Raw genomic sequence first — 87388 nt, 5'->3', positions numbered from 1 at the left:
GCAGCAACAGACCAAGCTGGAGTAGACGCAAAAGCAACTGAAGGAACAAAAGCAGTAGAAGCAGTAAACCCAGTAGGAAAAGAAAAAGCAAAAGCAGCGGTAGATGCAGCATTGGCAGAAAAAGACAAAGCGATCGACGCTAACGACAAACTTTCAGATGCAGAAAAATCAGCAGCGAAAGAAGAAGCTAAGAAAGCAGCAGACGAAGCTAAGAAAGCGATCGATGCAGCAACTGATCAAGCTGGAGTAGACGCTAAAGAGGCTGAAGGAAAAGCAGAAATCGCTAAAGTAGCACCAGCAACAGCGGTAGAAGTAGGAAAATCAGCAGCGAAAGCGGAAATCGAAAAAGCAGCAAAAGCCAAAGAAGCAGCCATCGACGCTAACGACAAACTTTCAGAAGCAGCAAAAGCAGCAGCAAAAGCACAAGTAGCAGCTGAAGCTAAGAAAGCAATCGAAGCAATAGAAAAAGCTACAACTGAAGCAGATGTAGAAGCAGCGAAAGAAGCAGGAAAAGCAGAAATCGCTAAAGTAGCACCAGCAACAACAGATTATAAGGCTAAAGCCAAAGCAGAAGTAGAAGCTGAATTAGCTAAGAAATTAGCTGAACTTGAGAATGCAACTGATTTAACAGAAGCAGCAAAAGCAGCGGCAAAAGCACAAGTAGTCAACAAAGCTAAGGAAGCAATTGAAGCGATTCAAAAAGCTGCCACAGAAGCAGATGTAGACCAAGCGATTCGTAACTTTGTTTACCGTATTTCAGCAGTTATTCGTGAGCAAGAAGAATATGATTTATCAAAATTGTTTGTAAATGGTTCTGTAACTGTTAAGCAAGGTGAATCTTTAACAGACAAAGATGTTTTATCAAAACTAAACTTACCAAGCGGTGTAGAAATTGTTAAGGTTGAAAAACCTACAACATCAGCATTAGGTACAGTGATGGCTAAAGTAACAGTTAAATTAGCAGACGGAAGCGTAGAAGAAATTAACGTACCTGTTGAAGTTATTGTTTCACAAAATCATGGAAATGAAGGAAATGGAGCAAATAACACTGAGGCCAAAGTTAATAAAGCTAAGTTAGAAGGTGCTATCCATCAATTAGATGAATTGAGCATTAAAGAATCAGCTAAGCTTAATGCAGAAACTGCAAAAGAAGCGAATGCATTATCAGCAGATGCTAAGAAAGTATTTGCCAATGCAGACGCAACTCAAGCAGAAGTGGATGCAATGGTTAAACGTATCGAAGACTTCATGGCGAAAGTTGCTTCATCAACTGATCATGCAACTCCAGCTACTACTCAAGCAGCAGCTAATGCTAGCCAAACAGTATCGGCACAAGCAAATGCGCGTAAAGCGGTTAAAGAATTGCCAAATACAGGTACAGTGGATTCTACTGTAGCTATGGTAGCAGCTGCCGCAAGTGCATTACTTGGTCTCGGTCTTGCAGGCCGTCGTCGTAAAGAAGACGAAGAAGCTTAATTGGTAGATTGTTTGATTATTAGATAATGAATCTGATTTATAGAGTTTAAACAAGTATCTCTCGTAAGAAAATCTCCTAGCAGAAAAGTCTGCTAGGAGATTTTTGATACGGGTGAATTGATCAGTGAATCTAAATCCTAAATTTCATAAGGTAATGAGGTAATGAGAGGTTTAGGCCAACTCAATTTCAAAAAATTTTTAGGTTTAGGAATGACTATTCATATAGAGATAGGTAATTCTTCAAAGATGGTAGTCATATAGAGGAAGATAGTTGTTAAGTAATGTTTTAATTGATAATAGTTGCTATTTGATGATGTTTTATGTCAAAGTAAATAGATAGGATTTTTATTTTTGACAAATGATAACATATGATGTAATGATTTTTAGGGAAAAGCTATTTGGAATAAAGGAGTTACTCAAATAACAATTCAGGATCAAAAACTGACAGTTGAGGAGCGGAGGTGATAAATCGGAATTTACTACTGTATAATGGATTTATCACTAATACTCTTCGAAAATCTCTTCAAACCACGTCAGCTTCGCCTTGCCGTATATATGTGACTGACTTCGTCAGTCTTATCTACAACCTCAAAACAGTGTTTTGAGCAACCTACGGCTAGCTTCCTAGTTTGCTCTTTGATTTTCATTGAGTATAAAAGTGCTCCAGGCCATATTTTACATAGCATTAGTCTTATAAAAATGGACGGAAAGCATTGTAAAGGCTATCAAAAAGGAGTATAATGAGTGAAAGACATTTCGGAGGTTAAAGATGCTAGAAGTAAGAAGTCTAGAGAAAAGTTTTGGATCCAAGCAAGTTTTGTTTGGTATTGACTTTCAAGCACGACCAGGTCGTATTTTGGGACTAGTTGGGAAAAACGGTGCTGGAAAAACAACGATTTTCCATAGTATTTTGAAGTTTTTAGAATATCAAGGAGAAATCAGTCTGGATGGTCAGGATATTCGTCAGGAGACCTACGCTCGGATTGGCTATCTGCCTGAAGAACGCAGTCTCATGCCTAAATTGACAGTCCTTGAACAAGTTCGTTACTTGGCGACTCTAAAAGGTATGGATGCTAAGGAAATCAAGGAAAAACTCCCTCAATGGATGAAGAGGTTGGAAGTGAAAGGGAAGCTGACAGATAAAATCAAGAGTCTGTCAAAAGGAAATCAGCAGAAGATTCAGCTCATCATTACTCTGATTCATGAACCAGACTTGATTATCTTGGATGAGCCTTTCAGTGGTTTGGACCCAGTCAATACAGAATTGCTCAAACAAGTCATTTTTCAAGAAAAAGAGCGCGGAGCAACCATTATCTTTTCTGATCATGTCATGACCAACGTCGAGGAGCTTTGTGACGATATTCTCATGATCCGAGATGGCCGTGTGGTCTTGCATGGACCAGTTCAGGATGTCCGCAATCAATACGGGAAAACGCGTCTCTTTGTTTCAAGTGAGCGAAGTAAGGAAGAATTGGAAAACCTTCCTCATGTCAAGCAGGTGAGCTTGACCAAACAAGGCAGTTGGAAATTGATCTTGGAGGACGAGAGTGCCGGAAGAGAACTCTTCCCAATCTTGACTCAGGGGCAATATATCGCAACCTTTGACCAGCAAGCGCCAACAATCGATGAAATCTTTAAACTAGAATCAGGGGTGGAAGTATGAGAAATATGTGGGTTGTAATCAAGGAAACCTATCTTCGACATGTCAAATCGTGGAGTTTCTTCTTTATGGTGATTTCGCCGTTCCTCTTTTTAGGAATCTCTGTAGGAATTGCCTATCTCCAAGGCTCCTCAATGGCTAAAAATGATAAAGTGGCAGTAGTGACAACAGTGCCGTCTGTAGCAGAAGGACTGAAGAATGTAAATGGTGTTAACTTTGACTATAAAGACGAAGCAAGTGCAAAAGAAGCGATTAAAGATGAAAAATTAAAAGGCTATTTGACTATTGATCAAGAAGATAGTGTTCTAAAGGCAGTTTATCATGGCGAAACATCGCTTGAAAATGGAATTAAATTTGCAGTTACAGGTACACTCAATGAATTGCAAAATCAACTTAATCGTTCAACGGCCTCCTTGTCTCAAGAGCAGGAAAAACGCTTAGCGCAGACAATTCAATTCACAGAAAAGATTGATGAAGCCAAGGAAAATAAAAAGTTTATTCAAACAATGGCAGCAGGCGCCTTAGGATTCTTTCTTTATATGATCCTGATTACCTATGCGGGTGTAACAGCTCAGGAAGTTGCTAGTGAAAAAGGCACCAAAATTATGGAAGTCGTCTTTTCTAGCATAAGGGCTAGTCACTATTTCTATGCGCGTATGATGGCTCTGTTTCTGGTGATTTTAACGCATATCGGGATTTATGTTGTAGGTGGTCTAGCAGCCATTTTGCTCTTTAAAGATTTGCCATTCTTGGCTCAGTCTGGTGTTTTAGATCACTTGGGAGATGCTTTCTCACTGAATACATTGCTCTTTATTTTAGTCAGTCTCTTTATGTACGTAGTCTTGGCGGCCTTTCTAGGTTCCATGGTTTCTCGCCCTGAGGACTCAGGAAAAGCCTTGTCGCCTTTGATGATTTTGATTATGGGTGGTTTTTTTGGAGTGACAGCTCTAGGTGCAGCTGGTGACAATCTCATCTTGAAGATTGGTTCTTATATTCCCTTTATTTCAACCTTCTTTATGCCATTTAGAACCATTAATGGCTATGCAGGGGGAGTAGAAGCATGGATTTCACTTGCTATTACAGTGATTTTTGCAGTGTTAGCAACAGGATTTATCGGACGCATGTATGCCAGCCTAGTCCTTCAAACGGATGATTTAGGGATTTGGAAAACCTTTAGACGTGCCTTAGCTTATAAATAGAAGAGCCTCGCGAAAGCGAGGTTTTTTAGAGATAAAAAGAGTGGAATTCAGAAAAATATTTTTCATATCTATTGACTTTTAGGGGTGAAATTTGGTATTATAGTAGGCGGTATTGTTTACCCCATTTGAAAGGCCCCGGAACCTTCCAAATACTTTTCGATGGGAAGGAACACCCATCACCGTAAACAAAAATCGAACTATATATAGGAGAAATCATGAACAAAACAACATTTATGGCTAAACCAGGCCAAGTTGAACGTAAATGGTACGTAGTTGACGCAACTGATGTACCACTTGGACGTCTTTCTGCAGTAGTTGCTAGCGTACTTCGCGGAAAAAACAAACCAACATTTACACCACACACTGATACAGGTGACTTTGTGATTGTTATCAATGCTGAAAAAGTTAAATTAACTGGTAAAAAAGCAACTGATAAAATCTACTACACTCACTCAAACCACCCAGGTGGATTGAAACAAATCTCTGCAGGTGAACTTCGTTCTAAAAATGCAGTACGTTTGATCGAGAAATCAGTTAAAGGTATGCTTCCACACAATACTCTTGGACGCGCTCAAGGTATGAAGTTGAAAGTATTTGTTGGAGCTGAGCACACTCACGCTGCACAACAACCAGAAGTTCTTGATATTTCAGGACTTATCTAAGGAAAGGAACAATAAAGTATGTCACAAGCACAATATGCAGGTACTGGACGTCGTAAAAACGCTGTTGCACGCGTTCGCCTTGTTCCAGGAACTGGTAAAATCACTGTTAACAAAAAAGATGTTGAAGAGTACATCCCACACGCTGACCTTCGTCTTGTAATCAACCAACCATTCGCAGTTACTTCAACTGCAGGTTCATACGACGTTTTCGTTAACGTTGTAGGTGGTGGATACGCTGGTCAATCAGGAGCTATCCGTCACGGTATCGCTCGTGCCCTTCTTCAAGTAGACCCAGACTTCCGCGATTCATTGAAACGCGCAGGACTTCTTACACGTGACTCACGTAAAGTTGAACGTAAGAAACCAGGTCTTAAGAAAGCTCGTAAAGCATCACAATTTAGTAAACGTTAATCAATCCGATTATATCAACGTTTCAAAGCACTCAAAGGTTTGCCCTATGGGTGCTTTTTTCTATACTTTCTAAAAAAGTTTGCCCTAAAATTTGCCCTAAAATTACCCTACTTATTTTTAAGATGTTGGTAGGCAACTTGTCCAGCAGATAATGGAACTATGTTTGAAGTATTAACATAAGTCTTAGTTGTAACGGTATCGCTATGAGTTAATGCTTCAGAAATGGCTTCTAAGCTCATTCCTGCTTTTTTAGCAAGTGTCGCTCCTGTATGTCGTAATTTATGAGGTGTAGCGTGTTTTAACTTTGGGTGTCGTCTTTTAACAGAGTTCATTTTGTTATTGAGATAATCAACGTGTAGAGGGCTATTTACATTACCTTTCGTATCTATATAGGTAAAGACTAGTTGATCGGATGTTTGCATTATACCAAATTTCGCTAACTCATATTTCTGCTGTTTTTTCCATTCTGAAAGAAGTGATACAAGATAACTAGGAATTGAAAAAATCGTTTTCTTATTTCCTTTTGTTGACTTTACATTCTTATATTTGTCAAGTGCATGCCTTAAGTCAATTTGAGCGTTTTCTAAGTCTATGTTTTTCCAATGTAGGGCATAGGATTCAGATTTTCTATCGCTTAGAATAAAGGTTGTAAAGAATAGGACATAATCTTTTAGTGATAATTTATCGTTCTCCAAATCTTCTCTAAAAGCATCAAACCAATCTTGTAATTCTTCACTAGATAGATACAAATCTTCCTCATTTTTGGATTCTTGGAGTTTTAGCTTTTTGGTGGCTTTAATTCGCTTAATTGTCTTGGATAATCGATTTGATTCTATGTATTCTAATTCCTCAGCCCAATCGAAAATTGAGTTTACATAGCTTCGAATAACCTTGAAATTAGCATATTCTTCAGCTTTAGCAGTCATTAAGTTTAGTACAACTTGCTTATTCTGATTCAGAAAATTGATTGAATAATTACCGAACATTGGTAAGATATGCTTTCTGAAAACAGTTTTAGTATTATCAATAGTAACCTGTGTTGGTGGTTTAGTTGTTGAAGTTGTTTGACCAGCTTTGTATGAATCCCACCAAATATTATTAAAGAACTCAGAGAATAGAATATCGTTAGTTTTAGAAAGTAGGATATCCTCACCATTTTCAAGTTGATGTATTTTAGTTAAAATTTCTAGTTCAGCTTCTTTGGCCTCCTTTCTTGTTTTATAGCGTTTAACAAAGTGATTTCCTTTAATCCCCATTTTAGGTCGGATTTCTTTAGGTATATACACTTTAAGATTGTAAGTGTTACTATTTGTTTTTGTAACTGTCATGATGTTCTCCTTTTACGAGTCAGGATATATCATTAGAGATATTATAGCATAGCTTTTCTACAAAGCCATTTATCAATCTCATTTTTATTGAAACGGACAGTCTTACCAATTTTAATAACGGGTAGCCCCTTTTGTATCCAGCCATCTAATGTATTGTTAGATATCCCTAGATATTTGCAAGTTTGCCCCTTGTTAAGGTAAGGACTATCTAAACCTAAATCTTCTTTGAAATGAGAAATTTCATTTTGCAAGAGATTAGTAATCATCGACTGTATTTCTTGAACTTGTTCTGTTGGTAGAATAACTTGCATTTTTTCCTTACTCCTTACTTAACTTTATTTTTTTGTATTTTACTTTATTGTCAATTAAGTGTCCTTTTCGAAATACTTTGCTAATATAGTTGCTTTCATATAGGATATCTTCATTCTTAACAAGGTTATCTAAGGATTCGCTTGTAAATAATTTTATTTCTTTAGGCTTTTGTAAATTACGAGAAGAATAAAAAGCCTTCTTTCCTAGACTCTCTAATAATTCCTGGCCTATGCCTTTTTCCATATATTTTGCAACATAACGACCAGCATTAGAAGAATCATCTAAGTTATTTAGTTTGTTTATCCGAACTGCACCTAACCCCCAAATTGTCAGTAATTCTTTGTGAGGGATAAAAGGAAATGAAAAAAGGAGAATGTGCGCATGCCACGCTCCCCTTTTTTGTCGTTCTAATACTGCAATATATTTAATAAGTCTTTTTTTGGAATGGTATATGTGATAGTTTAAACGTTTAATAAATTTATCAAAAAGTAAATTAAACTCATATCTGTTTTGTATATTTTCTTTAGTTGTAAGGGTAAGGAAACTGGTTCTGTCATCAAAATTTGTATCTATTAGGCGTTGAAGTTTCCATTTAGAATTTTTACGAGTGTTAGAAATTCTTTTTATTCGTTCATCTTGTTCAGCAGTTGTGAGTTCTTCAAAAGTTCTACGTTTCTTCTTTTCTTTTAGTGAAATGTATTCTTCATCAATTTGAGTAGTATCATTTGAAAAAATTGGAGATTCGTATTCCCATATTTCAAGGTACGAAGAAGTTCGGATAATTTTGCGATTGTAACTCACAAAATCATCTCCTTTTCTCGTAATGTTTGCTTATATAATAAATAAACTAGGAGGAGCAAAGCCCCTCCGTACTTCTATCATGTGTTTCTAAGCATCGCTCCGCTAAACACGCTTCCAGCTTGCCGACCTCCAGTCAGCAGTTTCGCTTAGTCACATGATAAGAAGTAGTAGTTAAATTTGTGGTTTAGGTAATTGTTTTAATGTTTCGTCTGTAGCCCAGTTGGTTGAAATGATTTCAAGATGGCCTTGGTCATAGACTAGCAAATCACCGTTACCAATAAATTGATATTTATTATCTTTGTCAATATATAATGAAAAAGTATCTATACCAATAACATTTTTAGAAATATCAATAGATTCTTTTGGAGTATGTCCAACAATTTGTTTAGGAAAGTCTTGGTTGGGAAGCAGTTCTAATTCTCTAAAATGTGCCCATAAAGGAGAACCCCCAAGAGCTTCCCCACCACGCATTGGTCCTATTGTATAAGCTAGAATATCTAATTCTTCTTCATGCTCTTTGGTGTAGGGGGTAAAATGCCATTTTTGAGGATCAAATATCCGATTGAAACCAGCGTGACTGATTAAATAATCATCTAGTTGATAAGCCACTTGTAATTTTAAATCCTGCAACAATCCTTGAACTGCGAAAAACACTTCTAAATTTTGAATTGAGAAAGGAGCTTGATCTCCCAATAAATAATAAGCATCATGATCACCTATAAGATTAATTACCTCTATTCCGTTTTGCTCTTTATCTATTTTCCAAGAGTATAAAAAAGTGAGATCTTTAGCATATAGTTGGATATTGTTAGTTTGTCCATGTAAATCAACATAATCACCAAGAAAAATGACTCTTTTAATATTATGTGTTTGGATAATCTTGTCAACAATGGGTAAAATTTGTTGAGATTTTAAATGTAAGTCGCCAATTAATAATGTCTTCATATAGATTCCCCTCTTTATTTTTGTTGTTAGTATAAGAATAGAATTAAGCTTGCTAAAATTTTATGTACTAGAGAAGTATTTTTTAATATTGATAGGATTTTGTAACTGTATCATAGCAGATAACAGGTATTGTTTTGCTATTCTTTACATCTCCATCAATAAAGTAATGACTTTTATTATCATGGTAAATCTTACCTTGGTAAGTTTTATCTTTAGCTACTTCCCAAGAAGCAACATGACCAGAAACAATATCTTTAAAAAATCCACCAGTGGTAAGAGGAAATTTATTTGTAAACATCTCTGAGCTCGTTAGCTCTTTCCAAAACTTGCCAGCTTCTTCATCAATGCCAGCATGAACAAAAATTTGGGTATCAGTTTCATAATAGCGTTTATCCCTATATCGTTTTTTAAACCAGTTTATGAATGGGTTGAACTTGATATTATTTTTAATTTCATTTCTAACACCAGCTTCAAAGTTGTTAACATTCGATTTTAAAATATAGGTCAATTCCTCTGGAGAGAAGAAACTTTTTATTGTTTCTGAAAATGAAGAAGAAGTAGGATTTTCTAAAATTAACCAATCATAAAACCATTCTTCGTGATTTCCTAAAAGAGTAATAATTTGATTAGGATAAAGTTTCTCAAGTTCAATTATTTTGGAAATAACTTGAAAAGATTGAGGTCCATTGTCAATATAGTCTCCGACTAAAATAAGACGATTATTTTTATCAGATAAATCTACTTTACTGAGAGCGGATAGGAACTCATCTAGGTGACCGTGTATATCAGATATTGCAAAAAGTTTAGCCATAAATAGTATCACCGAATTATTTAGAAATAGGGACTACATCGTTACAAGAAAACCATAAATTTCCGTTAAATTGTCCAACTGTTAAATTAGATAATTTAATGGGGCATGTTTTTTTATCTGATAATAATTGAGGAGTAGCCGTAGGAGATAACGTATTAACTTTTATCTGAATCATTTCCATAAAGAATTCTGAATCCTCATCTTGAATTGAAACATTAAGACGTAGTGCTACAGGTTTATTTGTTTCTCTGTCTAGAACTTCTGTATATCCTTTTACTGCCACGAATTTATTTCCTAATAATTCTGGTTTAAGAAAATCGTTAATTTTCATATAATACCTCGTTTCTTTTTGTCATCGCTTAAGCGATGAGGAATAGATATTTTTGCTGAAAATCTATTGAATTTAAGCAAAAATATCTATTGAAATTATTTTGACTTTGTTACGTATAATTGTAGTTCTTTTATAAAATCGAATTGTGTTGTATCAAGATAAGGGCTTTCCCAATATTGAGCTTTTTCTTTCCCTGAGCCTTGCATATAAAGATATCCTGCTCCTTTTTCTTCAATAGATTTAAACTTATCAGGTGTAGCTGAGCCAAAGACCATGCGGTATCCCTCTATTGAGTTTGCTCCTAAAGCTATTCTTAGTCCTAAATTATCTCTAAGATCAGTGTTTAAAGTTTCAGCTCTCATTTGTTGAGCAGATACAAGGATAAATACTCCTGCTTGTCGCCCTAGTAGAATAATTTGTTTGATACCGTCCATTGCTTCGGTGATAACTTCTTTAGATTTTTTATCTGTTGCTGAAGCTTGAAATGCTCCCATTTCATCAAATATAAGCCATACTGGTTTAAAGCCGTGGTCGGCAAAATTTGAACCGTAATGAAAGTTATCACGCATGGCTTGATATCGTTCCTGCATTTGTTCAACTACCAAACGTACAATACGAGCAATATTATTGGGAGTTGTAGCTACATATTTATCGCTTAAAGAATGAGATAAACTACCTAAATCACTGTTCTTAGGATCTGCAATATATAGTGTTGAGTTTCTTTTAAGAAGTTCAATAATTAAGAAAGATATAAATATAGACTTTCCGCTACCTGTACCACCTGAAACTAAAATATGAGGACATTTTATAGGATTATAAATTATATCATACCCTAAGTCTATATCAAGACTATCTATCTCTTCTTTATGACTATGGGGTGATAATATTAGTCTATCAGGTTTCTTGTAATAAAAGTGATATTCCACAATATTAGGATGAGTAATTTTTTCTTCTAGTTCAAGTTCTAGAACTCCAGCTAATACATCATCAAGCGTCTGAACCTTTTTACTAAATTCGTCACCTCTTATAAGCGCTTTAATGATAATATGACCGTTTTGATTATCTAATTCATATTTTAAAATCGCACTTCTAATAATTTTTTCGTAACCTGAATTATCCTTTTCCGAAGTGTAGAGATGATTTGTATATAAAACAAATAGTAAACTTTCCCTGATAATTAAATCAAAATCTAGTTCGTATCTAAAATCTTTTAATTTATTATTTATTTTATAGATTGCTAGAATACCAAAGACAATACATAAGATTTGAATAAAAGCAGGAGCTCTAATACTTACTATTAAACCTAATAAAACAAAGATAGAAAAGATAATTATTATCAGATGTAACAATTTTAAACGTGAACTTGTAATAAAATAATTTCTTTTTAAATTAGCTTCTTTTTTTAGTTTAAACATAAATAAAATCTCCTTGCAAGTAGTAAAACAACTATACTATTATTAGTATAGAGAACCTAAGCAGGGTTTGCTTAGGTTATTGTTGTGTCTTCCAATAGGAATATACAACAAGTTTAATGATGTAACTAAGCCTTGGTAATCTAGTAGCACCATCTTCTTTCATTAAATGATATCGAAATTCATCAAGACCATTTAGAACATTTTCATCTAAATAGAGTCTAGGAGTTACGGATGTTTCTAGACTAGGATTGACATTTTTGATATCTTTTTCCATTTCTTGACGTAGTTTTTGCCACTCATCAATGGAGTAATGTTTTGTATTTCTATATGATTCTTCAATGACACTTCCGATAGAAGCTTTTAAAACTATATTGAAAGAAACACCATTTAATTCATCGTAATGATTTGATAGAAGTGTTTGTTCTAATGTACTTAGAAAATTATTCTGACTTAGTTCTTTGATTTTACGTTCTTTATTTTGAATAAGCTCATCTATCCACACTTTGGCTTCATATGCAAGACGAACACTTTTATATACTCTGACCACAAATCCTCCTTTTTAAAATTCATTAGAAAATTTTATTGTATCCATATTTTCAATTTCTTTATAGAAATTGAAGTCTTTTAGATCTAACTTATCACAGATTTGTTTAATAATAAATTTACCTCGTTCTTCAATTCGCTCATTGACTTTTTTAAGGAAAATAGGAAAATGTTGACGCTCCATATTTGGTCTTTCGGATGTATGACCTTCCCAAAACAACTCAGTTTCATATTGCTCATTTACGTATGGTTGTAAATAGAAAGCATCTACGAAACATTTCCATGTATCGTTAGATAAAAGATTGAGCCACTCTTGAAGAGAAAGCATTGTAATATCCCAATAATCTTTTGAGAAGTTATATCTCCCAGTATTTATCCAATGAGGTAATACGGTGAAATTTCCAATTGTGTGAGTTAATTTGGCAAATTTTTTAAATTGCTCTTTATTTTCTTTGATGATGTTAAAGCTCTCATAATTATTGTTATTATATAGAATTGGATATTGTTCGTTTAGATATTGCTCTTCATCTATCCCAATTTTTTTATATATACTTTTATAGTGAGGTGTTTTAGTAATAGAACGATTGAATGTAGTTAAATAAGAGTTCAGAGTTTCCCCTCTAGTAATACAATTTTCCGAGTTTTGCCAACCCAAACATTTATATAAATAGAATGCTTCCTTATCACAGTCAGCAACCTTACCAAGCAGTTCTGTAACTCGAAAAGTAGTTGGATCAGTAAGTTCACCGTTTTTATATTTTAAAAAATTTGTAATACTATCAGGTGTTAGCGTATCAGAATAACAATTTTTAAAATCCCATTCCCATGGTTTGATATTATTTTCATCACAATATTTCAACCAATCAATAACTTTTTGATGTTCCATTATATGTTCCTTTCTTTAACAATGAAGTTTGCTTTTGATAATCATAAATGAAATTTTGAAAATATTTTTGATTTTATGATGATCTAGTACTTACAGCATAAATGTATGCTAAATAATTTGCAAAATCGCCCTGACGTTGTCGATCTTCCGTGATTTTATCAAACCAACTAGTATCTCCACCTTTTGATTCGATTTCGCTCTTTAGTGCATTCAATTGTACGATGAAAGCATTATGAACAGAAGTTCTAAAATCCCCATGCTTGTCTTGTCTTTCTTTTGACACTGTTGCAGATTTGACACGAATTTCAGTATACTCTGCAGCTAACTCAATCAACATTGTCCAGTCATCGAGGAAAATTGGATCTTTTATGTCAAATGAACTAATTAGTTCGTTATAGATTTTATGTGCATCTTCAAAAGTCAAAGCAGTTTTCTCTTGAAGAAAATCGGAATAAGTGTAAATTTCCATAAAGGGCCTCCACGAAAATATTTTTTGTCTAACTACGACTATACTTTTATTATAATCCTATCTAAAAATAATGTCAAGGATTTTTGTAAGTTTTTTTAGAAAAATTTTTTTCAATAGCGATGTATATCTATAAAGTGTTATTTTTTTATAGTTATAGTATAATTAATACTGGTTCATTTCATTAATTAGGGCAAATTTCTGAGATATCTGACTCGTATTTGTTTATTTAATAAAAAAATTTGCCCTATTTAAATGAAATTATTTAAAAATAGATAAAATTTAATTGATAGTTAATTGAAAAAAAGCCCCTGTTTATAACTATTTGAGATATGTTGATTTAATGGTCAGCCAAACCAGGTCTTAAGAAAGCTCGTAAAGCATCACAATTTAGTAAACGTTAATTCGAAAGAATTACTATACTTACAGAGAGCACCTTTCGGGGTGTTCTTTTTTCGATTTGCTTACTAAATTGAGGGATATATAGTAGTATTTTTAGTAATACTTGATATTTTGGTATAATATGATTATTAAATAGTCTGAATATATAGTAACAAGGAGGAAGTAATGGCTGATTTTTTTGCTGGGAAAATTGTTTATCTTGATGAGCAAGCTGTTTTTGATTTTTTAGAATTACATCAAAATGGGATACAATCTGATATCATAAGACGTGTGTCCGAAAATATGGTTGAGGTAGATACCGAGGGAAAGGTTGGTATGAGTTTCTTTACTCGATTTAAAATAGGACTCTCTGGAAATGCTTCATATCAACGAAGCGGTGTAGTAGAATCACAGATTACCTCTACATTGCTAAGTAACTTTAAAAAGTTTGCGACCGATAAAAAAGGTTCTTCAAAAGTGGAACGTTTAGATAATGTTAAACTTTTTATTGAAAAAGACTCCCCCGCTTTTTACCGTAACATCACTCCTGTTCTCGATATGATTAGTGATATTACTAAAATGAATAGTATTACAGATGATGATAAAAATAATTTTAAAGGTATTGAAATAAAGAATATTGAACGAACTTTGGACCGACTTTCTGGATATTATGAAATTAAGGGAATTAGTTCCGAGAGTAATGAAAGTGTTTTCAGATTCAATATATCGGGTCTACGTAATAATTATACGTTGAGTGACTTAACTAAGATGGATGTCAAACTTTATGGAATTAAGGTTGGAGAAGTAGATTCAATTGATTTAAGTTTTAATACAATGATAGATAGATTATCAAACCAGAGACAGTCACAACTAGGAGCTGACTTTGATGAAGAACAAAATAATGAGAAAATACCGATATATGATGTTCTAGTGGCAGGTGTGTAATGGTAAGATTTAATATTTTTTTTGAGCCAGTTCAAAAGTTTAATGAAAGAGTCGTAAAATTAGATAACTATGTTTCATTTAATGAGGTTATTATAAATTGGACTAAAGATTCTACTATTATTGATATAATAAAACCTCTAATAGATAAAAAGAATTGTATTTTTAGAATGGATACCTACTCGCTTTCTGGGAGCCTAGTTTTTGAAAATATTGATTTATTAATCAAAATTTTTAATGATTCAGGAACTGAAGAAATATATCTTCATAATCCCCCTAAAAAATTCTTTAATTCATTAAAGCAACAAGTTAAATCAGAATTTTTAAATATTGAACAAAGTACTTTTGCAAAAATTAGTGAGGAGCAACTTAAAAGGATTTCTGAAGATTTAAATGAAAAAATAGTTGGTCAAGAAAAAGCTAAGAAAAGTTTATTAAGGAAATTGGTTACTCAGTTGGTGCGTACGAATGCGAAACCACTAGTATTAATGTTTTATGGTGAACCAGGAATAGGAAAAACTGAAACAGTAAAACAACTATCATTTACACTGTATGGAAATAACAATATTATTAGAGAACAAATGTCGATGGTTGGTGGTGAATCAAGTGTAAAATATTTTAAATCAGCAAACCATAGCGAGGACTCATTTTCTAAAACATTACTAAACAGAGAATCTAATGTTATTTTGCTTGATGAGTTCGCTTTAGCTCCTGCATTTTTTCATAGCACCTTCTTTCAAATGTTTGATGAAGGCATTTATGAAGATCAAAATTATAAAGTAGATTTAAGTAACTCAATTATTATTTGCACTTCTAATTTTAAAAGTCGTTTAGAAATGGAAAAAAATATTGATATAGCATTATTGAGTCGATTTGATGGTTTTGTTAAATTTTCTCCACTATCTATTGATGAGAAAAAGAAAATTTTAAAATTGACGTATTCAAAAATTATTAGCTCTGAATATATAGATGAAAGGTATCAGGAATATCTAGATGAGGACAAGATATTAGCTTGTATTGAATCGCATCTAAACACCCTCCCTAATGTTAGAGCGATAAGGAAGTACGTTGAAGATGTTGTTGCGGATGAATTATTGGAGGTCATAATAAATGGTAAATCAAACTGATTAGGATAATAACTTTAGAGAACGATAAAGATTATGGAGTGGAGAATTTAAAATGAAAAAATTGAAAAAACTAACTTTTTATAAAACGATTTGGTTTTGGTTAACTATATGTTTATTGGTTTATATATTAAGACAATCTAAAGTGACAGTTGTTAAAATGTTTATTGATATCGTTTCTTATGTTTATCAGCAAGTCATAAGTGAACCGATTGCATTTTTGGCATTTCTTATCAGTATTATTACTGTATATATAGAAAGAATTAATGTTTTAAAAACAGATAGAAGAGCTAAATTATCCATCTCCTATAAAAAAGAGGCAATGTCAGAAGTAAAAGCTGTATTCAACGGTGAGGAAAAGGAGATTGAGGTACCTAAGCTAAGAATATATGAAAATTCAGGAACCATAAAGTCTACTTACATATTCACACCTTATATTAAAAATAATGATGTAAAAAATGATACAATAGATGATAACTATTTTTCATTTAATGCAGTTCATATCCATCTTAATGAAAATAGTAATTTTTTCAATCCAGCCAGGCTACATTATAATAATTGTATTGCTCCCAGTTCGTTCATTTCGAATAATCCAAATGAAAATCAATCTCATTTTATTTTTTGTTTATTCGAAGGTGTAGATGGTTCTTATAAATTATTATTGCTTGTTTATTTAAAAAATGAAAATGGAAACTATGATCTTCAAGTTATTGATAGGGTAGACGCATTAAATAAAGGAGCGGTGTATTTGCAACATTACTATAATCAGTTTAAAAAGTGTGAAAAATATCTTTCTGAAAATAATATCATCATCTCTTGAGTTAAATAAATAGACCTTTACAGTGAATATTAATCAAAAATGCCTCACTAATTAAGTGAAGCATTTTTGATTATATAGAAGATACTGCATAGTCTATTTTTAGCCTTATTGAAATGATTTCAGGTCATTTTAGTTTAATTTTGGGAATCAAGAAAGGTTTTAAATCAATATTTCTGACGTTAACAAGTCTAAAAAAGTCTTGGAACAAGTTTTGCATGTTCATCATAATATTTTATAGATTCCTTTCATACCAAGGGTTTAGCCCCTGTTTCTTAAATTTTACTGCCCACTTCTGCCCAGAAATGAGTAGTGTAAAAATCTTAACTATTATACCATGTTTAGTTTGAATGACAAAGTGAGGTAGTGTAAAATAAGTTGTGTAAACACTAAAAGGAATAAATTCGTTATAGTAGAGTTGCGAAACATTACTAGAAAAAGATTTATTCCTATGACTCAGTTTTCGCATAACTACTTAACTTCCTAGTCCAAAAGCAAGATATTGATAATAACAGAAGGAGAAACTTTCTCTTTTTTAGTTCAACTTATTCAATTTTTTTATTAAATATTGTAATAGAAGGTCAAAAGATGTTGGTATCATGCTACACTAAAATAAATTAAAACAAAACTTTGTCAAACCAGGCTTGAAAAAAGCTCGTAAAGCATCACAATTCTCAAAACGTTAAGAACCAGCTATAATGCAGCATTTACAACACTTCATGGTTCACACCATGGGGTGTTTTTTTGATGATTTTTAGTAAAATTCACACCATTACTTTTTAAGATTACGATGAGCAATCTCTCCAACAGCCATTGGAAGGACATTCGAAGTATTGACATAAGTCTTTGTTGTAATCGTGTCACTATGTGTTAGAGACTCAGAAATACCTTCAATAGATGTTCCAGCCTGTTTTGCTAACGTTACCCCTGTATGTCTTAATTTATAAGGGAATGCATGTTTAAGTTCTGGATGACGACGTTTGACAGATTTCATTTTATTATTAAGATAGTCAGAGTGTAGAGGGCTATTAACGTTACCCTTCATATCGATATAAGTAAAGACATATTGTTAATCGGATTGGATAATTCCAAACTTTGATAGTTCAGCCTTTTGATGTTTTTCATAAGAAGTAAGAAGCTGAAGTAAGTCATTGGAAATAGAGAAAATAGGCTAGCACAAACCCTATTTCAGTAGAAAATGAAGGAAATATTTCCATAATAAAACGCATAATATCAAGTTTCTTCAACACCTGATATTATGCGCGTTTAGGATTTTAAAGCCTGATTATTCAGTCTTTTTTTCTTTATAGTTCCGTTTAATTCCTAGCTTCATTAATTCTATAGAGGTTCATCGTCTTGAGTAATAATATTGTTTTCAGAAGTTATAGATTCCATTTTATTCTTCAAGTGTCAGTGTTCTCAATTCCTTATATCTTGCTAGGACTTAGGGAGAATCATTGATAACAGACTGTTACAAATCTAGTTAGCTGAATGATTTATATTTATCTATTTTTCTAGTAACCAATCTATGATATTTTTCTTCTCAATACCATTGTAATTGGCTGTTGGCTGAATCGTATCCATTGTTAATAGATATTTAGGGAATTGATCTTTAATGGCTTCTAGTGGTCTAAGTTCTCTTTCTAGTGTTTCTGGAGCAAGTGTTGTTTCACTGACCTGATAATAAGCGTAGTGACCAAGATCAGTTACAACAACAAAATCAACCTCATACTTATCTAAGTTACCAACATATACTTGTGAATATCTACGTCTCAATTCCAAATATACCATATTTTCCAAGATATGCCCAATGTCTTCTTTGTGGTCTGGTAATAAGAGATGTCGTAAACCTAAATCAACGGGATAATATTTTTCTAAGCGTCGCAATAATGCTTGACCTTTTACATCAAAACGTGGAACGGAATAAAAAAGTAAACTATCTGTCAAAGTTGTCAAATAATTTTCCAAAGTATTATGGGAGATTGAAACATTTTGGCTAACTAGGGTATTGCGAATCTTATTTGTTGATATTAAGCTACCTGTACTACTGAGAAGGGTTCGGACAATGCGTTCAATAATAGTAGGATTTGGATTTCCCAATCTAGTGACAATATCATTTAACAGTATGGAGTTATATATTCCTCTTAGATAATCAATTTTTTCAGCGTAAGATGATGTTTGCAATAAGTAAGGGAAAGCACTAAAGAGATATTTGTTAAAAATTTCTGTTGTATTCAGATTCTCTGTGAGAGATTGACCTGATAGGTATTCTTCAAATGACAATGGAAGAACTTCTATCTCAACATACCGACCGGTCAAGTTTGTAGCTAATTGGCTACTCATAAAGTAGGCGTTGGATCCAGTCAAATAGAGGTCAACATTTGGTAGGATAAATAGACTATCTGCTACCAGTTCAAATTTTTCAACATGTTGAATTTCATCTAAAAAGATATAGTATGTTTTCTCGCTAACTAATTGATCTTTTATATAAGCGAATAATGTTTGAAAATGTCGCAGTTCATAATAACTCAGATCTTCAAAATTGATGGATATGATTTGATCCTCGTCTACCCCAGTTGCTAGTAACTCCTCTTTATAGAGTTGAAAAAGCACAGATTTACCAGCTCGTCTAACTCCGCTCACAACTTTGATGATTTGGCGATCACGATGTCTTCTTAAAAAGTCTAAATAATGTGGTCTTTTGATATAGTTCATAATAGATACCTCAAAGATAGTATAATACAAATAGAAATTATTTTCAAATATTTAGAAATAATATTTAATTTGTTCGATTATTTCTAAATATTTGAAAATAATATTTTTGTGCAATCAAAAAATAGTCCATTTTGGTATGGCATGATAGTAAATCTTGTGAGGTTTTGTAGCAAGTATTCAAATAAAAAGCGCATACTATCAGGAATAAAAAACTTGATAGTATACGTTTTATCCTAGAAATATTTACTGGGTTTTCTTTTCAAACTGACTTTTTAAGAAGTTGTCTTATCAATAATTTTAAAGAAATTTTTGAAGCTATGTTGGACTGAAAGATAAGTTAAATGATAATCTAAAAAATTATCATTTAACTTATCTTTGGAAAAACTGTAGAATTTCAAAAATTACTACAGACCTTGAATTTTACTTATCATTTCAATGATTTAGATTGCTTACATTTTGTTTTGATAAGTTTTACGGTAATCACCAGGAGAAAGTCCAGTCCTTTGTTTAAAAATTTTAGTAAAGTAAGAATAATTATCATACCCTACTTGACAAGATACTTGTGATATCGAGATATTTGTTTGAGATAGGAGAGATTTAGCAGCATTAATGCGCTTATCCGTTATATATTTAACAAGAGTTTCTCCAGTTTCTTTTTTAAAAATTCTAGCTAAATGATCTGCACTGAGATAAACCATATCTGCTAATATAGAACGATTTATATCCTCATAGTAGTGATGATCTATGTATTCGACAATACGTTGAATACTATTTTTCTGGTTTTCAATGTTTGTTGCAAATTTCTTAGCATGTGACCAATAATAATCAAAGTAATCCTGGAAAGATTCAATTGAATGAAAGCGTCGTTGGAATAGGAAATCATGAGTGCTGTTTTGGAATAATTTATGAGCTGAAATTCCATTTTGATCTAGATATATTCCTATTTGTTGAGTCCAATCTAGTAAAATTTGTTGTAGTGTGAAAGTAGGAATTTGAGAATTATAGGCAAGTGAATTAATTTTTTCTCTTAATTCGTATTCACTTAAGCTATCTAAAAAAGTAATTGAAAGAGTTTCTGTTTTAAAGGAAGTTGGAAAACTATGTGGAACACATGTAATAGTATTCCAATAAGAAACATATTGTTCATTATAAGTGTAGAGTTCTTTGGTATGAAATAAAATATCGGATATTTTATGGCAACTCTTATATATAATATTTGAGTATTTACTAAAGTTATTAGAAATTTGAGAATGAATCTCATATGCCAATTTGTCACTACGTTTGGATGAGTCTACTCTAAAGAGACAAACATATTGATCAACCTGGCTTTCCATCTTGAATAGACTTATCAGCTTATAAGAAGGTTGTGAAATTCTTTGAAGTTCTCTTTTTAGTTGAGAAGTCCATGATGGAGTTTCTGCAGAATAATCTTCTTCATTAAGATTGATTGTTAAAACTGCAAGAAAAAAATACTGGTGTTTTTGAAGAATAAAATCTTGTTTGCTTGCTATATTTTCTAGCTCATCAATGCGAGAAATTTGAGGTTTTCTAAGGTAATCATACCAGAAGTTATCTTCTATTTGTAAAAGTGCATCATTTTTTCCGTTTAAGTTATGATTCTCAATTTTACTAATGGCTTTTTGAATAATAAATTCTAATTTTTCAAAGTTAATGGGTTTTAGATAGTATTCAAAGCTTTGCAATTCAATTGCTTTTTGAGCATAGTTGAAGTCGGCGTAATTAGTTAAAAAAATTGTTTTTATATCATATTTTTCATTTCTAATCCAAGATAAGAGTTCGAGGCCACTGCCTTGAGGCATTTCTATATCGCTTATCATGAGATCAATAGGATGCTCTCTAATAATATTTTGAGCTTGAGTGAGGCTATAGGCAACATAAACAGTGTCAATGTGTAGTTTAGCCCAATTTATTTTCTCTCGTAAAGCTTCAATGATAAAGCGATCGTCATCAACTAATAAGATGTTCATTATAACCTCCGTCGATAATCTTGTATGGAATAAGTAAAAGAATTTTAGCCCCACCTTCTTCATTATTTTCAAATGCAATACTATAGTCATTAGGATAGAGAAGATTTAAACGTTCGATGGTGTTTGTGATCCCAATATGATGTCCATCTTCTGTTATTAGAGACTGTTTCTGATTTAGTTTTGATAAAATTTCTTCAGAGAAACCTGGACCATTATCCTCGATACAAATCTGAATATAATCTGAGTTCTCAGTTTTTACTTTTTTTATCGATAGCAAAATTGTAAATAAATCCTGAAATGAAAAACCGTGTTTGATTGTGTTTTCAATAAATGTTTGTAACAGTAATGATGGGACAAGAGTATTTTGTAGGTCATCATTGTAGTTTAGTGAAAAGTAGATGCTATTTCCATATCGAATTCGTTGTATTTCTAAATAATCTTTAATATGCTGAACTTCATCTTTGAGTTCTGAAAAATCTTGATTAGCCATAAATAAATGACGGAGATAATTTGAAGTTAGGATAGTTAACTCTTCAATTTCCTTATAGTTTTTTGTTTGAAGCATACTATGAATCATTGATAACATATTTAAGTAGAAATGCGGTCGAATTTGATTTTTAAGATAATTAAGTTCAATCTTCTTAAGTTCTAGTTGTGAATGGTATTCTCGTATTTTTAATTCTTGCATGTCAAATATTACTTTATTAAGTTTATCATTTGCCTTATCAATTTCTAGTATACCTTCAGATATAAAAAATTCAGAAGGGGGGATGGAGTCCCCAAGTTGAGAGAGCCGTTCAGTGAGTCTTGTTATCGGTTTAATCATCCACTGACGAATATACAGGATAATGATGATTGATAAAATGGTGATAATAATAGGAACGGCTGACAAAAATACTTCTAAGAGTGTGATATTTCTAAAGACTTCGGCATAATCGACTAAAACATAAATATCGAAAGGTAAATGCGTTTTTTCATTTTGAGCATGAATTAGGTAGTTTTCGGAGGGGATATTGTTAGGCTCTTTTAGGGAAAGTTTACCATTATTTCCAATATTGAGTTTTCTTAGAGGTTTTAGGATATCTTCTGAAGATATGACGGCATAAATGATTTTTCCTTCGTAATGAACAGATTTAACTAAGTATTCGCTGTTTTTAGTAGTTACATTTTTCCATTTACGGTCACTTATATCACTACGCAAGGATTTTAGATTTGATTTTAACAGTAGATAATCTTCATATGGAATATAAAGATTGGAGACATTTATAAAATGATCAGTACTATCGGTTTCTAATAAGAATGTCATATGAGTTTCATTTTGATATTCAAACTCTGTAAAGCTAGTTTGAACTTTTTTGAGATTTTCTTGATAGTCAAGAAACGTTTGTACATGATTTAATTTCTCTAAAGATTCATTATGCGTTATTGTTGAGTACATAAAGCGTTCTACAGAATGCAATTTCTCATTAACAGAGTCAGCATAAATTTCAATTGAACTACGCAAGTGTACTATATTTTGGTTTTTAATAAAATTTCTGGTTATGTTACTCATAGCAATATTGATTAAAATATTTATCAATAGTAGTACAAGTAGGAGTTTAAAGAAAAAATGAATGGAATGTTTTTTTGATAAGTCGTGATTTAATTTCATATACTATTCTCCTATTAAAATTATAGCACTTTGAAAATATGATATCATGTAACAAAACAGATATGTTTTATCAAGATGTCGGAAAAGTAATAGTTTTTGAAATTAAAAAACTGAAAAATTGATAAACCTAGTCCAAAAAGTTCTATTAAGGGAATTCTATATGGTGTAAAATAATCGTAGAAAATCAGATGGGAGGAAAAACATGAAAGTAGCATCTCAACTTCATAAAATAAAATTAAAGCATAGTATTCCGTTATATATATTACTTTTTCCTTCAATATTGCTATTAATTTTATTTTCCTATATTCCCATGTTGGGACTAATTATTGCATTTAAAGACTATTCACCAGCCAATGGTATCTTTGCTAGTCAGTGGGTAGGATTTAAGTACTTTACTCAATTTTTCTCATCATTCCAATTCGGGACAACTATGTTCAATACATTAAAAATTTCGCTTTATAGTATTGTAGTAGGATTTCCCTTGCCTATTATACTAGCTATCATTAGTAATCAGTTAAGAGTTGGGAAATTTAGAAAAATATTTCAAGTGACAACTTACTTACCTCATTTTATCTCTACAATGGTTATGTGTGGGATGATTATCTTATTTTTATCTCCTACTAGTGGTTTGTTAGCAAATGTATTTAAGTCTGTTGGAATTACTATTCCAGATTTTTTATCAAAACCTACTAGTTTTGCAGGTGTTTATGTTTGGAGTGATATATGGCAACATATTGGTTGGGATAGTATTATTTATCTGGCGGCGCTTTCTGCAATTGATCCTACATATTATGAGGCTGCAACTATGGATGGCGCTTCTAGATTACAAAAAATTCGGCATATAGAATTACCATTGCTTTTGCCGACTGCTATGATTCTATTAATATTAAGAGCAGGTAGTTTATTAAGTGTAGGTTTTGAGAAAGTGTTACTATTACAGAATCCTCTTAATTTAGCAGGAAGTGAGATAATTTCGACCTATGTTTATAAAGTTGGTATGGTGAATTTTCAGTATAGTTATTCGACAGCTATAGGGTTATTTAACACCGTAGTCAATCTAATAATTTTGTTATCTGTTAACTGGTTCTCAAAAAGATATACTAGAACGGGTCTTTTTTAAAGGAAGGAGTGCTTAAAGTGAGATGGTTTCATAAATCAAGAAAAACAAACTCTGAATTATTATTTGATATAGTTACCTATGGTTTAGCAATTTTCCTTATCCTGTTAATTGTTTATCCGTTATGGTTTGTAGTGATTGCATCTTTTAGTAATCCTTCAGATGTTGCAAATGGAAAGGTATGGTTTATTCCTAGAGAATGGAAATTAGATGGATATTTACGTCTTATTCAACAACCTTTATTTTTGCGTAGCTATCTAAATACCATTTTATATACTGTTGTTGGTACCTTAGTTGCTTTAGTAGTCAATATTCCAGCTGGTTATGCTTTATCTAGAAAAGAATTAGTTGGTAGAAAATGGATGAGTATTCTATACATAATCCCTATGTTCGTATCAGGTGGTTTGATTCCTACCTACTTAACAGTAAAGAATGTTGGCCTAATTGATACATTTTGGGTAATGGTAATACCTTTTGCGGTTTCATCATACAATATTATTGTTGCTAGAACTTTCTTTAATAATAGTATTCCAGACGGGATGTGGGAGGCTGCGCAAATTGATGGATGTGGTACAATTCGTTATTTTATTAAAATAGTTGTTCCGTTATCAAAAGCTATTATAGCAGTTATTGGACTTTGGACTGCAGTTGGTATTTGGAATTCGTGGTTTAATGCTTTAATTTATTTAACGAATGAAAATTTACAGCCATTGCAATTAATTTTACGACGTTTACTAATTAGTAATCAAATGTTACAATCGCAAGCAACAGGAGAAGTGGCATCAGATCTTCGTATTAAAGCCGATATGATGAAATATGCAGCAATTGTTATTTCAACCGCTCCGATAATGTTGCTATATCCCTTTGTTCAAAAATATTTTAATCAAGGCGTAATGATTGGCGCCTTGAAAGAATAGGAGAAAAACATGAAAAATAAATCATTTACATATTTGTTCTTAGGAACAGTTACACTTGCTGGCTTAACAGCCTGTGCAAATTCTAATAATGCGAATAAGGACGATAAATCTGGAGAAGACTCTTATAAAATCACAACTGTTCGTTGGTCTGACTGGGGAGAAGATTATCATAAAGGTTTTCTAACAGATTCTGCCAAGGAAGCAGGTATTGATGTTAAATGGGATACACTTGTAGCTGCAGATTGGGCAGATAAGAAATCTGTGTTGGTTGCTAGTGGAGATTTACCAGATGCATTTTTAGGTTCAAATGCTTTTACAGATTCAGAAATTGCTCAGAACCAATCTTTATTTATTCCATTGGAAGATTTAATCAAAGAAAACATGCCAAATTTAACTAAGGCTATGGAGAAAGAACCTAAGATTAAAGCTATGATTACTTCACCAGATGGTCATATCTACAGTCTACCTAAAAAATTACCGATGCGTCCTACTGTAGCTAATCAGCTATTTATTAATAAAAAGTGGCTGGATAATTTAGGATTAAAGGTTCCAGAAACTTATGATGATTTAGTAAAAGTATTACAAGAATTTAAGGATAAAGATGCGAACGGAAATGGAGACGCTTCTGATGAAATTCCATTCGGAGCAGGAAACTTTGATCCAACATTCTCATATATTCTTCCGTTCAATAATCGTTTAGGGGCAGATAATACATATGAAATGTCTGTAAAAGATGGAAAACCAGTCTACCTTCGTACAGAAGAAAGTTATAAACAAGGGATTGCAGCAATGCACGAATCTTATAAAAAAGGTTTGATTGATCCGGAAATCTTTACAGAAGATACCTCTATGAGTGTAGCAAAACGTATGGATAAGGGAGTATCTAGAGTAGGTGTTTCTAGTGGTTGGACAGCAGATGCAACGTTTGGCTTACATTCAAGTGAATATATTGCTCTACCTGCTTTAAAAGGTATGGATGGTAAACAATATGTCTTTTCTGATCCAGATCATTACAACTATGGTCGAAATGAAATTTTGATTACAAATAAGAGCAAAAACCCTGCTAAATTATTGAAATGGTTGGATAAATTATATACAGATGAAGCAAGTATTCAGAATTTCTATGGATCATTTGGAATAGCTACTGAAAAGAATGGTGATAAGTTTAAAGTGTTACCTCCTAAAGATGGTAAATCAGCTGATGAATGGGCATGGATTAATTCACTTCGAGATTTTGGTCCTAAATACGTAAGCGATGATATCAATAGTCGCGTAGAAATCGATCAAACACAAGGTGATGGATTGAAATTGAAGATGGACCAAGATTTGAAACAATTTGCGTTGCCAGCTTACCCTAATGTGATTTATTCACAAGAAGAACTTAACAAATTATCATCAATCTATGTGAGTATTGAATCTTATGTCAAACAACAAGCATCTAAATGGGTAGTTGAAGGGGGCATAGAAAAAGAATGGGACTCATACAAAGAAACTCTTAAGAATATGGGATTGGACGAATTTATGAAGATTCAACAGGAAGCATATAATCGTTACCAAAAAGAAGTAAAAGAGTAATACTTTATATGAACTCTTGGTTGTATGAACAAGGGACTAGCTAATTATAGGAAGCGAGACTGATAACATCAGATTATCTCGCTTCCTTTATTCTAATTTTTAAAGAAATTTGGAAATGTTTTTTAAATAATTTAGGTAATATTTTTGTACAACTGACATTATAAAATATAGAGTTAAGGCAATCGATTTTATGGAGATATCTATTATGCAAAAATTATTTTCATTAGATGGAAAAATGGTTAGAATTTTAACTTTTTTGACAGATTTAATTATTTTAAATACTCTATTTATTGTGAGTTGTATTCCAATAGTTACAATTGGGGCATCATTAACTTCTCTTACGACAATGTGGTATCGTATTTTAAAAGGTAAAGATACCGATATTGCTTATCATTATTTTCGGATCTTTAGACAAAATTTTAAACAATCAACTTTTACTTGGTTGTTTATCCTCCTAATAGAATTACTTTTATATGTGAACTATTGTCTTTGGGGCTATTCAAGTTTATTTTCAGAGTATAGTTTATTGTTAGTGTTGCCCTTTTTATTTGTTATAATACTTTTGATGAGTGTTATTTTTCCCTATATTGGTTTATTTAAAGATAATCTAAAAAATAGTATTGTAAATAGCGTATTAATTTGTATTTTAAATCCAATACAAGCTATCATGTTGGTTTTATTTAATATTTCTGTACTGTATATGAGTTTTAGTAGTCCAGAACGAGTTTTAACAGCTATTTACGTATTTACATTTGGGGGCTTTGCTTTTTGCGGATTGATGAATGTAACGATAACAAATAAAATGTTTGATAAGGTAAAGAAATTTACTAAAAGGAGGGAAACAAATTGAAAATTTTTAAGGGAGAGTTTTATCGAATCTCTGTATTAACAGACAAGTTAGTAAGGTTAGAATACTCTCAAACTGGAAGTTTTGAGGATAGAACGACACAACTTATCTATAATAGAGATTTTGGTCAAGTTTCGTTAGATTATATCGAGACATCAAACGTACTAGATATTATGACGGACTATTTTCATCTGCACTTTAATAAAGGAGAATTTAACGCCGAAAATTTATTTATAGAATTAAAAGGAAATTTTGCCGTATATGGTAGTCGCTGGTATTTTGGTGAATCTATTGAAACGTTAAAAGGAACAGCTCGGACTCTGGATAAGGCAGATGGAGCAATCTCGTTAGAAGATGGAATTATTAGCCGAAATGGTATAGCCTTATTGGATGATTCTAAAGGATTTATTTGGGATGAACAGTCTGGTTATATTGAGAGAGAAAATCAAATTGACCTGTATTTCTTTGCCTATGGGCATGATTATAGAGGAGCAATCAGAGACTTTTACCATTTGACTGGCTCAACACCCTTGTTGCCAAGATACGCTTTAGGTAATTGGTGGAGTAGGTATTGGCCTTATACGTCGGATGAATACTTGGATTTAATAGACAGATTTGAAACAGAGAAAATTCCATTATCTATCGGTGTTTTAGATATGGATTGGCATATAACTGAAATTCCAGCCCGTTTTGGAAGTGGGTGGACAGGATATAGTTGGAATAAAAACTTAATACCTAATCCAGAACAGTTATTGCAACAACTTCATGATAGAAAGTTAAAACTCTCCTTAAATGTCCATCCTGCTGATGGTATACGGGCTTATGAAGAAGCTTATCCTCGAGTCGCCAAACGATTGGGGTTAAATGTAGAACTAGAAGAACCTGCTATTTTTGATTTTTTTAATCCTTCTTTTAGGGAAGCCTACTTTAAAGATGTTCATTATGAACTAGAAAAGCAGGGAGTAGATTTTTGGTGGATTGACTGGCAACAAGGGACACAAGGTATGCTAGATCCACTGTGGCTTTTAAACCATTATCACTATCAGGATAGTTGTAAAAATGCAGAAGGTGGCTTAATTTTATCAAGATATGCAGGGCCTGGCAGTCACCGCTACCCTGTTGGTTTTTCAGGGGATACTATTATTAGTTGGAATTCCTTAAGATTTCAGCCTTATTTTACAGCGACAGCATCTAATATCGGTTATAGTTGGTGGAGTCATGATATCGGTGGACACATGCTGGGGGATTATGACGAAGAGCTACAAACTAGATGGCTACAGTTTGGTGTTTTTAGTCCGATAACTCGATTACATAGTTCTAGAAGTCCCTTTAATAGTAAAGAACCTTGGTTTTTTTCAGAAACAACATCTAAGATTATGAAGAAATACCTTCGTTTGAGACATCAGATGATTCCATATCTATACACCATGAATGTACAGACACACGAGGAAGGTGCCCCATTAATCAGCCCAATGTATTATTTCTACCCAGAGAATGATGAGAGCTATAATGTTCCAAATCAATACTTTTTTGGAACAGAACTGATGGTGGCTCCCATTGTAGAAAAGATGGATTTGGCATTCCAATCTGCAAAAGTGGATGTATGGTTCCCTGAAGGTGAATGGTATGACTTCTTTTCAGAGAAAAAATATACAGGTGGTGTGAAGTTAAGTGTTTATAGAGACATTTCGACTATCCCTGTGTTTGCAAAAAGTGGTGCAATCATTCCCCTGGTTGGTTCTGAGATAGATATGGGTGTTGAGTTACCTGAAGTTGTAGATTGGTATGTATTCCCAGGCAAACAACATTCCTTTGAAATGATTGAAGATCAAAATGGTCAAAGATATCAAACAAGATTATCAATCGACTGGGAAATGGGGATGGTAGAGTTGGCATTACAAGGAGATTCTAGTATCGTTCCAAGCAATAGAAAACATAGAATTCATTTTAAAGGAACGAATGTGTCTATAATTGAATTGCCAAATAAGAATGATACAGCTAGATTTGAATTGAAAGATAATAAAAGGACATCCCTAAATGATGAAGTTTTTAGACTACTAAAGACTGCTTCTCTTCCATATGAATTAAAAGATAGATTGTTAAATCAATTCATCAATGCGAAAAATTCTCATGAGTTAATGAATATCTTGCATCATCAGGATAAGGAATTGAGAGGGCGTTTGTTGGAAATGATATTTACTAGCGAAAACTAATTGAGACATTTCGTACACAATTTCTATTATTTAATGTGTAATAGTTTTACATTTCTATGCTTATTGACTTGTATTTTAGTAATTACAAGTTTGGCATAGGGATGTTTTTTGTTTACTGAAGAGGAAAGGATAAGTATGTTTCAAGTTTTGAAACATTTTTAAACTAAACAAGAGCAAATTTTTAAATGTGATTTTTCAACGTAACTTCCACTTGCCTGACCGAAGTGGAAGTTAGTCTGAAACGGATTTTTATGGCGGAATTAAGTATGAGACGTGTGATTTTTCCAAAAAATTTTCTAAAATAAACAGAATTTGTTTGACATTTGTTTGAAAATTCTGTAAAATGAGTTATTATATTTTTAAGGAGAATATATATGGAAAAACAGAAAACATTTTTTGGACATCCTATTGGCTTGTCCACCCTCTTCTTTACAGAGATGTGGGAGCGCTTTTCTTACTATGGGATGCGAGCTATCCTACTTTACTATATGTACTATAGTGTGCAAGATGGTGGGTTGGGGATGGATAAGACCACAGCTGCATCGGTTATGGCGATTTATGGCTCGCTGGTATTTTTATCCTCGGTTGTCGGTGGTTTTGTCAGTGACCGTATTTTAGGAAGCCGTAAGACCGTCTTTTACGGTGGTATTCTGATTATGCTAGGGCATATTGCTTTGGCAACACCTTTTGGACAAGTGGCTCTCTATCTTTCTATTGCCTTGATTATCTTTGGTACTGGATTTTTAAAACCTAATATCTCAGATATGGTTGGGGGAATTTATGAGAAAGAGGATGATAGACGGGATGCAGGATTTAGTATCTTTGTCTTTGGTATTAACTTAGGTGCCTTCGTTGCCCCTTATCTAGTGGGTTATCTAGGTCAGGAAGTCAACTTCCATCTAGGTTTCTCATTAGCTGCCATTGGGATGTTCTTTGGTCTGGTGAAGTATGTTTTAGATGGGAAGAAATACCTGCCTGAATCAAGTCTTTACCCCACTGATCCACTTTCACAGAAGGACCAGCAGACCTTGATTAAACGCTTGCTGATTACACTTGTCATGGTTATTCTCGTGGTTATAGGTTTAGTCTTTACTCACCAGTTTAACGTGGATATGATTGTTAATATCTTTACAGTGATTGCGGTAATCATTCCAATCTACTATTTCTTCAAAATTTTATCTAGTCATAAAATAACTGCTACTGAGAGATCCCGAGTGTTTGCCTACATTCCTTTATTTATCGCTGGAGTACTCTTCTGGTCTATTGAGGAGCAGGGATCTGTTGTTCTCGCTCTATTTGCGGATGATCAAACTCGACTTTACTTTAATGTATTTGGAAATCAAATTCATTTCCCATCTAGCTTTTTCCAAAGTATCAATCCACTTTTCATTATGATTTATGTGCCGATTTTTGCATGGTTGTGGGGGAAAATGGGTAAAAAGCAACCGTCCTCTTCTAAGAAATTTGCTTACGGTTTATTAGCAGCAGGTTTATCCTTCTTGTGGATGATGTTACCAGGGATGCTCTTTGGGACAGATGTTAAGGTCAGTCCTTTCTGGTTGATTATGAGTTGGGCTATTGTGATTGTGGGGGAAATGTTGATTTCGCCTATTGGTTTATCAGTCACTACTAAGCTAGCACCAAAATCCTTCCAAGCACAAATGATGTCTATCTGGTTCTTAAGTAACGCTGCTGCCCAAGCTATCAATGCTCAAATTGTAAAATTTTATACAAGCGAAACTGAAGTGGCTTACTATGGAATTGTTGGAGGAATTACGATTGTATTCGGTATTATCTTACTCTTCTACGTTCCACGTATTGAAAAACTAATGTCTGGTATCAAATAGAGAAAAACTGGAATTTCTGTAGGGATTTTAAAAGTTAGATTAATTATTTATTCAAAGGATTTAGTTCTGTATGGTACAGGGCTAAGTCCTTTTAGTTTGATTAAAACTCTTCGAAAATCAAATTCAAACCGCGTCAACGTCGCCTTGCCGTATGTGTAGGATACTGACTACGTCAGTTCCATCTACAACCTCAAAACGGTGTTTTGAGCAACCTGCGGCTAGTTTCCTAGTTTGCTCTTTGATTTTCATTGAGTATAAAACTCATGATGTTTCTGCTTTTCCTAGTGGACATTTGTTCACTTTTTTTATATCAGTCAAAGACAATCAAAAAATCTCACTATTCATCAGGCTAAAGGAAACCTAATCATAGTGAGATTGTGAAATTATAGTAGGGTTTGTATGGCCTCTTCAATTTGTTTTGGGTCTGTTTTGGAAGAAAAGCGCTCAAAGACTTGCCCATCTCGACCGATTAGAAACTTAGCGAAATTCCATTCGATTCGTTTTCCTAGTGGGCCAGATTTCTGGTCTTTTAACCAGACATAGAGGGGATCTGTTTCCTTGCCGTTGACCTTGATCTTGGCAAAACGTGGGAAGGTGGTTTGATAGTGTAGGCTACAGAAACTATTGATTTCCTCTGCGCTACCGGGTGCTTGTCCCATAAACTGATTGCAAGGGAAGTCTAAAATCTCAAAACCTTGTTCTTGATAGCGATCATAGAGTTCTTGAAGTCCTTGGTACTGGGGCGTTAAACCACATCCGGTAGCAGTGTTGACAACCAAGAGAACTTTCCCACGATAGGCATCTAGTGGAGTTTCTTGATTGTCTTGGTTCAAGACTGAAAAATCGTATAGTGAAGTCATTGATTGCTTTTCTCCTTCTGTTTGGTATTTTTAGGAGTTTTCTCCTCCTGTAGTGATAGAAATCCGTAGGTCAGGGTTCCGAAAATACTACCGATAATCAGGCCATACATCAGGAAAGGAACACTTTTATCGAATTGCATGAGCAACTTCCCAAAATCTGAAAAGGACATCTGCTGAACGAAGACTTTATGAAAGATGAGTAAGGTAAAGAAGCCGATCTGAATACCGATAAACACAATCCAGCTTCGGAATTTGATTTGGCCTTTGCTGTAGGTTTTAAGGATGATTTCTGACTTGTCATCTTTTTCCAGATGGAGTTCTTTGACGGCTCTTTGAGTTTTTAAAGTAATGAAAAAAATGAGTCCATAGTATACGTAGGGCATGGCATAGCGAACGGCCTCTATGAAGCGTCCAAATAATAGATAAAACAAGAAGAGGAAGAAGGAAGAATAAACGATTTGGACCATGGAACGGGCACAAGCCTTGTAGATAATCTCTTGTCGGCATTCATCAAAAGGGCCTTGGATATGAAAGAGATTTCGGAGTAGGCGAGTGGTTAAGTCTTCTTTTTTCATGCTAGTAACCTCCTAAATGAGCGGTTTTACTGACTTTCTTTTACGAATTGATAGAGATAATAAAGATAAGTGCTAGAAGAAAGGATAGCGATAGTGAACAGTAAATAATACTTCCAATTGCTTGAGATGACCATCAGTTGTGGTAAAGATAGAATCATAAAGTATAGTGCTAAGTTGAGTATGCGCGTTTTTTGGGAGTCAATCTTTAGATAAGTCAGTCCTTTGTTAAGGGCTGGAATAAAGACTAGCCCGAGGAATATCTCGCTGATTGGCAAGTTCCCTGAAATGATGATGAAGATGAGAAGAGAACTGAACAAAATATGATAGGTAAGTAAAGTTAGTAATGATTTCATAGGTACCTCCTAATCCCGGTCTTTTTTAGCTCTTGCAATACGAAGTGAGTCGACAATATGTATCATCACTCCGAAAAAGAAAGCTCCCAGTATAGTTTTAAAAATATGTTTTGTATTTAGAAGAGAACTGATAAAACTTGGATTTTCACTTGTTAGGGTATCACTGAGTGGAATTATAAAAAACATCCATAGACCAAAGAACAAACCTGCTTTCAGACCAGAATAAGGTAACTGTTTCTTTTCTTTTTTCATGAGTTTCCTCCTAATCATTATCCTGATCTTCCTTGGCTTTTGCAATGCGACGGGAGATGATAATCTGTATGACCACTCCAAAGAAGACAGACTGGAGGATACTTGAAAAAATATTTTTAAAAGCGAGAAGAGACTGAAGATAGTCCTGACTCTCACCTAGCAGTATATGGAGAAGAGGGGTTACAAAAAAACTCATTACTCCAAAGACTATCCCAGCTTTCAGACCAGAGTAGTGTAGTTGCTTACTTTCTTTTTCACTCAACATATCTGGATCAATGGCTGTGATGCCTGTTTTCTTAGTTTGGGAGAGCACATAGAGAGCAGAAATCATCGAAATGCCGAATATCACAATAGGATAGCCGATAGCGACAATTTGCGGGTATTTATAAGCAAGGACAAAGGGAATAAGATTACCTAAAGTCATGAGGTAAAAGAGAATCACAAAGATTTTATTACCGATACGGTCAGCCTCGCGTCGTTTGTGTTCATCAAGTGGTCCTGAAATGCCATAAATGCGTTTGATCAGTTTTTCAGTGAAGGTTTCTTTTTTCATGTGTTGTCTCCTTTTTTAAAAATTATCCTCCCAAAAGAGACTGTTGAGGTCAGTTTGGAGGCTGCGGGCGAGATTGAGACAGAGTTCCAGAGTTGGGTTGTACTTGTCGTTTTCAATCATGTTGATGGTCTGTCTCGAGACACCGATATCCTTGGCGAGTTCGAGCTGGGAAATGCCCAGTTCCTTGCGAAATTCTTTCACACGATTCATCTGTTCTCCTTTCTGATTTATGTCGCATATATTTGACTACATTATATTCTTCTATGTAGTGAATGTCAAGCATATTTGACATATTTCTTAAAGAAATCTTACTTGTTTTTGACCTATTTGTCTGACTAGTGCAAGCTAGTCGGATTTGTGGTAAAATAGATAAGATATGACAAAAGAATTTCATCATGTAACGGTCTTACTCCACGAAACGGTTGATATGCTCGACGTAAAGCCTGACGGTATCTACGTTGATGCGACTTTGGGTGGAGCGGGCCATAGCGAATATTTATTAAGTAAATTAAGTGAAAAAGGCCATCTCTATGCCTTTGACCAGGACCAGAATGCTATTGACAACGCGCAAAAACGCTTGGCTCCTTATATTGAAAAGGGAATGGTGACTTTTATTAAGGATAACTTCCGTCATTTACAGGCACGTTTGTGCGAAGCTGGTGTTCAGGAAATTGATGGAATTTGTTATGACTTGGGAGTGTCTAGTCCTCAGCTGGACCAGCGTGAGCGTGGTTTTTCTTATAAAAAGGATGCGCCACTGGACATGCGGATGAATCAGGACGCTAGTCTGACAGCCTATGAAGTGGTAAACCACTATGACTATCATGATTTGGTTCGTATTTTCTTCAAATATGGCGAGGACAAATTCTCTAAACAGATTGCGCGTAAGATTGAGCAAGCTCGAGAAGTCAAGCCTATCGAGACTACGACTGAATTGGCAGAAATTATCAAGTCGGCCAAACCTGCCAAGGAACTCAAGAAGAAGGGGCATCCTGCTAAGCAGATTTTCCAGGCTATTCGAATTGAAGTCAATGATGAGTTGGGAGCGGCAGATGAATCTATCCAGCAGGCTATGGAGATGTTGGCTCTAGATGGTAGGATTTCAGTGATTACCTTTCATTCCTTGGAAGACCGCTTGACCAAGCAATTGTTCAAGGAAGCTTCAACAGTTGAAGTTCCAAAAGGCTTGCCTTTCATCCCGGATGATCTCAAGCCCAAGATGGAATTGGTATCCCGTAAGCCAATCTTGCCAAGTGCAGAAGAATTAGAAGCCAATAACCGCTCGCACTCAGCTAAGTTGCGCGTGGCCAGAAAAATTCACAAGTAAGAGGAAAAAATGGTAGATAAAAAAGAAACAACCAGTCAATTCTTGCAGAATCGTATAAAAAAATTCTCCCGTGTGGAGAAGGCTTTTTATCTTTCCATTGCGTTTACAGCTCTCGTTTTGGCGCTGAGTATTATCTTTATGCAGACCCGACTCCTACAAGTACAAAATGATCTGACAAAAATCAATGCGCAGATAGAAGAGAAGAAGACAGAGTTGGATGATGCCAAACAAGAGGTAAATGAATTGTTGAGGGCAGAACGCTTGAAAGAAATCGCAAATTCTAAGGACTTAAAATTGAATAACGAGAATATTCGATCAGCGGAGTAAGATATGAAGTGGACAAAAAGAATAACCCGATTTGCGATTAGAAACCGTAAATCTCCAGCAGAAAACCGTAAAATAGTTGGAAAGTACATCAGTTTGTTAGCTGTCGTACTTTTCGCTGTCTTTTTGGTCAATTTTGCTGTTATTATCGGAAGTGGTAGTAAATTTGGAACAGATCTAGTAAAAGAGGCTAAGAAAGTTCACCAAATAACTCGTACAGTCCCCGCCAAACGTGGGACTATTTATGACCGAAATGGAGTCCCGATTGCTGAGGACGCAACCTCCTATAATGTCTATGCTGTTATTGATAAAAAATACAAATCAGCAACGGGTAAAATTCTTTATGTAGAAGATGCCCAGTTTAATAAGGTAGCAGAGGTCTTCCATAAGTATTTGGATATGGACGAGGCTTATGTGAAAGAGCAATTGTCTCAACCGAATCTGACCCAAGTTTCTTTTGGTGCAAAAGGAAATGGAATTACCTATGCCAATATGATGGCTATTAAAAAGGATTTGAAAGACGCTAGTGTTGAAGGAATTGACTTCACAACTAGCCCTAATAGAAGCTATCCAAATGGACAATTCGCTTCTAGTTTTATTGGTTTAGCTCAACTCCATGAAAATGAAGATGGAAGCAAGAGTTTGCTGGGAACTTCTGGGATGGAGAGTTCCTTGAATAGTATTCTTGCAGGGAAAGACGGTATTATTACCTATGAAAAGGATCGTCTGGGTAATATTGTCCCTGGAACAGAACAAGTTTCCCAACAAACGGTAGATGGCAAGGATGTGTATACAACGATTTCCAGCACCCTTCAGTCCTTCATGGAGACACAGATGAATGCCTTTCAAGAAAAAGTAAAAGGTAAGTATATGACAGCAACCTTGGTTAGTGCTAAAACGGGAGAAATTCTTGCAACGACGCAGAGACCAACCTTTGATGCCGATACTAAGGAAGGACTTACCAAGGACTTTGTTTGGCGTGATATCCTCTATCAAAGTAACTATGAGCCGGGGTCAACCATGAAGGTTATGACGCTCGCTGCTGCTATTGATAATAATACCTTTCCAGGAGGAGAAGTCTTCGATAGTAGTGAGTTAAAAATTGCAGATGTGACGATTCGAGATTGGGACGTCAATGAAGGATTGACTGGTGGCAGAATGATGACTTTCTTACAAGGTTTCGCTCTCTCCAGTAATGTTGGAATGACCCTCCTTGAGCAAAAGATGGGAGATGCTACCTGGTTGGATTATCTAAACCGCTTTAAATTTGGGGTTCCAACTCGCTTTGGCTTGACAGATGAATACGCTGGTCAACTTCCAGCTGATAATATTGTTAGTATTGCTCAAAGCTCATTTGGGCAAGGAATTTCAGTGACACAAACACAAATGCTTCGTGCCTTTACAGCTATTGCTAATGATGGAGTTATGCTGGAGCCAAAATTTATAAGTGCTATTTATGATACTAACAATCAGTCTGTACGTAAGTCACAAAAAGAAATAGTAGGAAATCCTGTTTCCAAAGAGGCAGCAAGCACAACTCGAAATCACATGATCTTAGTTGGGACGGACCCTCTATATGGAACTATGTATAATCACTACACAGGAAAGCCAATTATAACAGTTCCTGGACAAAATGTAGCAGTTAAATCCGGTACGGCTCAAATCGCTGATGAGAAAAATGGAGGATACTTGGTTGGTTCTACCAATTATATTTTCTCAGTTGTGACTATGAATCCTGCTGAAAATCCTGATTTTATCCTCTATGTGACGGTTCAACAGCCTGAGCATTATTCAGGTATTCAGTTGGGGGAATTTGCCAATCCTATCTTGGAAAGGGCAGTGGCTATGAAAGATTCCCTTAACCTGCAATCTACCGCTAAAACGTTAGATCAGGTAACCAATCAAAGCGCTTATGCCATGCCTAGCATTAAGGATATTTCACCTGGCGATTTGGCGGAAGCCTTACGCCGCAATATTGTGCAACCAATCGTTGTGGGAACAGGAACAAAGATTAAAGAATCATCTGTAGAAGAAGGGACAGATCTTGCACCTAACCAGCAAGTTCTCCTCTTATCTGATAAAGCAGAGGAAGTTCCAGATATGTATGGTTGGACAAAAGCAACCGCAGAAGCTTTTTCTAAGTGGTTAAATATAGAACTTGTATTTGAAGGTTCAGGCTCTACTGTGCAGAAGCAGGATGTTCGTGCTAATACAGCCATCAAGGACATTAAAAAAATTACATTAACTTTAGGAGACTAATATGTTTATTTCCATCAGTGCTGGAATTGTGACATTTTTACTAACTTTGGTAGGAATTCCAGCCTTTATCCAATTTTATAGAAAGGCGCAAATTACAGGCCAGCAGATGCATGAGGATGTCAAACAGCATCAGGCAAAAGCTGGGACGCCAACTATGGGGGGACTTGTTTTCCTCATTGCTGCAGTTGTGGTGAGTTTCCTTTTTGCTCTTTTTGCAAAACAATTGACTAATAATGTCGGAATGATTTTGTTCATCTTGGTCCTTTATGGACTTGTCGGATTTTTAGATGACTTTCTCAAGGTCTTTCGTAAAATCAATGAGGGGCTGAATCCTAAGCAAAAATTGGCTCTTCAGCTCCTAGGTGGGGTCGTTTTCTACCTTTTCTATGAGCGCGGTGGCGATATGCTTTCTGTCTTTGGCTACCAAGTGCATCTAGGGCTTTTCTATATTCTTTTCGCTCTTTTCTGGCTAGTCGGTTTTTCAAACGCAGTCAACTTGACAGACGGAATTGACGGTTTGGCTAGTATTTCCGTTGTGATTAGTTTGTCAGCTTATGGAGTTATTGCCTATGTGCAAGGTCAGATGGATATTCTTCTGGTGATTCTAGCCATGATTGGTGGATTGCTTGGTTTCTTTGTCTTTAACCATAAGCCTGCTAAAGTCTTTATGGGAGATGTGGGAAGTTTGGCTTTAGGTGGAATGCTGGCAGCTATCTCTATGGCCCTCCACCAAGAATGGACTCTCTTGATTATCGGAATTGTTTATGTCTTTGAAACAACTTCGGTCATGATGCAAGTCAGCTATTTCAAAATGACAGGTGGTAAACGTATTTTCCGTATGACGCCTGTGCATCACCATTTTGAACTTGGAGGATTGTCTGGTAAAGGAAATCCTTGGAGCGAGTGGAAGGTTGACTTCTTCTTTTGGGGAGTGGGGCTTCTAGCAAGTCTCCTAACCCTAGCAATTTTATATTTGATGTAAGAATGGTACCCTGATATTTCAGGGTGTTTTTGCATTCTAAAAAACATTGGTCAATTAAAGTCAAAATCCTTGACCTTTTCTGACTAATGTAGTATATTATGAACGTAAGGTAAATGAAAGCCTTACTAGAACACTTATCTTTAATGAAAATCAACGAGCAAACTAGGAAGTGCTCAAAACACTGTTTTGAGGTTACAGATAGAACTGACGTGGTTTGAGGAGATTTTTGAAGAGTATAAAAAATATTGGTCAATCAAAGTCAAATCTCTTGACCTTTTCTGACTAATGTAGTATATTATGAACGTAAGGTAAATGAAAGCCTTACGTGAACACTTATCCTTAATGAAAATCAAAGAGCAAACTAAGAAGTGCTCAAAACACTGTTTTGAGGTTACAGATAGAACTAATGTGATTTGAAGAGATTTTCGAAGAGTATTATTTAAAGTAAAATAGAAAGAGGTGGGGTCTATGTTTAATCTAGAAATATTCAGAAGTAAAGATAGTCTACTCCTGCTTGAAAAAGAAAAACCAGAAATAGTACGTAGAGTAGCAATCTAGCTAGTCTAAATTTTTTAAAATAAAGATCAAAGATAGTCAATGTCAGTGATAATAAATAACAAAAAGAGGTAAAGAATATGAATAACAACTTTAATAATTTTAACAACATGGATGATTTATTTAACCAATTGATGGGTGGTATGCGAGGATATAGTTCTGAAAATCGACGTTACTTGATTAATGGACGTGAAGTGACACCTGAGGAATTTGCTCACTATCGTGCGACTGGTCAATTACCAGGAAATGCAGAAGTTGATGGAAAAATGCCACAACAGGCATCAGGTATGAAACAAGACGGTGTGCTTGCTAAACTAGGTCGTAACTTGACAGCAGAAGCTCGTGAAGGCAAGTTGGATCCTGTTATCGGACGAAACAAGGAAATTCAAGAAACATCTGAAATCCTCTCACGCCGTACCAAGAACAATCCTGTTTTGGTCGGAGATGCAGGCGTTGGTAAGACAGCCGTTGTCGAAGGCTTGGCACAAGCCATTGTGAATGGTGATGTCCCAGCTGCTATCAAAAATAAGGAAATTATTTCCATTGATATCTCTGGTCTTGAGGCTGGGACTCAATACCGCGGTAGTTTTGAAGAAAACGTTCAAAACTTAGTCAATGAAGTAAAAGAAGCAGGAAATATCATTCTCTTCTTTGATGAAATTCACCAAATTCTCGGTGCTGGTAGCACAGGTGGAGACAGTGGTTCTAAAGGTCTCGCGGACATTCTCAAGCCAGCCCTCTCTCGTGGAGAATTGACAGTGATTGGGGCAACGACTCAAGATGAATACCGTAACACCATCTTGAAGAATGCAGCTCTTGCTCGTCGTTTCAACGAAGTCAAGGTCAATGCTCCTTCAGCAGAGGATACCTTTAAAATTCTTCAAGGAATTCGTGATCTCTATCAACAACACCACAATGTCATCTTGCCAGATGAAGTCTTGAAAGCAGCAGTGGATTATTCTGTACAATACATTCCTCAACGTAGCTTGCCAGATAAGGCTATTGACCTTGTCGATGTAACGGCAGCTCACTTGGCAGCTCAGCATCCTGTAACAGATGTGCATGCTGTTGAACGAGAAATCGAAGCGGAAAAAGACAAGCAAGAAAAAGCAGTTGAGGCAGAAGATTTTGAAGCAGCTCTAAACTATAAAACACGCATTGCAGAATTGGAAAAGAAAATCGAAAACCATACAGAAGATATGAAAGTGACTGCAAGTGTCAACGATGTGGCTGAATCTGTAGAACGAATGACCGGTATTCCAGTATCTCAAATGGGGGCTACGGACATCGAACGTTTGAAAGATATGGGTCATCGTTTGCAGACGAAAGTTATTGGTCAAGATAAGGCCGTTGAAGCAGTAGCAAAAGCTATCCGTCGTAACCGTGCTGGTTTTGATGAAGGTAACCGTCCAATCGGTAGCTTCCTCTTTGTAGGTCCTACTGGTGTTGGTAAGACTGAGTTGGCTAAACAATTGGCTCTAGATATGTTCGGAACGAAAGATGCTATCATCCGTTTGGACATGTCAGAATACAGCGACCGCACAGCCGTATCTAAATTGATTGGTACAACTGCAGGTTATGTTGGTTATGATGACAACAACAATACCTTGACAGAACGCGTCCGTCGCAATCCATACTCAATCGTCCTTCTCGACGAAATTGAAAAGGCTGATCCTCAAGTGATCACTCTTCTCCTTCAAGTCTTGGATGATGGTCGTTTGACCGATGGTCAAGGAAATACGGTAAACTTCAAGAACACAGTTATTATCGCAACATCAAATGCTGGATTTGGCTATGAAGCTAACTTGACAGAAGATGCGGACAAACCAGAATTGATGGACCGTTTGAAACCATTCTTCCGCCCAGAATTCCTTAACCGCTTTAACGCAGTTATCGAGTTCTCACACTTGACGAAGGAAGACCTTTCTAAGATTGTGGACTTGATGTTGGCTGAAGTTAACCAAACCTTGGCTAAGAAAGACATTGATTTGGTAGTCAGTCAAGCAGCTAAGGACTATATCACAGAAGAAGGTTATGACGAAGTCATGGGTGTTCGTCCTCTCCGTCGCGTGGTTGAACAACAAATCCGTGACAAAGTCACAGACTTCCACTTGGATAACCTTGATGCTAAACACCTAGAAGCTGACATGGAAGATGGTGTTTTGGTCATTCGTGAAAAAGCCTAAATCAAGATTTTGAGGATAAAGAGAAGAGACTGGATAAAAGATTTTGGATTTTATACTCAATAAAAACAAAATAAGAACTAGAGAGTGACTCCATTATAGAAATTTCAATTTTTGAGAATAATGGGCATAAATAGATAAAACAAAAAAGCGAATAAAACAGAATTCTGATTTTCAGAAAACTAGTTTATTCGTTTTTTTATTTACGCTTATTTATCTTGGCTTAATTCAAGTATTTCCATCACCTTATGAACAATCATCTTATGCTGTGGGTGTTTCTGAATCTTCAATAACAGTTCCATCATTTCTGTATCTTGTGGCACAGAATGTAGAATATCTCCCATAGCTTTAACCTCTGTGATAAGTCTCGCTATTTATCTTATAGGTTAAGGGGACATATTTTTATTTACTTTAGTTAAAAATAATTTAAAAAAGATTAACTAAAGTATATTTATTTGTGGTATAATTAGGGTAGTGTTTAACAATATTTTAAACATAAATATAAAACAGGAGGCTTTTTATGAATAAAAAGAAAATATTGGGAGTTATATTATTGTCTATTCTTTTTGTGTTGGCTGGTTGTAGCAAGAAAGAATTAAGTAAAATTGAAATGATTGAGGGAAGCTATAATACAGATTTAGGACTTATAACTATAGATAAAGATAAAAAACTAGTTGGTTTTGAGGGGTTTGGTTATATAGATTTCAAAGAAGACGCTGACAAATTTAATAAAAGTGAGCTGGAGTATTATTTCCAAAACAATGCTGATAAAAATGAATTAAAAGAAAATGAAGCTATTGTTGCTATTGGTATTGAAGATAAATCTATTTACAAGATACAATGGACAGCTAGTGATAAAACTAAAAAAGTTGACTCTATAACTATTACTATGACTTATACATTAAACAAGAGTCATAGAAAATCATTATATAAAGAGTATTCAGGAGTTAGAATACAAAATAAATAATGTTAGTACAGTTAGGAAAAGCTAAGAGGTTATTAAAATTTCTTTTAGTAATCACATTTCTTATTTTGCTGTCAGGATGTAGAAGTTCTCTAAACCGTATTGAAATTGGAGATGAAATCTATTTTTGGACTGTAGAACAGAATTTAGATACTGAAGAATTTGAATCTGTTAAGGTTACAGGGATAGTCTCACAGGTAGTTGAATATGAAGATTATTATATAGTGAGACTACAAGGAGATATAAGACCTTACCAGATAGATAAAGACAAATTTCACTGATAAAAGGTAAAGAAAGTATGAATAAAGGAAAAATTTTAAAGATAACTGAGAACACAGTGTATATAGGTTATGAAGATGGAAGTTTAAAGGAAATTCCTATTGAATCTTGTGACTTTGAGCCTAGTATAGGGGACTATGTGGAAGTTTACGAAGGTATTGTCATAAAAGTCGACATCAACAAGAACAACATAGAGAAAAAGAACCAATTTAAAAAAATAGGAATTATAGTCACTCTACTACTACTGTTTGTAATTATTGTTATAAGTTTTATAAATACTAAAGACGAAATTTTAAACAATCAAACAACATCAAAACAAATTTCATCATCATCCAAAAAAGCAGCTCTACCTCTTCATCTAAGAGTAGTTCTAGCTCTTCATCCTCTTCAAAGGCAAGTAGCTCTATTACACCTTCATCATCTAAAGAGAGTAGCTCTAGTTCATCATCCTCAGCACCATCAAAACCTAAGATTACTGTAGATAATGATAAAGCAAATTATGGTGAAGTAGACTATAACAAGTGGAATCATGATGAAATAGCCGTAGATACTAAAGTAAGAGTATATGGTAAAGTTTTACAAGCTATGGAAGATGGGAAAGCCTATACACTGCGTGTAGCCATAAATGATGACTATGATAAAATTATCTTAGTTTCTATTCCTTCGGAGTACAATAATAGAGTTATAGCTGAAGATGACCATATAATATTGTACGGACTAGCAAAAGGAAGACAAAGTTATGAAACGGTCTTTAAAGCTACAAAAACACTGCCTTATATGGTGGCTTACATGTATGACAATTAGGAGAAGTTATGAATACGTATAAAGTTATTAAAATCGAAGAAACTCTAATCTATTTAGGTAGAGATGACGGAACTTTGCTAAAAGTTGACCACACTTCTTTTAATTTTGTACCACAACTAGGGGATATGGTAGAGGTATATCAATCTGAAGGAACCTATATCATAACTCAAAAGTCTAGTGAAGTTCCCACAGAAAAGAAAGAAGAAAAAGGATATTGGACAATAAAAAGAATTAAATTTACTGCATGGGCTGGAGTAATTGGCATAATAGTACTACACCCCGTCATTGCTGTTATCCCCTCAGTAATGTGTCGCCTTCTAAAAGAAAAAGGAGAGAAAGATAGTGCTACTTTGATATTCGGAGCAGCAATATTTGCGACAATCCTAGCAATAATCGTTAGAGTACTTTTAACATTCTAGTAAGAGGTAACACGTTTCTTAAGGTAATAGATAAGCACTGGATACTCAGATTCAGTGCTTTCTTTTTTATTTTTATTTTTTAATAGACTTCTTCAATAAAGAAAAATAATTCTCATTCCTTGTCTAAATAACGTAACTTTTAATCCTCACAATATGCAAAAAGTACGGATAATTTCTAATTACCTGACCCACAGATTACTATTGAAAATTACTTCAAAAGAGACTATAACAATCTGAAGCATGATTGAAATAGCAATAGATACTAAAGTAACTGTCTACAGTTAGATATATTTCGGATAAATTACTCTTTAGTGCTTTTTATTTATCACTAACTATCTTGGCTTAATTCAAGTATTTCCATCACCTTATGAACAATCATCTTATGCTGTGGGTGTTTCTGAATCTTCAATAGCAGTTCCATCATCTCAGTATCTTGTGGCACAGAATAAGGTAAGAAAAAATCACTCAATGAAACTTCCAAAGCATCAACAATCTTCACAAAAGTTTCCAAAGAGATATTTCTGTGATTATTTTCTATCTGACTGATATAAGGAACGCTTAGATTTGTTCTTTCTGCTAATTCTTGTTGTGTAATCTTCTTTGAAACTCGTAAGTCTCGTATCTGATTACTTATATTTTCTAATATATCATCCATTCCTTCACCCTCTATGTTAAATCTACTATCTATCTTATAGATTAAACAATCAGGTTTACATTCTCTATAATTTAATATTTGTTAAAAATATATTCTATTGTTAAAGTTTGTGTGATATAATTATAACTGTTAGGAAATATTTCTTTTATTTCATTAAATAAAGTTAAATATCAGGAGGATATATATGCTTAAAAAGCTTAAGGAATTAAGCAAAGAACAAAAGATTATAGGTAGTATTGTACTATTGCTTATCCTCATTTTGTTCTTCACGCTATTAACTAGCGGTAGCACTAAACACTCACAAGTTCAAACTAAGGCTAATGATTCCGTCAAACAGTCTTCACAAGTTAAACAGTCTAGTTCTTCTTCCTCTACTTCATCATCCAGTAGTGAAACTAGCTCTAAAATAGAGAAATGGTCTCCAACTGGACATATAGCTGTAGATGCTTATCTAAATACACCACAAATTAAAATCATACTGCGAGCCAAAGCACTGAGAGAACTAGCATACAAACTCTCTAACACTGATAAACTCTACGAAGTTGAAGCTGAGGTAATTGGGATTGAAGAAAAAGATGAATATCGTGAGTACAACATAACAGGTAAGAAACTTCTTATCCGTACACCTGAATCACTAGCTGTAAAAATAAATGAACTTATGGTCTATACAGGAAATACAGTATCTTTAGAAAAATATGATTCAATCAGTAAAGGCTCGTTAGTAATCAGCGAAGTGAGAAAAACAGAAAAACAACAAGAAGAGGAAAAAGCAAGTATTGAAGCCTCCAAATCAAAAGAGGAGGAAAGGAAAGCATCTTCACGAGAAAAAGAGCAAGAACAAGCTTCATCTCACACTACAACTACTCCTACACAATCGTCTACGCCTACTCCACAATCAAATTTAAGACCGTTCAAAAACTGTAAGGAAGCACGCAAAGCAGGACGTGTAAATATACCTGCTAGTGACCCCCAATACGGTCCATGGTTAGATAGAGACAAAGACGGATACGGATGTGATGAATAGTAAAAAAGTTCTTATTCTACTTTCACTACTACTTATTATCATTGTCACATTCACAGCATACTTAACCACTCTGCCACAAACAGACTACCAGATAGCTGTAAATAGACTTCAAAAGATAAGTTTAGAGGCTGTAGAACAGAAAATACAACATCAAGAAAGCTTTTACCTATACACAGGGAGAGAAAGTTGTCCATACTGTCAAGAATTTGCTCCAAAGCTAGCAAAAGCAGTAGATGAAACTGAGATAACTGTGTATTACTTGGATAGTGAGCATATAGATAAGACTAGTTGGAATAACTTCAAAACAACTGTAGGATTCAAAACAATCCCCAATCTCACTTACTTCACAAATGGTACAGTATACGACATATTACCGAAAGCAAGTCAAGCTAGTGTTGAAGTGGTTGAATCATTTATAAGAAAGGAATAAATAATGAATACATACAAAATACTTAAGGACAATATTGAAACGATATATCTAGGTAAGGCTGATGGTAGTCTCCTAGAGATAGAAAGAAAATACTTTGATTTCCTCCCAGAGGTTGGAGAAGAGGTGGAAGTCTTTGGTACTGATGGAAACTACATCATTACTAGGAAACTTACAACAAATTCAAATAATCCAAATAATACTAAAACGTTGAAAATATGGGGATGGATTTGCACAGCAACTTCTCTACTATTTCTCCCTTTTATTTTTGGAGTAATAGGTATTGTTTTAGGATATCTCATCAGAAGCAGAGGTGATAAAGAACAAGGAACTGTTATAATGATTTGTGCAACTGGTGCTATGATTTTTGGAATGTGGTTAGGAGCCATTGTATGGGGGAGTATATAAATAATGAATAAAGGAAAAATTATTAAAATAATTGAAGATACTGCTTACATAGGTTATGAAGATGGAAGTTTAAAGGAAATTGCCATTAAATCTTGTGACTTTGAACCTACAATAGGGGATTATGTAGAGGTTTATGGTGATATTGTTATAAGGGTTGAAGATAGTAAGGAAAGTACCCCAGTAAAAAAGCATAAATCTAGAAAAAGTAAGATAAAACCTATTTTAATAGCTCTTGTAGTTATTGTTTTGTCAGTTAGTGCATATTTTATAATGAATCAAATAACTACATCACAGAATACCTCTAGTTCTTCTAAGTCCTCTACGTCTTCATCTAAGAGTAGTTCTAGCTCTTCATCTCAAGAAAGTAGCTCTAGTTCTACAAAATCTTCGATATCAGGACTTGTTCCTAAGTCTTTATTAACAATCGACGATGAAGAAAGGATGGATAAGCAGAAATATACCTCGTCATTTGACTATGATAAATGGATTCATGATGAATTACCTCGCTATATGAAAATACGAGTTAGTGGGGAAGTTGTACAAGTAAAAGATTCAGAGGATAAAGGTACTGTAATACAAATTGTTTCAAATGAATTAGGTTCAGGATATGGGGAACCTATTGCTGTTTTTATTCCTAACGGTTACTTATCAAGAGTCATAGTAGAAGGTGATAAATTAGTGTTGTATGGAAAAACTTATGGAGTTCTGCAGACTACAAAAGATAATTCTGTAATACTACGACCATTTATGATTGCTTATCTGCATGAAACAGATAATTAGGATAAGTTATGAAACGGTCTTCAAAGCCACAAAAACACAAAAACACTACCTCTTATGATTGCCTATATGTACGAAAACTAATACTACATGAAAAATAAAATCCATAATCAAATTATTCACGTTTCAGATACACATGTTATTATTCGACTCCACACAAATGAGACTCTAAATGTTCCTATCAATGAGTTAACTTTTCACCCTAAAGTAAACGATATTGTTGAAGTTTACCAGAATCAGAATCACGTAGTAGTTTGTCCCCTGCCACAGAACAACAATCTTTGGATTCTTATAACCTCAATTACATTTCTAATTCTTACTATTATAGGAGCTACATTTTTGTTCTTTAGACAGTCAGATAGGAATATAGAAGCAGTAGATAGTCAATCTTCACAACAAAGCTCCTCTACTACTTCTAGTTTCTCTGCATCATCCAGCACATCTTGGGTAAAAGCTAATAATGCTCCTATAACTGGTGTACAAGTACAAATTAAGAAATCTATGATTAAGGGATGGCAAGAAGGAGCAACCGTTACTTTCACAATCAAAATCATGGAAGACTCTGAAAAATTTCAATTCTGGGTTGCTACTGATGCCACACTTATCACGACTCCCACAGAAGAAAAGCACACAGAAAATGTAATATAAGAAATTGATACAAAGGCAATACTAAAAGGCAACTTCTCTAGTATAGCTGGTACTTGGAGGAATGAGTTAGGACATGAAATAGTGTTTAATAAGAATGGTTTAGTAAAAGGAGGACAGATAAATAGGGGAGGAATATCAACTGATGGAGTTATAGGATTTGATGTAAGGACTGGGCCTACAGGTTACGGAATAGATGTTTATCCGATTGGTATTACTATAAAGTGGGTTGATTCTGATTTAAGCAAAAATAGAATCACAGCTGGACAAACTCCTCCGAATAGCTCCGAACAGGTATTTTACAAAATAGATTAAATCAAAATTAATCTTGATTGAAAATAATGGCATAAAAGAGGATTAGATGAAGTGGTTTAGATTTGTTTAGTTCCTAATTTAGAAAATCTTCCTACAATAAAACGCATAATATCAAGATTTTTAACACTTGATACTATGCGTTTTTCTGGTTTTGAAGCCTTTTTTGCCTAGCCTCTTTTTTGCGTTTAAATCACATGACGCTCAAAGGCATCATCTGAAATCCCTTGTTCTAGAATAAGTTTTGCCCATTCTTTAGCAGAAAAAAGGCTGTGGTCCTTATAGTTTCCGCAAGATTCGATGGTTGTTCCAGGGACGTCTTCCCAAGTAGTAGTCTCAGCGATTTCTTTGAGCGAATCCTTGATAACAGCCGCAATTTCAGCGCTGGTGTGGCGCCCCCACATAATCATGTGGAATCCTGTGCGGCAACCAAATGGTGAGCAATCAATCATACCGTCAATGCGGGTACGGATGAGTTTGGCTAAGAGGTGCTCGATAGTGTGAAGGCCAGCAGTAGGGATAGAGTCTTCATTGGGTTGCACTAAACGAATATCATAGTTGGAGATGATGTCTCCCTTTGGCCCTGTTTCTTCCCCAATCAAGCGAACATAAGGTGCTTTAACAATGGTGTGGTCAAGTTCAAAACTTTCGACAATAACTTCTTTTGACATGGTAAATCCTTTCAGTTTTCTTCTTTCATTATAACATAAAGCTGGCTCCTGAGGCAGAGAGAAAACCTCTCCGAGAGTGGAGAGGTTGAAATCGTTACTTACGATACAAGCGGTCGTATTGGTAGTAAGGGTCAAAGGTTACGTTGATACCTAGTTTACGAAGGACATTCTTGTCTTCATCGGTTAAGATGATAGTTGAGTGGGCTTCGCTTCCTTTGAGGTTGCCAAGTTCTTCCATAGCGCGGGCAGCATCAGGATTTTCTGTAGCTGTGATGGCAAGTGCAATCAAAATTTCATTTGAATGCAGGCGTGGATTGCGGCTACCGAGATGATCGATTTTAAGACCTTGGATCGGTTTGACAAGTTCAGGCTCGATGAGTTTTACTTCTTTAGCAATGTTAGCTGATTTCTTGATAGCGTTGATCAAGGCAGCGGCTGTAGGACCAAAGAGCTCTGAGTTCTTACCAGTGACAATTTCTCCGCTTGGCAATTCAAGGGCTAGGGCTGGTCCGCCAGTTTCTTCTGCTTTTTGGCGCGCAACGACAGCAACCTTACGGTCTGCAGGTGTGATACCGAGGTCGTTCATGAGCAACTCAATTTTCTTGACAGCAGATTCGCCAACTTTTTCGGCTTTGAAATCAAGAACAGTCTGATAGTAGCGACGGATGATTTCTTGTTTAGAGGCTTCGACAGCAGCTTCATCGTCTGTAATAGCGAAACCAACCATGTTGACCCCCATATCTGTCGGTGAAGCGTATGGAGATTCACCTAGAATGCGTTCTAACATGCGCTTGAGCACTGGGAAAATCTCGATATCACGATTGTAGTTGACAGTGGTTTCTCCGTAGGTTTGGAGATGGAAAGGATCAATCATGTTGACATCATCAAGGTCAGCTGTGGCAGCCTCGTAGGCCAAATTGACTGGGTGATGAAGGGGAAGATTCCAAACTGGGAAGGTTTCAAATTTAGCGTAGCCAGACTTGATGCCATTGATTTGGTCGTGGTACATATTGGACATACACGTTGCCAATTTTCCAGAACCAGGTCCAGGAGCGGTTACGACAATCAAGTTACGACTGGTTTTGATGTAGTCGTTTTTCCCCATACCTTCTGGAGAAATGATGTGATCCATATCCGTTGGATATCCTTTGATTGGATAGTGAAGATAAGAATCAATTCCGTTTTTCTCAAGTTGGTTGCGGAAGGCATCTGCAGCTGGTTGACCAGCATACTGTGTGATGACAACAGAGCCAACAAAAATTCCCAATTCATTGAATTTATCAATCAAACGAAGAACTTCTTGGTCATAAGAAATGCCCAAGTCACCACGTGCCTTGGAATGCTCGATATTACTTGCATTAATAGCAATCACGACCTCAACCTGCTCTTTCAATTCTTGCAAGAGCTTGATTTTATTGTCAGGCTCATAACCAGGAAGAACACGAGCAGCGTGGAAATCTTCTAACATTTTGCCACCAAACTCCAAGTAGAGCTTGCCGTCAAATTGGTTAATGCGCTCCAAAATATGGTCGCGTTGTAAATTCAAATATTGTTCAGAACTAAAAGCTTGTTTTTTCATTTTTTTACCTCTGACCTCTATTATAATAAAAAATTGGAAGTTAGGAAACTATGGAGTTAAAAAAGGAATCAAAAAGATTAGGCAAACGCTTGCATAAAAATCTGAAAAACGCTATCATAGACTGTAGATTATGAAAATAATGAGGTAAGAAGATGCAAGAAAAATGGTGGCACAATGCCGTAGTCTATCAAGTTTATCCTAAGAGCTTTATGGATAGCAACGGAGATGGAATTGGTGATTTGCCAGGTATTACCAGTAAGTTAGACTATCTAGCTAAGTTAGGAATCACAGCGATTTGGCTTTCGCCTGTTTATGACAGTCCTATGGATGACAATGGATATGATATTGCTGATTATCAAGCGATTGCAGCTATTTTCGGAACCATGGAGGATATGGATCAACTAATCGCAGAAGCTAAGAAGCGTGATATTCGTATCATCATGGACTTGGTGGTCAATCATACCTCAGATGAACATGCTTGGTTTGTCGAGGCTTGTGAAAATCCTGATAGCCCTGAGAGAGACTACTATATCTGGCGGGACGAACCCAATGATTTGGAGTCTATCTTTAGTGGATCTGCTTGGGAATACGATGAAAAGTCAGGTCAATACTATCTTCACTTTTTCAGTAAGAAACAGCCGGATCTCAACTGGGAGAATGAAAAACTTCGCCAGAAAATTTATGAGATGATGAACTTCTGGATTGATAAAGGGATTAGTGGCTTTCGTATGGATGTCATTGACATGATTGGTAAAATTCCTGACGAGAAGGTAGTCAATAATGGTCCCATGCTCCACCCCTATCTCAAGGAAATGAATCAGGCGACTTTTGGAGATAAGGATCTCTTGACGGTAGGGGAGACTTGGGGAGCAACGCCAGAGATTGCCAAGCTCTACTCTGATCCAAAGGGGCAAGAATTGTCTATGGTCTTCCATTTTGAACATATCGGTCTTCAGTATCAGGAAGGTCAGCCTAAGTGGCACTATCAAAAAGAACTGAATATTCCTAAGTTAAAAGAAATCTTCAACAAATGGCAGACAGAGTTAGGCGTTGAGGACGGCTGGAATTCCCTCTTCTGGAACAATCATGACCTTCCTCGTATCGTCTCAATCTGGGGAAATGACCAAGAATACCGCGAAAAATCTGCCAAAGCCTTTGCAATCTTACTTCATCTCATGAGAGGAACTCCTTATATCTACCAAGGTGAGGAGATTGGGATGACCAACTATCCGTTTGAAACGCTGGACCAAGTAGAAGATATTGAATCCCTCAACTATGCGCGTGAAGCTCTTGAAAAAGGTGTTCCGATGGAAGAAATCATGGACAGTATCCGTGTCATTGGACGTGATAATGCCCGTACTCCTATGCAATGGGACGAGAGCAAAAATGCTGGTTTCTCAACAGGTCAACCATGGTTGGCAGTTAATCCAAACTATCAAGCAATCAACGTTCAAGAAGCACTGGTAAATCCAGATTCTATTTTCTATACCTATCAGAAACTGGTTCAAATCCGTAAGGAAAACAGCTGGCTGATTCGAGCTGACTTTGAACTCTTGGGAACAACTGACAAGGTCTTCGCCTATATCCGTAAAGATGGGGACCGTCGTTTCCTAGTTGTGGCTAACTTGTCCAATGAAGAGCAAGACTTGACAGTAGAAGGAAAAGTCAAGTCTGTCTTGATTGAAAACACACTAGCTCAAGAAGTCTTTGAAAAACAAATCTTGTCTCCATGGGATGCTTTCTGTGTGGAATTACTATAAATATTTTTTACAGAAAAATTTAAAATTGAAATCGAATAAAAACAAGGGAGGACTGTATGAAAGACAGAAATCCTTTGTTTTTTATGACTAAAGTTTATAAACTTTCATTCTCAAAATTCAATTAACTTTACAAATTCCCACTATTTTGGTAAAATAAATATATGTTATAAAAACTAACATAAAGGAGAAAGAAGATGACTACAAAAAAGCGTGTACTTGGCGCAGGCCTGACTTTTGCGGCTACCTTGCTTTTAGCCGCTTGCGGTCAATCAGGTTCAGATACAAAAACTTACTCATCAACCTTTAGTGGAAATCCAACTACATTTAATTACTTATTAGATTATTACGCTGACAATACAGCTATTATTACTAACCTAGTTGATGGTTTGCTTGAAAATGACAATCATGGAAACCTAGTTCCATCTTTGGCAGAAGACTGGTCTGTTTCAAGCGACGGTCTAACTTATACCTATAAACTGAGAAAAGATGCCAAATGGTTCACGGCTGACGGTGAAGAGTACGCCCCAGTCAAAGCACAAGATTTTGTGACAGGGATTAAGTACGCAGTGGACAATAAATCACAGGCAATTGACTTGATTCAAAACTCGATCAAGGGCTTGAATGATTATATTACAGGAGCGGATTCTGACTTTTCTAAGGTTGGGGTGAAGGCCATTGACGACCAGACTGTTGAGTATACTTTGGCACGTCCAGAACCCTACTGGAATTCAAAAACAACGAATAGTATTCTTTTCCCAGTCAACGAAGAGTTTCTAAATTCAAAAGGGAAAGATTTTGGTACCCTTTCGCCAGATAGCATTCTCTACAGCGGACCTTATTTGTTAAAAGATTTCACATCAAAATCATCGATCGAGTATGTGAAAAATCCGCATTACTACGATCATGACAAAGTATCAATTGAACACGTAAAATTGGCTTACTTTGATGGTTCAGACCAAGAATTGACCATCCGTAATTTTGAAAGTGGAGCTTATTCTATCGCTGGGGTTTATCCAAATAGTTCAAACTTTGCTAAGACTAAGGAAAAATATAAGGATAATATCGTCTATAGCTTGCAGGACAAGACTTCTTGGTATTTCAATTTCAACGTCAACCGTAAGGCTTACAACCATACGTCTAAAACGACAGATGAGCAGAAGAAGTCAACTGAGACAGCTGTTTTGAACAAGAACTTCCGCCAAGCAGTGAACTTCGCCTTGGACCGCACAGCCTATTCTGCTCAGTCAAATGGGGAAGAAGCAGCTAGCAAGACCCTTCGTAACACCCTAGTGCCTCCTACATTTGTCCAAGTTGGAGACAAGACCTTTGGAGAAGTAGTCGCTTCTAAATTGGTCAACTATGGCACAGAATGGTCAGAGATTAACTTGGCAGATGCTCAGGATGCCTATTTCAACAAAGAAAAAGCCCAAGCAAAATTTGCGGAAGCTAAAAAAGAATTGGCAAGTCAAGGTGTGACTTTCCCTATTCACTTGGATGTGGCTGTTGATCAAACAAGTAAGAATGCCGTGACAGGTATGAACTCTGTTAAGCAGACCCTTGAGTCAGTTTTGGGTGCTGATAACATTGTCATTGATGTTCAGCAACTTTCAACAGATGATTTTAATAACGTAGCCTTCTTGGCACCGACACCAGCTGATCGAGACTATGATTTGAACTTTGATGGTTGGGTAGGTGACTACCAAGATCCGTCAACTTATCTCAATCCTTTCAATGCCGAGGATGGCTTCTATCTCAAGATTTTTGGTCTAGATGCTCAAGAAGATAAAGCTAAAATTGCTAGCTTGGGGCTTGATACCTACACCAAGATGCTCAAAGATGCAGATAGCGAAAATAAAGATGTAGCCAAACGCTATGAAAAATATGCTGAAGCACAGGCTTGGATGATTGACAATTCTCTGATCATGTCAGCTATGTCAAGTGGTGGAACAGCATCTGTCACCAAAGTAACGCCATTTACAAGAGGTTATTCATTGGTCGGCATCAAGGGTGACGGCAATAACTACAAGTACATGAAACTGCAAAAAGATACTGTGACGACTAAGCGGTTTGAAGAAGCTAAGGCTAAATGGGAGCAAGAAAGCAAAAAAGCGGTCGAAAAAGCTCAAAAAGAAGCAGAAAAACATGTTAAATAATGATGAGCAGTTCTATTGGATGGTTTTTATAAAGCCATCTTAATAGGGCTGTTTTTTGGCTGTACGGGCTAGTAGTTGTCTAGTTATGTTGAATGGTAAATGAAATACTGTATTAATTTTGAGGGTTTAATACTCAATGGAAATCAAAGAGCAACTAGGAAGATATACACAGAATCTCAAAGACTTGTTTTGAGATTGTCTACGGTAACATATAACTATGATACGGTTGTACTGGTATGCTTTGAAGAGAAGTATCAGTATTTATGAGGTTCAAATAATCTATATTGAAGGAGGTTTATAAACTGGCTAGATGTAGAATTTATCGTAAAAAAGTGATATAATAGTAGCATTAAATGTATAGGTGTTAATCATGAGTAGACGTTTTAAAAAATCACGTTCACAGAAAGTGAAGCGAAGTGTTAATATGGTTTTGTTGACTATCTATTTATTGTTAGTCGGTTTTTTGTTGTTCTTAATCTTTAAGTACAATATACTTGCTTTCAGGCACGTTAATATAGTAGTCGCAGTATTTGCCTTGATAGTTGCTGTGATTGCCACAATACTAATAATCTATAAAAAAGCAGAAAAGTTCACGATTTTCTTTTTAACACTTGCTGTTTTAGTGAGTTCAGTTTCTGTATTTGCTCTGCAACAATTTGTAGGATTTACAAATCATATTAATGCAACTTCAAATTATTCAGAGTATTCCCTCAGTGTTGTAGTTTTAAAGGATAGCGATATCAATAATGTTGCCCAATTATCTAGTGTTATGGGGCCTACTGGGACGGATAAGGATAATATCCAACAGTTGATGAATGATCTGAAAGCTAGTCAAAATAAGGAACTATCAGTCGAAGAAAGTAGTTCTTATCTTGCGGCCTATAAGAGCTTGCTAGCCGGTGATACAAAGGCAATCATTCTAAATAGCGTCTTTGAAAATATTATAGAATCAGAATATCCTGACTATGCTTCAAAAATTAAGAAAATTTATACCAAAGAATTAACCAAGACGGTTGAAACTCCAAAAGATGTCAAAGGTAACAGTTTCAACGTTTATATCAGTGGAATTGATACTTACGGTCCAATCAGTTCAGTTTCTCGTTCGGATGTCAATATCATTATGACAGTTAATCGCGAAACTAAAAAGATTCTCTTGACAACGACACCTCGTGATTCCTATGTTCCAATTGCAGATGGTGGCAAAAACCAAAAAGATAAGTTGACCCATGCGGGGATTTATGGGGTGGATGCTTCCATTCATACGCTGGAAAATCTCTACGGTATTGACCTGAACTATTATGCTCGTTTGAATTTCACCTCTTTCTTGAAATTGATTGATCTCCTTGGTGGAGTTGACGTCTATAATGATCAAGAGTTTAATGCACATACAAATAATGGGCAAAATTATCCGGTAGGTACATTACATTTGGATTCGAAAGACGCTCTTGGCTTTGTGCGTGAGCGCTATTCTCTGGCAGATGGAGACCGGGATCGTGGTCGTAACCAGCAAAAGGTCATTGTGGCTATTCTGCAAAAGTTAACCTCTACAGAAGCTTTGAAAAATTATGACAGTATCATAAAAGGGCTACAAGATTCCGTGCAAACCAATATGCCGCTTGAAACCATGATAAACTTGGTCAATGCCCAACTTGAGAGTGGTGGAACTTATAAGATCAATTCGCAAGATCTTAAAGGAACAGGGCGTATGGATTTGCCATCTTATGCCATGCCTGATAGCAATCTCTACATGATGGAGATTAGTGATAGCAGTTTAGAGTCAGTCAAAGCTGCAATCAATGATGTGATGGAAGGAAAATAAGACAAAATGATTGATATTCATTCGCATATTGTATTTGGTGTGGATGATGGTCCGAAAACTAAGCAAGAAAGCAAGGCGCTTCTGACAGAAGCCTATAGGCAAGGGGTAAGGACTATTGTTTCGACATCGCATAGACGAAAAGGGATGTTTGAAACTCCTGAGGAGACGATAGAAGCAAACTTCCAAGAAGTTAAGGAGCTAGCCAAAGAAGTGGCTCCAGACTTGACCATTCTCTATGGAGCAGAAATTTATTATACACATGATGTGCTTGAGAAGTTAGAAAAACAGGTGATTCCAAGTCTTAATGGGACACGCTATGCTCTCATTGAGTTTAGTATGGCTACCCCTTACAGGGAAATCCATACTGCTTTGAGCAATGTTCTCATGCTTGGGATAACGCCTGTAGTTGCTCACATTGAACGTTATCATGAATTAGAAAATAACGAAAAACGGGTAAAAGAGTTGATTGATATGGGCTGTTATACACAAATTAACAGTTCAAGTGTTTTAAAACCAAAGTTGTTTGGGGATAACTACAAATTTATGAAGAAAAGAGCTAGGTATTTTCTTGAGCGTGATTTGGTTCATTTTGTTGCTAGTGATATGCACAATTTGAACAAACGCCCCCCTTATATGAAAGAAGCCTATGAACTTATCTCAAAACAATACGGTGAAAGAAGAGCGAGAGAATTATTTATCGAAAATCCTCGCCTCATCTTAGCTGATCAGATTATTTAGGAGTTGACATGAAAGAAAATAAAGAAATCGCAATTGACATTGTCCAATTATTTAAAATCCTTTGGAAGAAAAAAATCGCTATTATCCTAACTGCGATTGTAGCAGCTGTTCTAGCTTTTGGCGTAAGTAGTTTTGTACTGACACCTGAGTATTCGAGTACAACTCGTATCTATGTTGTTAACCGTAATCAGTCTGAAAATGTAGGATTGACTAACCAGGATTTGCAGGCGGGTACCTATCTGGTAAAAGACTATAAGGAAATTATCCTTTCGCAAGATGTACTGGAGAAAGTTATTTCAAATCTTAAATTAGAGCAATCAGGCAAAGGATTAAGAAAGAAGATTCAGGTAACAGTGCCTGTAGATACTCGTATCGTATCGATTGTTGTGAAGGATGATCAACCAGAAGAGGCCAGTCGTATCGCAAATGCTCTTCGTGAGGTGGCTGCTGAAAAAATTATTAAAGTTACTCGTGTATCAGATGTGACAACACTAGAGGAAGCGAGACCGGCACTAACACCATCCTCACCTAATATTCGTCGAAATACCTTACTTGCTTTTCTAGCAGGTGGAGCAATGATGGTGATTTTGGTCTTATTGCTTGAATTGTTTGATGATCGTGTCAAACGACCAGAAGATGTCGAAGAAGTCATGCAGGTTGCACTTTTAGGAATTGTTCCAGAATTTGAATAAGTTAAAGTAAGGGAGAAAATATGCCAACATTAGAAATTGCACAGAAACGTCTAGCTTTTGCGAAAAAAGCTGAAGAACATTACAATGCTATGCGCACCAATATTCAATTGAGTGGTGATAATTTGAAAGTTATTGCCATTTCATCTGTCAAACCTGGTGAAGGAAAATCGACAACGTCAATAAATATTGCTTGGGCCTTTGCGCATGCGGGCTATAAAACTTTATTGTTGGATGCGGATATCCGTAATTCAGTTATGTCTGGGGTCTTCAAGTCAAGGGAAAAAATTACTGGATTGACTGACTTTTTGGCAGGGACCACAGATCTATCTAAGGGACTTTGTGATACAAATGTTGAAAATCTATTTGTTATTCAGGCAGGTCCTGTATCACCTAATCCAACAGCCCTCCTGCAGAGTGAAAATTTCCATGCTATGATTGATACCCTACGTAAGTATTTTGACTATGTCATTGTGGATACTGCACCGATTGGGATGGTTATTGATGCAGCGATTATTACACAAAAATGTGACGCTTCTATCTTAGTAACAGCAGCAGGAGAGACAAAGCGTCGTGATGTCTTAAAGGCGAAGGAACAGTTAGAACAAACAGGAGCTTCCTTTTTAGGAGTAATTCTAAATAAGTTTAACACAGAAGTTGAAAAATATGGAGCTTATGGAGTTTATGGTTCCTATGGAGCTTATGGGAAGAAATAATTAATTAAAAATGTATTTGATTTTAAAAAATACTTTAGATAGATTTTTGGCGTTTTTCCTATTTATTACCTTGATAATCATACCGATTATTCCTATAACAATTCTGGCTATTTGGATAGAAGATCCAGGAGATGTTTTCTATTTACAAGATAGAGTTGGTTTAAATGGAAAAAAATTCAAAGTAATAAAATTTCGGAGCATGTATAAAGATGCTGATCAGAGAATAAAGGAAAGTATTAATACTGGTAAAACTGATCGTCTAAATTTTAAAGAACATTCTCTAGGTATGACTACAAAAGTCGGTAAAGTGATACGAAAACTTTCAATTGATGAATTGCCTCAATTATTGAATATTATAAAAGGTGATATGGCTATAGTGGGACCTCGTCCATTACAACAATTTGAGATTACTCATCATATTCTTACTCATAGAGAAGTGGGGAATGCTTTAAAGATGTCTAGAAGATTATCTGTGAAACCTGGTTTGCTTTGTTATTGGCAAGTTACGCCAAATAAAAATGACATGCCATTTGGAGATAGAATGGATCTAGATTTATTATATATTGATAATGTATCTTTCAAGACTGATTTTTTGCTTATTTTGAAGGGGTTTTATACAGTTTTAATGGGTAATAATAATTAACATGAAGAATATAAAAATATTAGTAGCAACACATAAAAAATATAAAATGCCTGTTGATACAAGTGTATATTTACCAATTCACGTGGGATGTGAAGGAAAGGAAGACTTAGGATTTCAAGGGGATAATTCTGGTGAAAATATTTCCGTTTTAAATCCTTACTATTGTGAACTTACTGGTCTCTATTGGGCATGGAAAAATTTAGAGTGCGACTATTTAGGTTTGGTACACTATCGTCGTTATTTTACTAAAATGACGAAAAGATACAATGAATCAATAAATATTGATGATGTGATCTTAAATAGATATGAAATTGAGGAACTATTAGAGAAATCAGAAGTCATCGTTCCCAAAAGAAGAAAGTACTATATAGAAACCCTCTATTCTCACTATGCTCATACCTTGGATGCTAGCCACTTAGACCTAGCTAGAAAAATGATTGAACAGAAAAATCCTGAATATCTAGCAAGTTTTGATAAGGTAATGAAGCAGAGAAGTGGCTATATGTTCAATATGTTTATTATGAAAAAAGAACTAGCCGATGATTATTTTACTTGGCTATTTCCAATTTTAGATAGTATGTATGAATGTATGGATTTATCAGATTTAACACCTTTTGAAGCCCGTCTCTTTGGAAGAGTAAGTGAGTTGTTATTTAATGTATGGTTGGCGAAGAATAACTTGACTCCTACGGAAGCACATTTTATGTATATGGAAAAAGTAAATCTATTTAAGAAAGGTTTATCATTCCTACAAGCGAAGTTTTTCAAAAAGAAATATAAAGAAAGTTTCTAGAGGGGGAAATATGTCTGAGATAAAAATAATTCAAAATAAAATTTTAGAAATACTTAAAATTTTTATCGAAACATGCGAAGAAAATAACTTGACGTATTATGCACTAGGTGGAACATTATTAGGTGCCGTTAGGCATGGTGGATTCATTCCTTGGGATGATGATATAGACATTGGTATGCCCAGAGAAGATTATGAGAAATTTAAAAAAATAGCTAGCGAAAAATTTAATGATAGATATCTATTTTTAAGTGAAGATACTCCAGATTATAAAAAAGCTTTTTCTGTAATTCGAGATACTTCAACAAAGATTGTTATGAATTATAGTAATATAGAGCAAGAGGAGAGTTTGTGGATAGATATATTTCCGATTGATGGTCTACCTGAAAAAGGTGTGAAGAGAAAACTACACGAGAAACAGTACCTATTTAGAAGAATGATGGTACAGTTATCTCAATTCAATTCAATAGTGAATCAAAATAAAACCAACAGACCTTGGTATGAGAAAGTAATAATTAAAATTGCAGGGATTTTAATTATTGAAAATTTACTGTCTTTTGAAAAAGCGCAACAAAAGTATCTAGCTACTATAAAGAAATACAGTATAACAGAAGGTTATGCAGGTAATTTTACAGGGGCATATAAACTTCGTGAGTTAGTGCCAAGTTGTTATTTTGGTGAACCTGTTAAATTAGATTTTGAAGGAATAAAACTGAACTGTCCAAATAAATACAAAGATTATCTCAAAGCAATATATGGTGATAATTATATGACATTACCTCCAATTGAACAAAGACTTCCCCATCAATATGAAATTGTTAGTTTAGGAGAATGATGATAAATGAATAAATTAAGAAAAGCTTTAAATTATTATCAAGATATAAGCAAAAAAAGAGCATATTTTCCTAATAATGTATTAAATTGGCAATTAGCTGGAAAGTTTCTTGGACAGATTCCACATATTATTGGAGAAAATAATGCGAGAAAAATTTGTGAAAAAAGGCACAATGTAACAAGAGGATTTTTGGAAAAAGAATTTTATGAATTTATAATAAATTATGAATTTAGCATTTGTAATGAGAAAAACAGTAAAATTATTTGGACATTGTGGATGCAGGGATATGAACATGCTCCAGAATTAGTGAAGTGTACAATCGACAGTATAAGGAAATTCGCAGAATTAAATGGTTTTCAGTTTATATTGTTAGAAAAGGATACGATAGAAAAATATATAGTGTTTCCTAAGTTAATAAAGGAGAAAATGAATTTAGGTATTATAGATTATACTAAAATTTCAGATATATTAAGAGTTTCGTTGTTGGCAAAATACGGAGGAACCTGGGTAGATGCAACTATATATATGAGGGAAGATTTTGATTCGTCATTATTATTACAGAATTACTATACAATAAAAACAGGAGGAATAGAGGATTATTCTCCTAATATTTCGAATAATAGGTGGAAAGGTTTTTTTTTATCAGGTAATAGTTCATTATTTAGCTTTACTCGTGATTTTTTCTTTGAATATTATAGCAGATACGATATCGCTGTAGATTATTTATTGATAGATTATATTTTTGATATAGCTTACAAATACGATGAGAAGATTAAAAATCAAATGCTTGAATTAGAAAAATCTAATCCCAATTTATTTTGGCTTGAAAATCATTTTTCTGAAAAATTTGATAGAAAAATATGGGAAGATATTTCAGAAAACACGAAGATTTTTAAAACGACTTATAAATTAGATAAAAAAATAAAATGTAATCCTGAAAATAATTATTCGGCGTTAATTAAAAGTAAATTGAAATGATGGTAAAAAATGAAGAAAATAGCTTTAGTGAAATGGGAGTTGCATAACTCAGGTGGAGGAGAGAAGGTAGCTATAAATTTATCAAATGAATTATCAGAAAGGTATGAAGTGCATTTAATTTCGTTCATTAGTAATGAAAAAATATTTTTTCCATTAAGTAATGCAGTTCGTTATAAGAATCTATCTCCGAAAAGAATATCAATGAGTAAGAACTTTGTTAAGGCAGTAAAGCTATTAAGATCATATATTAAAGAAAACAATATAGAAGTCCTTTTCGGAATAGGAATGACTATGAATATTGTAGCTGTAACAAGTACTATTGGTTTAAAAACTAAATTTATTTCTTGTGATCACACTAATTCTATCGTAGATATAGATACTACTATGAAAAAACTTCAAAGGTATGTTGGAGCAAGACTTGCAGATAAGATAATTACACTAACTACTGCTGATAGAAATAATTATATAAAAAAATATAAGATAAATCCAAAAAGAGTTGATTACATTTATAATTGGATAAATTCTATAGATGTAGAGAAAAAATATAATCTTGATTCTAAAAAACTAATTACTGTCGGTAGATTTCACAAGCAAAAAGGTTACGACTATTTATCGAAAGTCGCAATCAAGGTGTTATCAAGATATCCTGATTGGCAGTGGGATATATACGGCTCTGGTGATGAGCAAATAAAACAAGATTTGATAACTGAATTGGATAAAGGTGGGATATTGTCGCGAGTTCATTTTAAGGGGAATGTCAAAGGTACAGATAATATTTATCCAGACCATGCTATTTATGTAATGACTTCCCGTTATGAAGGACTACCTTTAGTTCTTTTAGAGGCTAAACAATATGGACTACCTATTATCAGTTTTAATTGTCCTACAGGGCCAGCAGAAATTGTATTGGATGAAGAAAATGGTTACCTAATTGAGAATTTTGATATAAATCAAATGAGTCAAAAAATAATAGAACTAATTGAAAATAATGAATTGAGATTAGGCTTTTCGCAAAATGCGATGTTAGATACTGATAAATTTAATAAAAAGAGAATTACTGAACGATGGATTGAATTGATAGAAAAAATGGCGGGAGAATGAAATGTACGATAAATTAGTAACAATCATAGTACCAATGTATAATATTGAACAATATATTACTAAGTGCATAGAATCATTTAAACAAGTAGATAAAAAATATTATGCGGATTTTGAAGTGATTGTTGTTAATGACGGTAGTACAGATAACTCACTTCAAGTTGTAGAAAATTTAATTATTAATAGTTGTCTAAATATTAGACTTGTTAATAAAGAAAATGGTGGACATGGATCAACGATTAATGTTGGTATAAAAGAATCTAAAGGAAAATTTTTTAAAGTTATTGATGGGGATGATTGGATTGATGTACCGAGTTTTGAAAAATTATTAGAAGAACTTAAAGGTGTAGATGTCGATATGATTATTACAAATTATACTGAACAACATACCTATAATCAGACTGAAAAAGAGATTGGTTTTTCCGATATATTAGATTGTAATAAAATATATGAGGGAATACCTTTCAAACGGATTCCCATGCATGCTCTGACATACAAAACATCTATATTGAAAAAATCTAGAATTAATATAAGTGAAAAAACCTTTTATGTTGATATGGAATATACTTTGTTACCTTTACAATATGTAAAAAGTTATGTTTATTTTGATTTAAATGTTTATCAATATTTTTTAGGTAGAAAAGATCAGAGTATGAATTTAAATGTGATGAAACAAAAAGCAGACCATCACAATAGAGTAACAAAAAAAATTCTCGATTATTATGAGGTGATTCGCTTTGATAAGAACTTAGAACCAGTAGTCAAAGATGTATTGACATACTTAATCAACAAGCAATGTCAGTTGTTTATAATGAATAATAATATCGAGGAAGCGAGCCGATTATTTAGTTACGCTCATAAATGCCATTATAGATGGAAATATGATCATTCGAAAAAAACAGTCTCACTAATTTATATAAATGCTAGATTTAAGAATATATTTACTTTCATCTTAAAACCGTTAATCAATAAGCAACAGAAAGAATGGAGTGAGATGGATGAATATTAGTGTAGTTATTCCTGTGTATAATGTTGAGGCCTACCTTCATTATGCTATAGAAAGTTTAGTAAATCAAACTTATAAAAATTTTGAGGTCTTACTAATCAATGATGGTTCAACTGATAAGTCAGGAAAATTATGTGATAAATATGCTCAAGAATATGATTGGATTAAAGTATTTCACAAAGAGAATGGTGGCTTATCGGATGCGCGTAATTATGGAGTGCTAAAATCAACTAATGAGTGGATATTCTTTTTGGATCCGGATGATTACATAGAGCCTTTTACATTTGAATTATTGTCTCTTATTCAAGAGAAATATCAAGCTGATTTGATATCAACAAAGGTTCAAACTACAAACGAATATGAAAAATTTAGCAAGAAACAATTTAATTTAGAATCTAGTAAAAAAGTTACGAAAGAAGAAGCACTAGAATTAATGTTAGAAGATAAAGTCGCAACAGTATCAGCCTGTGCGAAACTGTACCACAAGAGCATTTTAGAAAGAGCCCCTTTTCCTATTGGAAAAATCTATGAAGATTTTTATGTTGTTGGTGAACATTTAAGACTAGCTGAACGAATAGTTATTTCACCGGTTGTTACTTATCATTACTATCGTCGTCTTGGAAGTATCGTACAGTCCCGATTCACAGATAAACGATTTGATTTTTTTGATGCGGGTGAGAATAATAGAATTCAGATAAAACAATTTTATGATGGTAATAATGTAGAAAAGGCGTTAAATTTAAAAATTGTTCAAGGTTCTTTTAATATATCTGAAGCTGCAGCTTTTACGGACACAAAAGCTTTAAGAAATATTGTTAAAAAAGTAAGTTCATTTTACTGGGGTATAATCTTTAATTCTAAAGCCTCTGTAAAATTTAAATTTAAATATAGCTTATTCTTGTTGTTTCCAGAATTTTATTTTAAATTTAAAAATATAGTTCGGAATAAGGGGATATAAAATTGAAAATTAATCTGAAAAGTATCCAAGATGTGTTACTATCGTTATTAATTGTAATAACGACCAACTCTATATATGTAAATACAGGAGATTCAAATAAGTTAATTCCAATATTAGCTTTAGTAGTTATAATAGCAACATTTTTAGAACTGATATCAAGCAAATTAAATTATAATTATTTTAAAATAATACTAACCACAGTACTAATTTATTTAGTTATATCTATTACTAACATTTTAATATCATTTAATTCTCTATCAATAAATGAACTATTATTTTATTTTTTGATAGCACCTCTTATGCTTATCTTATTAATGTTTAAGAATTTTAATGACCGATTATTTGATTTTTTAAATACCTTCGTGAAAATTATTTTAATTTTTGCATTAGTTTCTTTAATATTTTGGACTTTTGGAAGTATTTTAAAGGTTATTCATCCAACAAATGTTGTCATAAATAATTGGAATGGTGGACTTCAAACTCCAAGTTATTTTAATCTATATTTTGAGACTCAAGAAATTCATTTTTTTGGAACTACTATTATTAGAAATAGTGGCATGTTTGCAGAAGCTTCAATGTGGAGTTTAATGTTAGGTTCAGCCCTTATAATTCAGGAATTATTTTTAGAAAATAGTATTAAACGATTATCTTTATTAACTTTGACTATTTTGACAACAGTTTCTACAACAGGGATATTTGTGATAGGATTACTATTGATCTATAGAGTTCTAATGCTGAAAAAATCTATATTTAAATATGTAAGTTTGATTATAATTCCAATAGTCATATATGCTTTGTTACAGGTTTGGGCAGAAAAATCTGACACTATTTCAGCTAGTATTAGATTTGATGATTATTTAGCAGGTTTCTTGGCTTGGAAAGAAAATTTATTTTTTGGATCAGGTTTGGTACTAGGATTGAAGGCAATTGAATCAAATATGAATACTCTTATTCGTACTAATTTAGGGTATAGTAACAGTTTCTTTATAATACTGGCTCAGGGTGGGATCATACTAGGGATATTCTATTTATATCCGGTAATTAGTTTATTAATTAAGAAGGGTGTTTCTATAGATACCAAAATGTTTGCTCTCTTATTTATAATTTTATTATTTACTGTAATTTTTACAGATACACCATTATTTATCCTTTTTATAGGAATATTTTACGCTTTAATATTGAATAGAGAGAGTACATGAAAAAGGAATACGATATTTTAAAAGTAGTAGCAATTTTAATGGTACTTGTAAGCCATAGTACATATTATATAATTTCAACTAAATATGGAGGGATTGATTATCAACAATATCTGGAACAAAATATGTCATTAGTTTTGTATAAAATTTTTGATAAAGTGAGAGAAATTCTATATTATTTTCATATGCCAATGTTTATGGCTTTATCCGGAGCTTTCTATTACCTTCAGGTTAAACGAGATAAATGGATTAATTTTATGTTAATTCTAAAACAGAAGACTAAGCGATTGGTTATTCCATTTGTTATTTTTACTTTATTATATGTTTTTCCAATAAAATATTTCTCTAATTATTTTGAGTATACAACTTTATCTAGAGCAGTATTGGGACAATTGTTTTTAATTGGGAATAATCATTTATGGTATTTATTTACTTTATTTATTATTTTTATTATTTCATTTTTTACCTTAAAAAGAGAAATAAAATTTACTACAATTATTATTTTTTATCTATTACATATTTTAAGTTATAAAGTTGATCCACTTTTATTTAAAGCCCCGTTACAATTTCTATTTTATTTTAGTATGGGATTTGCATTTGAATCAAAGAGAGAAAAATACAATCAATTTATAAGTGAAAAAAGAAATTATGTTTTGATATTGTCTATAGTATTTGTTTTGATTACTTTGTTGAATTTTAATCTTAAATATACTTACACACTAGTTAGTAAAATATTAGTTGAGTTATTAGCTATTTTAGGTTCTTTATTAACATATAGTATTTCCTACCTGATTTCTCGGAAAGGGCACAGTGGTAGTAGTTACTTTTTTAAGCTGATTTTAATGAATGGATTAGGTATATATATTTTTTCGGATCCATTAAATTATTTAATATTATATATAAGTTATTCGCTGAATCCTCAATTTATGTTTTCTCCTTTTGGAATAATTTTTATGGTTGTACTACGATTCTTCATTACGTTATTTGTATCCTTGATAGTAACAGTAATATTTAAAAGATGTTTTAAGAAATATACTTGGCTAGTTAATTAGCTAGTATTAAAAGTTGTTTGAATTATGCAAAATATAGATATGATGGAGATGAGAAATAGTGAAAGTATTAAAAAATTACGCATACAATCTTTCCTATCAATTGTTAGTAATTATACTTCCGATTATTACGACTCCGTATGTAACACGGATATTTTCTTCAGATGATTTGGGAACCTATAGTTATTTCAACTCAATTGTTACCTATTTTCTTATGCTAGCTACTCTGGGAGTAAACAATTATGGTACCAAGGCGATTTCGGGTAGTAGAAAAGATACTAGAAAGAATTTTTGGGGTATTTATACACTGCAACTGGGAGCGACACTGTTCTCTTCTGTTCTTTATATCCTTCTATGTCTTACGTTACCAGCTATGCAAAATCCTGTAGCTTATATTTTAGGTATAAGTTTAATTTCAAAAGGTTTAGATATTTCTTGGTTATTTCAAGGTTTAGAGGATTTTCGAAAAATTACAATCAGAAATATCACAGTTAGGTTAGTTGGTGTTATTTCTATCTTTTCGTTTATAAAATCAGCTGAAAATCTCTATTTATATATATCACTGATTACGATTTTTGAATTGTTAGGACAATTAAGTATGTGGTTGCCGGCAAGAGAGTTTATTGGGAAACCTCACTTTGATTGGAAATATGCAAAGCAGCATTTGAAGCCAGTTATCTTATTGTTTTTACCTCAGATTGCCATATCGCTCTATGTTACTTTGGATCGTACAATGCTAGGTGTTTTAGCTTCAACAAAAGATGTAGGAATCTATGATCAAGCATTGAAACTTGTTAATATTTTATTGACCCTAGTGACTTCATTGGGAAGTGTCATGTTACCACGAGTTTCAAATCTTTTATCATCAGGAAATCATAAAGCAGTTAATAAAATGCATGAGATGTCATTTTTGATTTATAATTTAGTTATTTTTCCAATTATGGCAGGTATGTTAATTATAAATGATGATTTTGTTACCTTTTTCCTTGGACAAGATTTTCAAGAGGCACGTTATGCGATAGCAATTATGATTTTTAGAATGTTCTTTATTGGTTGGACCAATATTATGGGAATTCAAATTCTGATACCTCATAATAAAAATAAAGAGTTCATGCTTTCAACAACAATTCCTGCTGTTGTTAGTGTTGGATTAAATCTTCTCTTTCTTCCCAAATTGGGCTATATAGGGGCAGCAATTGTATCTGTTTTAACAGAGTCTCTGGTTTGGGCTATACAGTTATTCTTTACTCGCTCTTATCTAAGAGATGTTCCGATTATAGGAACTATGATAAAGATTATGATTTCATCAGTATTGATGTATGGAATTCTGTTTTTTGTAAAAGACTTATTGAATTTACCGTCCATGTTAAATGTAGGACTTTCTACTATTTTGGGAGCAATAATTTATATCAGTTTGATTTTGATTTTTAAAGTTATAAATCTACGAGATATAAAACAACAGTTATTCAGAAATAAAGGGGTGTAATATGTATGATTATCTAATCGTTGGTGCTGGTTTGTCTGGAGCAATTTTTGCTTATGAAGCAACCAAGCGTGGAAAAAAAGTAAAAGTTATTGATAAACGTGACCACATTGGTGGAAATATCTACTGTGAGAATGTAGAAGGTGTTAATGTTCATAAATATGGTGCACATATCTTCCATACTTCTAATAAGAAAGTTTGGGATTATGTTAATCAATTTGCTGAATTTAACAACTACATCAATTCGCCTGTAGCTAATTACAAGGGTAGCCTTTATAATCTACCTTTCAATATGAATACTTTCTATGCTATGTGGGGAACAAAAACTCCTCAAGAGGTTAAAGATAAGATTGCTGAGCAAACGACTCACATGAAGGACGTTGAACCTAAAAACTTGGAAGAACAGGCTATCAAGTTGATTGGTCCAGATATTTATGAAAAGTTGATTAAAGGCTATACTGAAAAGCAATGGGGACGTTCTGCGACTGACCTTCCACCGTTTATTATTAAACGTCTACCAGTTCGTTTGACTTTTGATAATAACTACTTCAATGACCGTTACCAGGGTATTCCAATTGGGGGTTACAACGTTATCATCGAAAATATGCTGAAAGATGTAGAAGTAGAGCTCGGAGTTGACTTTTTTGCCAATCGTCAGGAATTAGAAGCTTCTGCTGAAAAAGTTGTTTTTACAGGGATGATTGACCAATATTTCGACTATAAACATGGTGAGTTAGAATACCGTAGTCTTCGTTTTGAGCATGAAGTTCTAGATGAGGAAAATTATCAAGGAAATGCCGTTGTTAATTATACAGAACGAGAAATTCCTTATACTCGTATTATTGAGCATAAACATTTTGAGTATGGTACGCAAGATAAAACGGTTATTACTCGTGAATACCCAGCTGATTGGAAACGTGGAGATGAACCATACTACCCAATCAACGACGCTAAAAATAATGAAATGTATCAAAAATATTTAGAAGAAGCAAAAGGTAAAGATGTTATCTTCTGTGGTCGTCTTGCAGATTATAAATATTATGATATGCACGTAGTAATCGAAAGAGCTCTTAATGTAGTAAGAGAGGAATTAGGTAATAATGACTAAAAATAGAATAAACTGGATAGATTTTGGGAAAGGGTTCGCAATATTTCTAGTAGTCATAGGTCATGTGTTTACTGGTTTATTTGATTCTGGGAAATTTACAAGTGATGCCAAATGGTTATCCATAGTTATTGCATTTATATATATATTTCATATTCCAGTATTCTTTGCTTTATCAGGATATTTTTTCAAATCTGTAGAGAATTTTAAAGAGTATTATTATTATATGAAGAAGAAAACGATAGTATTAGGATTACCGTATATATTTTATTCTATAATTCATTATGTATTACAGAAAATAGCGGGAGGATCGGTACGTGTTCCCACTACATTGTTTAATTTGATAAATATTTATAAAGAACCATTAGGAGTTGTATGGTATTTGTATACATTATGGGCACTATATTTAGTATACGGATTTTTATCAATATTTATAAAGAACAAAAACTATCTTTTTATGATTAGTATAGTCGGATATATAATTACATTAGTATATATGTCAGAAATATTTTTTATAAAAAAAGTTCTAGCATGGGGAGTAATTTTCATGTTGGGTTCTGTATTAAAAACAGTTAAATTTAATGATATTAGATTTAGAAACATAATTCTACTAGGAATCATATTTAATATCGTATATATTTATATAATGTATATTTTATTTAATGTAGATGGTAAAATAATAACGGACTATAACTATCCTAGATGGTGGATTATTGGATACACAGGTAATGTTATCTTATCATTTATAATTTTTCCAAAAATAGAAAAAATATCCCAAAATATTTTTAGGTATTTTAGTAAATATGGGAAAATTAGTATAGGGATTCTAATTTTCCATTCACCAATTTGTAGTATGATTCGGATTCTAATGTTAAAAATGGGAATTGATTCTGTTTTTCTCCATATTGTTATTGGTATTGTCTTGGGCTGGTATTTATCAATACTTGCAACCAATGTATTGAAGAAAATTCCATTATTGAATATTATTTTACTACCACAGAGATATATTAAACTAAAATAAAAATATAAAGATTGACCCTTTGACTACCTAATGTAGTTGAGGGATTTTTTGATATTATTCATATTTTTGCAAAATTGTTGTTTAAAAAATAATTTTTTAAAATTCAGAAAATTCTATTGACAGGACTTGAAAAAGGGGCTATAATGGATAGAAAAACAGAGGAGAATACTATGAAAACAAGGAAAGTGTTGGCTCTTGCGGGAGTAACTTTATTAGCAGCGGGTGTTTTAGCGGCTTGTTCTGGTGGTTCTGGTGCTAAAGGTGAGCAGACCTTCGCCTTTACCTACGAGACCGACCCAGATAACCTCAACTATTTAACAACTGGTAAGGCAGCAACTGCTGACATTACTAGTAATGTGATTGATGGATTGTTGGAAAACGATAAATACGGGAACCTTATTCCCTCAATGGCAGAGGACTGGTCAGTTTCTAAGGATGGCTTGACTTATACTTATAAGATTCGTCAGAATGCCAAGTGGTACACATCTGAGGGAGAAGAGTATGCTCCTGTTAAGGCTCAAGATTTTGTAACAGGTCTTAAATATGCGGCAGATAAGAAATCTGAAGCCCTTTACTTGGTACAGGATTCGATTAAAGGTTTGGATGCCTACGCTAAAGGGGAAAATAAAGATTTTTCTCAAGTTGGGATTAAAGCACTTGATGATCAAACAGTTCAATACACATTGAACAAACCTGAAAGTTTTTGGAATTCTAAAACAACAATGGGTGTCTTAGCACCAGTTAATGAAGAGTTTTTGAATTCAAAAGGGGATGATTTTGCCAAAGCAACAGATCCAAGCAGTATCTTGTACAATGGTCCTTATTTGTTGAAATCTATTGTAACCAAATCTGCTGTTGAATTTGCGAAGAATCCAAACTACTGGGATAAGGACAATGTCCATATTGACAAAGTCAAATTGTCATTCTGGGACGGTCAAGATACTAGTAAACCTGCAGAAAACTTTAAAGACGGTAGCCTTTCAGCAGCTCGTCTCTATCCAACAAGTGCAAGTTTTGCAGAGCTTGAGAAAGAGATGAAGGACAATATTGTCTATACGCAACAAGACTCTACAACTTATGTAGTGGGGACAAACATCGACCGTCAGTCCTATAAATATACTTCTAAGACTAGCGAAGAACAAAAGACATCTACTAAAAAGGCTCTCTTAAACAAGGATTTCCGTCAGGCTATTGCCTTTGGATTTGATCGTACAGCCTATGCCTCTCAGCTGAATGGACAAACTGGAGCAAGCAAAATCTTACGTAATATCTTTGTTCCACCAACATTTGTTCAATCAGATGGTAAAAACTTTGGCGATATGGTCAAAGAAAAATTGGTGACTTACGGGGATGAATGGAAGGATGTTAATCTTGCTGATGCACAAGATGGTCTTTACAATCCAGAAAAAGCCAAGGCAGAATTTGCCAAAGCCAAGTCAGCTTTGCAAGCTGAGGGAGTACAATTCCCAATTCACCTCGATATGCCGGTTGACCAAACAGCAACTACAAAAGTTCAGCGCGTCCAATCTATGAAACAATCCTTGGAAGCGACTTTAGGAACTGATAATGTCATTATTGATATCCAACAATTGCAAAAAGATGAGGTGCTTAATGTAACTTTGTTTGCACAAACTGCTGCTGGTGAGGATTGGGATATTTCTGATAACGTAGGATGGGGACCAGATTTCTCAGATCCGTCCACTTATCTTGACATTATCAAGCCTTCTGTAGGAGAAAATACGAGAACTTACCTAGGATTTGATTCAGGAAAAGACAATGAGGCGGCTAAGAAGGTCGGTCTCAATGATTATGATAAAATGGTCAATGAAGCAGGGGAAGAAACTACAGATGTTACAAAACGTTATAACAAGTATGCCGAAGCTCAAGCTTGGTTGACAGATAGTGCCCTAGTTATTCCAACAACATCTCGTACAGGGCGTCCAATCTTGTCTAAGATGGTACCATTTACTTTACCTTTCGCTTTCGCAGGTAACAAGGGGACAAGCGATCCGCTCCGCTACAAATACCTTGAACTTCAAGACAAGGCAGTCACTGTAGAGGAATACCAAAAAGCCCAAGATAAATGGATGAAAGAAAAAGAAGAATCTAATAAAAAAGCGCAAGAAGAACTTGCAAAACATGTGAAATAAATGTAAAGGAGTTGGTTTGTAGCCGACTCCTTTATATGTCTTTCTAGTAGAGGGAGTTGAATCTAGAATAATACAGCCTATTGAGTCTACAATACTACACCATTGTTTCTAGAACATTGTTAGAAATTATAGTCAATGAAAATCAAAGAGCAAACTAGAAATCCAGCCGCAGACTGCTCAAAACACTGTTTTGAGGTTGTAGATAAGACTGACGAAGTCAGTCACATATATACGGCAAGGTGAAGCTGACGTAGTTTGAAGAGATTTTCGAAGAGTAGAGTTTGAATTTCCCAATCAATTTGTTCACATTTTATTTCAATCTACTATATAAAAATCCTGAGAATTTCTAGTTCTCAGGATTTTCGTTTACTGTTGTGGTTGTTGTTGAACTTGGGGGGGCTGTGGTTGCTGTTGGATTTGTTGGCCAGGTTGTCCCTGATTTGGATTTGTTGGAGCAGTATTATTTGATTGTTGACCAGGAGTAGGTGTTACTTGGGTAGTTGAACTTTCAGTTGTTGTAGAGGGATTCTCTACCTCTGATTGTGTTTGTTGTGTATCAGGAGTACTCCATGTATTTCTTGCTCCGTTTAGGAATACGAACTGCCCGTTTCTATATAGTCCCTCAGGCATTGTCCAATCTCCAGGATGGTTATTTTGCGCAAGGTAGCTCATCATACTACGATAGACTCTAGCAGCAACTGTGAGGCCATCACCTACAATAGGAGTGAGACGGTTGGTATAACCTGTCCAAACGGCCATTGAATACTTACGAGTATAACCTACAAACATTTCATCAGGTGCTACAAGTTGATTCATCTTGATATGATTTTCGATTTCTTCATCTGTATAGTTGGAAGTCCCTGTTTTCCCTGCTTGAGGGATTCCAGGAAGGTAGGCATTGTAACCTGTTCTAGATGTTAAGACTGTTTTCATCATTTCTGTCATCATATAGGCAGTAGACTCTTTCATAGCTCTTGTGCCAGCGTCAGAGAATTCTTTTTCGCTACCATCACTAAAGACGATTTTATTGATGTACATTGGTTTGTGGTAGATACCGCCATTAGCGAATGCAGCGTAAGCCGCAGCCATTTTCTCACTGCTTGCACCGTACTGTTTACCAGATTCAGTTGTATTACTTGAAATAGCATTTGAATAGTGCATTACAGGATAGTCGATTCCTAAACCATTTAGGAAGTTTTTAGCTCTATCTAAACCAACCTTGTTTAGTGTTTCAACAGCAGGTACGTTACGAGATTGTTGAAGGGCATATTGCAGAGTAATGTTACCAAAATATTCTCGATCCCAGTTGTAGACAGGGGTACTTGTTCCAGGGTAGTTATAAGGAATATCGTGGACAGTAGTTGCAGTTGAATCATATACACCGTATTCTAAGGCTGGGGCATAATCAGTGATTGGCTTCATGGTTGATCCCCAGTCACGGTTGGTTTCCACAGCTTGGTTAGTACCGAATGAAACATTGCTTGCTTGGTGACGAGCTCCAAGTTGGGCGATGACTTTACCATTGGAAGTATCTACGATAGTTGAGGCTACTTGAAGGTCATCATCTGGATAAGAGACATATTCATCTGTATTGTAGATATCCCAAAGTCGTTGTTGAATGTCCTTGTCTACATTGGTGTAGACTTCCATTCCAGTAGTAAGAAGATTATATCCCGTTTCGTGCTCTACTTGTTCAATAACCTCTTTTAGATAGTTATCCATATACGCTGGATAAGTAGCAGTTGACTTAAGACTTTGTAAACCATCAGTGATAGGTGTGTTGATAGCTTTTTCATATTGTTCAGCACTAATGTAATCTTGTCCTCTCATTTCTGAAAGAACCAAATTACGACGGTCCAACGCTGCATCTGGATGAGAGTAAGGATCGTATTGGTTGGGTGCCTGTGGCATACCTGCTAGCAAAGCTAATTGAGGTAGAGAGAGGTCTTTTAAGTCTTTTCCGTAGTAATTTTGGGCTGCTGTCTGCATACCATAGTTACCATTTGACATATAGACCTTATTGATGTAGTAGGTAAGGATTTCTTGTTTGGTAGCTTTTTGTTCCAATTGGACAGCTAACCATGCCTCTTGTGCTTTTCGGGAGATATTTTGATCCGAAGTTGATGTTGAGAAATAGGTCAACTTAATCAACTGCTGGGTTAGGGTTGATCCTCCCTGTAAAGAGTTACTTTGTAAGTTACGTAAGAAGGCCCCCATGATCCGAATCGTATCTACCCCTCTGTGGTCAAAGAAGCGATGGTCCTCGATAGACACGATGGCTTTGACTAAATCAGTAGGAATTTCGTTGGCCTGAGCGTTCACTCGGCGTTCAGAGCCCAGATCGGCAATGAGTTCGTTATTATTGTCGTAAATCTTGCTCGAAGTTGTTGCAACTAATTTACTATCTGATAGTGCTGGAGCTTTACTTACAAAATAGAGGAAAACACCCCCACCCAATAGAAATAATGCGATAAAGAGAGTTAGGAAAAAGATTCCAGTATACTTTAATATTCGCATAAGAATGTATTTATTCATCTTGTTTACCACCTAGTAAATGTTCTTTGATGACATCGAGATAGGGAATTTGTGGAAATGCCCCTAGTTTTATCTGGTAACCGTATTCTCGTATGTATCCAAGTGGCATTGATTTTTGCCCCTTATCTTGATGATAGAAGCGAATCAAATCATATGCCGGTAATAAGTAGGTTTCTTGCTGAGAAGAAAAGTGAAGAAGGACAAAGCAGATTCCTTGTTGAGCAAGGACTTGTTCCATATGCTGAATCTGATGTGGATGGAAATTTTTCATCGGAATAGCACATTTTTGTTTTGTTTCCTTGGCTTCAAAGTCGATGTAATATCCCTTATAAACGCCAGAATAGTCTGTCGTTGAAGCTTGTCGAAAATAGGCTTCAACAATCTTGGCACGACTTCGTTGTGGATAGTCCACTCGTACGATTTGAATAGGGGTTGGTTTCTTGTGTATAACAGCCAAGCCCTGAGACAAATAGTAGTCGTTGGTAGCATTAATCATCTTTTCAAAAGACATTCCTCGATTTGCGAAATTTTGGGGTTGAGAAAGCGATGTTTGTCTTTTTTGTGATGAAATTTTATGAGGATAGTTGACCATAATTCTCCTTATTGGTACAATAACATCACTCTATTATACCATAATTTTACACAGAAAGGGTTAAAAATGACTACAGCTTTGGTTTTAGGCTATTCTGCTTTTGATTTGGGTTTGTTTTCGGACAAGGATCCTCGTCTTAAATTGATTAAAAAAGCGATACGTAGGGATTTAGAAGCTATGGCAGAAGATGGGGTGACTTGGCTTGTATTTACCGGAACTTTGGGCTTTGAATATTGGGTTTTAGAGGTTGCTCAGGAAATGAAGACCGAATACGGTTTCCACTTGGCCACCATTTTTGCTTTTGAAACTCATGGGGAAAATTGGAATGAAGGTAATCAGATGAAACTGAGTCGCTTTAAGCAGGTAGACTTTGTCAAATATGCCTATCCTCGTTATGAACACAAAGGTCAGTTAAGAGATTACCAGCAGTTTTTATTGGAAAATACGAATAGTTCTTATCTTTTTTATGATGAGGAAAATGAAACGAGACTAGCTTATATTTACCAAATGATGAAAGAGCAGGAAGACTATTTTATAAAGAGACTAACATTTGATCAGCTAAATGAACTTGCAGAAAATTTTTCCGAAAATTGAAGCTTTGACCTTGATTTTTGTTTGTCTTTTTTTATATAATAATACTAGCAACTGAGAATGGAGAGAGACATGGCAGGTATTATTTTTTCGGCGAAAGATATTTTTGAACAAGAGTTTGGACGTGAAGTCCGTGGGTATAGTAAGGTAGAAGTTGATGAGTTTTTGGACGATGTCATCAAGGACTATGAAACCTATGCTACCTTGGTCAAGTCACTTCGTCAGGAAATTGCGGATTTGAAGGAAGAATTAGCTCGTAAACCAAAACCTTCACCAGTTCAAACAGAACCTCTTGAAGCGGCAACAACAAGTTCTATGACGAACTTTGATATTTTAAAACGTTTGAATCGTCTTGAAAAAGAAGTGTTTGGTAAACAAATTTTAGATAACTCAGGATTTTAAGAGCTTATTTAAAAAGTGCAATTTTTGGATAATCGCGTGAGGAGAGTTGCTTTTCATGAGGAAAGTCCATGCTAGCACAGGCTGTGATGCCTGTAGTGTTTGTGCTAGGCGAAAACATAAGCCTAGGAACGAGAAATCGTTACGGCAGTTGAAATGGCTAAGTCTTTGGATAGGTCAGAGTAGGCTTGAAAGTGCCACAGTGACGGAGTCTTTCTGGAAACGGAGAGAGTGGAACGCGGTAAACCCCTCAAGCTAGCAACCCAAATTTTGGTCGGGGCATGGAGTGCACGGAAACGAACGTAGTACTCTGACTGCTATCAGCTAGAGCTGCTAGTGGTAGACAGATGATTATCGAAGGAAGTGGTCCTAGTCACTTCTGGAACAAAACATGGCTTATAGAAAATTGCATATAGGTTGAGGCTGAGAAAATTTTCTCAACCTCATTTTTTAAAGTGGACATATAGAAAGGTCTTGCAAGACTATAAAATGAAAAAAGAATTTAATTTAATTGCAACTGCGGCGGCAGGTCTTGAAGCTGTTGTGGGAAGAGAAGTGCGAGAGTTGGGCTACGATTGTCAGGTTGAAAACGGTCGTGTGCGTTTTCAAGGAGACGTGAGAGCTATTATCGAAACTAACCTCTGGCTTCGGGCAGCAGATCGTATCAAAATTATCGTAGGAACGTTCTCAGCTAAGACTTTTGAAGAGCTGTTTCAAGGAGTTTTCGCTCTAGATTGGGAAAATTATTTACCGCTTGGGGCTCGGTTCCCGATTTCGAAAGCCAAATGTGTTAAATCTAAACTACACAATGAACCAAGTGTGCAGGCTATTTCAAAGAAAGCTGTTGTTAAGAAATTGCAGAAACACTACGCCCGTCCAGAAGGTGTTCCTCTCATGGAGAATGGACCAGAGTTCAAGATTGAAGTTTCTATTCTAAAGGATGTGGCAACTGTCATGATTGATACGACCGGATCTAGCCTCTTTAAACGTGGTTATCGTACGGAAAAAGGTGGCGCTCCTATCAAGGAAAATATGGCGGCAGCTATTTTGCAACTTTCTAACTGGTATCCAGACAAGCCTTTAATTGATCCGACCTGTGGTTCGGGGACTTTCTGTATCGAGGCTGTCATGATTGCTCGAAAGATGGCACCAGGACTTCGTCGCTCTTTTGCTTTTGAGGAATGGAACTGGGTCAGTGATCGTTTGATCCAAGAAGTGCGCACAGAAGCGGCCCAAAAAGTGGATCGTGAACTGGAACTGGATATCATGGGTTGTGATATTGATGCTCGCATGGTGGAGATTGCTAAGGCTAATGCTCAGGCAGCTGGTGTTGCAGGAGATATTACCTTTAAGCAGATGCGCGTGCAGGATTTACGTTCGGATAAAATCAATGGTGTGATTATCTCCAATCCGCCTTATGGAGAACGTTTATCAGATGATGCAGGGGTGACCAAGCTTTATGCTGAACTGGGTCAAGTATTTGCACCGCTGAAAACTTGGAGTAAGTTTATCCTAACTAGTGATGAAGCCTTTGAAAGCAAGTATGGTAGCCAAGCGGACAAGAAGCGTAAACTGTATAACGGAACCCTAAAAGTGGATCTGTATCAATATTTTGGTCAACGTGTCAAACGGCAAGAGGTAAAATAGAAAGGTAAACGTATGAATAAGAAAAGACGGAATCGTCATAAAAAAGAAGACCAAGAACCGCGATTTGATTTTGATGAAGCAAAAGAGTTAACAGTTGGTCAAGCTATTCGTAAAAATGAAGAAGTGGAAGCAGGGGTCTTGCCTGAGGATTCCATTTTGGACAAGTATGTTAAGCAACACAAAGATGAAATTGAAGCAGATAAGTTTGTGACTCGCCAATATAAAAAAGAGGAGTTAGTCGAAACGCAGAGTCTGGATGATTTGATCCAAGAGATTCGGGAGGAGACAGCTGTTGAACCTACGATAGTAGAGAATGATTTCATCCAACTTGATAACTTAGCATCCACACAAGTGATGGAAACTCCTTTTGATGAGGAATTTGACACTGAGGAGGCAGTCGAAACAGAGTATCCAATGGTGGATAGTGAAGATGGGAAAAGCGTTAAGAAACAGATTCTTTATGGCTTGTTAGCTGCGGTAGGGATTCTTGTTATTGGAACTGGTTATTATGTTTATAGTCAAGTGGCTCGTTCGACCAAGGAAATCCAAACTTCTCAATCAACCACAAACTCGCAGGCAGAAGCGGAAGGATTTAATAATTTATACGATGCCTTCTATACAGATAGCAATAAAACAACTTTGAAGAATAGCCAGTTTGATAAACTGAGTCAACTGAAGACTTTACTTGATAAGCTAGAAGGTAGTCGCGAATATACGCTTGCTAAATCGAAATATGACAGCTTAGAAACGCAAATCAAGGCCATCCAAGAAGTCAATGCACAATTTGAAAAACCAGCTATTGTGGATGGTGTTCTGGATACCAATGCCAAAGCCAAATCGGATGCTAAATTTACAGATATTAAAACAGGGAATACGGAGATTGACAAAGTGTTAGATAAGGCTATCAGCCTTGGTAAGAGTCAAAAGACAAGCACTTCTAGCTCAAGTCAAACCAGCAGTTCTAGTCAAGCAAGTGCAAATTCTTCTACAGAGAGTACTACAAGTAACACTAGTCCGTCTTCAAGCGCCTCAACAAATAGTTCAGTTTCTGCGCGGGATGATAGCCATGGCGGTCTATCAAGTTCTGGAGTTAACCTACAAAGAGCTTCAAGCCGTGTGCCGTTCAATCAATCGGCTGTGGATGACAGTAACAACTCTGCCTGGGATTTTGCTGATGGTGTCTTGGAACAAATTCTAGCGACTTCACGTTCACGTGGTTATATCACTGGCAACCAATATATCCTCGAACGTGTCAATATCGTTAATGGCAATGGTTATTACAATCTCTATAAGCCAGACGGAACCTATCTATTTACCCTTAACTGTAAGACTGGATACTTTGTTGGGAATGGTTCTGGACATGCGGATGCCTTGGACTATTAAGCAGTCGTTACAAAATTCTTTCTTTTCAAAAGTAAAAATGATAAAATAAAACAAATTAAACAAGAGGAGTGTCATATGACAAAAGCTAACTTTGGTGTCGTAGGTATGGCCGTAATGGGCCGTAACCTTGCCCTAAATATTGAATCTCGTGGTTACACAGTTGCTATTTACAACCGTAGTAAAGAAAAAACTGAAGATGTAATTGCTTGCCATCCTGAAAAGAACTTTGTACCAAGCTATGACGTTGAAAGTTTTGTAAACTCAATCGAAAAACCTCGTCGTATCATGTTGATGGTTCAAGCTGGACCTGGTACAGATGCTACTATCCAAGCCCTTCTTCCACACCTTGACAAGGGTGATATCTTGATTGACGGAGGAAATACTTTCTACAAAGATACCATCCGTCGTAATGAAGAATTGGCAAACTCAGGTATCAACTTTATCGGCACTGGGGTTTCTGGTGGTGAAAAAGGTGCCCTTGAAGGTCCTTCTATCATGCCTGGTGGACAAAAAGAAGCCTACGAATTGGTTGCGGATGTTCTTGAAGAAATCTCAGCTAAAGCACCAGAAGATGGCAAACCATGTGTGACTTACATCGGTCCTGATGGAGCTGGTCACTATGTGAAAATGGTTCACAACGGTATTGAGTATGGTGACATGCAATTGATCGCAGAAAGCTATGACTTGATGCAACACTTGCTAGGCCTTTCTGCAGAGGATATGGCTGAAATCTTTACTGAGTGGAACAAGGGTGAATTGGACAGCTACTTGATCGAAATCACAGCTGATATCTTGAGCCGTAAAGACGATGAAGGTCAAGATGGGCCAATCGTAGACTACATCCTTGATGCTGCAGGTAACAAGGGAACTGGTAAATGGACTAGCCAATCATCACTTGACCTTGGTGTACCATTGTCACTCATCACTGAGTCAGTATTTGCACGTTACATTTCAACTTACAAAGAAGAACGTGTGCATGCTAGCAAGGTTCTTCCAAAACCAGCTGCCTTCAAATTTGAAGGAGACAAGGCTGAGTTGATTGAAAAAATCCGTCAAGCTCTTTACTTCTCAAAAATCATTTCATATGCACAAGGTTTTGCTCAATTGCGTGTAGCTTCTAAAGAAAACAACTGGAACTTGCCATTTGCGGATATCGCATCTATCTGGCGTGATGGCTGTATCATCCGTTCTCGTTTCTTGCAAAAGATCACAGATGCTTACAACCGTGATGCAGACCTTGCCAACCTTCTTTTGGATGAGTACTTCTTGGATGTTACTGCTAAGTACCAACAAGCAGTGCGTGATATCGTAGCTCTCGCTGTTCAAGCTGGTGTACCAGTGCCAACATTCTCAGCAGCTATTACTTACTTTGATAGCTACCGTTCAGCTGACCTTCCAGCTAACTTAATCCAAGCGCAACGTGACTACTTTGGTGCCCACACTTACCAACGTAAAGACAAAGAAGGAACATTCCACTACTCTTGGTATGACGAAAAATAAGTAGGTCTGCCATGGGGAAACGGATTTTATTACTTGAGAAAGAACGAAATCTAGCTCACTTTTTAAGTTTGGAACTCCAAAAAGAGCAATACCGAGTTGATCAGGTTGAGGAGGGGCAAAAAGCCCTCTCCATGGCTCTTCAGACAGACTATGACTTGATTTTATTGAATGCTCAACTGGGGGATATGACAGCCCAGGATTTTGCAGACAAGCTGAGTCGGACTAAGCCAGCCTCAGTGATCATGGTTTTGGACCATCGCGAAGACTTGCAAGATCAGATTGAGGCAATCCAACGCTTTGCCGTTTCTTACATCTATAAGCCAGTTATTATTGAGAATTTGGTGGCTCGTATTTCAGCGATTTTCCGAGGTCGGGACTTCATCGACCAACACTGTAGTCAGATGAAGGTTCCAACGTCTTACCGCAATCTGCGTATGGATGTAGAACATCATACCGTTTATCGTGGCGAGGAGATGATTGCTCTGACTCGTCGTGAGTATGACCTTTTGGCTACTCTAATGGGAAGCAAGAAAGTTCTGACTCGTGAGCAGTTGTTGGAAAGTGTCTGGAAGTATGAAAGTGCGACCGAAACCAATATCGTGGATGTCTATATCCGTTATCTACGTAGCAAGCTGGATGTAAAAGGTCAGAAAAGCTACATTAAAACCGTGCGTGGTGTTGGTTACGCTATGCAAGAATAGAAAAGCAGTCACTCTCGTGTAACTGTTGTTTGAGCTCTATACTATCTGTAGCAGGAATTCCTGAACTCCAGATAGTATAGAGCTTTTTGAATAGCCACAAATGCAAGTCTTTAGACGGCTTGTAATGCTTCAAAGAGATGGTCAGAGAGAATGAATTTTTCTTGACCATAGTTTATACTCAATGAAAATGAAGGAGCAAACTAGGAAGCTAGCTGCAGGTTGCTCAAAACACTAGTTTTGAGGTTGCCGATGGAAGCTAACGTGATGTGAAGAGATTTTCGAAGAGTATTGGTATCTGATAAGCTTTACTTTCATAGTTTTCTAGTTTTTGACGCTCAAAAGGGATGAGCTAGCTTCAGGTGTAGTTAATATACTCTTTATAAGTATTCGAAAAAATGGAATTTATCATAGTTTTGAAGAAAATGGGGATTTTATTTTTGTTGAAATATTATAATATAATAAATGCTTCAAATTCTGAAATATTCTGAAAATACTGGAAAATAATAAATAATAATTAATATAATTGACAAATCTGCTTATATAAATTATAATGTTGAATGTATGTGTATGTGTATGTGTATGTGTATGTGTATGTGTACTACATGCTATTTTTAGAAATCAAAAGGAGACAATGTAATGTATTTTAATCGTAAAAATGCAGAGCAAAAGAACTGGAGAATGATCAAAAAAGGAAAGCACTTCCTATTCGGTTGTTCTCTTGTTTTTGCGGTCGGAGCTAGCTTAGCTACTCAAGTGGTTCATGCAAACACAGCAGAAACTACTGTAGCAAACAACTCGACTACTGGGGATGTTACCCCTACACCGAACGGAGATGGCAAGACTTATGAGGCACCTGCTGCTGTAGCAGAAATCAAGTCAGAAGTTGCTACAACACCAGCTGTAGCAGCAAAACTTGATGGAGAAACTGCAAAAGAAGTTAAAGCTTTAGACAAAACTAAACTTGAAAACTACATTGCAGAAATCGAAGCAAAATTAGCTAACGGAACATACGAACGCAAAACAGAAGAGAGTGTTGCGGTATTAAAAGCTGACTTAGAAGCTGCAAAAGCTACATTAGCAAACGCAACAACTCAAGATGAAATCACAAAAGCTTACAGCAAATTAGTAACTACAGCGAATACTAAATTAAAAAACAAACCTGTAGAGAAAAAAGAAACTCCAGCAGTAGACGCTACTAACGGACAACCAACTGTAGGTAAAAAAGCAGAAAACACTGAGAAAAAATCAGAATCTAACTCAATCGAAAACACAGGATCTAACGACTCACGTAACGGTAAAGCATTAGATAAGAATAATGCTTTTAGAGCGGAAGTTGCCTATTCAGAAGGTACAAATGCAGCCGCAAATGGTCATAGTGATACCTATATCCTTAATGACGTTAATAAAGCCACGTCTACAGATGACGCTGTTAATGCAGTTTCTAGAGTTACAAATTATAAAGTTAAATATAATAAAGACGCTAGTGGGAAGATTACTTCATTAGATTGGCTTGTCTTTTATAATGATCATGCAGAAAATCTATCTAATACGTATAATACAGATGGAGGAGATGTATATCGAAATTTCATCCAAATTCCTGCAGAAGTTAATATGCCAACTAGCATTACACGTGCAAAATATAACTCTCCAATCCAAGGTAAATTAAATCCTAAAACTAAAAAACTTGAACGTACAAAACCTGATGGTTCAGCATTGAGTAGTTCTGTAACGTTTGAAAATCCAGCACCAGCTACAGCTGCTGGATTACCATTAGACAAAAAAGATACCTTTTCTCTGGCTTCTGGTTGGGAAAGTGGTATCTATGGTCGTTCTATAGAAAAACTTGCCGGTCAGGAGGACAGATATTTCAAGAGTGCGGCATCTAATTCTTCTCCGAGAACTAAAGAGTTATTGGATAATGTTGCCTTGAATGACAAACGTTTGATTGTGGATCGTTCGACTACAGGTGGTTCAGGTTATGATGGCTATGCATGGAGTTTTAGAACTGAAGTTCCTGCAACAACATCTAACGAACAGTTGAAAGATATGAAGGTTGTATTTGGTATGATGCGTAGTGCCACTGCTGGTGCCAATGCAGGTTTCGCCAACATTGCAACTAACCCTATAAAAATGTGGCAGTCTGATGTTTCCACACCAACAGCGAAAGATCAAACTGTAAAAGTTGGTCAAAAACCAGATGCGACAAAATCAATTGGAAACTTAGACACTCTTCCAAAAGGAACAACAGTTAAGTACAAGGATGCAGTAGATACACGAACTCCAGGTGAAAAACGAGCAACAGCAGTTGTAACTTACCCAGATAAATCTACAAAAGAAGTTCCTGTAAAAGTAATTGTTGAAAAAGAAGCAGTAGCACCAGCTAAGCCAGTTACTCCAAAACCAGAAGCACCCAAACCAAGCACACCAGCGCCAGATGCAGCAACTAACAAACCAGCGGCAGGTGCAGCGACTAACAAACCAGCACCAGGTGCAGCGACTAACAAACCAGCAGCAGGTGCAGCGACTAGCGCTCCAGAAATTGTCAATGATTTAGCAGGTAAAGCAAGTACACCAGCTGATGTGACAGTTAAAGCACCAGCAGGTTCAACTGTTAAGCTTTACAACACAGATGGTGTTGTGATCGGTGAAGCTGTAGCTAATGCCCAAGGTGTAGCAACTGTTCACCCTACAAACAGTCTTCCAGCAGGAAAAATTACAGCGACTTCAACACCAACAGGTGGTAAAGAGTCAGCTAAGAGTACACCGATTACGATTACAGCATCACCGGTGACTGTTAAGGATGGTGGTGTGACTGGTAATGATGATACTAGACTATTGGTAAGTAGGTCAGAGATTACAGTATATCCTGGTGATAAAATTGATGTTGATGTTGTAGCTCAAGCTACAGCTTTAGAGAAATTTTCAGTTGAAAAAAATCCACTAGCTATAAGAGGAGTAGAGCCAACGGGAGGATATCTAGGAGCTTCAAACGGAGCTACGATTAGACAACGTGATGCTAAATATAGTGGTACTGTTGCAATGGACCAGCCAGCAGGAAGTACAAGTGTTATTTTCCATGCGAAGAATCGAGATAAACCAACAACGATATACAGAGAACTTATAGTAAATGTTCTTGAGACTGCTAAGAAATATGAACCAGTTGCAGGTACAAAATTAGATGTTGCAAATTCTAATAATCTTAGTGAAGATGACAAGAACAAGGTTATCGCCTCTGTTAAAGCTGCTAACCCAAGTCTTCCAGCAGATTCACAATACAGTGTGGATGAAAAAGGGAACCTTACTATCACTTATCCTGATGGATCAAAAGATAAGATTGCAGCAGCATATCTAGTAAATCCAGCACCAACAGATGCAGATAAGAACACACCAACAGCTAAACCACAAACTGTAAACAAAGGAACAACACCAAAAGCAGAAGATTCAATTGGAAATATAAAAGATCTTCCTAAGGGTACAAAAGTAGCCTTCAAAGCTCCAGTAGACACAGCGACACCAGGTGAAAAAGATGCTACAGTAGTTGTAACATACCCAGATGGATCTAATGAAGAAGTTCCAGTTAAAGTAACGGTTAAAGCCCCAAGTTCAGCATCAACAACTCCAACAGCGCCAGCAACACCAGCAGCTCCAGTAGTAGCTCCAACAGTAGAGATTCCTTATTCTAATAAAGATACTAAGGAAGTTTATGTTTATGCTGGAGAAGAAAACTCATTCGATATTAAATTCAAAGATGATAGCGGAAAAATTGCAAGTGCTACTGTAAGACAAGGTGGTAACAAAGCGTTTGCTGATGTTGCAGGTGAAGCAAATACTATCAATACTCAGTATGGATTTAAAGCAAATGTTATTAATGCTGAGACTCCAGCGACAGAAAAAGCCCCAGCAGTCATTACTTATTCAGGTACTCCAGCAGCGACAGATGGTTTAGCAAAAGACAAACTAGAAGCAGCAACTAAAGGAGAAAATCCAGAAGGTATGGCTTTAGGATGGCGTTATGCAACTGCAACGGATAAAGATGGTGCATTTATTGAGAATAAAGCAGTAGGTAGCTCAACTGCAACTGATCCAGGTGCATTCCGTGTTATGCTTAAGGGACAAACTCAAAAATATGATATTGCAACACCAACTGAAAAAGTTACTGTAGCAGATCCAGCTAACGTAACAGATGCTGACCTGGCTAAAATCAAAGAGAAACTTCAACTTGAGTACTCTAAAAACAATGATGACGCTAACTTGGCAGATAAAAAAGGTAAAGCTGTATCTGATAAAGATGCTAAGATCCAATCAGTCACAAAAGACGACAAAGGAAATCTTGTTGTAACATATAAAGATGGTTCTCAAGATAAAAAACCATTGTCAGAATTTGTAACAAAAGAAACAACAGCAGTGGCTCCAACAGTAGAAATTCCTTACTCTAATAAAGATACTAAAGAAGTTTATGTATATGCTGGAGAAGAAAACTCATTCGATATCAAATTCAAAGATGATAGCGGAAAAATTGCAAGTGCTACTGTAAGACAAGGTGGTAACAAAGCGTTTGCTGATGTTGCAGGTGAAGCAAATACTATCAATACACAATATGGATTTAAAGCAAATGTTATCAATGCTGAGACACCAGCGACAGAAAAAGCCCCAGCAGTTATTACTTATTCAGGTACTCCAGCAGCGACAGATGGTTTAGCAAAAGACAAACTAGAAGCAGCAACTAAAGGAGAAAATCCAGAAGGTATGGCTTTAGGATGGCGTTATGCAACTGCAACGGATAAAGATGGTGCATTTATTGAGAATAAAGCAGTAGGTAGTTCAACTGCAACTGATCCAGGTGCATTCCGTGTTATGCTTAAGGGACAAACTCAAAAATATGATATTGCAACACCAACTGAAAAAGTTACTGTAGCAGATCCAGCTAACGTAACAGATGCTGACTTAGCTAAAATCAAAGAGAAGCTTCAACTTGAGTACTCTCAAAACAACGATGATGCTAACTTGGCAGACAAAAAAGGTCAAGCTGTAGCTGATAAAGATGCTAAGATCCAATCAGTCACAAAAGACGACAAAGGAAATCTTGTTGTAACATATAAAGATGGTTCTCAAGATAAAAAACCATTATCAGAATTTGTAACTAAAAAACCAACAGATGCAGATAAGAACGAATCACCATCAAAACCAGAAATCAAAACAGACCTAACAGGAAAAGCAGGAACTAAGACACCAGTTGAAGTAACAGCAACACCAGGATCTAAAGTAGAGTTATTTGATAAAGATGGT

At 35.2% G+C, this 87388-nt stretch carries 81 protein-coding genes, 1 other RNA gene and 1 pseudogene; 57 read left to right on the top strand and 26 right to left on the bottom strand.

The window, feature by feature from the left end; translation table 11 throughout:
- The 5 genes from K4Z77_RS05355 to rpsI all read left to right on the top strand — a co-directional run.
- The coding region (locus K4Z77_RS05355; protein ID WP_224218689.1) for a DUF1542 domain-containing protein at positions 1-1476 on the top strand (1476 nt) is incomplete at its 5' end.
- A 769-nt stretch (positions 1477-2245) separates the two neighbouring features.
- Positions 2246-3139: an ABC transporter ATP-binding protein gene (locus tag K4Z77_RS05350; protein WP_084925866.1), complete on the top strand. Its 894-nt coding sequence runs from the start codon at positions 2246-2248 to the stop codon at positions 3137-3139.
- Positions 3136-4335, top strand: a complete 1200-nt coding sequence (locus tag K4Z77_RS05345; protein ID WP_224218688.1) for an ABC transporter permease — start codon at positions 3136-3138, stop codon at positions 4333-4335. Before K4Z77_RS05350 ends, K4Z77_RS05345 begins: the two co-directional genes overlap by 4 nt.
- A gap of 215 nt (positions 4336-4550) precedes the next feature.
- On the top strand, positions 4551-4997 hold the full coding sequence (gene rplM, locus K4Z77_RS05340) for a 50S ribosomal protein L13 (protein ID WP_001044624.1): 447 nt from the start codon (positions 4551-4553) through the stop codon (positions 4995-4997).
- An 18-nt stretch (positions 4998-5015) separates the two neighbouring features.
- The gene (gene rpsI / locus K4Z77_RS05335) at positions 5016-5408 is read left to right on the top strand and encodes a 30S ribosomal protein S9 (protein ID WP_000075964.1); all 393 of its coding nucleotides are present in this window, start codon (positions 5016-5018) and stop codon (positions 5406-5408) included.
- Between the two features lie 107 nt (positions 5409-5515).
- Here the strand turns inward: rpsI and K4Z77_RS05330 are convergent, their stop codons facing one another.
- The 10 genes from K4Z77_RS05330 to K4Z77_RS05285 all read right to left on the bottom strand — a co-directional run bounded on the left by K4Z77_RS05330 (position 5516) and on the right by K4Z77_RS05285 (position 13249).
- Complete coding sequence (locus tag K4Z77_RS05330) at positions 5516-6736, bottom strand: site-specific integrase (RefSeq protein ID WP_224218687.1); 1221 nt, start codon at positions 6734-6736, stop codon at positions 5516-5518.
- A gap of 41 nt (positions 6737-6777) precedes the next feature.
- Complete coding sequence (locus K4Z77_RS05325; RefSeq protein ID WP_001196077.1) at positions 6778-7047, bottom strand: helix-turn-helix domain-containing protein; 270 nt, start codon at positions 7045-7047, stop codon at positions 6778-6780.
- A 7-nt stretch (positions 7048-7054) separates the two neighbouring features.
- Entirely contained in the window at positions 7055-7849 is a 795-nt protein-coding gene (locus K4Z77_RS05320) for a rolling circle replication-associated protein (RefSeq protein WP_224218686.1), read from the bottom strand.
- Between the two features lie 171 nt (positions 7850-8020).
- A complete protein-coding gene (locus K4Z77_RS05315; RefSeq protein ID WP_224218685.1) occupies positions 8021-8794 on the bottom strand; it encodes a metallophosphoesterase in 774 nt (257 codons plus the stop codon).
- An 82-nt stretch (positions 8795-8876) separates the two neighbouring features.
- Positions 8877-9605 (bottom strand): metallophosphoesterase, encoded by a 729-nt coding sequence (locus tag K4Z77_RS05310; protein WP_224218684.1) that lies wholly within the window; start codon positions 9603-9605, stop codon positions 8877-8879.
- Between the two features lie 16 nt (positions 9606-9621).
- Positions 9622-9936, bottom strand: coding sequence for a hypothetical protein (locus tag K4Z77_RS05305; protein WP_224218683.1), 315 nt, complete (start codon positions 9934-9936; stop codon positions 9622-9624).
- 95 nt (positions 9937-10031) lie between these two features.
- On the bottom strand, positions 10032-11351 hold the full coding sequence (locus K4Z77_RS05300; protein WP_224218682.1) for an FtsK/SpoIIIE domain-containing protein: 1320 nt from the start codon (positions 11349-11351) through the stop codon (positions 10032-10034).
- 76 nt (positions 11352-11427) lie between these two features.
- Positions 11428-11898, bottom strand: coding sequence for a hypothetical protein (locus K4Z77_RS05295; RefSeq protein ID WP_000252742.1), 471 nt, complete (start codon positions 11896-11898; stop codon positions 11428-11430).
- A 12-nt stretch (positions 11899-11910) separates the two neighbouring features.
- Positions 11911-12780 (bottom strand): hypothetical protein, encoded by an 870-nt coding sequence (locus K4Z77_RS05290; RefSeq protein ID WP_033680727.1) that lies wholly within the window; start codon positions 12778-12780, stop codon positions 11911-11913.
- A gap of 73 nt (positions 12781-12853) precedes the next feature.
- Positions 12854-13249 (bottom strand): hypothetical protein, encoded by a 396-nt coding sequence (locus tag K4Z77_RS05285; RefSeq protein ID WP_033680726.1) that lies wholly within the window; start codon positions 13247-13249, stop codon positions 12854-12856.
- Between the two features lie 564 nt (positions 13250-13813).
- Between K4Z77_RS05285 and K4Z77_RS05280 the strand changes: the two genes are divergently transcribed.
- The 3 genes from K4Z77_RS05280 to K4Z77_RS05270 are packed head-to-tail and all read left to right on the top strand — an operon-like array spanning position 13814 to position 16513.
- On the top strand, positions 13814-14572 hold the full coding sequence (locus K4Z77_RS05280; RefSeq protein WP_224218681.1) for a DUF6414 family protein: 759 nt from the start codon (positions 13814-13816) through the stop codon (positions 14570-14572).
- Positions 14572-15696: an AAA family ATPase gene (locus tag K4Z77_RS05275; protein WP_224218680.1), complete on the top strand. Its 1125-nt coding sequence runs from the start codon at positions 14572-14574 to the stop codon at positions 15694-15696. The genes K4Z77_RS05280 and K4Z77_RS05275 overlap by 1 nt, the downstream gene beginning before the upstream one ends.
- 52 nt (positions 15697-15748) lie before the next feature.
- Positions 15749-16513 carry a hypothetical protein gene (locus K4Z77_RS05270; RefSeq protein WP_224218679.1) on the top strand — a complete coding sequence of 255 codons (765 nt, stop codon included), beginning with the start codon at positions 15749-15751 and terminating at the stop codon, positions 16511-16513.
- Positions 16514-17282: 769 nt separating this feature from the next.
- Here K4Z77_RS05270 and K4Z77_RS05265 read toward each other — a convergent pair.
- The 4 genes and pseudogenes from K4Z77_RS05265 to K4Z77_RS05250 all read right to left on the bottom strand — a co-directional run.
- Positions 17283-17675 (bottom strand): annotated as a pseudogene (locus tag K4Z77_RS05265) (site-specific integrase); the annotation flags it as partial.
- A gap of 341 nt (positions 17676-18016) precedes the next feature.
- Positions 18017-19225, bottom strand: coding sequence for an ATP-binding protein (locus K4Z77_RS05260; protein ID WP_224218678.1), 1209 nt, complete (start codon positions 19223-19225; stop codon positions 18017-18019).
- A gap of 449 nt (positions 19226-19674) precedes the next feature.
- Positions 19675-21213, bottom strand: a complete 1539-nt coding sequence (locus K4Z77_RS05255) for a response regulator transcription factor (RefSeq protein ID WP_224218677.1) — start codon at positions 21211-21213, stop codon at positions 19675-19677.
- Positions 21194-22864, bottom strand: coding sequence for a sensor histidine kinase (locus K4Z77_RS05250; protein ID WP_077804316.1), 1671 nt, complete (start codon positions 22862-22864; stop codon positions 21194-21196). Before K4Z77_RS05250 ends, K4Z77_RS05255 begins: the two co-directional genes overlap by 20 nt.
- A gap of 202 nt (positions 22865-23066) precedes the next feature.
- Here K4Z77_RS05250 and K4Z77_RS05245 point away from each other — a divergent pair, with 202 nt between their 5' ends.
- From K4Z77_RS05245 to K4Z77_RS05220, 6 genes are all read left to right on the top strand, one after another.
- Complete coding sequence (locus K4Z77_RS05245; protein ID WP_224218676.1) at positions 23067-23984, top strand: ABC transporter permease; 918 nt, start codon at positions 23067-23069, stop codon at positions 23982-23984.
- Between the two features lie 17 nt (positions 23985-24001).
- Positions 24002-24898 (top strand): carbohydrate ABC transporter permease, encoded by an 897-nt coding sequence (locus K4Z77_RS05240; RefSeq protein WP_001267167.1) that lies wholly within the window; start codon positions 24002-24004, stop codon positions 24896-24898.
- 9 nt (positions 24899-24907) lie between these two features.
- Positions 24908-26473 (top strand): type 2 periplasmic-binding domain-containing protein, encoded by a 1566-nt coding sequence (locus tag K4Z77_RS05235; protein WP_000792259.1) that lies wholly within the window; start codon positions 24908-24910, stop codon positions 26471-26473.
- 205 nt (positions 26474-26678) lie between these two features.
- A complete protein-coding gene (locus K4Z77_RS05230; RefSeq protein ID WP_224218675.1) occupies positions 26679-27323 on the top strand; it encodes a DUF624 domain-containing protein in 645 nt (214 codons plus the stop codon).
- Positions 27320-29533 (top strand): glycoside hydrolase family 31 protein, encoded by a 2214-nt coding sequence (locus K4Z77_RS05225; RefSeq protein ID WP_224218674.1) that lies wholly within the window; start codon positions 27320-27322, stop codon positions 29531-29533. Before K4Z77_RS05230 ends, K4Z77_RS05225 begins: the two co-directional genes overlap by 4 nt.
- Positions 29534-29907: 374 nt before the next feature.
- Positions 29908-31380 (top strand): peptide MFS transporter, encoded by a 1473-nt coding sequence (locus tag K4Z77_RS05220; protein WP_224218673.1) that lies wholly within the window; start codon positions 29908-29910, stop codon positions 31378-31380.
- A 123-nt stretch (positions 31381-31503) separates the two neighbouring features.
- On the opposite strand, the gene K4Z77_RS05215 is transcribed toward K4Z77_RS05220, so the two are convergent.
- From K4Z77_RS05215 to K4Z77_RS05185, 7 genes are all read right to left on the bottom strand, one after another.
- Positions 31504-31629 (bottom strand): hypothetical protein, encoded by a 126-nt coding sequence (locus K4Z77_RS05215; protein ID WP_261023999.1) that lies wholly within the window; start codon positions 31627-31629, stop codon positions 31504-31506.
- A gap of 134 nt (positions 31630-31763) precedes the next feature.
- On the bottom strand, positions 31764-32240 hold the full coding sequence (locus tag K4Z77_RS05210) for a glutathione peroxidase (RefSeq protein ID WP_224218672.1): 477 nt from the start codon (positions 32238-32240) through the stop codon (positions 31764-31766).
- Entirely contained in the window at positions 32237-32815 is a 579-nt protein-coding gene (locus K4Z77_RS05205) for a DUF3278 domain-containing protein (RefSeq protein WP_224218671.1), read from the bottom strand. Before K4Z77_RS05205 ends, K4Z77_RS05210 begins: the two co-directional genes overlap by 4 nt.
- Positions 32816-32841: 26 nt before the next feature.
- A complete protein-coding gene (locus K4Z77_RS05200; protein WP_224218670.1) occupies positions 32842-33168 on the bottom strand; it encodes a hypothetical protein in 327 nt (108 codons plus the stop codon).
- Positions 33169-33177: 9 nt separating this feature from the next.
- The gene (locus K4Z77_RS05195; RefSeq protein WP_224218669.1) at positions 33178-33420 is read right to left on the bottom strand and encodes a hypothetical protein; all 243 of its coding nucleotides are present in this window, start codon (positions 33418-33420) and stop codon (positions 33178-33180) included.
- A gap of 10 nt (positions 33421-33430) precedes the next feature.
- Positions 33431-33973, bottom strand: a complete 543-nt coding sequence (locus K4Z77_RS05190; RefSeq protein WP_049540296.1) for a DUF3278 domain-containing protein — start codon at positions 33971-33973, stop codon at positions 33431-33433.
- A gap of 15 nt (positions 33974-33988) precedes the next feature.
- Positions 33989-34183 (bottom strand): helix-turn-helix transcriptional regulator, encoded by a 195-nt coding sequence (locus K4Z77_RS05185; protein ID WP_001082471.1) that lies wholly within the window; start codon positions 34181-34183, stop codon positions 33989-33991.
- A gap of 166 nt (positions 34184-34349) precedes the next feature.
- Here K4Z77_RS05185 and rsmH point away from each other — a divergent pair, with 166 nt between their 5' ends.
- The 10 genes from rsmH (at position 34350) to K4Z77_RS05135 (ending at position 44069) form a co-directional block, all read left to right on the top strand.
- On the top strand, positions 34350-35300 hold the full coding sequence (gene rsmH, locus K4Z77_RS05180; RefSeq protein WP_224218668.1) for a 16S rRNA (cytosine(1402)-N(4))-methyltransferase RsmH: 951 nt from the start codon (positions 34350-34352) through the stop codon (positions 35298-35300).
- 9 nt (positions 35301-35309) lie between these two features.
- Positions 35310-35627, top strand: coding sequence for a cell division protein FtsL (ftsL, locus tag K4Z77_RS05175; protein WP_000227822.1), 318 nt, complete (start codon positions 35310-35312; stop codon positions 35625-35627).
- Between the two features lie 3 nt (positions 35628-35630).
- Positions 35631-37883, top strand: coding sequence for a penicillin-binding protein PBP2X (gene pbp2x, locus K4Z77_RS05170; RefSeq protein WP_224218667.1), 2253 nt, complete (start codon positions 35631-35633; stop codon positions 37881-37883).
- A gap of 1 nt (position 37884) precedes the next feature.
- Positions 37885-38865: a phospho-N-acetylmuramoyl-pentapeptide-transferase gene (gene mraY / locus K4Z77_RS05165; protein WP_224218666.1), complete on the top strand. Its 981-nt coding sequence runs from the start codon at positions 37885-37887 to the stop codon at positions 38863-38865.
- 635 nt (positions 38866-39500) lie between these two features.
- Positions 39501-41606: an ATP-dependent Clp protease ATP-binding subunit gene (locus K4Z77_RS05160; protein ID WP_224218665.1), complete on the top strand. Its 2106-nt coding sequence runs from the start codon at positions 39501-39503 to the stop codon at positions 41604-41606.
- Positions 41607-42123: 517 nt separating this feature from the next.
- Complete coding sequence (locus K4Z77_RS05155) at positions 42124-42570, top strand: hypothetical protein (protein ID WP_050269434.1); 447 nt, start codon at positions 42124-42126, stop codon at positions 42568-42570.
- On the top strand, positions 42570-42848 hold the full coding sequence (locus K4Z77_RS05150) for a hypothetical protein (protein WP_016399101.1): 279 nt from the start codon (positions 42570-42572) through the stop codon (positions 42846-42848). The genes K4Z77_RS05155 and K4Z77_RS05150 overlap by 1 nt, the downstream gene beginning before the upstream one ends.
- A 17-nt stretch (positions 42849-42865) precedes the next feature.
- On the top strand, positions 42866-43327 hold the full coding sequence (locus K4Z77_RS05145; RefSeq protein WP_224218664.1) for a hypothetical protein: 462 nt from the start codon (positions 42866-42868) through the stop codon (positions 43325-43327).
- 104 nt (positions 43328-43431) lie between these two features.
- Positions 43432-43650 (top strand): hypothetical protein, encoded by a 219-nt coding sequence (locus K4Z77_RS05140; protein WP_224218663.1) that lies wholly within the window; start codon positions 43432-43434, stop codon positions 43648-43650.
- A gap of 8 nt (positions 43651-43658) precedes the next feature.
- The gene (locus tag K4Z77_RS05135; RefSeq protein ID WP_224218662.1) at positions 43659-44069 is read left to right on the top strand and encodes a hypothetical protein; all 411 of its coding nucleotides are present in this window, start codon (positions 43659-43661) and stop codon (positions 44067-44069) included.
- A gap of 328 nt (positions 44070-44397) precedes the next feature.
- Here K4Z77_RS05135 and K4Z77_RS05130 read toward each other — a convergent pair whose 3' ends face one another.
- Positions 44398-44724, bottom strand: coding sequence for a helix-turn-helix domain-containing protein (locus K4Z77_RS05130; protein ID WP_224218661.1), 327 nt, complete (start codon positions 44722-44724; stop codon positions 44398-44400).
- A 184-nt stretch (positions 44725-44908) separates the two neighbouring features.
- Here K4Z77_RS05130 and K4Z77_RS05125 point away from each other — a divergent pair, with 184 nt between their 5' ends.
- The 6 genes from K4Z77_RS05125 (at position 44909) to K4Z77_RS05100 (ending at position 48320) form a co-directional block, all read left to right on the top strand.
- Positions 44909-45748 (top strand): excalibur calcium-binding domain-containing protein, encoded by an 840-nt coding sequence (locus tag K4Z77_RS05125; protein ID WP_224218660.1) that lies wholly within the window; start codon positions 44909-44911, stop codon positions 45746-45748.
- Positions 45741-46178 carry a DUF6568 family protein gene (locus tag K4Z77_RS05120; RefSeq protein ID WP_224218659.1) on the top strand — a complete coding sequence of 146 codons (438 nt, stop codon included), beginning with the start codon at positions 45741-45743 and terminating at the stop codon, positions 46176-46178. Before K4Z77_RS05125 ends, K4Z77_RS05120 begins: the two co-directional genes overlap by 8 nt.
- 3 nt (positions 46179-46181) lie before the next feature.
- Positions 46182-46583: a hypothetical protein gene (locus K4Z77_RS05115; RefSeq protein ID WP_050269440.1), complete on the top strand. Its 402-nt coding sequence runs from the start codon at positions 46182-46184 to the stop codon at positions 46581-46583.
- 3 nt (positions 46584-46586) lie between these two features.
- On the top strand, positions 46587-47363 hold the full coding sequence (locus K4Z77_RS05110) for a hypothetical protein (RefSeq protein ID WP_224218658.1): 777 nt from the start codon (positions 46587-46589) through the stop codon (positions 47361-47363).
- 87 nt (positions 47364-47450) lie between these two features.
- A complete protein-coding gene (locus tag K4Z77_RS05105; RefSeq protein ID WP_224218657.1) occupies positions 47451-48008 on the top strand; it encodes a hypothetical protein in 558 nt (185 codons plus the stop codon).
- A gap of 3 nt (positions 48009-48011) precedes the next feature.
- Entirely contained in the window at positions 48012-48320 is a 309-nt protein-coding gene (locus tag K4Z77_RS05100) for a DUF6287 domain-containing protein (protein ID WP_224218690.1), read from the top strand.
- A 185-nt stretch (positions 48321-48505) separates the two neighbouring features.
- Here the strand turns inward: K4Z77_RS05100 and K4Z77_RS05095 are convergent, their stop codons facing one another.
- Both K4Z77_RS05095 and K4Z77_RS05090 read right to left on the bottom strand, forming a co-directional pair.
- A complete protein-coding gene (locus tag K4Z77_RS05095) occupies positions 48506-48988 on the bottom strand; it encodes an S-ribosylhomocysteine lyase (RefSeq protein WP_000032547.1) in 483 nt (160 codons plus the stop codon).
- A gap of 94 nt (positions 48989-49082) precedes the next feature.
- Positions 49083-50567 carry a DUF1846 domain-containing protein gene (locus tag K4Z77_RS05090; RefSeq protein WP_224218656.1) on the bottom strand — a complete coding sequence of 495 codons (1485 nt, stop codon included), beginning with the start codon at positions 50565-50567 and terminating at the stop codon, positions 49083-49085.
- A 152-nt stretch (positions 50568-50719) separates the two neighbouring features.
- Between K4Z77_RS05090 and K4Z77_RS05085 the strand changes: the two genes are divergently transcribed.
- From K4Z77_RS05085 to K4Z77_RS04995, 19 genes are all read left to right on the top strand, one after another.
- Positions 50720-52327 carry a glycoside hydrolase family 13 protein gene (locus tag K4Z77_RS05085; protein ID WP_224218655.1) on the top strand — a complete coding sequence of 536 codons (1608 nt, stop codon included), beginning with the start codon at positions 50720-50722 and terminating at the stop codon, positions 52325-52327.
- A gap of 194 nt (positions 52328-52521) precedes the next feature.
- The gene (locus K4Z77_RS05080; RefSeq protein WP_224218654.1) at positions 52522-54480 is read left to right on the top strand and encodes a peptide ABC transporter substrate-binding protein; all 1959 of its coding nucleotides are present in this window, start codon (positions 52522-52524) and stop codon (positions 54478-54480) included.
- 370 nt (positions 54481-54850) lie between these two features.
- Positions 54851-56299 carry an LCP family glycopolymer transferase CpsA gene (cpsA, locus tag K4Z77_RS05075; RefSeq protein WP_224218653.1) on the top strand — a complete coding sequence of 483 codons (1449 nt, stop codon included), beginning with the start codon at positions 54851-54853 and terminating at the stop codon, positions 56297-56299.
- A 6-nt stretch (positions 56300-56305) separates the two neighbouring features.
- Complete coding sequence (cps4B, locus tag K4Z77_RS05070; RefSeq protein ID WP_224218652.1) at positions 56306-57037, top strand: capsular polysaccharide biosynthesis protein Cps4B; 732 nt, start codon at positions 56306-56308, stop codon at positions 57035-57037.
- Positions 57038-57045: 8 nt separating this feature from the next.
- The gene (locus tag K4Z77_RS05065; RefSeq protein ID WP_224218651.1) at positions 57046-57729 is read left to right on the top strand and encodes a CspC family polysaccharide chain length determinant protein; all 684 of its coding nucleotides are present in this window, start codon (positions 57046-57048) and stop codon (positions 57727-57729) included.
- Between the two features lie 20 nt (positions 57730-57749).
- Positions 57750-58442, top strand: a complete 693-nt coding sequence (locus tag K4Z77_RS05060) for a tyrosine-protein kinase (RefSeq protein WP_224218650.1) — start codon at positions 57750-57752, stop codon at positions 58440-58442.
- Positions 58443-58452: 10 nt separating this feature from the next.
- Complete coding sequence (locus tag K4Z77_RS05055) at positions 58453-59085, top strand: sugar transferase (protein ID WP_224218649.1); 633 nt, start codon at positions 58453-58455, stop codon at positions 59083-59085.
- 1 nt (position 59086) lies between these two features.
- Positions 59087-59878, top strand: coding sequence for a DUF4422 domain-containing protein (locus K4Z77_RS05050; RefSeq protein WP_224218648.1), 792 nt, complete (start codon positions 59087-59089; stop codon positions 59876-59878).
- A gap of 10 nt (positions 59879-59888) precedes the next feature.
- The gene (locus K4Z77_RS05045) at positions 59889-60710 is read left to right on the top strand and encodes a LicD family protein (protein ID WP_224218647.1); all 822 of its coding nucleotides are present in this window, start codon (positions 59889-59891) and stop codon (positions 60708-60710) included.
- 6 nt (positions 60711-60716) lie between these two features.
- On the top strand, positions 60717-61688 hold the full coding sequence (locus K4Z77_RS05040; protein WP_224218646.1) for a capsular polysaccharide synthesis protein: 972 nt from the start codon (positions 60717-60719) through the stop codon (positions 61686-61688).
- A 9-nt stretch (positions 61689-61697) separates the two neighbouring features.
- Positions 61698-62789, top strand: coding sequence for a glycosyltransferase family 4 protein (locus K4Z77_RS05035; protein WP_224218645.1), 1092 nt, complete (start codon positions 61698-61700; stop codon positions 62787-62789).
- 1 nt (position 62790) lies between these two features.
- Complete coding sequence (locus tag K4Z77_RS05030; RefSeq protein ID WP_224218644.1) at positions 62791-63795, top strand: glycosyltransferase family 2 protein; 1005 nt, start codon at positions 62791-62793, stop codon at positions 63793-63795.
- On the top strand, positions 63785-64750 hold the full coding sequence (locus K4Z77_RS05025) for a glycosyltransferase family 2 protein (RefSeq protein WP_224218643.1): 966 nt from the start codon (positions 63785-63787) through the stop codon (positions 64748-64750). The genes K4Z77_RS05030 and K4Z77_RS05025 overlap by 11 nt, the downstream gene beginning before the upstream one ends.
- 2 nt (positions 64751-64752) lie before the next feature.
- The gene (locus K4Z77_RS05020) at positions 64753-65949 is read left to right on the top strand and encodes an O-antigen ligase family protein (protein WP_224218642.1); all 1197 of its coding nucleotides are present in this window, start codon (positions 64753-64755) and stop codon (positions 65947-65949) included.
- Positions 65946-66998: an acyltransferase family protein gene (locus tag K4Z77_RS05015; protein WP_224218641.1), complete on the top strand. Its 1053-nt coding sequence runs from the start codon at positions 65946-65948 to the stop codon at positions 66996-66998. The genes K4Z77_RS05020 and K4Z77_RS05015 overlap by 4 nt, the downstream gene beginning before the upstream one ends.
- Before the next feature lie 58 nt (positions 66999-67056).
- Positions 67057-68481 carry a flippase gene (locus tag K4Z77_RS05010; protein ID WP_224218640.1) on the top strand — a complete coding sequence of 475 codons (1425 nt, stop codon included), beginning with the start codon at positions 67057-67059 and terminating at the stop codon, positions 68479-68481.
- Between the two features lies 1 nt (position 68482).
- A complete protein-coding gene (glf, locus tag K4Z77_RS05005; protein ID WP_049533766.1) occupies positions 68483-69586 on the top strand; it encodes a UDP-galactopyranose mutase in 1104 nt (367 codons plus the stop codon).
- Positions 69579-70604, top strand: a complete 1026-nt coding sequence (locus K4Z77_RS05000) for an acyltransferase family protein (protein WP_224218639.1) — start codon at positions 69579-69581, stop codon at positions 70602-70604. Before glf ends, K4Z77_RS05000 begins: the two co-directional genes overlap by 8 nt.
- A gap of 170 nt (positions 70605-70774) precedes the next feature.
- Complete coding sequence (locus tag K4Z77_RS04995) at positions 70775-72754, top strand: peptide ABC transporter substrate-binding protein (RefSeq protein WP_224218638.1); 1980 nt, start codon at positions 70775-70777, stop codon at positions 72752-72754.
- A gap of 366 nt (positions 72755-73120) precedes the next feature.
- Here K4Z77_RS04995 and pbp1a read toward each other — a convergent pair whose 3' ends face one another.
- Both pbp1a and recU read right to left on the bottom strand, forming a co-directional pair.
- Positions 73121-75289: a penicillin-binding protein PBP1A gene (gene pbp1a, locus K4Z77_RS04990; protein WP_049539012.1), complete on the bottom strand. Its 2169-nt coding sequence runs from the start codon at positions 75287-75289 to the stop codon at positions 73121-73123.
- On the bottom strand, positions 75282-75881 hold the full coding sequence (gene recU, locus K4Z77_RS04985) for a Holliday junction resolvase RecU (protein ID WP_033680687.1): 600 nt from the start codon (positions 75879-75881) through the stop codon (positions 75282-75284). Before recU ends, pbp1a begins: the two co-directional genes overlap by 8 nt.
- 66 nt (positions 75882-75947) lie before the next feature.
- On the opposite strand from recU, the gene K4Z77_RS04980 reads away from it, so the two are divergent.
- The 8 genes from K4Z77_RS04980 to K4Z77_RS04945 form a co-directional block, all read left to right on the top strand.
- A complete protein-coding gene (locus K4Z77_RS04980; protein WP_033680686.1) occupies positions 75948-76475 on the top strand; it encodes an SLOG family protein in 528 nt (175 codons plus the stop codon).
- A gap of 69 nt (positions 76476-76544) precedes the next feature.
- Positions 76545-76874 (top strand): cell division regulator GpsB, encoded by a 330-nt coding sequence (gpsB, locus tag K4Z77_RS04975; RefSeq protein WP_000907309.1) that lies wholly within the window; start codon positions 76545-76547, stop codon positions 76872-76874.
- A 20-nt stretch (positions 76875-76894) separates the two neighbouring features.
- An RNA gene (gene rnpB / locus K4Z77_RS04970) (RNase P RNA component class B) lies at positions 76895-77275 on the top strand.
- An 85-nt stretch (positions 77276-77360) separates the two neighbouring features.
- Positions 77361-78518: a THUMP domain-containing class I SAM-dependent RNA methyltransferase gene (locus K4Z77_RS04965; protein WP_224218637.1), complete on the top strand. Its 1158-nt coding sequence runs from the start codon at positions 77361-77363 to the stop codon at positions 78516-78518.
- 12 nt (positions 78519-78530) lie between these two features.
- Positions 78531-79901 (top strand): cell division site-positioning protein MapZ, encoded by a 1371-nt coding sequence (gene mapZ, locus K4Z77_RS04960; RefSeq protein ID WP_224218636.1) that lies wholly within the window; start codon positions 78531-78533, stop codon positions 79899-79901.
- 75 nt (positions 79902-79976) lie between these two features.
- On the top strand, positions 79977-81401 hold the full coding sequence (gene gndA, locus K4Z77_RS04955) for an NADP-dependent phosphogluconate dehydrogenase (RefSeq protein ID WP_000158778.1): 1425 nt from the start codon (positions 79977-79979) through the stop codon (positions 81399-81401).
- 11 nt (positions 81402-81412) lie between these two features.
- Positions 81413-82102: a winged helix-turn-helix domain-containing protein gene (locus K4Z77_RS04950; RefSeq protein ID WP_153226755.1), complete on the top strand. Its 690-nt coding sequence runs from the start codon at positions 81413-81415 to the stop codon at positions 82100-82102.
- Positions 82103-82738: 636 nt separating this feature from the next.
- Positions 82739-87388, top strand: a 4650-nt coding sequence (locus K4Z77_RS04945; RefSeq protein WP_263432406.1) for a Rib/alpha-like domain-containing protein, incomplete at its 3' end; no start/stop codon positions are given.

It is taken from the genome of Streptococcus mitis subsp. hohhotensis, from assembly GCF_020089495.2.
GTDB lineage: Bacteria > Bacillota > Bacilli > Lactobacillales > Streptococcaceae > Streptococcus > Streptococcus hohhotensis.
This window is presented reverse-complemented; position numbering and strand designations above follow the sequence as displayed.

What these genes read in the sequence shown, in the direction of transcription:
- K4Z77_RS05350 (WP_084925866.1), top strand. Translation starts at nt 2,246, where the DNA reads ATGCTAGAAGTAAGAAGTCTAGAGAAAAGTTTTGGATCCAAGCAAGTT.
- K4Z77_RS05345 (WP_224218688.1), top strand. Translation starts at nt 3,136, where the DNA reads ATGAGAAATATGTGGGTTGTAATCAAGGAAACCTATCTTCGACATGTC.
- rplM (WP_001044624.1), top strand. Translation starts at nt 4,551, where the DNA reads ATGAACAAAACAACATTTATGGCTAAACCAGGCCAAGTTGAACGTAAA.
- rpsI (WP_000075964.1), top strand. Translation starts at nt 5,016, where the DNA reads ATGTCACAAGCACAATATGCAGGTACTGGACGTCGTAAAAACGCTGTT.
- K4Z77_RS05330 (WP_224218687.1), bottom strand. Translation starts at nt 6,736, where the DNA reads ATGACAGTTACAAAAACAAATAGTAACACTTACAATCTTAAAGTGTAT.
- K4Z77_RS05325 (WP_001196077.1), bottom strand. Translation starts at nt 7,047, where the DNA reads ATGCAAGTTATTCTACCAACAGAACAAGTTCAAGAAATACAGTCGATG.
- K4Z77_RS05315 (WP_224218685.1), bottom strand. Translation starts at nt 8,794, where the DNA reads ATGAAGACATTATTAATTGGCGACTTACATTTAAAATCTCAACAAATT.
- K4Z77_RS05310 (WP_224218684.1), bottom strand. Translation starts at nt 9,605, where the DNA reads ATGGCTAAACTTTTTGCAATATCTGATATACACGGTCACCTAGATGAG.
- K4Z77_RS05305 (WP_224218683.1), bottom strand. Translation starts at nt 9,936, where the DNA reads ATGAAAATTAACGATTTTCTTAAACCAGAATTATTAGGAAATAAATTC.
- K4Z77_RS05300 (WP_224218682.1), bottom strand. Translation starts at nt 11,351, where the DNA reads ATGTTTAAACTAAAAAAAGAAGCTAATTTAAAAAGAAATTATTTTATT.
- K4Z77_RS05290 (WP_033680727.1), bottom strand. Translation starts at nt 12,780, where the DNA reads ATGGAACATCAAAAAGTTATTGATTGGTTGAAATATTGTGATGAAAAT.
- K4Z77_RS05285 (WP_033680726.1), bottom strand. Translation starts at nt 13,249, where the DNA reads ATGGAAATTTACACTTATTCCGATTTTCTTCAAGAGAAAACTGCTTTG.
- K4Z77_RS05280 (WP_224218681.1), top strand. Translation starts at nt 13,814, where the DNA reads ATGGCTGATTTTTTTGCTGGGAAAATTGTTTATCTTGATGAGCAAGCT.
- K4Z77_RS05275 (WP_224218680.1), top strand. Translation starts at nt 14,572, where the DNA reads ATGGTAAGATTTAATATTTTTTTTGAGCCAGTTCAAAAGTTTAATGAA.
- K4Z77_RS05270 (WP_224218679.1), top strand. Translation starts at nt 15,749, where the DNA reads ATGAAAAAATTGAAAAAACTAACTTTTTATAAAACGATTTGGTTTTGG.
- K4Z77_RS05260 (WP_224218678.1), bottom strand. Translation starts at nt 19,225, where the DNA reads ATGAACTATATCAAAAGACCACATTATTTAGACTTTTTAAGAAGACAT.
- K4Z77_RS05255 (WP_224218677.1), bottom strand. Translation starts at nt 21,213, where the DNA reads ATGAACATCTTATTAGTTGATGACGATCGCTTTATCATTGAAGCTTTA.
- K4Z77_RS05250 (WP_077804316.1), bottom strand. Translation starts at nt 22,864, where the DNA reads ATGAAATTAAATCACGACTTATCAAAAAAACATTCCATTCATTTTTTC.
- K4Z77_RS05245 (WP_224218676.1), top strand. Translation starts at nt 23,067, where the DNA reads ATGAAAGTAGCATCTCAACTTCATAAAATAAAATTAAAGCATAGTATT.
- K4Z77_RS05235 (WP_000792259.1), top strand. Translation starts at nt 24,908, where the DNA reads ATGAAAAATAAATCATTTACATATTTGTTCTTAGGAACAGTTACACTT.
- K4Z77_RS05230 (WP_224218675.1), top strand. Translation starts at nt 26,679, where the DNA reads ATGCAAAAATTATTTTCATTAGATGGAAAAATGGTTAGAATTTTAACT.
- K4Z77_RS05220 (WP_224218673.1), top strand. Translation starts at nt 29,908, where the DNA reads ATGGAAAAACAGAAAACATTTTTTGGACATCCTATTGGCTTGTCCACC.
- K4Z77_RS05215 (WP_261023999.1), bottom strand. Translation starts at nt 31,629, where the DNA reads ATGAAAATCAAAGAGCAAACTAGGAAACTAGCCGCAGGTTGCTCAAAA.
- K4Z77_RS05210 (WP_224218672.1), bottom strand. Translation starts at nt 32,240, where the DNA reads ATGACTTCACTATACGATTTTTCAGTCTTGAACCAAGACAATCAAGAA.
- K4Z77_RS05205 (WP_224218671.1), bottom strand. Translation starts at nt 32,815, where the DNA reads ATGAAAAAAGAAGACTTAACCACTCGCCTACTCCGAAATCTCTTTCAT.
- K4Z77_RS05200 (WP_224218670.1), bottom strand. Translation starts at nt 33,168, where the DNA reads ATGAAATCATTACTAACTTTACTTACCTATCATATTTTGTTCAGTTCT.
- K4Z77_RS05195 (WP_224218669.1), bottom strand. Translation starts at nt 33,420, where the DNA reads ATGAAAAAAGAAAAGAAACAGTTACCTTATTCTGGTCTGAAAGCAGGT.
- K4Z77_RS05190 (WP_049540296.1), bottom strand. Translation starts at nt 33,973, where the DNA reads ATGAAAAAAGAAACCTTCACTGAAAAACTGATCAAACGCATTTATGGC.
- K4Z77_RS05185 (WP_001082471.1), bottom strand. Translation starts at nt 34,183, where the DNA reads ATGAATCGTGTGAAAGAATTTCGCAAGGAACTGGGCATTTCCCAGCTC.
- rsmH (WP_224218668.1), top strand. Translation starts at nt 34,350, where the DNA reads ATGACAAAAGAATTTCATCATGTAACGGTCTTACTCCACGAAACGGTT.
- ftsL (WP_000227822.1), top strand. Translation starts at nt 35,310, where the DNA reads ATGGTAGATAAAAAAGAAACAACCAGTCAATTCTTGCAGAATCGTATA.
- pbp2x (WP_224218667.1), top strand. Translation starts at nt 35,631, where the DNA reads ATGAAGTGGACAAAAAGAATAACCCGATTTGCGATTAGAAACCGTAAA.
- mraY (WP_224218666.1), top strand. Translation starts at nt 37,885, where the DNA reads ATGTTTATTTCCATCAGTGCTGGAATTGTGACATTTTTACTAACTTTG.
- K4Z77_RS05160 (WP_224218665.1), top strand. Translation starts at nt 39,501, where the DNA reads ATGAATAACAACTTTAATAATTTTAACAACATGGATGATTTATTTAAC.
- K4Z77_RS05155 (WP_050269434.1), top strand. Translation starts at nt 42,124, where the DNA reads ATGAATAAAAAGAAAATATTGGGAGTTATATTATTGTCTATTCTTTTT.
- K4Z77_RS05150 (WP_016399101.1), top strand. Translation starts at nt 42,570, where the DNA reads ATGTTAGTACAGTTAGGAAAAGCTAAGAGGTTATTAAAATTTCTTTTA.
- K4Z77_RS05145 (WP_224218664.1), top strand. Translation starts at nt 42,866, where the DNA reads ATGAATAAAGGAAAAATTTTAAAGATAACTGAGAACACAGTGTATATA.
- K4Z77_RS05140 (WP_224218663.1), top strand. Translation starts at nt 43,432, where the DNA reads ATGGAAGATGGGAAAGCCTATACACTGCGTGTAGCCATAAATGATGAC.
- K4Z77_RS05135 (WP_224218662.1), top strand. Translation starts at nt 43,659, where the DNA reads ATGAATACGTATAAAGTTATTAAAATCGAAGAAACTCTAATCTATTTA.
- K4Z77_RS05130 (WP_224218661.1), bottom strand. Translation starts at nt 44,724, where the DNA reads ATGGATGATATATTAGAAAATATAAGTAATCAGATACGAGACTTACGA.
- K4Z77_RS05125 (WP_224218660.1), top strand. Translation starts at nt 44,909, where the DNA reads ATGCTTAAAAAGCTTAAGGAATTAAGCAAAGAACAAAAGATTATAGGT.
- K4Z77_RS05120 (WP_224218659.1), top strand. Translation starts at nt 45,741, where the DNA reads ATGAATAGTAAAAAAGTTCTTATTCTACTTTCACTACTACTTATTATC.
- K4Z77_RS05115 (WP_050269440.1), top strand. Translation starts at nt 46,182, where the DNA reads ATGAATACATACAAAATACTTAAGGACAATATTGAAACGATATATCTA.
- K4Z77_RS05110 (WP_224218658.1), top strand. Translation starts at nt 46,587, where the DNA reads ATGAATAAAGGAAAAATTATTAAAATAATTGAAGATACTGCTTACATA.
- K4Z77_RS05105 (WP_224218657.1), top strand. Translation starts at nt 47,451, where the DNA reads ATGAAAAATAAAATCCATAATCAAATTATTCACGTTTCAGATACACAT.
- K4Z77_RS05095 (WP_000032547.1), bottom strand. Translation starts at nt 48,988, where the DNA reads ATGTCAAAAGAAGTTATTGTCGAAAGTTTTGAACTTGACCACACCATT.
- K4Z77_RS05090 (WP_224218656.1), bottom strand. Translation starts at nt 50,567, where the DNA reads ATGAAAAAACAAGCTTTTAGTTCTGAACAATATTTGAATTTACAACGC.
- K4Z77_RS05085 (WP_224218655.1), top strand. Translation starts at nt 50,720, where the DNA reads ATGCAAGAAAAATGGTGGCACAATGCCGTAGTCTATCAAGTTTATCCT.
- K4Z77_RS05080 (WP_224218654.1), top strand. Translation starts at nt 52,522, where the DNA reads ATGACTACAAAAAAGCGTGTACTTGGCGCAGGCCTGACTTTTGCGGCT.
- cpsA (WP_224218653.1), top strand. Translation starts at nt 54,851, where the DNA reads ATGAGTAGACGTTTTAAAAAATCACGTTCACAGAAAGTGAAGCGAAGT.
- cps4B (WP_224218652.1), top strand. Translation starts at nt 56,306, where the DNA reads ATGATTGATATTCATTCGCATATTGTATTTGGTGTGGATGATGGTCCG.
- K4Z77_RS05065 (WP_224218651.1), top strand. Translation starts at nt 57,046, where the DNA reads ATGAAAGAAAATAAAGAAATCGCAATTGACATTGTCCAATTATTTAAA.
- K4Z77_RS05060 (WP_224218650.1), top strand. Translation starts at nt 57,750, where the DNA reads ATGCCAACATTAGAAATTGCACAGAAACGTCTAGCTTTTGCGAAAAAA.
- K4Z77_RS05055 (WP_224218649.1), top strand. Translation starts at nt 58,453, where the DNA reads ATGTATTTGATTTTAAAAAATACTTTAGATAGATTTTTGGCGTTTTTC.
- K4Z77_RS05050 (WP_224218648.1), top strand. Translation starts at nt 59,087, where the DNA reads ATGAAGAATATAAAAATATTAGTAGCAACACATAAAAAATATAAAATG.
- K4Z77_RS05045 (WP_224218647.1), top strand. Translation starts at nt 59,889, where the DNA reads ATGTCTGAGATAAAAATAATTCAAAATAAAATTTTAGAAATACTTAAA.
- K4Z77_RS05040 (WP_224218646.1), top strand. Translation starts at nt 60,717, where the DNA reads ATGAATAAATTAAGAAAAGCTTTAAATTATTATCAAGATATAAGCAAA.
- K4Z77_RS05035 (WP_224218645.1), top strand. Translation starts at nt 61,698, where the DNA reads ATGAAGAAAATAGCTTTAGTGAAATGGGAGTTGCATAACTCAGGTGGA.
- K4Z77_RS05030 (WP_224218644.1), top strand. Translation starts at nt 62,791, where the DNA reads ATGTACGATAAATTAGTAACAATCATAGTACCAATGTATAATATTGAA.
- K4Z77_RS05025 (WP_224218643.1), top strand. Translation starts at nt 63,785, where the DNA reads ATGAATATTAGTGTAGTTATTCCTGTGTATAATGTTGAGGCCTACCTT.
- K4Z77_RS05015 (WP_224218641.1), top strand. Translation starts at nt 65,946, where the DNA reads ATGAAAAAGGAATACGATATTTTAAAAGTAGTAGCAATTTTAATGGTA.
- glf (WP_049533766.1), top strand. Translation starts at nt 68,483, where the DNA reads ATGTATGATTATCTAATCGTTGGTGCTGGTTTGTCTGGAGCAATTTTT.
- K4Z77_RS05000 (WP_224218639.1), top strand. Translation starts at nt 69,579, where the DNA reads ATGACTAAAAATAGAATAAACTGGATAGATTTTGGGAAAGGGTTCGCA.
- K4Z77_RS04995 (WP_224218638.1), top strand. Translation starts at nt 70,775, where the DNA reads ATGAAAACAAGGAAAGTGTTGGCTCTTGCGGGAGTAACTTTATTAGCA.
- pbp1a (WP_049539012.1), bottom strand. Translation starts at nt 75,289, where the DNA reads ATGAATAAATACATTCTTATGCGAATATTAAAGTATACTGGAATCTTT.
- recU (WP_033680687.1), bottom strand. Translation starts at nt 75,881, where the DNA reads ATGGTCAACTATCCTCATAAAATTTCATCACAAAAAAGACAAACATCG.
- K4Z77_RS04980 (WP_033680686.1), top strand. Translation starts at nt 75,948, where the DNA reads ATGACTACAGCTTTGGTTTTAGGCTATTCTGCTTTTGATTTGGGTTTG.
- gpsB (WP_000907309.1), top strand. Translation starts at nt 76,545, where the DNA reads ATGGCAGGTATTATTTTTTCGGCGAAAGATATTTTTGAACAAGAGTTT.
- K4Z77_RS04965 (WP_224218637.1), top strand. Translation starts at nt 77,361, where the DNA reads ATGAAAAAAGAATTTAATTTAATTGCAACTGCGGCGGCAGGTCTTGAA.
- mapZ (WP_224218636.1), top strand. Translation starts at nt 78,531, where the DNA reads ATGAATAAGAAAAGACGGAATCGTCATAAAAAAGAAGACCAAGAACCG.
- gndA (WP_000158778.1), top strand. Translation starts at nt 79,977, where the DNA reads ATGACAAAAGCTAACTTTGGTGTCGTAGGTATGGCCGTAATGGGCCGT.
- K4Z77_RS04950 (WP_153226755.1), top strand. Translation starts at nt 81,413, where the DNA reads ATGGGGAAACGGATTTTATTACTTGAGAAAGAACGAAATCTAGCTCAC.